This window comes from Ruegeria sp. O5 (assembly GCF_056535105.1).
Genome location: NZ_JBQERN010000013.1, coordinates 1 through 112,771, shown reverse-complemented (window position 1 = coordinate 112,771; position 112,771 = coordinate 1). Strand labels below are relative to the sequence as shown.

The following is a 112,771-nucleotide window of genomic DNA, read 5'->3' as shown; positions in this document are numbered from 1 at the left end:
GAACCGGCATCTCCCACCCGGCAAAATCAACCATCTTGCCGCCCAACTCAACGTGAAGCCCATACAACGGCGTGCGTCTAATCTCGGTCATTGATCCAACCTTTCACTCAACGGGATTGGTCGCGAACAACCATGACGGTGCAATGCGCGTTGCGCACGACACGGGCCAGGTTCGGACCGATTTCATAATTCGGAAAATCACCCTTGGTCGAGGCCATGACGATCAGGTCAAAGCCGTCCTTGTAGGCGCGCTTGAGGATTTCACGGTAAACGCTGCCTTCTTCAACATGGACAGGCACGTCCGATGCGTTGCCATGATCCAGAATGGCCTGAACCGCATTTCGCACGTGGTCTTTGGCACCGGCACCATAGTTTGCGGGAAGGTTCGGCAGCTGGATGATCTCGGGGATAACGGCAACCGCGTGCAGTTCAGCCCCGTAGAACCTGGCCTGTTCCAAGGCGACTGGCAGGGCATTTTTCCACGAACGGTCGTCGGTGTGATCAATGGGCAGCAGGATTTTCGTGACCATCACGTCTCTCCTCGAGATATGGAATTCTGTTTTTAAAGGCGGGGGGCCGGAATGGCCCCCCGGTTTCAAGTCAGACCAAGCTTATTCGGCAGGCGCGCCGCCCGGCTCTTCGGACTTGCCGCCCGAGGCGAAGAACTCTTTCGTCAGCTTGAAGACGATCGGGCTCAGCAGGGCCAGGGCGATCAGGTTCGGAATGGCCATCATGGCGTTCAGCGTGTCGGCCAGCAGCCAGACAAAGCCCAGATCCGCGGTTGCACCGAAGTAGATCGCGATGATCCACAGGATGCGGTAGGGAAGCAGGGATTTCACGCCCAGCAGGAACTCGACGCATTTCTCGCCATAGAAGGACCAGCCGAGGATGGTGGTAAAGGCAAAGATCGACAGAGCGATGGCGATGATCGACCCGCCGATACCCGGCAGAGTGGTCTCGAACGCCAGCGAGGTCAGCGCCGCACCGGATTCCCCCGATGTCCACGCACCTGACGAGATGATCGCCAAACCGGTGATCGAACAGACGATAATAGTGTCGATGAACGTTCCCAGCATCGCGATCAGGCCCTGATTGACCGGGCCTTTGGTCTCGGCTGCAGCGTGCGCGATCGGAGCGGAACCCAGACCCGCTTCGTTCGAGAAGACACCGCGCGCCACACCAAAGCGGATGGCGGCCCAGACGGCTGCACCTGCGAAACCACCTTCGGCGGCTGATGGGGTGAAGGCGTAGGTGAAGACCAGCGACAGCGCATGACCGATGTTGCCGATGTTGATGATCAGGACCAGCAGTCCGGCAACGATATAGGCAATCGCCATGAACGGAACCAGTTTACCGGCGACCGCACCGATACGGGTGATACCACCCAGAATAACAGCGGCGGTCAGAACCATCAGAGCGACACCGGTGACCGAGGTGTTTACTCCGAAATTCGATTCCAGAACCTGTGCAACACCATTGGCCTGCACGCCGTTACCAATGCCAAAGGCCGCAACTGCGCCAAACAGGGCAAAGGCAACACCCAGCCACGCCCATTTCGCGCCCAGACCGTTCTTGATGTAGTACATCGGGCCGCCGACGAAGTTGCCCAGCTCGTCCTTTTCGCGGTATTTCACCGCGCAGACAGCCTCGGCATATTTGGTGGCCATGCCCACCAGGGCGGTCATCCACATCCAGAACAATGCGCCCGGACCGCCCAGGAAGACAGCAGTGGCAACACCGGCGATGTTCCCCGTACCGATGGTGGCCGACAGCGAAGTCATCAACGCGTTGAACGGGCTGATCTGCCCTTCGCCCTGACCTTCACGGCCTTTGAACAGCAGGCTGAAGCCCGTGCCAATGCGCAGGATCGGCATGAACTTCAGTCCGACCTGCAGGAAGAAGCCGACGCCAAGGATGAGAACCAGCATCAGCGGCCCCCACACGACGCCATTGATGGCCCCTACGATTGAATTTAACGCTTCCATGGATTCCCTCCCATTTGCGTTTGGTTTATGCCCCTTTGGCGATAGCCCGCTGGCGAGCCTGCCTGAGAGCAGCGAAATCTTCGTCCGCATGGAACGACGACCGGGTCAGCGGGGTTGCTGACACGTGCAAAAAGCCCTTGGACCGGGCAATCTGTTCCAGCTGGGCGAACTCTTCCGGTGTCCAGAACCGGTCGATTGGATGGTGTTTCGGGGTTGGTTGCAGATATTGGCCAACGGTCAGGAAATCGACCTGCGCTGCACGCAGGTCATCCATGACCTGACGCACATCCGCGAGTGTTTCTCCCAGGCCCACCATCAGGCCGGATTTGGTGAATAGTTCCGGATTGGCGCGCTTGGCATCATCCAGCAGCCGCAGCGACGTGTAATACCGCGCGCCAGGACGGACGGTCGGATATAGGTGCGGCACGGTTTCCAGATTGTGGTTGAACACGTCCGGTGCGGCGTCAAAGACTGCCTTGGCGGCGTCGCCCTTGCCCAGAAAATCGGGGGTCAGAACTTCGACCGTGGTGCCGGGGTTTTGGTGGCGTACCGCCCGGATGGTCTGGGCAATATGCTCGGCCCCGCCATCGGCCAGATCGTCGCGATCGACCGAGGTGATGACGACATGGCGCAGGCCCAGCTTCCTGACCGCCGCTGCAACGCGACCGGGTTCGAAAGCGTCCAGCGCGTCGGGGCGGCCAGTCGATACGTTGCAGAACGAACATCCGCGTGTGCAGACCTCGCCCATAATCATCATGGTTGCGTGGCGCTTGGACCAACACTCGCCGATATTGGGGCAGGCCGCCTCTTCGCAGACCGTCGCCAGATTGTGATCCCGCATCAGGCGCCGGGTTTCGTAATAGGCGGAGCTGTCGCCTTTTTTCTTGCGTATCCACTTGGGTTTGCGCGGAATGACGCTGTCGGCCTTTTTGGCTTTTTCCGGGTGACGTGGTCTTAGCTGGATGGTCATCTGGCTGGTCCCCGCTACGCGTGAATTGCCCGGCCCATGGCGTCAAGGCAGGCTTCTTTCACAGCCTCGCCCATCGCCGGGTGGGCATGGCAGGTGGCTGCGACCTCGGCGACCGTGATGCCCTTGGCCATGGCCAGAACCAGCTCGGCAATCAGATCTCCCCCATGCGCACCGCAAATATGCGCGCCCAGGATCTTGCCTTCGGAACTGGCCAGCACCTTGACGGCCCCGTCGGTCTCGCCGGTCGAACGCGCCCGCGAATTGGCCATGAAGGCAAACTTCCCGACCACGTATTCAATGCCCGATTCTTGCAAGGCTTCTTCGGTCAGCCCGACCGAGGCGACCTCGGGGTCGGTGTAAACCACGCCGGGCACGGTATTGTAGTCAACATGTCCCACTTCGCCTGCCAGCATCTCGACACAGGCAACGCCATCCTCTTCGGCCTTGTGTGCCAGCATCGGCCCTGGAACGCAGTCGCCAATGGCATAGATGCCGGGAACAGAGGTACAGAATGTGTCATCCACCTGAATAAAGCCGCGCGGGTCGCAGGCTACCCCCAGTTCTTCCAGCCCCAACCCGCGCGTTACCGGTCGGCGTCCGACGGCGATCAGAACCTTGTCGGCCTCGATCACCTCTTCCTTGTCTTTGCCAACCCGATCCAGAGCAAGCGTCAATCCGGCCGCGGTCTTGTTGACGGATTTCAATGCCCGACCAAGCTGGAACTTCAGGCCGCGCTTGGCCAGCGCCCGCTGCGCCAGTTTTGCAATCTCGCCATCTATGCCGGGCAGCACACGGTCCAGATATTCGACGACGGTGACTTTCGCGCCCAGACGCGCCCAGACCTGACCAAGTTCCAGACCGATCACACCTGCGCCCACCACCACCAGATGATCCGGCACGCTTTCCATCGCAATCGCGCCGGTCGAACTCAGGACGTCCTGCTCATCAATCTCGATCCCCGGTAGCGAGATAGGTTCCGACCCGGTCGCGATCAGAATGTTCTTTGCCTTATAGATGTCAGCGCCAACCTTGATCTGCCCGACTGAAGGGATGCTGGCCCAACCTTCGATCAGGTCAACGCCGTTCTTCTTGAACAGGAATGCGATGCCTTTGGTCAGGTCGCCCACGATCTTGTCCTTGCGCTCCATCATCGCGCCGACATTGATGCTGGCCCCCTCGACCGCAACACCGTGGGAGGAGAGATGTGCAAGCTCGGCATATTTGGCCGAGGAGGTCAGCAACGCTTTGGAGGGGATGCACCCCACGTTCAGACAGGTGCCGCCAAGAGCGCCGCGCCCTTCGACGCAGGCAACTTTCAGTCCCAGCTGAGCCGCGCGGATCGCGGCAACATAGCCGCCCGGTCCGCCTCCGATGACAATCAGATCGTAGGTGTTCATTTCGCGCACTTTCAGTAGATCGGGTGGCTTGCGCAAAGGGCGCGAACCTTTTCGCGGGTTTCTTTTTCGATGGCCGCGTCGCCTTCGGGCGACTGCGCCAACGCGTCCAGAACATCGCCGATCAGATGGCCGATCTGTTTGAACTCTTCAGGGCCAAAACCCCGGCTGCACCCGGCGGCAGTGCCCAGACGGATACCGCTGGTGATGGTGGGTTTCTGGGGATCGCCCGGAACGCTGTTCTTGTTACAGGTGAACCCGGCACGTTCCAGCGCGGCCTCGGCATCCTTGCCGGTCACACCGATCGGGCGCAGATCGACCAGCATCAGGTGGTTTTCGGTGCCACCCGAAACGATGTCACATCCGCGCGCCATCATGACATTGGCCAAAGCCGATGCACTGTCGACAACGCGCTGCATGTATTCTTTGAACTCCGGCTTCAGCGCCTCTCCGAATGCAACCGCCTTGCCGGCGATCACATGCATCAGCGGGCCACCTTGCAAGCCCGGGAATACGGCAGAGTTGATCTTTTTCGCCAGCGCTTCGTCATTGGTCAGAATGATCCCGCCCCGCGGGCCGCGCAGTGTCTTGTGGGTGGTTGAGGTGACGATATGCGCGTGCCCAATGGGCGAAGGGTGCAGGCCAGTTGCGACCAGACCCGCGATATGCGCCATGTCCGCCAGCAACCACGCACCAACTTCATCTGCGATCTCGCGGAAACGGACAAAGTCGATCTTCTGGGAATAGGCCGATGCGCCTGCGATGATCAGCTTGGGCTTTTCCGCCCGGGCCAGCTCGGCCACCTGGTCGTAATCGATCAGGCCGGCTTGGGTCAGACCGTATTGTACCGGCCGGAACCACTTGCCGGATTGGGCAGGTTTTGCACCGTGTGTCAGGTGCCCGCCCGCATCCAGCGACATGCCCAGGATGGTGTCACCGGGGCTCAGCAACGCCAGTTTGACCGCCCCGTTCGCCTGAGCGCCGGAATGGGGTTGAACGTTGGCGTATTCACAACCGAACAGCTGTTTCAGCCTTTCGATGGCCTCGACTTCGACCTCGTCGACATATTCGCACCCGCCATAATAGCGGCGCGCAGGATAACCTTCGGCGTATTTATTGGTCAGGACTGAGCCCTGAGCCTCGATCACAGCTTTCGAGACGATGTTCTCGGACGCGATCAATTCAATCTGTTCCGCCTGCCGTATTCCTTCGCGCGCGATCGACGCGGCGATTACCGGGTCAGCCTCATTCAGCGACGTTTTGAACATTATCCCCTCCTTCGGTTCCGAATCCTCAGTACGAAACTTTGTTTCCAATAGTGGAAAAAGATCCAATAAGGCAACATGAATCTCTTATTCAAGAAGTTGCGTATGTATGGGAAAACCTGTAGCCTTTGAAAAACAGGGGGAAATCCATGGTCGATGAAAGCCAAAACGATGTTTCCGGGCTGGAAGAACCGGACGAAGGCGAGGCTTTGGGCCGCTCCATTCGCGATGCGCGACGATCAAAAGGTTGGACTTTGGAAGAGGCTGGCCGTGCTGCGGGTATTGGTCGGTCCACTCTGTCCAAGATCGAAAACAACCAGACACGGCCCAGTTTTGAAATCGTGCGGCGCCTGACACAGGCGCTCGACATGAGCACGCCACAGCTGTTCCTGCAATCGGGTCAGTCGGGCATCTCGGGTCGCCGCGATTTCACTCCAAAAGGCGAGGGAGAATTCAAGACCACGCCCACCTATCATCACGAACTGCTGTGTTCCGAACTGACCAGCAAACGGATGCTACCCTATATCGCAACGATCAAGGCGCGGGATGTATCCGAGTTCGACACTTGGATTCGGCACTCTGGCGAAGAATTCATGTATGTACTCAGCGGCGAGCTGATTTTCCTTTCCGAACATTACCGACCCTTGCCCATGAAGGCCGGGGATTCACTGTATTACGACAGTGGAATGGGCCATGGCTGTATCTCGACCAGCGACGAAGACGCCAGGATTCTGTGGGTTTCGCTGGAGTGATATCAGAAAACCGCATGCTTTATTGCAGGTTGTGAAAAGCAACAAACGGCTTCCCGCCAGTCCGGGCTCATCGCCCCGACAGGTTTCCATTCCGAAATGCGGTCGGCGTTTGACCGAATTCGGCCTTGAACGCGCGGGTCATGGCGCTGGCGTTTTCATATCCACAGCGCCCCGCGATTTCGGCGATGGATTGTTCCGTATCCTCGGCCAGATTGCGCGCGCGGTTCAGGCGCAGACGCCGGTACAGCGCTTGCGGAGTTGTATTCAATTCCGCCTGAACACGCGTTTCAAGCCGTTTTTGCGAACACCCGATTTTCCGGGCCACACTCCGGACTGACAGCGGTGCTTCAAGATGCGCCTGCATGACGGTCAGCGCACGATTGACCAGCGTGTCCTCGGATTTCAGAGGCAGGTCATAATGGCCACGCCCGTTCCGGCTCATGAACAGGTGCTCGACCTCCATCGCCAGCAGCGGGCCGTGATCCCGGCGGATAAGGGTCAGGGCCAGATCGAAGGCTGCCATGGCCCCGGAACAGGTCAGACGGTTGCCATCGATGACAAACCGTTCCCGCACGGCCTCTACCGCCGGAAACCTTTCTTCGAACCGCGAAAATTCGTCCCAATGAATGGTTGCCCTGTGGTCATCCAGCAATCCGGCGCTGGCAAGCAGCCAGCTTCCCGTATCCAGCCCGGCCAGGTGCTTGTGTTTCTTGGCCGCAGCCAGCACGGCACGCATGGTCGACCGCGTATCCAGCTTCAGGTATCCATATGACGGCATGACAACAAGAAAATCCCCCTGTTGATCGCCGATGGCCCCGTTCGGGGTGACGACAAGGCCGCTGGAGCTTTGAACAGGGTTGCCGTCAAGCGAACAGAAGCGCCATGCATATAACGCCTGCCGCGACAGGGTGTTTGCCGCCCGCAACGGTTCGACCATGTTCGCAAGGCAATGGTTCGAGAACCCGTCGAACAGAAGGACATTGTATTGCTGCGATAATATTTTCGAATTTGGCATGAAAATGATCTATCTCTGCATGCCGCGACCATGAGCGATGGCGTTTGGTTGGTCAACCACCGATCCAGGGAACACGCGCCATGCAGTTTGGTCTGACAGAAGAACAGGACATGATCGTCTCGACGGTCCGCAGCTTTGTAGAAAAAGAAATCTACCCGCATGAAGACGCGGTGGAACGCAGCGGAACGGTCCCGCCGGAGCTTGGCAACGAGATCAAGCAGAAATGTATCGATCTGGGGTTCTATGCCTGCAACTTCCCCGAAGAAGTGGGCGGCGCGGGCCTGTCGCATCTGGATTTTACACTGGTCGAGCGTGAACTGGGCCGTGGGTCGATGGCGCTGACGCATTTCTTTGGCCGCCCGCAAAACATCCTCATGGCCTGCAACGACGAACAGCGCGAACGCTATCTGCTGCCCGCAGTGCGCGGGGAAAAGATGGACGCGCTGGCGATGACCGAACCGGATGCCGGATCGGACGTGCGCGGCATGAAATGTCAGGCGGTGCGCGACGGTGGCGACTGGGTCGTCAACGGATCAAAACACTTCATCTCGGGCGCGGAACACGCGGATTTCTTCATTGTCTTCGTTGCCACCGGCGTGGATGAGACCCCTAAAGGCCCCAAAAAACGCATCACCACCTTCCTGGTGGATCGCGGCACACCGGGCTTTGAAGTACGCGACGGCTACAGATCCGTCAGCCACAGGGGCTATAAAAACTGTATCCTGTATTTCGACAATTGCCGCCTGTCCGATGCGCAGGTTCTGGGCGAGGTCGATGGCGGTTTTGCGGTGATGAACGAATGGCTTTACGCGACCCGTCTGACGGTTGCGGCCTTCTCGGTCGGGCGCGCGCGGCGCTGCTTTGACTATGCGCTGAATTACGCCGCCGAGCGCAAGCAATTCGGCCAGCCCATCGGCAAGTTTCAGGGCGTTGGCTTCCAGATTGCCGACATGATCACCGAGATTGACGCCGCCGATTGGCTGACCCTTGCCGCCGCTTGGCGTCTGGATCAGAACCTGCCCGCAAACCGCGAGATCGCCTCGGCCAAGCTCTATGCCTCCGAGGCATTGGCGCGGGTCACCGACACGACGCTGCAAATCTTCGGCGGCATGGGCCTGATGGATGATTTCCCGATCGAACGGTTTTGGCGCGACGCCCGGGTCGAACGGATCTGGGACGGCACCAGCGAGATTCAGCGCCACATCATCAGCCGCGATCTTCTGCGTCCGCTGGGCGCCTGACCATGACCAAAGACCTGACCCGGCTGCTGCGCCCGAAATCCATCGCAGTCATTGGCGGCGGTGCATGGTGCCAACAGGTTATTCTGCAATCCGAACGCATGGGATATGCCGGTCAGATCTGGCCGGTCCACCCCAAGGCTTCGGACATTGCGGGCCACAAGGTTTATGGCCATATCGAAGACCTGCCCAACGCACCTGACGCGGTTTTTATCGGTATCAACCGCCACGCCACGATTGAAGCGGTTCAAGTCCTGTCCAGTATGGGTGCGGGTGGCGCTGTCTGCTTCGCCTCGGGCTTTTCCGAGGCCGTGGCCGAGGACGACACCGGCGGGGATTTGCAGGATCAACTGATCGCAGCGGCCGGTGACATGCCCATTCTGGGCCCGAACTGCTATGGGTTCATCAACGCGCTGGACGGGGCATTGCTGTGGCCGGATCAGCACGGGGTTGTGCCCGTCGACAAGGGCGTGGCGATCCTGACGCAAAGCTCGAACATCTCGATCAACCTGACCATGCAGAAACGCGGGCTGCCGATTGCCTATATGGTCACCTGCGGAAATATGGCTCAGACCAGTCAGGCGCAAATCGCCTCGGCCCTGATCGATGACCCGCGCGTGACCGCAGTGGGCCTGCATATCGAAGGCTTCAAGAACATCCGCGAGTGGGAGGCGCTGGCCGCCAAGGCCCACGCAAAAGGCATCCCTCTGGTAGCCCTCAAGGTCGGCGCATCGGAACAGGCGCAAGCGGCAACCGTTTCCCATACCGCATCTCTGGCGGGCAGCGATGCCGGGGCGCAGGCGCTGCTTGACCGGCTTGGCATTCCGCGCGTTTCGGCACTGCCTGACTTCCTTGAAACGCTCAAACTGTTGCATTGCTACGGGCCGCTGCCGGGGGGCAACATTTCCTCGATCAGCTGTTCGGGGGGCGAGGCGAGCCTGATTGCCGATATGGCCGTCGGCACGGGGTTGCAATTTCCACGGCTGAGCGGTGAAAAGCTGACCCGCCTGCGCGGCGCGCTCGGGCCAATGGTCGCGCTGAACAACCCGCTGGATTATCACACCTATATCTGGCGTGACGAGCAGGCGATGACGCGGGCCTGGTCGGGCATGACGGGTGACGATATCGACATGACATTCTCGATCGTCGACTACCCGACCACCGACTCCACCGATTGGGCCTGCGCAACGCAGGCAGCGCTGAACGTACGGGCAGAAACCGGCGCCCGGTTTGCGATTGTCGCCACCTTGCCGGAACTTTTGCCGGAAGACATCGCACAACAGCTGATGGCCGGGGGTGTTGTCCCCTTCATGGGCCTGCGCGAGGCGCTATCTGCGACCCGCGCCGCAGGGCAGGTCAAGGCCCCATCCGCTGCGCCCGTTTTGCAACCGGGTATGATGGAACCAACCCAAACCCTTACCGAAGGCGCCTCGAAGGCGGCGCTGGCGGAATGCGGCCTGCGTATCCCGCAGAACCGGACGGTGCGGGGCGCGGAAGCTGCCCGTGCCGCAGCGGAGCAGATGGAAGGCCCCTTTGCCGTCAAAGGTGTCGGGCTTGCGCATAAATCCGAACACAGCGCCGTTCGGCTGGGCATCCGGGCCCAGGACGTCGCGGCTGTCGCGGCAGATATCGGCACCGAAGACATCCTGATCGAAGAGATGGTCACCGGACCCGTTGCCGAGCTTCTGATTGGCGTGGTGCGTGATCCCGCTCATGGGTTTGTTCTGACCCTTGGGGCAGGGGGCGTGCTGACCGAACTGCTGCGCGACACGGCATCCTTGCTGGTGCCCAGCCCGCCCGAAGACATCCGCTCCGCCCTCGGTCAATTGAAGATAGCCCCTCTGCTGGCGGGCTATCGCGGCCAACCGGCGGCTGATATGGATGCGATTGTTGCCGCGGTCGAGGCCGTTCAGACCTATGTCATGCAAAATGCCGACACGCTTGGCGAGGTCGAGATTAACCCGCTCCTGTGCACGCCGGACAAGGCCGTTGCCGTGGACGCCCTGATAAGAAAGGCCTGAGATATGGACCCGATCAAAACCCGCCGCGATGGTTCGATCCTCGAGGTCACGCTGGACCGCCCTAAGGCAAACGCGATCGATCTGATCACCAGCCGCAGAATGGGCGAGGTCTTTGCTGAATTCCGCGACGACCCGGACCTGCGCGTGGCCATCCTGACCGGCGCGGGCGAAAAATTCTTTTGCCCCGGCTGGGATCTGAAAGCTGCCGCCGACGGCGACGCGGTGGACGGAGATTACGGCGTCGGCGGGTTCGGAGGCCTGCAAGAGCTGCGCGATCTGAACAAGCCCGTGATTGCCGCCGTCAACGGTATCGCCTGCGGCGGCGGGCTAGAGCTGGCCTTGTCCGCAGACATGATCCTTGCAGCTGACCACGCCACGTTTGCCTTGCCGGAAATCCGCTCGGGCACCGTTGCGGATGCTGCCAGCGTCAAACTGCCCAAGCGCATCCCCTATCACATCGCGATGGAGCTGCTGCTGACAGGCCGCTGGTTTGATGCCGAAGAAGCCAACCGCTGGGGTCTGGTGAACGAGATTGTCGCCGCTGATCAGCTGATGGACCGCGCGTGGGACCTTGCCCGCCTGCTGGCGTCAGGGCCGCCGCTGGTCTACGCGGCCATCAAGGAAATCGTGCGCGATGCCGAAGACGCCAAGTTTCAGGACGCCATGAACCGCATAACCAAACGGCAACTGCGCAGCGTGGATGTCCTCTATTCCAGTGAGGACCAGCTTGAAGGCGCGCGTGCATTTGCCGAAAAACGTGATCCGGTTTGGAAAGGCAAATAATAACGCGGTGTGTTTGTCGCGCGGATCCGGTAAATTTCCCATTTACTGATCCGCGCCACAGGTGCACAGTTGGGCATGCCTTATTTCGAACGAAAACCATACGTTAGCACGCCACTTCCGGTCAGCCCGATCGCGCCGCAGCCGGATGCGCAACCGATCTCGGACATTGCCCGCCGCGTGCTTGGGGCTGAACGGGGCGCGCAACAGCCGCTTGAAGGGCCATTTGCGTGCCGCAAAACCTGCCACCCCGGCGGCACCGCAACCATATTGCTGTCCTTTGATGCGCCAAGTGGTGGCGGGCCTGTCGCACTACAGTTCGAACCGGGCGACCTGATCAACCGGAACGGCGACACTCTTCCGGCAAACCGGGTCAATGTTGTCCCCCCGCAAATCCAGCTAAACCCCGGCGAGTCAACAGATGTTGCCGTCATTGTAACCGTGCCGGACCTCGCCGATCCCGGCGAATATCACGGTCGGATTGCCTGCACAGGCACAGTGCAAACCTCGATCGTCGTGATGTATGAGGTGGCGGGCGCTCAAACCTGACGGGTTACGAGATAGTCCATGAAATGACCCAGAAACGCGCGCGGCACCTCTTCGGTGGCTGCAAAAACCTGCGCAAACTCCTGACGGGCCGAGGCCAGCAAGTCATTGGCCGCGTCCTGTGCATATCTGATGCAGCCATAGTGATCCATGCGATCCAGAACCCAGCTGACATCCTGCGTCGAACGGTTGTCACGCGGGTTTGACAGCATCTCCGACAGGCGCGCTTTTTCGGGCTCATCCGCCTGCAAGCTAAGCCGCCCCAGCATCAGCGTGCGTTTGCCTTCGTAAATGTCCCCGCCGATCTCTTTGCCATATTTGTCCTGCGAGCCCACGAGGTTCAGAACATCATCCTGTATCTGAAACGCGGCCCCCAGAAAAAACCCAAACGCGTTGAAATCGTCCAGATTAAGCGCGCCTGACGCCACATCATGTGGCCGGGCAATCAGCGCCCCGATGCGCATGGGGTGAATGAAACTGTACCAGCAGGTCTTTTTCAGACACATCGTTAGATAATCCGATGCATCCACGTTCAGCCGGTTGTCCCGTATCCAGCCAAGCTCCAGCGCCTGACCTTCAATGGACTGCTGCAACAGATGATCGAACTCGTCCACCACGCGTATACCCGTGTCAGGGCCCAGCGGCCCAAGGTTCTGGCGCAACAGGCGCAGGGCCAGCGATTGCATCCCGTCGCCGGTATTGATCGCCAAAGGGACCCCAAGACGCTTGTGCATACACTCGCGACCGCGCCTGAAATCGCTTTGATCCTCGATATCGTCATGGATCAGAAACGCGTTGTGCAGCAGTTCAAGAACGGCGGCTGACACTCGCGCGGTCTCGCTGTCACCGCCGAAAGCCTCGCAGGTGGCCAGCAACAGCGCGGGCCGCAACCCCTTGCCCGAGGTTTCGATGTAATCCCGCATCGGCCCGTACAGGTAGGCCTGCGGCTCGCCCGTCGGCAGCATCTGCAAAAGCGTCTCACGGGCCCGATCCCCGTATGAGGTCAGCGTTTTCAGAAAATCCTGCTGTGCCGCAGGATCCAGATGTGCTGTGCCAGTGGCCACAGGGTCATCCCTTCTGGGTGATGATCACACGGGTTTTGGTCTCGTTCCTGCCCGTCTCGGCAAGGTTGGGTCCGGCCGCCGAAAAAGGTGCATCCGTCAGCGGCAAGGCTTTGGACAACACCCCCGACTGGCCGCTGTCCCGGCCCAGATCAAAGGCAACATCCTCTGCAATCTCCTCTCCGGGGATTGGAAGATCAGCGGTCGGCTCGTAGGCTACCATCAGGTCAAGCAGCTCTTTCGGAGGGCAGATCATACGCAACGCGTCCGCAATCGCAGGGTCTTCGGTAATCCCGCCGGGTTTTGAGTATTCCGTAGCCGGTTTCGCAATGACGGCAAGCGGCCCTTCGCCGCCACGCTCAACACCCACTGCATCCTGTCCCATCCTCAGCGCCGCCTCGACCGCAACCGCAAACCGGTTGTCCCAGGGCAGGCCGGCCTGATAGCGGGCAAAATCATAGGCGCGCAGCGGTTTCAGGATATCCGGTTCGTGCAGGTCCCAGATTTGGCAGGGCTCTGCTTTTGATCCGCCGCGTTGCAGGATGGCATTGACCGCCCGACGTGCCGCTTCGTTTGCTCCTTCCATGGTGGCAAGGTCGGTGTAGGTGCGCACATAATCCGACGCCAGCATGAAGTTCGGGATCAACGTGGCCGCCTCAGGGCGCAACCGCCAGCTGTTGATGCGGTTGACCAACAGCGGCTCCACATTGGTTTGGCGCTTGGGGTCGTTGGGATCCTGCACAATATCAGGATCAAGGAACCAGTAATGCATGTCCTCGTCGCGCAGGACGGTCTGGCCATCCACGTTGACGCTGCGCTTGAGCTGTTCCCAAACCTCGTGCGCAATCTCTTCGCGGCTACAATCACGCGCGGTTTTTCCGTTCAACCCCGGCTTGTCCCATTCCGAGATATCTATTGAAAGCAGGCCCTTGGTCTTGCCTTCTGCCCAGTTTTCAAAGTTGATGGCCGACCAGAACTGCTTTTGTGAAACCGCGGTCAGGGCCCAGGGGCTGTCAATGAAAATGACGTGGCCGTGGGTCAGTTCAACATCCTTGGTCAGGTAGAACTGAATTCCGTTCATCCATTGCACGTCTTCGGCCAGCAGGGGCAGCTTGGCCAGAGACGGGTCGATTGCCGTCATCGCAGGGGTGATCAGCGGCGCGATCCGTTCGATTGGCATCGCACTGATGAACCAATCCCCGGTGACCTGCTTTTCTTCGCCATCCTGTTCAACCGTCGCGCTGACGATGCGGCCATCCTGGCAGTCGATGCCCGTGACCTTTGAGTTGAACTTGTACACGACCCCCTTGCTTTTGAGGTAATCCAGCCACGGCTGTATCCAGACAAGGTTGGTGGGGCCGTTCAACAACCGGTTGCCATGTGGCTCGGGCGTCGCGATACCCAGCTGAAGTTGAACCGCAATGTCGCCCACGGTCTTTGTACTGGCAGTTGTCGCCTTCGCGGCCACCAGCGAACGGGTCAGGCCAATGGCCAGAAACTTCTGATACGCTTCCGAGCGCTGCTCGGCACCGATGAAATCCCACCACCCGATGCGTTCATATTCATCGAACCGGCGCTCCTTGCAGGATGTCGCGATGCGCCACATGCAGGCGATGAAATGTTCGACATCCTCATAGGCAATCTGGTCCCGTGGCGAGAGCGTGAATGCAACCGTCTTGAGCACGTCGGCCACGTCTTTCAGCGTGCGGGGAAACCGTTCGGGAACGATGATGCCTGGGTCGTCAAACTGGCTGACCAGAACCTGAGTGGTGGACACCAGATTATCGTAACAGGTGCCTTTGCCGTAATAGGGCGTGCGCGCCATCGTATCGGTGATATGGCGGTAGAAATTCGGAAAGAACCGGAACCCGTGCTCGCCGGGCAGCCAGGGGCGTTTCACACCGGGGGGATAACTGGCGCCGTCCATCTCGGCCCATTGTTCAAGCGCCTTGATGTGTTTCGCCTTGGACCCATGATCGCCTTCGCCCTTCATCACGGGGATGCTGCGTGCCTTACCGCCGGGGATCAGCTGGCGCTCGTGAATCTCGACCTCGTACCCGCGCTCGATCAGCTCATGCGCGGCGCTCATTCCGGCCACGCCACCGCCCAGTATGACAACCTTTTCAGCCATCGGATGTTCCTTTCGCGGAATAGACGTCAAAGCGCAGGGTGATATCGGACAGGCTGGCTTCGCCGATGCCGAACCCCTGCAACCTGTTCATCCAGGCATAATTCGGGTTTGACGTCAGGTATCGCGGTGCCAGCCGGACCGGGGCCGAGGCGGGCAGAGTGCCCTTCGCCAGCCCGGCAAACCCATCCGGGCCAAAGTCACACACGCCGGTATCTTCAAACAGGATCGGCGCACCCCCTTCAACGGGTTGAATAAGCGCTCGGGCGTGCAAAAGCCCAACTCCGTCGGATCGCACGCGCATCCAGTCGCCCCCCAGCGGATCGATCGTCCCCTTCAGATGAGGCCCTTCAACCGTTCCGCCCTCTTTGATCCCGAAATGCAGCCAGATGCCGTCCGGTGTTTCCCCCGACGGATAGAACTCGTCGGTGAACGGCACCACAAACCTGCCAACGTGTTCAAGCGCGGGCATTTGCGTGACAGGCTTTGCCGGGCTTGGCGGCGCAGGCTCGGGGGCCTTTCCGGGGCCGGGATCATATTCGCGACCACCGGTCGTCAGCACCGGTCGCCAGGTCAATGTCTTTTCCTGGGTCACAGATGGCAGCATGGCTGCAAACTGCTGAAACCCCGTCATGGGGTCGCATTGCAAGGGCCAGCCGCGAATGGCGCGTTCGGGGCCGCCATCTTCGGAACAGATCACACGCACCACGTCATGCGAAGACACGGCGGGTCCGGCTTCGATCAGCACCCGATTTAACCCATTTTCGTTGATCAATTCGGACCAACGCAATGTCACACCCCGGTCTGTGAATTCTCGCATGACCAGTTCTCCGGTCAGCACGTGATGGTGCAGATCGCCTGTGCTTCCTTGATCCTAAGGTGGAACTTCTGCTGCACGCGGAAGATGTGCTCACCGTCAGACGAGGTTTGCAGATACTTCACCGCGATATCCGAAGGCACGACAATCTCGACCGGCGCACCTTGCAGCGATACAAGTGCTGCCTTGTTTGCGGGCAGGGTGCCCGATCGCAGCAGCGGGCCGTCAAGGAACGGAAGAATACTGTCACGCGGCAGCACCATCGAGTTTTCGATCGGCGTGGTCACGGCCTGAAACAGCCCATTGCCCATCACACAGGCAAAAGGCCCAAGGTATCCATGCGCTTCCAGCTTGTTGATGCCCGCGACCACGGCCTCGAAAACCTCGGGGCCGGAACAGGGCTTTTTCTTCCCGTTGATCGATATGGATTGACCTTCGCCAGCCTCCAGCAGCCCCGGATATTTGCCGCCACCGCTGACGGTATAGATAGGCGGTAGATCCGCAGGTGCGCCACCGGCATGTTTGGGCGCTTCGCTGCTGCCTGGCTGGCCGTTGAAAACGATGTCATCCTCGACCTTGGCCACGACGGCGGCGGCCCGGCGGAACATGATCATGGCCGCGGCCAGTTCCGGATCAGCCACCTGCGCGCCTTTCAGGTAGACGTTGACGGAAACAGTCGTCAGCCGCAGGGTGTCATAATCATTCACTTCCAGACGCTTGGCCGCGCCTGATGCGTTGTCGACCAGACCCAGCTTGTTCAGGGGAACAGATTGCGTGTCCGCCGGCAGCGGCCCATAAAGCGGCAGAAAACTCGCAGCCACCCGCGCACGCAGCGCTTCATCATGGACGGCCTTGTTAACGGCATTCCACTGTTCGGTGTTCCAATCCAATGCGTCGGTCATTGTAAATCCCTCTTGGTGATGCTGCCCTGTTTGGCCGGGCAGTCCGTCTCGTTCATTCGGCTTTCGTCAAACTGTCCAGAAGTGCCTCGGCGCGTTGTTCCTGAACAACGGCACCACATTCGCGGGCAAGCGCCAATGCCAGTTCACCCTCGGCAATCGCGCTGTCCCGATCACCCTTGGCAGCAAAGGCTTTGGCCCGCACGCGGTGATATTCCGGTTTGTTCAGCGTTTCTCCTCGTTCCCAACCGGGGGTACACACGGTTTCAAGCCGGTCCAGGGCCTGATCAATATCCCCGTGATCGATCATCAACTCAGACAGAACAATCTGATTCTGCGGAAAAGTAAAGTTTCCACCAGACTTTGAGATCAGGTTCATGCAGGCCTCGATATGGGCCGGGACGCCCTCGATGTCACCTTTTCCCGCCTGCGCAAGACCCATGTAGATATCCTGCATGGCGTGAAGATACAGGAACCCTTCCTCATCGGCGATCTTGCGCGCTTCTTTCATAGTGACGTCCAGCCGGTCCCATTCGCCCGCGTAGGGCAGGAACATGCTGCACGCGCCCATGACATAGACAAGATTGGGTGCGTGGTTCAGTGCCCGGCTGACGTCGATGGCTTTCAGACGTGCGGCCTCCGCCTCATCAAACTTGCCCTGCTGCCACAGAAGGCACCCCTGAATGGCCAGCAACGACGCCGTGGTCGAGGACTGGGTCATCGGCATCATGGCCATGTCCAGCTCAGGCGTGATCAGCGCAAAGGCACGGTCAAGCTGCTGCTCGCAATCCGCGAACTCCCCGCGGAAGTAATGCGTGAAACTCAGCGCGCGGGCTGCCAGCACGTTGGCGACAGGATCGCCACTCATACCGGCCATCGCGTCCAGAGCCTGTCCCATCTCCATTGCCCGGTTCATCTGGCCTGCCACAAAGAAATTGGTCCAGCGGCAGAAGGTGGCCGCGAAAAGGGTTTCGCCATCGCCCAATGCATGGGCAAGCTCCATCGCGCGGGCGGCTGTCTCTCCGACCTGATCGGAGGACCATCCATAGATCGCCATGTAAGCCGGAAGGATATTCATCTGCACCCGAAGCTCGAACCCGTCACGCTCTGCATTGGCGGGCATCGTTCCGATATTGCGCAGTGCCGCGCGAAATGCCGAGATTGCAGGCAGGTTCGCCAACCGCGTCAGGGCTTGTTCGCCTGCCGTAAACCAGTTGGACACCGCCTCATCCTTCAACCCGCCATGGTCGCAGTGATGCGCCACGGTATCGGGGGCGGGGTTTCCGAATGCGTTATGTCCGGCCAGCAAGGCCCGTGCGATTTTAAGATGAACCTTCTGCCGGTCTTCGCGCAGCAGCGAGTTATAGGCCGTATCCTGAACCAGCGCGTGGTTGAACGTGTAGGTGGCCGTTCCGGCTTCGCCCGTGATCAGCACAACGCCAGCCGCCATCAGCTGCATCAGCGCGCTTTCCACATCCATGTCTTCCTGCGCCACCGCCTGGATCATCGCCGAGGTGAAACTGCGCCCGATAACAGACCCAAGCTGCGCAATGGGCTTGGCGTTTTCCATCCGGTCAAGACGCGACATCAACGAATCCTGAAGGGTTGCGGGGATACTCAGGGCATCCAGAACCTCGGCGTTGATCGGCGCATCTTGCGGCAGCTGGTCCAGAACCGCCTTGGTCATCTCTTCGATGTAAAGCGGCACGCCATCGGCCTTCTCGACAATCTGCCTGATCAGGATGACCGGCAAACTGTATGGCTCGGCCACGCGCCGGACCAGTTCCGAGGCTTCACTGCTGGCCAAAGGCGTCAGATCGATGCGCGCCGCGCGGCCCTCGTAATGCTCAGGCGGCTCGTATTCAGGGCGATGCGACAGGACCACCAGTATCGGGAACCCGTCCAGACCTGATGCCAGCGCCTCCAGCACGTCCAGCGTGGTTGCGTCAGCCCAGTGCACGTCTTCCACCACCAGCAGCAAGGTGCCGCGCCTGTCACACAGGCTGCCAAGGCTGCGCAACAACACGTCCAGCGATTTGCGGGCCTTCTTCAGGGGGTCTGGATCCGGCTCTGCGCCCGTTTCGACCCCGGCCATATCGAGAAGAACAGGCAAATCCGCGTCGCTCAGACGAGAGGCGGCCTGAACAAAATCGGAAATCGCGCCCCGGATGCTGTCATCGGACTTGTCGCCTGAAACACGCCTCAACTCTCCCACGATCGGGTGAAGCGGAAGGCTGGCCAGATGCGGAATGCACTGCAAGGTAAAGGGTTTGACGCCAATTGTTTCAGACAGGGACTTGATCAGCCGCGATTTGCCAATGCCTGCGGCGCCACCGACAAACGCAAACCTGCCGGAGCCCGCCTGTGCATCTTTCCAAAGCTGGGTCAGGACCGAAAGATCGTCGCCCCGGGCGACAAGATCAACGGCTGACTGTCCGACACGCGCATCGAACCGGCTGGTCGCGACGCTTTCGGAAATGGCGCGATAGACGGTGCGCTGATTGTCAAACCCTTTCAGGTTCTGGCTGCCACGGGGCTCGAATTCGAATGCGCCTTGTGTCAATCGCCACGTCTCTGCGGAAACGATCACCTCACCCGGCTCGGCCAGACCTTGCAGGCGGGATGCAAGGTTCGCGGTTTCACCGACCAGAAAGTCCTGCGACCCAAGACTTGTCGACGAAACCACCCCTACAACAACCATACCGGTGGCAATTCCCGCGCGCAGATCCAGTTTTTCGCCAAACCTGTTTTCAAGGTTTTGTACGGCTTCGATGGTCTCCAGCACGGCGCGAACGGCGCGCTCGGCATCGTCCTCCATGGCTTTGGGATATCCGAAATAGACCATGATCCCGTCGCCCTGCCTGTAGGCCAGATGACAGCCATGCTGTTTCAGGGTGCCGATCGCCGTATCCAGATACAGATTCATGATCTGCATCAGGTCTTCCGGGTCATACCGCTGGGCCAGCTGCGTGGACCCTACGAGATCGCAGAAAACCAGCGTAAGCTGCCGCCGTTCGGCTTCCGACCTAAGCTCCTGCCGGGTCGAAGCTTCCTCAGATTTCAGACGCGCCTGCGCCTTGCGAAACCGCTTTCTTTCACCAACCGTCAGCCCCAGATCGCGCAGTTCGGGATCTGTCAGCTCGTCCAGAATATCATCATCCACGCCTTCCTGCCGAAACAGCGTGGCATGGTTTTCCAGATCAGCCAGTCGAAGAACTTTTGAGATACGCGGCGATGCCTCAAGGACCCCCGTCATCGTTCTGCGCCCCCGCCCATTTTCCTTCCCCCCTTACTCCCCTCAAAACATATTGTATTTGTATAAGCAAAAATAGAGAGGAATTTACGTTCTATCCACATGACGCAGGGACACCATTATTAACTTGTTATCTGCTGTGACAGATGTCGTTTCGAATTTCCACTCCACTTTGAATTTTTCTTGTCAAATCATTGGCTTTCGGTTTCATATTGATTTTTCACGCGCAAATCTGGGCCGGGCCTGCTGCCTTGCCGCACGGAATGGGAATGCGTGTTTTCCCCTAGGCCCTAGGGCCTCATGCGATTTCATTGAAGTTGTGGAAATGCGAAAATCACACCCTGCCGATTTTTGGCGCCACCGCGCGCCTTAAACGCTTCCCTAGCGTCAATAGACGCGTCGCGCGCGGCACAAGCATCTGCTTTGGCGCGGGAAACGTGACCCGGCAGGATACCGGCTCCACCAAACGGGCAGAACCGGTTTCTTCTTCAGACGGTTGCGCCTTTCAGGCGGATGGCAGTGCCAAGGCTGCCCGCGCAAAGCCCGACCAGAACCGAGATACCAAGTTCCAGCGCTTCCACATGGGCAAACTGAAAGCCCGCGAAAACCAGCGTTTCCAGAATGCCGACACCGGCCCCCAGGACCGCGCCCAACCACAGCTTGCGGGTCATCATTCCAAGCGCCAGTCCCAGTATGCCGGGCAGGCCCAGGACATTGGCACCGATTGTTCCAAGTAAGTCTAACATGTCTGCCCCCACCCTAATTCGAGCTGTTGTTCAGAAACGCGCGGATGTCGCTGCCCGAGGCGGAAGCATGTTCCTGAAGAACCTCGCCCTCCACGGCCTCGCTTATCTTCTGGTATTGTTCCAGATAATTCGCGGGCAGATTATGCGCGATGCCCTGATGGCAGTCGATGCATGTCATGCCGGTGTCGATGGCGCGCTGGTGTTCCGACGCGGCGCGGGTTTCCTGAATGGTAAAGTCCATGTAGTCAAAGTTATGACAGTTGCGGCATTCACGGCTGTCCGATTCCTTCATCTTCTTCCAGACGGCCGATGCCATGCTCAGGCGATGCGCCTCGTACTGCTCGGGTGTGCTGATGGTTCCAGCCAGCTCATGATAGACGTCTTTGACGGCCATGATCTTGGCTTTGATCTTGTGGCTCCATTCATCCGGCACGTGGCAGTCGGAACAGATCGCGCGAACGCCGGAATGGTTGTTGTAATGAACCGTTTCGCGATACTCGCCCAGGTTGGTTTCCATCGTGTGGCACGAGGTACAGAATTCTTCGGTATTCGTCAGCTCAAGGGTCCAGTGAAATCCACCCCAGAACAGGATACCGGCCAGAAATCCGGCCAGGATCAGAAAGCCTGAACTGAACAGCACCGTCGGCGTCCAGATCGCGTTCCAGAGGCGACCAAGCAAGCCGCGGTTTTCAGGAGAGTCGGCCATATCGGTGCTCCTTTCAGTCTTGCGTTGGATCAATTGCCGGTGGAGGGCTGGAACACGTTGTCGACCAGCGGCGGGGCGTCGGCCTGCGGTACGTGGCACTGGTTGCAGAAATACCGGGTTCCGGCGATCCGATCCAGTTCGCGGCCTTCGCGGTCCAGATAATGGGTCATCGACAGCGTCGGCGCGTTACGGTCACCGGCTTTGGTCCAGTCGTGGCAGGACAGGCACTGGTTGGTACGGATGTCGATCTGGTACTGTTCGACCGAATGCGGGATCACCGGCGGCTGCTGCCGGTAATTGCGCTGCTGGCGCCCTTCGACATTGCGGTGGATCTGGTCCAGCGGCACCGGCTCATCCACATCCGCACCGCGCAGGGATTCAACCTGAGCAGATTGCGCGAGGGCCCATCCGCTCAGCAATAATACGGGTAGAAGGGCAATTCCGCCTGTAACGATTGATTTTTTCATCTTGGCACTCCCCTAGATAGGTCTGGCGGCGCGCGGCTCGGGCGCGGCAACTGGATCGGAAGGTTGGACGACATGGTCGTCGAACCGGTGAGTAAAGGTAAAGACGTCGACCGCGCAGACATCGATGCAGCGGCCACAATTCGTGCAGTCGGGTGACAGGATCAGCGGGGTACTTCCCGGTTTGCCCTTCAGCGCGGGCGAGATCACCTGATTTTCCGGGCAGACCGCGTAACAATCCATGCAGTCATCGCAGGCGGCGCGGTTTGTGGCGCTGATCCGCAGCAGGCTTTTTGCTCCGATCAGGCCATAGAACGCACCCACCGGGCACAGGTGTCCGCACCATCCGTGGCGCGAGACGAAGACGTCAAAGACAAAGATGGCGGCGATCAGCGCCCAGACAAAGCCCATTCCAAAGACCAGCCCGCGATGCAGCATGGTGATCGGGTTGATCAGTTCCCACGCGATCATGCCGCTCAGACCCGAAACAAGCAGGACCGTTGCCAGAATCCACAGGCGCGTGCCGCGCTTGGGCTGCCAGCCTTTCGGCAGGTCCAGCTTGCGGTGCACCCAGTTGGCCGCGTCCGTCACCGGGTTTATGGGGCAGACCCAGGAACAATAGACACGGCCACCAATCAGGGCATAGACCACCAGAACGATCAGCCCACCGATCAGCGCGGTCAATTCGGGCCAGTGGCCCGCAACCATGCTCTGCAACAGGATGAACGGATCGGTCAAAGGCAGCACGCCCAGCGTCAGCGACCCGGCCAGCGTGCCCTGAACGATCCAAATGCCGAACCATGGGCCCAGCAGAAACAGAACCAGAAAGAACAGCTGGCTTGCCCGGCGCAGCAGCAGATAGCGATGCGCGCCGATCCAGCCCTTGCTGGCGATGGCCTCGTGACCTGTGGGCATATCTGTGCGGGCGCTCATTGTCCCACCCCCGGCAGATCATATCCCGGTGCAAATCCGCCGGGCGTGGCCAGATTGTCCGTGCCCGGTCCGGGCAAACGGTCCGGCAGATCGATGATCCCCTCGACCACCGGCGCGCCTTTCGCGGCCTTTTCTTCCCAACCCTTGCGGTAATGCTCTGCCGAACTGCCCCGCGCCAGCCGGGCAGGCAGCACCTTGATGGCGGCCTCGGGCAGAACACAGCTTTTCTCGCACATGCCGCAGCCGGTGCAGCGGTCGGCGTGGACGGTCGGGATGAACATCGCGTGATGGCCCGACCGCGTGTTGTGTGTGGTGTCCAGCGTGATCGCCTCGTCAATGACGGGGCAGACGCGGTAACAGACATCGCAGCGCAACCCGAGGAAGTTCAGGCAGTTCTCCTGATCGACCAGAACCGCGACCCCCATCTTCGCATCGTCGATATTGTCCAGCGAGGGGTCCAGTGCCCCGGTCGGACATGCAGCGACGCAAGGGATGTCGTCGCACATCTCACAGGGAATATCCCGGGCGGTGAAAAAGGGCGTTCCCGTCGCCACCGCGTCCGAGCCTAACTCGGCCAGTTTCAACGTATCGTATGGGCAATCCCGCACGCATAATCCGCAGCGGATGCAGGCCGACAGAAACTCCTTTTCCGGCAGCGCGCCGGGTGGGCGCAAAGCCTCGGCCGGCAGGGCGCGGGCGTCGCGGGCCAGATAGGCCAGCACCGTCCCGGCGACCACGCAGCCGCCCGCCGCCCGCGCCGAATCCTGCAGGAACCGGCGCCGCTGCGGCGAAAGGGGTTTGTCGGCAAAAGACATGAGGATTTACCCGTGCGATCCTTGTTGCCTATGCGCGCTCGACCTTGCAGGCGCATTTCTTGAAGTCGGTCTCTTTCGACAGCGGGCAGGTCGCGTCCAGCGTCAGCTTGTTGGTCAACTGGCCTTCATCAAACCACGGCATGAACACCAGACCGCGCGGCACCTTGTTGCGCCCACGGGTCTCGACCCGGCTGGTGACCTCGCCCCGACGGGTGGACAGAACTATCTCCTGGCCCCGGCGCAGATCCCGATCCTTGGCGTCCTGCGGATGCATGTAAACCACAGCCGCCGGGTAGGCGCGGTGCAGCTCTGGCACACGGCGCGTCATCGACCCCGAATGCCAGTGTTCCAGCACACGACCGGTGCACAGCCACAGATCATATTCCGCATCCGGTTCCTCGGCCGCAGGCTCGTAAGGCGCAAAGATGATGCTCGCCTTGCCATCCTTCTTGCCATAGAACTTCACGCCCGCGCCTTCGGGCACATAAGGGTCATAGCCTTCGCGGAAACGATACAGCGTCTCCTTACCGTCCACGACCGGCCAGCGCATTCCGCGCGCCTGATGGTACATTTCAAACGGTGCCAGATCGTGCGCGTGGCCGCGTCCGAAATTGGCATATTCCTCGAACAGACCCTTCTGAACGTAGAACCCGAAATGCTCGGATTCGTCGTTGTCAAAGCCCTCGGCCGTTTCCGACAGCGGGAACTTGTCGACACTGCCATTGGCAAACAGAACCTCGTACATGGTCTTGCCGCGATGTTCCGGCATGGTGGCCAGCAACTCTTCGCCCCAGACCTCCTCAACGGTGAAGCGTTTCGAGAATTCCATCACCTGCCACACGTCCGACTTGGCCTCGCCCGGTGCCTTGACCTGCTGCCGCCAGAACTGGGTGCGGCGCTCGGCGTTACCATAGGCGCCTTCCTTCTCGACCCACATGGCGGTGGGCAGGATCAGATCGGCGGACACGGCTGTGACGGTCGGGTAGGGGTCTGATACGGTGATGAAGTTCTCGGGGTTGCGATATCCGGGATAACCTTCTTCGTTGATATTCGGTGCGGCCTGCATGTTGTTGTTGCACTGCACCCAATAGGCGTTCAGATCACCATCCTTCAGCTTGCGGTGTTGCAGCACGGCATGAAAGCCGGGCTTGGCCGGAATGGTACCCGCAGGCACATTCCAGGCGGTTTCGCAAATCTTGCGGTGCTCGTCATTCATGACAACCATGTCGGCAGGCAGACGGTGGGCAAAAGTGCCGACCTCACGCGCGGTTCCGCAGGCCGACGGCTGACCGGTCAGCGAGAAGGGCGAGTTTCCGGGCTCGGAAATCTTGCCCACCAGCAAGTGCACGTTATACATCAGCGAATTCACCCACGACCCGCGGGTATGCTGGTTGAACCCCATGGTCCACAGGCTCATGACCTTGCGGTTCGGGTCGGCATATTGCTGCGCCAGACGTTCCAGCTTGTCCGCCGGAACGCCGGACAGCTCCGAAGTGTATTCCAGCGTGTATGCCGATACCGCCTCGGCATATTCCTCAAAGCTGATCGGCTCCATCTTGCCGACATTGGGGTTCGCGGCCTCTTGTTGCAGCGGATGATTGTCGCGCAGGCCATAACCGATATCGGTGGCGGTCTTGGTGATGTTGACGTGGTTCTTGACGAACTCTTCGTTCACCGCGCCATTCTGAATGATGTAATTGGCAATGTAGTTCAGGATCGCCAGATCGGTCTGCGGGTTGAACACCATGCCATTGTCGGCCAGCTCGAACGAACGGTGCTCGAAGGTCGACAGAACATGCACTTCGCATCCCGGCTTGGTCAGGCGCGTATCGGTCAGACGCGACCACAGGATCGGGTGCATCTCGGCCATGTTCGACCCCCACAGAACAAACGTATCTGCGTGCTCAAGGTCGTCATAGCAGCCCATCGGCTCGTCGATGCCGAAGGTACGGATAAAGCCGACCACGGCCGATGCCATGCAGTGACGCGCGTTGGGGTCGATGTTGTTCGACCGGAACCCGGCCTTCATCATCTTGGCCGCCGCATAACCTTCCCAGACGGTCCACTGACCGGAACCGAACATACCCACGCTGGTCGGGCCTTTCTTGGCCAGCGCCTCTTTCCACTTGGCAGCCATGACGTCAAAGGCTTCGTCCCAGCTGACCGGCTCAAACTCGCCGTTCTTGTCATATTCGCCGTTGGTTTTGCGCAAAAGCGGCGTGGTCAGGCGGTCCTTGCCATACATGATCTTGGACAGGAAATAGCCCTTGATACAGTTCAGACCCCGGTTGACCGGCGCATCAGGGTCGCCCTGCGTGGCGACTACGCGGCCATCCTTGGTGCCCACCAGAACCGAACAGCCCGTGCCGCAGAACCGGCAGGCGGCCTTGTCCCAGCGGATATCGGGCGCGGCGGCCTGGGCGCTGGCCGAACCAGCGGCCATTGGAATGCCGGCAGCCGAGGCCGTGGCAGCCGCTGCGGACGCTTTCAGAAATGTACGACGGGATTCAGAGATGGTCATTGCATGGGCCTCCTGCTGGACGGTTGGCTTGGAGCATCAGGACGCGGAGCAGCCTCCGCGGGATCTTCGAAATGGTGATAGGTCAGCGATAGCGAGATCACGCCGGGGATCTGGTGCAGATCCATGATGGTTTCCGAGGCCAGCCGGTCGGCTGTATCCTCGACAACCACGACGAACCGGCCATCCTCGGCCTCCGCATGAAGCTCGACGCCATCGGTGCCGGTTATCGCCGCGCGCGCGGCGTCGGTGTGATCGGGGGCGATGTGGACAAGACAGCCACAGATATTCATTGGGTCACCTCCGGGTGCAAAGGGGCGGGGCGGTGCATCGTGATGGCCCCGGCAGGGCACGCGGCAGAACATGTGCCGCATCCGATACAGGTTTCGGTTTCAAGCGCCGGTTCAGCCCGCCCGCCCAGTTGCAGGCGAAAGCGGATGGCTTCCTGTTCGCAAGTGTCCTGGCACAGGCGGCAGCTCACCCCGTTCATCGACAGACAGCTTGCGGCCTCGATCCGTGCGCGCCACGGCCACTCGGCCACACGCTCGGGCAACAGCGCCGGGGTCGGGCAAACCTCGGCACATGCACCGCATAAGGTGCAGCCGCCTGCGGAAAGATCCAGAACCGGAAAGCCGCTGTCGTCGAATGTGATGATGTCTTCCGGGCAGGCCCCGGCGCAGTCTTCACAGCCTGTGCACAGATCGGCAAAGCCTGTCACGCCCGCGCCCGGCGGTCGAATCGCATCAGGATCCTCCCGTAGGATACGTGCGCTCAGAAAAGCGCGTCTGCTGGTCAACTGGCTCATGGCTGGCGACTCGAGTGTGGATAGATTGGTTCGCGTCCTTACTTCCTAACTGCGCGAAGCAGCGCACGAATTGACCTATATCATGTTTTTCGCGAATATCATGTTCTTGGTGAATTTTCCTGACCCACCTGAGATTTGCGACCATGCGTCATACATTCAGCTCGACACGGGCCCTGGGAAAATGACTTAAGATTTCAGCGACTTGGCTTTCGGGCGCCGCGCATATCGCAGTAGACAGCCCATCTGCGATCACCGCGTCAGGGGCAGAAACCGAAACCGTTCTGTCCCGGTTTGCAGGCCCGTCCGGGGTGATGATGTGGCCCAAACCCTGTCCCAGCTGCGTCCCCAGCGACGATGATGTCGCGACCGCGCGGTCACGCAGCGCGACCCGTTTCAAAACCCGCTGGTCCGGCGCGACCAACCCGACTTTCCAGGGGGCGCCGTCGCCTCGCGCACCCAAGGCGGCAACCTCTCCCATATCGACCAGAACATCACGCAAACCAAAGCCACGCAGCAGCGCGGCGATCCGATCCGTGATCGCTCCTTGGGCGATTCCGTTCAGCGTCAGGGCCGACTGGCCCGGCACCGGCAGCCGCACCGACGCAGCATCGAAAGACACCCGTTCCCAACCCACAGCAGCGCGGGCGGCAGCCAGATCTCCGGGGCCTGCCCCTCTTGCCAAAGCATACCACAGGGGCTGAATGCTGGGATCGAAAGCGCCGCCGGAGGCCTGATGCAGCGCACTGCTCAGGCTCAGCACATTCAACAGCTCAGGCGCGGGTGCGGTCAAAACACCGTCGCGGTTCAGGCGGCTCAGCTGTGACTGCGGACGGTACAGGCTGAAGATATCCTCCAGCCGGGTCACCTCACCCTCGACGGCGGCAATGATCGGTGCGGCCTCGACATCCGCCAGCCCAACCAGCCGCAGGCTGGCCGCAGCCCCAAGGGCTGTGCCGCGCCAATGCGCGTCCGAAGCCATGGCCGGGGTGGCCGCACAGGCAGCTGAAATGATCAGAAAACGGCGACGGGACAGGGCGGTCATACGGGGGTCTCCAATGTCAGATCAAGATCGACAGGGCCAAGCACTTCGGCGTCGGGAATGTCGGGCAGGCGCATCGCGGTCCCGCCATAGGTCTCCGCGAAAACCCGCGCATCGGCAGGATCAGCAAAGGGCACCACTTCGCGCGCCCCCATGCCACCTGCCACATCGGCACCAACGACAAAAGTCGCACCATCCGCAGCGATCCAGTTCGAAATCCCTGGCTGCCGCCAGCTTGGCGCGACACCCATATCGCTGACATATATGGCAGTGATATCCGCATCGCGCTCGGGGCTTTTCAGATAGGCCACCATGTCCCGCACCTGCGCGAAAAACAGCGGGGCCGGATAGCCTTCCAGATGAACCTGCCCCTTGGGGCCGCCATGCTCGGTGACATTCATCTGACAGAAATAGCTCAGCGCATCGGGTGTCAGGTCGACCGGGTCAGGGGCCTCGGCCAGCTCTTCCTTGCAGGCCGCCAGTGCGAGCAATGCGATCAGGGCAAGACGTCTCATGGCTCAACCCTCCGGAAAGCCAGCCGGGCAAGGGCAAAGCCCAGCACCGGCCAGATCAGCAGCGACGCGGGCGCGGCCCAAACCGGCAGGGCCTGTGCGGCCCCGGTCATGCCCGAGGCCATGGCAACGCCTTCCGTCGCGGCGATGTTCCACAAACGGAACGCGTCGGCCGGGTTGGCCACCATCACCCATGGAAAGACGGATTGGGTGAATGCGCCGCCCTTGTCCATGACGACGGCCCCCAACAGGCCCAGATCATAAAGGACGACAAAAACCAGCCAAAGCCCGGCCGACAGACCCGCTGCCGCCGTGGCGCCCCTCGCCAAAGCGGACAGCAGGTATCCAAGCGCCAGAAACACGGCGCCCAGCAGGATCGAGGTCAGGATAAGTCGCACCAGCGCCATCAGGCTTTCCGGCCCCGCACCACCAAAGAACGCGGCTACCGCGCCTGCGGTGCCAAAACCCACGGTCATGGCAAAGGCCAGCGCGGCCAGATGGGCGCAGAACTTGCCCAACAGGATTTCCCCGCGTCCAGCCGGATAAGACAGCAGCAGCGACAGGCTGCCCCGGTCCACATCGCCCGCGATGGCATCGAAGGAAATCATCAGCGCCAGCAAAGGCGCAAGGTAAACCGACAACGTAGTCATCGACGCGACCGAGACGGTCAGCATATCAACACCCAATGTGCCGGTGGGCGCGCTGCCCGCAAAGGTCAGCGCCAAAGCAAACAGCACCATGATCAGCGTGGCAACCAACAGCCAGCGGTTGCGGCGCAGGATCAGCATTTCAGTTCGGGTGATGGCAAGGAAGCGGGTCATGTCCTCTCCTCCTGTGCGTAGTGGCGATAAAGGTCCTCCAGCTTGGGTGGTGTCATTTCCACATCCGCCACCGCATCGCCCAATCCGGCGATCCGGCGCAGGGCCTCCATCTTGTCTTCGGGTGTGCACAGCAGCTCGACCGATGCGCCGTTGATCCGGTTGCCGCCCAGTTCAGCGGCCAGGGCATCCGCATTGGCGCTGGCGCGCACCTTCAGGCGGATCGGCAGACCGGCCAGCGCCGACAGGTTGTTCAGCGTGTCATCGGCCACCATCCGACCCTTGCGCATGATGGCGATCCGGTCGGTGCGCGCCTCAACCTCGGTCAAGGCATGGCTGGCAATCAGCACGGCGGTACCCTGCGCGGCCAATTCGTCAATAATGGCATAGAGGTCCTGCCGCGAGATCGGGTCCAGGCCCGATGTCGGCTCATCCAGCAGCGCCACTTTCGGCTGTCCCAGCAGCACCTGCGCCAGCCCCAGTCGTTGCCGCATCCCCTTGGAATAGGCACCGATCCGGCGGTCCAATGCGTCGCTCAGGCCAACGCGCTCCAGCAGGCCGGGAACATCGGCTTTTGACCCGGACAGTTTTGCAAACAGCGTCAGCTGCTCGCGCCCGGTCAACGCCGGGTGAAACGAGACCGCCTCGGGCAGATAGGCCGTATCCCGTCGCGCCTGCGCGCTGCCGGGGGTGGCACCCCCGATCCGAATGGCTCCGTCCCGAATGGGCGTCAGGCCAAGGATGGATTTGATCAGGGTCGACTTTCCCGCGCCGTTATGGCCCAGCAGCGCCACGCGCTGACCGGGGGCAAGGGACAGGGTGATATCGTCAAGAACGCGGGTTTTCCCCCGGTTCTTGCTGACATGGTCAATTGACAGGGCCTTATCCGTCATGAGGCACCTTTTTCATAGCTGGGGGTTCAGGGGCTTGCATCAATGGGTTGCTGTCCATCACACCCCCCGGCAACAGTGCCGGGAAGGCCGATTGCGACCAGCGCACCAGCTGCACGGCAGGCGAGCCGAGCAGCAATTTGGCTGCGGGTTGGGTCCACAGCACATGGTCCATACTGTCATTGGGTCGATAGGGGACATCGGCGATACCGTTGCCATCCACATCATAGGCGGCAAAATCGGACCAGTAATTGCCGCGCCCGTCTTCGGACCACTCGACCCACTTGGTCGAGACGTATTTCACCTGCGTCCGGTTTCCGATGAATGAATTGCCAACAATGCGGTTGCGTTCGCTGCCAGCAGTAAAGTGGATACCGATGCCACATCCCTCGAACCAGTTGTCGGTGAATTCGTTCTTGTTCGAGTTATACAGGAAGGTGCACTTTTCCTTGGCACCTTTCACGACATTGCCGGTGATGACGCTCTTGTTGGCATAGTTCAGCATCACGCCATGTTCGCGGTCCCCGATCGAGACATTGTTGGCGACCCGCACATTGGTCGTGAACATCACCGCATAGCCCAGATCGTTGCCGATCGAGACATTGTCGCTGACGACCGAGTCGTCGGCATACATGTAGTGAACGGCAAACCGCAGATCGCGGAACAGGTTGCCGGTAAAGGTGTTCTTCTTGGACGAATTCACAAAGATCCCGTCGCGGCCATAGCGGATGTCATTGCCTTCAACCACCGCACCCGGCGCGTTCCAGACATAGACACCATTGCCGCGCGCGTTCATGTGGCGATCCTGCCGCCCTTCAATCCGGTTGCCGCGCACGATGCTGTCCTTCGCACCGTGGATGTCGATGCCGTAAAGATTGCCCAGCAGCACATTGTCCTCGACCACCGGCGCGCGCGCCGTCTTGGTCAGCTGGATGCCGCTGTCGATGCCGTCATGATCCGAGCCTGATCCGATCACCGTCAGCCCGCGCAGGGTCACGCCCGGCCCGGTCACTGTGATCACGCTGCCTTGGCCTTGGCCGTCGATGGTGGCCTGTCCCAGCCCGTCGAGGGTCACGGGCCGGTCCAGAACCAACTGCTCGACGTAAACGCCGGGGCTCAGGCGAAGGGTGTCCCCATCCGCCGCCTGCGCCAGTATCTCGTTGATGGCCCCCGCCCGGTTGGGCACATCCCAATCCGCCGCCCAAAGGGGCGAGCCGAGCAGGAGCGGTATGAGCAGGGGCCAACGCATGTTTATGCGCTCCGCGGCTCAACAAACATCCGGCCGCGCATCTCCATGTGCAGCGCGTGGCAGAACCACTGGCAATAGAACCAGTGCACGCCCGGACGGTCAGCAATGAACGTGACCGAGGCCGTGGCCTGCGGTGCAACTTCCATCGCGATACCGAAGTTCGACAGGCAGAAGCCGTGGGTCACATCGTCCACATCATCCAGGTTGGTGACATAAACGGTCACTTCGTCACCCTGTTTGACGGTGAACTTCTCCATGCTGAACACGGGCGCGGTCGAGGTCATGTAGACCCGCACCTTGTTGCCGTCCCGGATCGGTTCCTCGGCACCTTCGTCCAGATCGACGCCGTCAGCGGCAGCCTGCGCGCGCGCCTCTTCCCACATTGGGTCGTTGCGGTCCCAGACATTCACCGGGTTCACCTTGGACCGGTGAACAATGATTGAGTCATGCGGCTCGGCAAAGGTCGGACCGTCATGGACCACCTTCATCTTGTCGCCGGAAATATCGATCAGCTGCTCATTTTCGGGCTTCAGCGGGCCTACGTTCAGGAAGCGGTCTTTCGAAAACTTGTTCATCGAAATCAGCCACTTGCCATCGGCTTCGGCAGTTTCACCCATCGAGGTCGAGTTGTGGCCCGGCTGGTAATGCACGTCGACCTTGTCGACGATCGGGTCAACATCAGCACCCGCATAGGCCTCGATCGCCTTGGCGATGTCCCACTTCACCACCTGGCTGTCCAGGAACAGGGTGGTATAAGCGTTGCCCTTGCCGTCGAACGCCGTGTGAAGCGGGCCAAGACCCAGCTGCGGCTCGGCGACAACAGCGGAACGCGGATCGGCATTTTCGCTGAACAGCGCATCGACCTTTTCCACATCGATCACGGACACGGTCGGCGACAGCTTGCCGTTGATCATGATGTGTTTCTTGTCAGGCGCTGTGTTCACACCGTGTGGCGAGTTCGGGATCGGGATGTACCGGGTCAGGTTTCCACCCGCCTCTTTACGCCCGTCCACGACCTTGACGCCGTTCAGTTCCTGATAGTTCCCGGCCGCTACGGCCTCTTCGATACCTTTGAGGTTGAACACGACCACATGGTCCAGCTCGTTCTCGGTCATCTCGGCCAGGTTCATACCCATTTCCGAGTTATACGAGGTCGAGAAGGCGTATTTGCCCTGATAGTCGCAGTCGGTGTTATCGAGGTTACCCGACACCATCACCTGCCATGCAACTTCCATGGTGTCGCCGTCGATGGCAGTAAAGATGTTCACATATTGTGACGGATCATCAAGGATCTGGCCGTCATTGACCAGCGGGGCCTCGTGCTCACCGTTGGCAAAGACATAGCCGGTGCGCGGGAATTTCTGCGGACGCAGGCCGTGGATGTCATGCGCGTTCGGGATCTCGATGATCTTGTCGCATTTCATCACGTCACAGCGCACACGGGCCACGCGGGTGTTGGCCTTGTCGTTCATGAACAGATAACGGCCATCATAGGTGCCGTCGGTGAACGACATATGCGGGTGGTGCAGGTCGCCGTTGTCATAGGTGACCTTGCCGTTTGCAGCCAGGAACTCCTTGGTTTCAGGCAGCAGGCCTTCGGTCAGAACCTTCAGCGACTCGTTGGTCTGGCCCCAGCCCGTGGCCGAGCAGCGGTTGAACACCGGCACCCGCATCAGCTCGCGCATGGACGGCACGCCCAGAATGCGCAGCTCGCCGGTCTGGCCCGACGACCAGAAGCCGTAATATTCGTCCAGCTCGCCCGGTTCCAGATGCTGCTTGGCGGCAGCGCTGGCCTCTTTCGCGGTCATCAGGGTCGATCCCAGACCGGTCCCGGCGATGACGGCACCGGTGGCAGTGGCCCCCAGCATACCGCGGCGCGTGATATTCAGTTTGTTTTCTTGGTCCGACATGGTCGTTCCTCCTTTTAGGAAACGGTTTTCGGTTTGGCGTTCGGATGGTTCGCCGGTGGTTGCCCGAGGGGGGTCTTAGGTGTGACCGACCCGGTCTTGGCCCGCCGTTTCAGTTGGCGGATAACGACGGGACATTTGTCCTCGGACTGATAGAGCACCTGACAATGCAGGCAGGTGACGCACTCGTTCGGATTGATCTCACCGGTGGGGTGGATCGCCTGAACGGGGCATTCATTGGCGCAGGTCTGACAGGGCGTGCCACAATCGTTGTAGCGGCGCAGCCAGTCGAACATGCGGATACGGGCAGGGATCGCCAGCGCTCCGCCCAGCGGGCAAAGATAGCGGCAATAGAACCGCTCAACGAACAGCCCGATCCCCAGCAGGACCAGCGCAAAGACCACAAATGGCCAGTCGCGCATGAATTTCAAAATGATCGCGGTTTTGAACGGTTCGATCTCGGCATATTGCTCGGCCAGCGGGATCGATACGAAACTCAGGCCAAAAAGACCCAGAAAGATCATGTATTTCGCAGGCCAGAGACGCTCGTTCAGACCCCATGGCAAAGTCCATTGCGGCACTTTCAGCGCCCGCGCGATCTTGTTGGTCAGCTCCTGAAGCGCGCCAAACGGGCACAGCCATCCGCAATAGGCCCCACGACCCCAGAACAGCAGAGCGGCGGCCACGGCAAACCACTGGATAAAGACCAGCGGGTCCAGCAGGAACGCATCCCACGAGAACCCGGTTCGCAAACTGCCCGCCAGCGCCATCAGGTTCACCACGCTCAGCTGTGCATTGGCATACCAGCCGATGAAGAACAGGGTTATCGTCAGGTACCCGATGCGGAACCAGTAGAAGACGCGCGCATTCATCGTGGCGTGGAACTGGAAGAAGAACGTCGCCGTCAGCACCAGCAGCATGACACCAAGCCCGGCGATCTCGACAGTGCGATCCTTCCAGATGCGCTGCCACAGGGCCGCCTTGGCGGCCGCTTCGCCTGTTGCATCATCTACGACCGATGGCGCGGTGACGGGCAACAGGTATTGTTCAGGCAGTTTGTATCCCAGATCGAAGGTCAGAAAGGTCTTTTCAACCGCCCCGACGGCACGCTGCACCAGCAATTGCAGGCGGAACGGCTCGGCCGGGTCAAACTCGGCATCAGCGGGGATCTTGAAGATATCCAGTTCTGTAAAGCTGGGGGCATCTGGCGCGGCAACCTCACCCAGACGGCGCTGCTGCTTGTCAAAGAACCGCACCGAGCTGTCGCCCTGGATCAGCTGAATCCGGTCAAAGATCCCACCCCGGACATAGCCCGAGCCCTTGAAACTATAGGCCCCGCGCCCCAGAACCAGAATGGCCTGTTCGCCCTCGTCCAGCCAGTTGGTCAGGTTCTGGTATTCAGCCTCACCCAGCAGCGACTTGCCGATAGACGGGACCGAAACAAGCGCCATGTGCATGTCGATGAAGGTGTCATCCGGCTCGCCCGGTTCGGGGCGCTTGATCGCGCGCTGATCCCCGGTGGCTTCAAAGGCGGCATTGACCTGCCCGACATCCAGCGTCATGCGCCGGACCGAGCCGTCTCCAGACAATGTGGTCCAGTCGTAAATGGCATCCTGCGCCATATCGACTTCGCGCTTCGGACCTCCAGCCTGCACCGGAGACAATCCGCCCAGCCCCAGCGCGCGGGCCACTTTGATCCCTCCGCGCACAAGGCTGTCATCGATCACCATGATCGTCACGGTCGCACCCGAGATAATGTCTAGGTCATGCCCCTCACCCCCGGTCTCGGCCTCTCGTTTCAGGTCAAGGCCCGCATAGCCTTCGGTCAGTTCAACCATCCGGGAATTGGGAATGCCGATCAGTACGATGGGTTCGGAATGCTTGACCAGCTGAACACCGGTCAGAACAGCGTCTGCGTCGATGGCAGCAACCACGTGAATGGGTTTGCCGGAATAGCCGGTCGTTCCGACAAAGTCCGAAGTCAGAAAAGCCCACGCGATGGTCTCGGCACCCCGAAGGACCGGGGCAACCTTCACGTCGCTGCGTACCGGGCCAAACGCGTCGGCACCCGGGGCCAGGTCAGCCGGATCAATGTCAGGAAGAAAGCTGGCAAGACTGTCGGCGCGTGCACTGATTGCAACACCGCAGGACAGAACGAGGGCCAGAAGGAAATGGATTGCGCGACTTATAACCACGGCGCACCTCCGATCAATTGGGTAGACGCCATGGACGCGCGCGGGGCGCGTTCAGATTCTTCTTGGGTCGTGAACGGGGGCCCCCGGGTTTCGGGCCACAGGTGTTTGGGGCTGTACAAAATGCACTGCCCCCCATGTTCAAAGCGTACATTTTGAACATTTACGACGCTTGCGGGCTGCAAAGCGCCCGGCATCGGTGCTGACACCGTCACCGCACAAAGCGCACAGTCCGCGCATTTCGGGCAGGGCGCGGTTGGATCGTTGTCGCCTTCTTCTTCAAGGTCAACTTGAACCCAGACCGCGCCCGCCTCCGAGCAGATCTCCACCCACATGTTCTCACCGGGACTCGCCAGAACCGGGCCAAGCATTTGCAACAACAGAAGGAAAATACCTGCCAGTCCACACGCCGCGCGTAATGCGCGAACAGGGAGGGTGTGGAAAGAGTTAAAGGCAGGCATGGAGAATCCAACTCGGTATTCTTTCCCGAGTCGTAGGCGGTTTTCCCTGTCCGATACTTGACTTTCGTCAGGCCTTTGGAATTTCCCTTCAGCCGTCCGCTTCGTCCATCAACCCACGCACCCATCGCCCCGCCAACCAGGACGCGGGTATGCCTAAAGGTATTGACCAAAGGATTGCCGGAACCGGTCCAATCACCCCGAAACCGGCGCTATGCAGGATCAGCCCGGCCAGAAACAGGTTGATGGCCACGGTCAACATGGTGGCTGGATAAAGCAGAATGGCCAGTTTCCAGACCGGCCATTTGCCCTCAGTGGCTGGTGCCTTCCGAGAAGGTGATTTTGTTCCAGACATTGTACTTCCCAGATGGTTTACGCATCGGCAGGCGGCGCACTTCTTCCAGCGTCTGCGCGTCATAAACGATCACCGCGCCGTCATCTTCCCAGATCGACACAAGCGCGTGGCGGCCATCCTTTGTGAACTCTACATGTGCCACGGTCTTGCCCGGGGCAGGGCGCAAAGTCTTTACGATTTCAAGGCTTTGCTTGTCGATCACATGCATGGCATCCTTGTTGGGACCAAAGAAGACATCGGCCCAGACGAAAGGCGAATTCTCGTGGCTCCGCATGAAGAATCCCGGCCCTTCGGTCTTGATCCGCTTGACGGTTTCCCAAGTCCCCATGTCGATCACCGACACCGTGCCGTCAGTCAGATGCGGCGTGGCCATAACGGTCGTATCGCCATGTTTCCACGTAATCCCCGAGCCTAGATGCGGCATCCCCGGCAAGTCCAGATCAGCCACCTTGTGCCCAATAACAAGGTCGATCACCTGTCCGCCCTTGCCATCGCGCGCGGCACCCATGACGTATTCATAGCTCTGATCGAAAAAGAAATCGTCCAGATAGTCGGGCGTTGTGATCTTGCGCACCGGGAAAGGATCGGGGTTCTTGAACTGCCCTTCGATGCGAAAGTCGTGACCCAGCCCGGATTGCGGCGGGTTGGCTCCGTAGAAGACCTCCCAGATCTCGGGAACATCCTTGAGCGCCAGAACAAAGCTCTCACGCGGGGGGGCCTGATACACCGCGGATACGCGGCTGGATTTTCCCGCTTTTCCTTTGATCGCAATGACTTTTGCCACCGACAAGTCTTCGGTCGACAGCAAGGTCAGACTGTTGGGCAAATAATTCGCGACGGCCAGCCACTTGCCGTCGCCGGACATTGCGATGTTACGGCTGTTAAGCCCCGCCCGTACGCGCCCCACCTGTTGCAGGGCCCAGATGTCGTATTTCTGAACCCAGCCATCCCGGGACATGATGAAAACGAAACGCCCATCCGGGCTGAACTTCGGCCCGCCGTGAACCGCAAAAGGTGTCTCGAACCTGTCGAGAACCTCAAACGTGTCACCATCCAGCACACTGACGTGATGGTCCCCGGTTTCGACCACCAGAGTGATGTTCATCGGGTCACTTGACCACACTGGCGCCTCAACGGGGATGTAACCGTCATCCAGCGTGCGGCTGTCCATGATATGGGCCTCGCCCCATTCGGGGTCGGTTTCCAGCGGTGATTTTAGCCAGCCAGCCAGCTCTTCAATCTGCAAAGCGTCAAGTTCGTGCGAGAAAGCAGGCATTTGCGTCGCCGCGCGCCCATCGGCTATCACCGCTGCGATGCGGGGCCCGCGCATGCGCTGGAGCGTCTCGGGGATCAAGGCCGGGCCGACGCCGCCCAAGCGGTTTTCACCGTGGCAGGACGCACAATGTTCAGCATAATCCGTTGGTGCGTCTGCCCAGGCTGCACCTGCGGTCAGCACGGAACACATCACCACGAGCTTCATCTTTTCAAAAATACTCCCGCCGGAGGCTCCCTTGGGTGTCTCTGGCACCCATGTCGAAGGCTCAGAGCAGACGGGATTAAAAGAATTGATGCGCCGGATCATGGCTTTTCCCCCGGAACGGCGTAACCCGCAGACGCTCGCCTGCGTCGTCAACACCGATTTCTTCGTTTGTCAGGTAACAGGCCGGATCTTCGGCCCAGGGATCACCGGTCAGTTGCAGGGCTCGGATGCGGGTGTTGCCACCGCAGACATCCTTTAGCTCGCAAGCCCCACAGCGCCCTTTAAGGGGGCGCGGACGCGTGCGCAGCATAGCCAGCATCGGATCGTCGCTGGTCCAAAGCTCGGAAAACGATGTCGTCTTAACGTTGCCTACTGTGTAATCGGACCAGTAGGTGTCAGGATGGACCCGGCCCAGATTGTCGATATTGGCCACACCCAAACCGCTGGAATTTCCTCCCCAAGCGGCCAGATGCTCGCGGACATGCGCAGCCTTGTCAGCGTCGAAATGCGCACGAATCCAGTTCAGAAAATACCCCGCGTCTGCATCATTGTTGCCGGTCACGATATCCAGCGGGCGACCGCCCGAGGCAGCCTCCCACGCGCGCTCCAACAGCAGATCCATTCCCTTGCGGGTGCGCTGATGCTCAGCATCCTCGCCGCGGTTCTTGTCGCCGCGCCCGGCATAAACCAGGTGCGACAGGTAAAACTTGTCGACGCCCTCGTCATCGCATAGCTGAAGCAGGTCCGGCAGGTGATGCTGCGTGCCTTCGGTCAGGCAGAACCGCAAGCCAACCTTGATGCCGCGCCTCTTGCATTCGCGCACACCGCGCAGGGCGTCGGCAAAAGCCCCTTCAACACCGCGGAACCAGTCATTTGTGGCCCCGATCCCATCCAACGAGATGCCAACGTAGTTGAAACCAACGTCGGCAATCATGTCGGCTGTTTCATCATGAACTCGTGTTCCGTTGGTCGACAGCGCCAGCATCGGCACAAGCTCGCGGGCACGTTTGGCAATGTCGAAGAAATCGAACCTGTCCAGTGGTTCCCCACCCGAGAGGATCAGGGCCGGGACGCGAAACTGGCCCAGATCCTCAAGGGTTACCATGGCTTGCTCGTGGCTGAGCTCGCCCGGGAACGCAACATCCGCCGAGACGGTGTAGCAATGACGGCACTTCAGATTGCAGCGCCGCGTCAGGTTCCAGATCACCACCGGTTTCACAGGGCCGGGGCGGTGTTTACGCACCGGGGTCGGCTTGACCAGCTGGTGCATGTATTCTGTCAGGCGGAACATCGTCTCAGCCTTTCTTTTTCAGGCGCAGCCCGGTCTTTTTCAGGATGCGCGTGGAATAGAGGATATCCTTGGCCCGGCAGGCGTCACCCAGAATTGCGGCGATCTCGGCTCGCTTTTCTTCGACCTCATCCCGATCCGATCCGTGAACCATGGCAAACAGGTTATAGGGCCAGTCCGGCAACGCGCGGGGACGTTCATAGCAATGGGTGACAAAGGGTAGGGCACCGATCTGAGCGCCCAATTTGGCGATGCGGTCATCTTCGACATCCCAGACAGTCATGCCGTTCGAAGTCATGCCCAGCTTGTAGTGGTTAGGGGCGGCCGCGATACGGCGGATTACGCCGCGCGCCTTGAGAGCTGACAGCCTCTCAAGCAGATCGGCTTCCTGCATCCCTAGATCATCAGCAACCTGAGCATATGGGGCGGAAACCAGAGGCAATCCGCCCTGTAGCGCTTGGATAATCTGTCTGTCTGTTGCGTCGATCATGCCGCTACCCGAAAGCCGATGTAGAATTCCTGAAGTTTGGGGAAACAAAGAACCTCGATCCCTGTTTCCCGTTCAATTGCATCGGCCGCGGCCTCGATCCCTTCGGGCGTTTCCGTTGCCAGTACGAACCACATGTTCAGCCGGTGCGTGCGTTCATAATTATGGGCGACCTCGGGGTGTGCATTGACTTTGGTCAGGACGACTTCAAATTCCCCAGCTGGAACGGCCATCGCACAGAGGCAAAAGGCACCGCCCATTGCAGCGGCATCGAAGAACGGCCCAAAACGTGTGATGACACGGGACTCTTTCATGCGCGTCAGGCTCGCCAGCAATTCGGCCTCGGACAGGCCAAGTTCTTTGGCGACTGTTGCGTAAGGATGTGAAACCAGTGGCAGATCGTCTTGCATCCGGTTCAGGATCGCACGGTCAGTTTGGTCCAGCGTCATGCGGCGACCTCTTTGGTTTGAATCAGCGCGCCGGTCTGCTTGAAGCAGCGGGTTGAGAACAGAACCTTGTTCCGTGCGTCCGTCAGTTCTGGCAGGGCCGTCGCACGGGTCAGCACGTCCAAAGCCTCGCTGCGGGATCGCGCGTGGATCATGGAATACAGGCGATATGGCCACACATCGGGCACCGGGTTGCGCTCGTAACACAAGGTCACCCCTGGGAAAGCGGCCAAAGCGGGGCCAGCGATGTCGATCTGCTCTGCCGGCAGGTCCCAGACCACCATCGCATTGGCCGACCAGCCAAGCGCCCGGTGACGTACGATGACGCCCAGCCGCGAGATGATACCGGCCGAATGCAACGCGATGACTCGCGCCATCACATCATCAACGTCCCGGTTCAGTGAATGTGCCAAATCTGCATAGGGTTCAGCGACCAGAGACAGTCCCGAGCTGAGCGTTTGCAGCAGGCAACGATCGCCGTCGCGCATGGCGGATGCATCCACCTGACGCGCTGTGGGCACATTTTTGACCCCTCCGATCATGCGGAACCCAAGATCAACGTTGAAAGGGCGCACCAGCCGCAAATCCAGTACCCGCAGCCCGGTGACCCGGCTGATCCGCGCAAGGGTAGCATCCACATGCGCCCGATCCGGGCCGGTAGCGACGAACCAGAGGTTCCAGGCGTCCTCGCGCTGATAATTGTGGTTTACACCCGGCTCGGCGTCGATCAGGGCGGCAACCTCTTCCAGCCGCTCCTCCGGGACGGACACTGCTGCCAGCGTACTGGCCGTCACCACGCCGGGTGTGATGGTTGCGCCAACCCGCGTGATGCGGCCTGTGGTGCGCATTCTGGTCAGGCGGTGGATGACTTCGCTTTCGTCCAGTTCAAGAGCGGTTCCAAGAACCTGAAACGGGCGTTCGGTCACCGGGAAATCACGCTGAAATTCATCCAGCAAGCGGCGGTCGATCGGGTCTGTAATGTGTTGCATGACTTACAGACCCGTTTTGTGCGCACGCGCGGTAAAGAAGATACCCGACGGGCTTTCGGCCTCGATCTCACGTAGTTTTTCGAAGTTACGCGTGTCATAAACCATGACCTTGTTCGCATCGCGCACACTGATCCAGACCTCGTGCCCGCGCGGAGTGAATTCCATGTGCAAAACGGCAGGGCCGGGCTTGAATTCGTGGATGATCTGTTTGCTGACGGTATCGATGACCTGAATGGTATCGTTCAGCGGGTGGGCAAAGTTAACCCAGACCTGCCGCCCGTCCGGGCGGGCCATGGCAAAAACCGGCTGTCCGTAGGTTTGCGTGCGTCCGGTCTCGGTCAGGGTGGTGGCGTCGATCCACAAAACCTCGTGGTGGCCAACGGCGGGCAAGACAAATTCGGACCCTGTCAGCGCCCAACCTTCCAGATGGGGCATCTTGTAGACCGGCATTTCCTCCTGACCACGGCCATAGCCGGGTAGAACGCGGATCGGTTCCGGGTTGTCGGACCACAGATCAAGCGCGGTCAGACCATCCTCGCCAAACAGGCCGGTGATATAGGTGCGGCCATTGGCAGTGATCAGCGCGTCATAAGGGTTCTTGCCGATATCGGGGATCTTGGTGATCTCGGGCGTGCCTTGTGCGAAATCCGCGATCCATGTCTCGCCGGTGTCCCACATTGTGAAAACGAAACGGCGGCCCGGCGCGTCGACCAGACCAATCGTTTTGCTGCCGGTGGGAATGTCAGCCACCATCTCCAGCGTTTGCGCATCAAACACGCGCACACCGCCGGGTTCGTAATTCGATACAGCTACAAAGGCGCCATCGTCCGAGATTGCGCCACCAATGGCGTTTCCGGACTGCACAACACGGTTCACGATCTGGCGGGTGACAATGTCAACCTTGGTCAGGCCTCCGTCACGGCCAAAGACATAGGCAAAACGTTCATCCGGTGAATAGACCAACGAGGCGTGGGACAGATCGCCCAGTCCTTCTATCCGGGCCAGAGCAGCACGGTCGGACTGGTCCACCAGCAGGACCGATCCGCTGGCACGTTCGATCACCAGCCCAAGGTCTCCTGTCGCCATCGGTTCAGCCTGAGCCGTGGTCATCATCAATGTCGCCGCAAGGCTGAGGATAAGGTGTTTCATTGTGCCTCCTGTTCCAGCAGGTATCGGGCAATCCATTCGGCCTCTTCTTCGCTGATCAGGGGCCGCCACGGGGGCATCGCCGTATCGGGGATGCCGTCAAGGATGACGCCGGTCAAAACCTCGGCGTCATAATGCTCCAGTGTTTTCGAGCGCAGATCAGGCCCCAGGCCGCCTTTCAGTGATAACCCGTGGCACGAGCCGCAATCCTGATGCACAAGTCTTTTCAGTGCGTTGGGATCAATGACATCGGCAGCAAAGGCGGACGTTGCGGCCAGAACCGCAGTTGTCAGAAAGGTTCGGGCAACCCACCCCTTGTGGCCGGGCACATTTCTGTTCGGCGCGGGACACGGCACACGATTTCTGCACCCTAGCTTAGCCATGAGCCCGTTCCAGAATGTTCGCCACGGGCTGTTCGGCGTAGAGTGAGACAACTTTGCCGATGATGAAAAGCGTTGGTGCCTTCAACCCGGAGGTGCGCACGTCGTTGGCCAATTGGTCCAGCCGTGACACCAGCCGGCGTTCATCGGGTGTCGTCGCATTTCCGATGGCCAGAACCGGTGTTGATCCCGGTAGGTTTTCGGTCATCAGCCCCATGGCGATCTGGCCGATATTGGCCACACCCATATAGACCACCAGTGTCGTGTCCGGGTCGGCCAGGCGTTTCCAGTCCAGATCCAGCACTTTGTCTGCCTGCCGGTGTCCGGTAACATATTGAACCGAGGTGGCCAGACCGCGATGGGTCAGCGGCACGCCGGTCGAGCAGGACGCGCCCTGCGCCGCCGTTATCCCCGGTGCGTATTCGACCGCCACGCCATGGGCCATCAGATAAGCGGCTTCTTCCGAGCCGCGGCCAAAGATCATCGGATCGCCACCTTTCAGACGGGCGACCGTGTGACCTGCGCTGGCCTCTTCCAGAAGGATTTCGTTGATCCGGTCCTGTGGGACGGTGTGGCATTTGGGCGCTTTCCCAACAGGGATCAGCCGCGCGCCTTCGGCGTGCAGATTCAGGATATCAGCAGACACCAGCCTGTCATAGACCACCACATCTGCTTCCTGCAGCATTCGCAGGGCACGCAGCGTCATCAGCTCGGGGTCGCCGGGGCCTGCACCAATCAGAAAAACCTTACCGCTCATGTTCAAACTCGCTGGGTCTGAATGTCTTCGAAACCCGGAGTTTCCTGCGCGAATCCAATGCTTTTGCGGGACGTTGCTGGGTAGGCCGGGCGTGTCATGAGGGCAGATTGGCGCAATCGAAAACCAACCTCCTTGACATAAGTTAAGGAGCGCGGGATTTGCGCCCGCGCCCCTTAATTCAGCCTGTAAGTACACCCAAAATCAGGGCTCGACAGTGATCATCCCGATCATGTTCTGTGTCTCCCAATGGGGCCCGCAGAGATAATCCTGAGGGCCCGGTGTCAGGAAGGTCATTTCAACCGTTTCTTCCGGGAACAGCCGGTCGCTTTCGGGTTCGCTGCCATCTTTCAGCAACACACTGTGGCTGGTGCGCTTGTCGACATTCACCCATCGGACAGTTGTACCTGCCTTTACGGTCAGCTCGAACGGGCAGAATTTGTAGTTGTACATCAAAACCACCTTGGCGTCCTCGACCGAGGCCGAGGGGTGGCCGAACAGTTCGACATAACGCTCTTCGGCTTCGGCGCAGATCTCGGCGGTTTCATCTGACCAGGCTGGCGCGGCAAGAAGCAGCAGCGCGGGAAGAAGGCGGTGGGGTTTCATGGTCCATGTCTCCTTTCCAAAGTGATTGGGGCCGAGAGAACCGGCCCCAAACTGTTATTGCTTGACCACGTTGATAAATGCGCTGTCGTCGTCCAGCGCCAGGCTGGTATCCAGCGTTACGTGGTGGAAACGAGCGGCGGCAAAGTCATCATGGATTGCAAAACCGACGGTATAGGTCCGGCCTGCCTCCAGCGGAATGTCACCCGGTGCACCTGAGTTCAGCGGACGTGTGAAAACAACCGTCCACATGCCACCAGACAGGTTTGCCGAGGCTGCAATCTCACCATCATTGACCACCCGCTGTTCCAGCAGATAACCATTTGTGGCGCTGCCGTCCGCGTAGACACGCATCAGGTCAAGATAGGTGCCGTCAGCCAGATACTGCTCGATTTGTTCGGTGGCCTGCAACTTGTCCCAACCGCCCAAAGCCTTGCCGCCTCGACCTTTGATCTCGATCTCGGTGCGGCTTTCGCTGAGGTACTTGGTCACGGTGTCCTGAGCGGTCAGGCGACCGGAAACATCCCCGTTTGCGGCAATTGCATCGGCCTCAGGCGCAAAGGGCATATAGGTGTTGTCGGCGTGGCACGACGCCCAGCACCCGACCTGATCGCCCAGCTCGATACCGGTTCCGGTGATCATCATAGCGACTTTGATCTGGTTTTCAGGATCCATTTTGCCGCCATCGACAAACGGAGCAGGGTTGTGCCCCGCATCCGGCCATTGCAGACGGATGTACAGGTTTTCGTCATCATGTGCCGCCTGAACGGTTGCGTCGATCACACCGCGTTTGCCGGGGATCGGAGTGGGTTCCAGCTCGCCACCGGCAACGATCTTGTTACCAATCGCATCCAGTTCCTTGGCATGACAGGTCGAACATTGATCGCCACCTTTGGTCAGCGGACGGGCCCCGCCATGGGTTTTTCCGTTCTGCACCCATTCAAACGACGCCTGGCCTGGATAGAACAGCTTCAGGTCCGCACTAGCCACCGCATTCCAGTCGATGTTGGCACCGACATCGCCGCTTTCACTGCTGGCAGGTGTTGCCGAACCATCGGTTGCAGCCGTTGCCCGCTCTTCCGCGACGGCCGCATCAACTGCTGCCGCAATCTGGGCCTGAACGGCCTCCTGCTGGGCTTTCTTTGCAGCTTTTTCGGCCTCGGCGTCGGCAGCTTCCTTGGCTTCGATCCGCTCAAGGCTGGCAAGGTATTCTGGCGGAATTGGCCGGATGAAGGCCGGGTTTGGTGCTTCAAGTTCTTCCAGATACTCGTCGGTTGCGCGGTCTCGGATGTTCGAGTGGGCAATGCCCTTGTGGCAGTCGATACAAGTCTGACCGGTTTCCATTGCATTAAGGTGCTGCTGACGCGCACGGGGACGTTGGAATTCGGGCATCATCGATTCAAAGTCATGGCAGTTTCGACATTCGCGCGAGTCCGTTGCTTTCATCCGCTCCCACTCATTCATGGCAAGATGAATGCGCTTGGCTTCGAATTTCTCGCGGGTGTTGATGGTACCGACCACCTTTCCATAAAGCTCTTTCGAGGCTTTTATTTTGCGGATGATTTTGTGGGTCCAGTCCTTGGGCACGTGACAGTCCGAGCAGACCGCACCAACGCCCGACCGGTTCACGTCGTGGATCGTGCCCTGATATTCCGCATAAACAAAATCCCGCATCTCGTGGCACGAGACACAGAATTCCTTGGTATTCGTGGCTTCCATGGCGGTGTTGAACCCACCCCAGAAGATGATGCCGGCGGCGAAAGCCGCAGCAATGCCGGCCACGGGCATTCCCCACAGGAAATACCGGCGCCAGATCGGTTTTTTCTTATCCGGTTCGGAAGTCATATCCGGGCTCCGTTTTGGCTGTCTTGTCTGGCCTTGGGTGGCAGGCCGGTGAGTTTGGCGGATCTGTCAAACGAGGAAAGGGCGGGCGAGGGGCCCGCCCTTTCCGGTTTAGGTTACGAACCCGTCAGGTGACGTGGTTCGACCGGTTGTGGACATTGAATTTGCCGGTTGGCGCATAAAGCCCGTCAATCCGACCGATTTCTTCCAATGTCTTGGCGTCGAAGATCACAATCTGACCGTTGGGTTCCTTCGAGTCCGACAGGTTCCACTTGGAAACCCAGACCTCGGTACCATCGGCGTTGAATTCGAAGTGAACAGCGGCGCTGCCTTCGTCTTCGGTGATCTGGATGGTTTTCACGATCTCGCCGGTCTCTTTCGAGATGACCTGAACCGATTGTTGAATTTCCGGCTCGGGGTGTTTGGTCTGATCAGCCCAGATGTAATCCGAGTTCGGGTGGGTGCGGACAAACAGGCCGGGGCCGTCGGTTTCCACCTCGTAACAGGTTTTCCACGCCTGATCCGGGTGGCCTTCTGGGTCGTTGCCCCAGACTGTCACGGTACCGACACCCAGGTGGGTTGTGCCCGCCACAGGTCCGCAGTTCGGGTCAATCCAGTTCGCGCCCGGGCCGGGGTGCGGCAGGGCAGCGGTGTCGATCATAGCCTCAAGCTTGTGCGTTTCGGTATCGACAACGACCATCTTGTTCGATGCGTTTGCCGCGATCTGGAAGTACCGGCCTGTCGGGTCGAAGAACCCGTCATGCAGGAACTTGGCCGAGTTGATCTTGTCAATCCGCAAGTTGTCGAGGTCGGTGTAGTCAACCTGCCAAAGCTGACCCAGCTCTTTCACGGCAACGATCCAGGTGGGTTCGTTCGGCGTGGTGTAGATAGCGGCCACACGGGCTTCTTCCACATACTCACCATCTACGTTTGTGCCACGGGTCGAAACGACTTTGACCGGCTCCATGGTCTGCGCATCAACGATCGCAAAGTGAGGCGGCCAGTACCCACCACCGATGACGTATTTGCCGTCACCGGACACGGCGACATCGCGCGCGTCATAGGCGATCTTGACTTCCGAAACCAGCATCTTGTCCGGCGTTTGCCAGAGGTCGATCTTGGTCATCTTGCCGTCACGGCCCATTGTGTACCAGAAACGTCCAGGTGTTTCGGGTTCGGTGATGTTGTGATGTTCCGAAGCCTTCAGGACGTGCACGGCATAGCCGGTCGGAATATGCGTCAGCACTTCTTTCGTGTCACCGTCGATGACGGCAACCTTGCCCACATCGCGTTCGATGACGACAAAGAAGTTTTCCCAGTTGCGGCCGTGAAGCGGCTCGGTCGGGTAGTCTGCTTCTTCGACGTAAACCTTGCGGGTTGCCTTCATCTGTTCCAGCGACATTTCAGGCGGCTTTGGGGCCTCCATCATGATGTAGGTCGCCATGTCCTTGATTTCCTGCTCGGACATGATGTCCGAGAAGTTGTTCATCCCGCCTTCAGTTCCCCAGGCGATGATTTTCTCAAGGCGTTCCTGACCCAGTTTCAGGGTGCCGCCTTCGGTTACGGTGCCGTCGGCTGCGGTCTTCTTCCAATGCGGCTCCAGGTTTTTACCGGTAGCGCCTTTGCGCAAAACCCCGTGGCAGCCTGCACATTGTTCAAAGTACAGTTGTTTCGAAGCTTCAAAGGCTTCGTCGCTAAGTGTTGGCTCGTCGGCAAAAGCTGGAGCAGCGACGCTGCCCAACAACATTGCCAATCCGACCCCAAAAGCGCGGCCGGTCTTGTTGTAGCTGATTCCAAGTGACATGATCACTCTCCATTTGCGTGGTGAGGCAATGCGGAGACTGATCCATCACGGGATTGTCATCCTTGACCAAAGTCAACGGGCGCGGCGCTAACTTCGTTCTTTGGGCAAAAACCAGACGCAGATTTCAGCAATAAAACCTGTTTTTTTCGCACATGTTTTTGTCGTCTTGATTTCGGTTAAGTGCCCGAATCCCGTCGGACAGTACTGCTTGTTGAAGGACGAGATGGGCCATGGAGAGCAGGCATGTCATCTGCAATATCGCGCATTTTCAGCGAAGGCTTTCGGGTATTTTTCCTTTCTGCCGGTCTTTATGGTGTGTTTGCTGGTGTCGCCTGGGGTGTTTGGCTGGCCTCACTGGATGGGCTCTTACCCTATGCCGAGCAAAGTTATGGAATGCCCCCGGTCATGTGGCATGCCCATGAGATGATTTTTGGCTATGCAACGGCAGCACTGGGTGGGTTCTTTCTGACGGCAGTTCCGAACTGGACCGGCACGCCCGAAGTGCGCGCGCGCTTTGTCACGATTGTAGCGCTGATCTGGATGGCGGGGCGGCTGGCGGTGTGGTTTTCAGGATCGCTCTCTCTGATCACCGTCGCGATTGTCGACCTGAGCTTCGTCCCGATCCTTGTCCTGAAGATTGCCAGCCAGCTGATACGCAGGCCCAAGCCACAGAACATGATATTTCTGTATCTTCTGAGTTTGGTATGGGTGGCCAACCTGATGGTTCATCTGGAATGGATAGGTGTCGCCGCAGACACGTTGAATACCGGCGTGCGAGCAGGGCTGCTGACCTTGTGTTCAATGATAGCGATACTGGGGGGACGTATTACTCCGGCCTTTACGCGCAATGCAATGAAACGCGAGGGTGTTCCCGAAGCCCTGTGGCCGGTTTCAAATGCGGCGCTGGAAAAGGCCGTGATGGCGCTTGCCCTTGTGCTGCCGTTGTTGGTTCTGACCTTGGGCAGTGTTTCGTTGGCAGGTATCTTCGCGCTGCTGCTGGGCGGCGCCCAGGTGATGCGCATGGCACGGTGGAGAGCGGGTTGGGCGCTGCGGCAGCCGATCCTGATTGCTCTGCACCTGGGCCTGATGATGCTGGCCCTTGGGTTGTTGCTGTGGGGGTCTGCTGTCATCGGATATGGAAATGAGATCGGGGCGCTGCACATTTTGGGGATTGGGTGCGTTGGTGGCATGACCCTTGCCGTCATGAGCCGCGCTGCCCTTGGCCACAGTGGCCGGCCCCTTGTTGCTCCGTCGCCCATGGCGGTCGGATACGGGCTTATGGCGGCGGCGGCTTTGGTCCGCTGGCTGGGGTCCGGGCTAGCAGGTGGATATATGACCGCCATGCTGACGGCTGACGGGTTATGGATTGCCGCAATCGGGTTGTATCTGTTTTCCATGTGGCCAGCGCTGACGGGTCCGCGCGCAGCAAAGCACGGCTGACACGGAACCTTAAGCGCGGATTGCAGTTCAGAATATTAAGGGGCGTTCGTTCTTTACGTGGCGGGACACGAGCGCACGAGCGCGTCTTCCGTTTTCAGGTATGTGCCGCACAGACTGAGGAACGTGCCAAGGGGTCTCTAGTTCCGGAAACAGGTCGAAGATTTCTGCCCTTGCTTCTGGGGGAACGCTGGACAGAGCCTGTGCGCCGACAAAAAGGCTTTCCGACGGGGCACCTTCTGCGAAGATGATTTCATGGCGGTCGAACAAAAGATGGTAATACGTGACTGACACAGTGTCTTCTGCAACGCTGATACCGGGGCTGGCAGTAAGAATGCGCGCGGGGACTAGGATTTCCTCTGCGTCAAACATTCTGACGGCGATCCGGGATCGAACCAGCATCCGGTGCTGTGGCGAAACAAGCAGGTCGCGTTTTGGCAAGTCACACCCCAAGGCCCCGGCTTTGATGAGGATTGGAAGCAGCTTGGGTTTTTTCACCAGCTCCTCATGCGATAGATTTCGCTTTCCGATCCAACGTATATGTTGCGGTCCATTGTCGGCAGTCACGACCATGTCACCCACCTTCAGATCCTCGATGGGCATCGGACCTTCTGGCGTCATGATAAGTGTTCCGGCAGTAAAGCACGGCACGTCAATGATGGCAGCCGGGTCAGTTGTGTCGGGCGCATTGGTCGGCGTGACGTTCACGATGTTCATCGAGTAGGTCGTACCGGGCACAAGAGGTTCAGAGGTAATATAGCCGCCCAATACGCCGTCAACTTCGACGCGATATACAGTAATTGTGCCCCCGCCTGGTTTGGACAGAACGTAGGATTCTTCCAGGTATATTGGGCCGCTTAGAAAGGTGGTCGAACCATCGAGGGTGGTGATAGTACCGGTCTGCGTCAGGTCATCACCGTCTTCGTTGTCAAAGCGGTCACCGTTGAAAACATCCCCTGTATCGGGGATAGGTGGTCCGCCGCCGTTTTGAATAAAACCACCGGCTGCGTCAGTCACGCTGAACAAACGACGATCCGTGTCGGGATCAAAATTGACATCCAACGTAACCGTGTCCGGCCCAATCGTATTCACCGTGATGACACCGGGTGTATAACCGATATAGGAATAGTTCGCCATTTTTGCCCATCAATCTTTGAAGCGGAATTTTCACCTTTTCTCAGGTGGTTGATTACGTCCGGTATATCAAGAAGTCGACGCGAAAGTGTTCACAATTGCCTCAGATTTCAAGGCGACCCTAAGGTCATTTCGTTATTCTCGGTGTTTGCGGATCTCTGATCTCGTTCCTGAGGATACTTTAGAAGTCTTGACTTTCGTTAAGGCAGCCCTGTGACCCGCACGTCATGTTGCCTGCACTAGCTAATCTGCGCAAAGGAGAGCGCGATGCGAGAAGTCATGACAAAGAGCATGGCTCGCAACATATTCTATGGCGGGTCACTGTTCTTCATCCTCATCTTTCTGGCTCTATCAGCCCATTCACATCTGTATATCGTCAATTCCGAAAATGCCGCGAAGCTCGACGAAAGTGTGGTTCGGGGCAAACATGTTTGGGAAAAACACGCCTGTATCAACTGCCACACGATCCTTGGCGAAGGGGCGTACTTTGCCCCTGAGGTCGGCAATGTGATGACACGTTGGGGCGTGTTGGACGACCCGGAATCGGCCTTTGAATCCCTCAAGGGCTGGATGGAGGCACAACCCACCGGCATTCCCGGTCGTCGGCAGATGCCGCAATTCAACCTCAGCGACGAAGAGATCCGGGATCTGACCAACTTCCTGATCTGGACGGACAATATCGAAGCTCAGGACTGGCCGCCCAACGAGGCTGGCTGAGAAGGGGAATGGAGCAATGAAATATGAATCCCAAAAAATCGCCTATGCCTACTTTGCGGTAGCCATGGCGTTGTTCGCGATCCAGGTGATCGGCGGCCTGCTGGCCGGTCTGATCTATGTGTCGCCTAACTTCCTGAGCGAGCTTCTGCCGTTCAATATCGTGCGGATGCTGCACACCAACTCGCTGATCGTCTGGCTGATACTGGGCTTTTTCGGGGCGGCCTATTTTCTGATCCCGGAAGAGGCCGAGCGTGAAATCCATTCGCCCAAGCTGGCCTATTTGCAGCTGATCATTCTTGTGGTCGGTACGTTGGGCGTGGTTTTGACCTATGTCTTCAACCTGTTCGAAGGCAACTGGCTGCTGGGCAAAGAGGGGCGCGAGTTCCTTGAGCAACCCAAATGGGTCAAGGCCGGTATCGTCGTTGCCGCGCTGATCTTCCTTTACAATGTGTCCATGACCGTTCTGAAGGGCAAGAAGACTGCCATCACCAACATCCTGTTGTTGGGTCTGTGGGGTTTGGCGCTGCTGTTCCTGTTTGCCTTCTACAACCCGGGCAACCTGTCGCTGGACAAGCAATACTGGTGGTATGTTGTCCACCTGTGGGTCGAAGGTGTGTGGGAACTGATCATGGCCTCGATCCTGGCCTACCTGATGCTGAAGCTGACCGGTGTGGACCGTGAGGTGGTCGAAAAATGGCTTTATGTCATCGTGGCCGCTGCGCTGTTCTCGGGAATTCTTGGAACAGGTCACCACTACTATTGGATCGGCACCCCCGGTTACTGGCAGTGGATTGGGTCGATCTTCTCAAGCCTCGAGGTGATCCCGTTCTTCGCGATGATGGCCTTTGCCTTCGTCATGGTCTGGAAAGGCCGTCGTGACCATCCCAACAAGGCCGCTTTGCTGTGGTCGCTGGGCTGCGCAACGCTTGCCTTCTTCGGTGCTGGTGTCTGGGGCTTCCTGCATACGCTGCACGGGGTAAACTACTATACCCACGGCACACAGATCACGGCGGCACACGGTCACCTGGCCTTCTACGGTGCTTATGTTTGCCTCAACCTGGCGATCTTCAGCTATGCGATGCCGATCCTGAAGAACCGTGATCCTTACAATCAGGTGCTGAACATGGGCTCGTTCTGGCTGATGACCAGCGGTATGGTCTTTATGACCTTCGTGCTGACCTTCGGCGGAACCGTACAGACACACATGCAGCGCGTGGTCGGAGACTACTTCATGGACGTGCAGGACCAGATCGCAATCTTCTACTGGATGCGTCTGGGTTCCGGTGTCGTCGTAGTCCTTGGTGCGCTGCTGTTCATCTACTCGATCTGGGTTCCCCGGAAAGAAGTTATTGAACCCGGCGCCGCCGAAACCCCTGCGGAGTGATGATGGATATGGATGGCTCCATAAAACTGAATGAGGGGGCGGCAAACGCCCCCTTCTACCTGCCCCAAGGCGATGAATGCGATGTGTTCACCGCGGCTTATAACAACGACTTGCCAGTTCTGCTGAAAGGTCCGACGGGCTGCGGCAAGACCCGCTTTGTGGCCCACATGGCCGCAAAACTTGGCCGCCCGCTTTATACCGTAGCCTGCCATGATGATCTGGCGGCTGCTGACCTGATTGGCCGTTATCTGCTGAAAGGCGGGGAAACCGTCTGGGTCGATGGCCCCCTGACCCGCGCAGTGCGCGAAGGCGCGATCTGCTACCTCGACGAGGTGGTCGAGGCCCGTAAGGATGTGACTGTCGTTCTGCACCCGCTGACCGATGACCGGCGCATCCTGCCAATCGACCGCACTGGCGAAGAGCTTGAAGCCGCACCTGGCTTCATGCTGGTGGCGTCGTACAACCCCGGATACCAGAATATCCTGAAAACCCTGAAACCCTCGACCCGGCAGCGGTTCATCTCTTTGGAGTTTGATTTCCCATCCGCGCAGATGGAAGCCGAAGTGGTCGCACAGGAAAGCGGTCTGCCGCTGGAACGTTGCAAGCCGCTGGTTCGGCTGGCGGGTAAGCTGCGCGGGCTTAAGGGTCAGGATCTTGAGGAAGGCGTTTCCACCCGACTGGTTGTTTATGCCGCAACACTTATCGCACAGGGCATGTCCACCGACCGCGCCATCCTTGCCGCCATGATCGAACCTCTGACAGATGACGAGGATATCAAACGCGGGCTCCTCGATCTTGTTACGGCTGTCTTTGGGTGAGGCCAGCCAATGGTCAAGATCGATTTTGAGCCATGGGAACCCGAAGAAACGATCGGGAAACTGTGGCACTCCCTTGCCAGCCGCCTCGATGCACCACAGGTGCACGATGGAGCCGCGGTCGACCTTTCTGAGGTCGCGGGGCGGCTGGCCGTCCTCTTTCGAGGGCTGGGCGGTGGTCCGGGCGTAGAATTGCGCCCGGTCTCGCCCGAGGTTTCACACCACCGTCTGGGTTGGCGTCGTCGTCTGGCAACCGAGGCAGAACTGATGCCCCGCGCCTCGTTCGACGGTGAAGTTCTGCGCCTACCGGACCGTCTGGCGGTTTTTCCGGCCCGCGAAGCCAACGGCGCGTTGTATGTCTGGCTGGCCGCTGCGGCTGCCCATGCCGGAACGCGAATTGATGAAGACGATCCGCTGCGCGCCGACCTGCGCGCGCTGATCGCCGCGCAGAGAATGGTTGATACGACGCTGGACGACGCCCCCGGCCTGCGCCCGCTTTACACCGAACTTTGCAAGGGCGTGCTGCATCGGCGCGATATCCCCAACCTGCCACCGATTGAGGACGCAGTTGAAGAGCTGATCCGCCATAAGTTGGGTGACCCTCAACCGCTGTCGGCGAAAGCCGAGCAGCTTCTGACACTGGACGAGGACCTGATCGCCCCTCGCGGCTATCAGCCTATGCGCCCGGTTCCCCTGTGGCCCGAACTGCGCGCAGTTGGCTTTTCCGAACATAACGAGGTGGAAAACCCCGAAACTGAAGGTCCACCCGAGGAATCCGGTGAGAAAACCCACCGCGCCCGTCGTCGCAAATCGGATCAGGCCGAGCGCAGCGACAGTTTCATTCTGCATAAGTTCGAAGCCATCCTCAGCTGGGCCGAGTTCCTGAACATCAACCGCCGCATCGACGATGATGATCCCGACAATGCCAAGAAAGCGGCCGATGACCAGGAAGAGATTGGCCTGGGTCAGATATCAAAAGCCCCGCCAACGCGGCTGAAACTGCACCTTGATCTGGCACCCGAGGATGTGAACCGGGAGCGTCTGTCCGGTCGCATCCTTTATCCCGAATGGGACGTGCGTTCGGGCCGATATCTAGCAGATCACGTCAACGTCCTGCTGTCGGATGCGGATATCCGCGACGATGCTGCCGCGTTTGGCAAGGACCCTGCCACCGCCCGCCGTATCCGCGCGGTCAAACGCCAGTTCGAGGCGCTGCGCCCTGGACGCGTGATGACACGCGGCCATCTGGACGGTGACCAGTTGGATATCGAAGCCGCCGTGCGCGCCGAAACTGACCGCATGGCCAGTGGCGAAAGCAACGACCGCATTTGGCAACAATCCCGCCCCGAGGCGCGCGATCTGGCAGTCTCGATCCTGCTGGATGTCAGCCGGTCCACTGAAAGTGCCGTAACCGGTCGCGCCGTGATCGACATTGAACGTGAAGCCCTGGCTGCTTTGGCCTGGGGCCTGAACGCCTGCGGTGACGATTTCGCCATTCATGCCTTCAGTTCGCTGAAACGTCAGCGCGTCTATATCCAGCGATGCAAACGGTTTGATGAGCCGATGGGCGCCAAAGTTGAACAACGTATCGCGTCACTGCGACCCGGTCACTACACGCGGCTTGGGGCCGCGATCCGCCACTGTTCAAAGGATCTGGCAAGTCAGACCCGCAAACGCCGCCTGTTGCTGGTGATCACCGATGGCAAACCCAATGACCTTGACCATTACGAAGGGCGTCACGGTATTGAAGACACCTGCATGGCCGTGCGTGAGGCACGCCGCGCCGGGCAATCGGTTTTTGGTGTCACCATCGACAAAACCGGCAAAAGCTGGTTCCCCCGCATGTTCGGACAGGGCGGTTTCGCTGTTATCCCAGACCCGCACCGCCTGACCATGGCGTTGCCGCAAATATATCGCCAATTGGTCGGTGCATGAGCGAAACCTCCTTCATCGACGAGCTTCCGGGCGAATTGCTGATGTGGGTTCTGATTATCAGTGAGCTGCTGGTTTTTGGTGCCGGGCTGATCGCGTTCATGGGCGTTCGCCTGACCGACCCTGCAGGCTTTGCCGAGGCGCAATCGCATCTTTATCGAACAGGTGCAGCCTTTAACACTGCAATACTGGTCACATCTGGCTACCTGGCCGCGCAGGCCCTGAACTGGCGCCGCGCAGCATTCCGGTTCAAGGCCAGGCTTGCCCTGACAGGCGCGGCCGTACTTGGGATCGCATTCCTGGTTATCAAAAGCGTGGAATATGCTGGAAAGGCGGGGCAGGGCATTACCTATGAAACCCACCCGTTCTTCATGTTCTACTACCTGCTGACAGGATTTCACGCGGCGCATGTTCTGGCCGGGGTGGGTATTCTGTTGCTGGTCGCGTGGCGCGATGATCCTCGTAACATCGAGGCGGGCGCACAGTTCTGGCACATGGTCGATCTGGTCTGGATCCTGCTGTTTCCCGTGATTTATCTTCTGGGATAAACAATATGCCGGCAACTTCATCTTTTGCTAAATACTCCCGCCGGAGGCGTCCGAACTCACTCACCGGCGCGTGGCTGGCGCTTTTGGCGCTCAGTCTGGCTTCAACGCTTTTGACCCTGATGAAAACGCCTGACGCACTCATTGCAGGCGGTATCCTGCTCCTTGCCCTGATCAAAACCCGTGTGATTCTGGCCCGATATCTGGACCTGGCTGAAAGCCCGGGCTGGCTGCGAGGCTTCACCTTGGTTCTGACGGGGTTCTCTGCTATGATCTTCGCACTTTACCTGATCTGAAAAAAGCCGCCCCTAAAAGGGACGGCAGGTTACCAAGCAAAGGGACGCTTAGGTTATTGTGCGGCCATTGGCATCCGCGCGATCTGACAGCGCTGCCACAGCGCCGACAGGGCGCCCACCAGATGATCGATGTCCTCATCCGTATGAACGGGTGACGGCGTGATCCGCAGGCGCTCGGTTCCTTTTGGAACTGTGGGATAGTTGATCGGCTGAATGTAGATGCCAAACTCCTCAAGCAGGGTGTCCGAAATGAATTTACACTTCACAGGGTCGCCAACCATTACCGGGATGATATGGCTGGGGTTGGGCAAATGCGGAATGCCCTCGGCATCCAATCGGGCGCGTACCTGCGCCACGCGAGTCTTTTGCAAGTCACGCTCTGCACTTGAATGCTTCAAATGCCGGATCGATGCGGCAGCGCCGGCTGCAATCGATGGGGGTAGGGCAGTCGTGAAGATGAAGCCACTGGCAAAGCTGCGGACAAAATCACACAGCGCGGCTGAGGCCGCGATATACCCACCAACCACGCCGAACGCTTTGCCCAATGTACCTTCGATGACCGTCAGGCGATCCATCAATCCATCGCGTTCAGCAATCCCGCCACCGCGCGGGCCGTAAAGGCCGACGGCATGAACCTCGTCCAGATAGGTCATCGCGCCGTATTTGTCAGCCAGATCGCAGATTTCCTTGATGGGAGCGATATCGCCATCCATGGAGTAAACCGATTCAAATGCGATCATTTTGGGTGCGTCGGGATCCGCTGCGGCCAATTTGGCGTCCAAATCCGCCAGATCGTTATGTTTCCAAATCACCTTCTGGGCACGCGAATGCCGGATACCTTCGATCATCGAGGCGTGGTTGAGCGCGTCAGAAAACACGATCAGCCCGGGAATTCGCGCGGCCAATGTCCCCAAAGCAGCCCAGTTCGACACATATCCCGAGGTGAACAGCAACGCGGCTTCTTTCTCATGCAGATCAGCTAACTCAGCCTCAAGCAGAACGTGATCATGCGTGGTGCCCGAGATATTGCGCGTACCGCCAGCGCCTGCTCCGCAGCGATCCAGTGCGTCGTGCATGGCAGAGATCACCGAAGGGTGCTGACCCATGCCCAGATAGTCATTTGAGCACCAGATCCGCACATCCCGCTGAACCGGCCCGTCGGTTTGACGCGCGTTCGGAAACGCGCCACGACGGCGTTGCAGGTCGATGAAAATCCGGTAGTTGCCTTCGTCTTTCAAAGTGTCGAGGCTCTGGCTGAAAAATTGCTCGAAGTCCATCTGGCGTGCTCCCCGGATAACTGAAATTTCGTTGAACCTATGCCAGTGGCGCCCGCCCTTACATGACAATAGTCAAGTTGGAGACTGAGAAAAGGGTGGCACCCCCGCGCTGGCTTTGGCATAGCATATCTCGGGGTTGATCATCCGGGGGTGTTCCCGGAGCGGACGAATAAGGGGCTGCCTTCTTGTCACACGAGGCACAAAAGATAATTGCGCGGCAGTCACTGCTCTTGCGAAGCCTGCCAGAGCAACATGTCGATACTCTGCTGCGTCAGGCCGTCTGGCGGCAATACGACCGGGGCGAGACGATCTTTCTGCAAGAGGAAGAGGCCAAGGCCGTACATGTTGTACTGGCTGGTTGGGTCAAGCTGTTTCGCATTTCCCCGACCGGTGCCGAAGCCGTGGTGAGCGTTTTCACGCGTGGTGAAAGCTTTGGCGAAGCCGTTGCGCTGCGCAATGTGCGCTATCCCGTTTCGGCCGAGGCGGTATCTCCCTGCGAGATCATGCACATCCCAAGTCCGGTGCTGCTGTCGCTGATGAAGCAAGACCCGGAAATCTGCGTATCGATCCTGGCGGCCACATTCACGCATCTGCATTCCCTGGTGGCGCAGCTCGAACAGCTCAAAGCCCAGACCGGTGCGCAGCGTGTCGCGGAATTCCTGCTGAACCTGTGTGATTGCGATGCCGGCCAGTGCGAAGTTGAACTGCCGTATGACAAGATGCTGATCGCCGGGCGTCTGGGGATGAAACCCGAAAGCCTGAGCCGCGCTTTTTCGAGGTTGAAACCAGTCGGGGTTAAGATCAACCGAAACCACGCGGAAATTGCAGATATGGATGTATTACGGAATTACGCGGAAAGCGACCCGAGCGAGAAATAGAGCCGCGTGGCCGTTGCTCTGTGCAGTAAACTGGCCATTCCCGGTCTGCGATCTTTCCGGCAATCACTATCCTTCCTATTCTTGCTGGACATGCCCTATCGGGCGCGATCCTGAGTGGGTGAGTTGATGGAACACAGACATGACGATTGAACAGCTACTGGTCGGTTTTCCCCGCGCGAGACTGATGACAGCTGCTACGCCGGTCGAACGGCTCGATCGTCTGTCCGACCAGCTTGGTCTGGATCTGTGGATCAAGCGGGATGATCTGACAGGGTTGAGCTTTGGCGGCAACAAGACCCGGCAGCTTGAATTCTATATGGGCGAGGCACAAAAACAGGGGGCAGATACCATTCTGATCACCGGCGCTGTGCAATCCAATTTCGTGCGCACGGCTGCCATGGCTGCATCGAAGCTTGGGATGGAGGCCGTGCTTCAATTGGAAGAGCGTGTGCCGGATATGGGAGACCATTATTATTCCTCGGGAAATGTACTTCTGGCCCGGCTTCTGGGTGCCGAGCACATGCACTACGGTACCGGAGAAGACGAGGCCGGGGCCGACAATGCCCTTCACGCGCGGGCAGATCAGCTGATCTCTGAGGGCCGAAAGCCATATGTAATTCACTTAGGCATCGATCATCCGCCCTTGGGGGCGTTAGGTTATGTGGCCGGGGCTGCCGAACTACTGGATCAGATCGCCGATTTCGACGTGGCGGTGGTGCCATCCGGCAGCGGTTCGACCCACGGCGGGTTTTTGGCCGGGCTGCGGCTGGCTGGCAACACGGCACCTGTTTATGGCATCTGCGTTCGCCGCGACCGCCACCTGCAACATGCGCGGTTGCAAAAGGTATTGGAACGGTTGGCGGGTATGATGAAGTTTGACCCGGCTCTGGTCATGAAAGACATCATCACATGGGACGGCGCATTGCCCCCTGGATACGGGCGGATAGGTCCGTCCACACAGAGGGCGCTTGAACAGATGGCGCGTGCCGAAGGTATTTTTCTGGATCCTGTCTACTCGGCCAAAACCTTTGCAGGTTTGTTGGAATTACTTGAAAACGACACAATTCAACAGGGCCAGAAAGTTGTGCTGTTGCATACGGGTGGGCAACCGGCGCTGTTCGCATATCAGGAAGAGCTGTTCCCGGCCTGAGAGCCATCCGAGAAGCCACTATAGCGGAAGTCGCGCTTGGCCAGCCAACCCGTCGTTTCGAAGCGCGCGACGCGGTTTCACGTGACCTATGTCAATGACAGTACCGCGGATGTCGTGTCGGTTGAGCGAGCCTAGCCCACCTTAGAATGGATGGAAGGCATGTTCGCAGAGTTGGAGGCTGGATATGGCTGATGGATGCGGCTGTGATCGACACGCGCATGTGTATCTGAGCGTGGATGAGGCCCTGCTCCGTGGCCTGTCCGCTGCTGATCCGATCACAGAAACGGAAACGCTGCCTTTGGCCGCTGCAATTGGGCGAGTATTGGCCTGCGACTGTTTCAGCAAGGTCGATATGCCCGCTTTCGACAATTCGGCAATGGATGGCTATGCGGTTCGAACAGCCGATCTTGGCGATACCGACCTGTTCCAGATGCCGGTGGCGGGTCGCATCGCGGCGGGGGACAGCGGATCTCATGCTGCTCCTGCGGGTAGCGCGCTGAGGATTTTTACCGGAGCGCCCGTTCCCTCTGATTACGACGCCATCGTCATGCAGGAAGATTGTGATGTTGTAGAGGGGCAAATCCGCTTCAGCCGCCGTCCAAAGCCCGGGCAACATATCCGGCGTGCCGGTGAAGACCTTCATGCCGGAGCGCCGATCCTGCGGCTCGGCTGCGAGATTGGCCCGCGTGAGGTGGCAGCCCTTGCTTCCGCCGGGTATGGCGAGGTCGTGGTCCTCCGCAAGCTGAAGGTTTCGATCTTTTCAACCGGCAGTGAGTTGCGCCAACCGGGTGAGCCCCTTGGGCCGGGGCAGATCTATAACTCGAACCGTTACATGCTGCTTGCGCTGTTGCAGAAACCCTGGATTGACCTCACGGACCGGGGGCAGGTCGAAGATGACCCCGAGCTTTTGAAACAGGTCTTGCTGGACGCGACTGAAACCTCTGACCTGATTATTACAACCGGTGGTGTTTCTGTCGGCGATGAAGATCATATGCCGCGTCTGTTCACCGAGATCGGTGGCGTGACGGATGTGATGAAAGTCGCAATGAAACCGGGCAAGCCCATCATGTTCGGTCGGCGTGGCCGTGCGCTTTACATCGGTCTGCCGGGTAACCCGGTTTCTGCTTTTTTGACCTGGCAAATTATCGGATCGCAGATGATGGCGCGCCGCGCCGGTCTGCACCACACACCGCAGGCAGCCGTGCAGGCAGTTCTGTCGGAACCTTTGTACCGTACCGCAGGCCGACAGGAATATCGCCCGGTTCAGATTGACGGTTACACACCGGACGGACGGCCCCGATTGCGTCTGATGGAGCCGTCCTACAGTGGCCGCGTTGCTTTGCTTGCACAAGCGGATGGATTGGCGATCATCCCGGCAGAGGTGACGGAATATCCCGAAGGGCAACGCCTTGAGCTATTGCGGTTTTAAGCCCTAAGCGCTTTTCCTGCGGCATCAAAGGGCGGTTCATGCAGGATTGTGGCCCTGTGTGGGCGCCCCAGAACCATAACCTCGACCTCATCACCTGGCTGGGCATTTTTCACATATCCCAAGGCCAACGACATTCCGACGGTGTAGCCATAGGTGCCCGAGGTCACCCGGCCGATCCCTTCACCGTTCTTGAAGATCGGCTCGCCACCGGTCGCGTCGGCGTTAGATGCTGTCACATCCGCTTCGTTCAGGTGCAGGATCACCAGGTGTTCCCGAGCCGGGTTCTGCAATACTTTCTGCGCAGCCGCCTTGTTGAGGAAGTCCTTTTTGAATTTGCAGAGACGATCAAGACCAACTTCCTGCGGCCAGTACTCCGGGCTGTATTCGCGGCTCCAAGACCCATAGCCCTTTTCGACCCGCATAGACATCAGTGCCCGGCTGCCAACAGGGCCAGCCCCGAACTCTTTTCCTGCCTCAAGCAAGGCATTGTAAAGCCGGGCCTGATCTTGGGTGTCGCAATGCAGCTCCCACCCCAGATCGCCAGTAAAGGAGACGCGCAGGGCAAGGACCTGGACTCCCGCCAGCTCGATCTTGGCGGACCGCATGAACGGGAAATCTTCGGTTGCCAGCGATGTGTTGGTCAGACGTTGCAGGATGTTGCGGGACTTGGGGCCGGCCACGTTAAAGCCGCACATCGCTTCGGTTTTGCTTTCGAAAGCGGTGCCTTCAGGCAGCGGAACCTGTTTGAAAAAGCGTTTGTGATACCGCTCTGCCATGCCTGAGCTGATCACCCAGAACTCGTCATCAGCCACGCGGGTAACGGTAAAGTCGCCTGCAATACCGCCGCGCTTTGAAATCAGTGGGGTCAGACAGGACCGACCAACGGTTTTGGGCATGGTGTTGGCAAAGACGGCGTTCAGCCAGTCTGCCGCACCCGGACCCTTGCAGACATATTTGGCGAAATTCGAGATATCGATGATCCCGGCACGGTCGCGCAACATCCTGCATTCCTCGCCCACCGGTCCCCACCAGTTCTGACGGGTAAAGCCATTGGTGTCTTTGGTGCCGGGCGTTGCGGCAAACCACAGCGGATGTTCCCAACCGGCGTTCAGGCCAAAAACCGCGCCCATGGCTTTCTGCTCCTCATAGATCGGGCGAACCCGTGCCGGACGACCGGCGCTGCGTTCTTCATTGGGGAAATGGATCGCGAACCGATGACTGTACTGATCTGCCACGCGCGCTTTGGTGAATGCCTTGGTGGCCCAGCTGTCAAAACGCGCCAGATCCCAGGCGAACATGTCGTATTCCGTTTCACCCTCGATGATCCATTGCGCTGCCATCTGGCCCATGCCACCCGATTGCGAGAAGCCGGGGATGATACCATTGCAGCAGAAATAGCCGTCGACCTCGGGCACCGGCCCCATCAGAACGTTCGAATCCGGAGACCAGATCATTGGGCCGTTGATGACACGCTTGATCCCGGCTTCACCAACCGCGGGCAGGCGTTCGATGGCGTTCATCATGTTCTCTTCGATCCGTTCCAGATCATCAGGGAACAGGTCGTGGGCAAAATCCAGGGGTGTGCCTTCTTCGGCCCAGAACCTCATGTCTTTCTCATAAGCGCCGACCAGCAGGCCGTTGCCTTCCTGACGCAGATAATACTCGCCATCCCGGTCTGACACAGATGGCAGGCGGGTGCCGTGGCTTTTCACATCCGCCATGGATTCGGTTACGAAATACTGGTGCTCTGTAGGTTGCAGTGGCAACTCGATCCCAGCCAGTGCAGCAACCTCGCGCCCCCACAGGCCCGCTGCGTTTACCACCCAGCGTGTCCTGATGTCACCTTTTGGCGTTCTGACGATCCAGCTGCCATCCTCCTGCTGCTCGGTTGCGGTGACCGGAGTGAAACGGTGAATCTGCGCCCCGCGTTGACGTGCGCCGACCGCATAGGCGTTGGTCACGCCCGACGGGTCCACATTGCCGCCATCAGGTTCGAACATCACGCAACGGATGCCGTCGTAATTGACCAGCGGGTTCAGCTTCTGGGCTTCCTCAATGCTGATCTCATAGAAATTCATGCCATACAGCCTGGCCTTTGCGGCCTGTAGCTTCAGCTGATGTTCGCGCTCTTCCGTCTGTGCCAGGTATAGCGAGCCGGGCTGGAATACTCCGCAGCTTTGACCGGTTTCAGCTTCCAGCGCTTTATACAGGCTCATCGTGTAATGCTGGATGCGGCTGATATTGGTACTGTCGTGCAATCCGTGAATGTTTGCGGCTGCGTGCCAGGTTGACCCCGAGGTCAGCTCGTCCCGCTCCAACAGAACAACATCCGACCATCCCAGTTTGGTCAAATGATACAGGATCGAGCACCCGATCACTCCTCCGCCGATGACCACGGCTTGAGCTTCGTTTCGCATTTTGGCTATCTCGCGCGTTTTCGTTCGCGCTTGTTCTTTCATGAAGACGGGCCCATCGACAATGTCGACAAAATTCGAGATCGAATGAAGTCAGCTAAACTCAAACTATTGGGAATTGCCTGACGGCGCGATACGCTTATGCAAACGAATTCGTCAGAACGTCAATCGGTGTGCACGGCCGCGTTCTAACAGCTTTAGGTTCAACTCATCTGCTTCCGGCGCGCCGTATTCCAAAGCAAACACAAATGCGTGGGTCAGATAGAAACACGAGGCTTCATGATGCTGGCGCTCTTCGGCCAGAATCGCCGCTTGGTGATACAGCCGGATCAATGCGGGTACATCTTTTTCCGCATGGGCCCGCAAGAGTTGTTTGTCGAGTTCGTCCAGATCCACTGTGACCCTTTCGGTGAATTCACACCGGCTGTCCTCTAGGAGACAAAAGACTGCAACGCGGTCCCGTCTGCTGTTGTTACAACCGATCCGCGATCTGGTCAGAAGGGCCTGACCAGATCAACATTTTCAGGATTGCTTACACTTCAGCCCGGGCTTTTTCGATCTGAGTTGCCACCCAATGATGAAAACAATGGGTCGGGCCGTCCATCGCGGGCGAGAAACGGCCGCCATCGAATTTCACGCCGTGACGGCCTTTCTGCATGCCTTCAACCACAAAGACGTCTTCCTCGAACACCGTTTTCCACAGTTGCGCATTCTTGGCACGCAGCGCTTCGTGTTCGGGTGCGTCTTCGGGTTTTTTGGCGTAGTAGAGCTCAATCCGTTCGTTCGAACGCTCATGGGTGATCGGATCGATGAGGAAGGCAAAGCCGTGGTCGCGCTGAACACCCAGCAGGGTATTCGGGTAAACGACGATATATTCCGCGCCGTCATTCCACTGCTCACTCAGATTCTCGAAATCATCCAGCTTTTCGCCATCGTGACCTTCGAACTGGCGGTAGACATAGGTGCCCTGACCCGAATATTTGCCCAACTCGTTTATGTTGTAGTGATCTTCCAGACGCGAATAGCTGTTCAGGCCGGGATGAACCCAGGGCAGGTGATAGCTTTCGCAGTAGTTCTCAACAGCCAGTTTCCAGTTCGAGTTCAACTCAAGATAAACCGATGCGCCAGCGCCACCGTGATACATCGGTTGATCGAATTCTTTCCAGCGCTCCATCAACTCGCCATGGACATCTTCGAATTCCGGCGCGTCGCCGCTGACATTGACAAAGACAACATCCCGCCAGACATACGAGCGGATGCGGATAAGGCCCAACTCGGCGAAATCCAGATCTTCATGGGTGTTTTGCCCGGGGCCACCGACATGAGGGGCAGTCCGCAGTTCACCATTCAGGCCATAGCACCAGCTGTGATAGGGGCAGCGGATCGCGCCGCGGATCTTTTGCGGCTTGTCGACCAAAATCATGCCGCGATGGCGGCAGGTGTTCTGGAACACACCGATCTGACCGTCGCGATCACGAACCATCAACAGCGGCACACCCAGGAAATTGATCGGATACGCATCTCCCGCCTCGGGAATGTCTTTGCCAAAGCCGATGCCGGACCAGTTCGCAAACAAGACCGCATCCCGTTCTTCGGCAAAAACTGCGGGATCAATATAATGCTCGTTCGGCAGACCCTTTGCGGTGTTTACCGGTGTCAGAACAGACGAAAGCGGTGCGTGCTTGTTCATCGGCCACTCCTGAGTGATTTTGAATGAGTTTATCGCTGCATCCATTGGCGGCTGAGGCCGTCCACGTTCAATACTAAAAATCCTAATGGCAAATTGAGGCAGGCTAAACCGAGCCCTGAGACAGTTCGTTAAGCAACCAATTCTTGAGAGCCAGCGCCCCTTCCGAGAGCTGATCGTCCGGGCGACCGACAAGATAGAAATTGTCCGGGGCGGGCAGGCTGAACTCCTCTAATGCCACGAGTTTCCCCGATGCGAGCATGGGCTGGACCAGACGTTTCCACCCCAACGCAAGACCCGCGCCTTTACGCGCGACCTGAAGGGCAAGCGCATAGCTGTTCACCCGCGATCCCACAGGAACAACCCCGGAAAATCCGAGGTCATGGAACCAGGATGACCAGGTCGTCCAGGTGCTGTCCTGCGTTTCAAGATGGATCAAACGCCGCTGCACGAGGTCTTCAAGACTGGCCCCTTTAAGGTCCGCGGCCATCTGGGGGCTGCAAACGGGTGTAAGGATATCGCGGTACAGTTTCGTGTGCGTGAGTTGCGCGTTCGCGTCCCGGCCATAGCGGATGAACAAGTCGATATCCGGCCGGTCCGTGAACGCCTTGTCTTGTGCCATCTGGTTCACTTTTACGTGCGGATAATCCTGCCAGAACCGGATGACAGACGGCGACAGCCAAAGTGCGGCGACTGCAGTGGTTGATCCAACGGTTACGTGGTTCTCGGAATCATTGCTGCGAATCTTTTCAAGTACCTTTGAAATCTGCCGGAACGAAGTGCCGAGTGCCTCAAACAGGTCTTGCCCATCCTCGGTCAGTTCCACGCCGCGGTGTTTTCGGACAAAAAGGGCTGCGCCCAGCTCGCTTTCCAGCGCCTTAATCTGATGACTGACGGCACCAGGCGTCACGGAAAGCTCGCTTGCGGCTTCTTTGAAACTGAGATGCCGAGCGGCGGCTTCAAAGGCCGATAGTGTGGTAAGTGGAGGAAGGTTGTAGTGGCGTCGAGACATGGAGGTTTGTTGGCTTTTGAACTCTGGGTGAGCTCAATTCACCCGAATGTTAGAAATTTTGCAATTGAAATCTATCTTTTTTCCTGTTGTTTGCTGAACGACGCAGAATGTACGCCACGTGAGACCGAACAGGACAAGTGATGGATACTCAAGTTGCCCGCCTTGTGCGAAAAACACCACTCAGCCCCGACACCTCTGATTTCTGCTTCGAGATCGAAAGCGGGCGCTTCACCAGCCTTGAGCCCGGGGCGCATGTGGACATCCATCTTGAAGACGGTCTGATACGGCAATACTCGCTGTGGAGCTGGAGCCAGGATGGACGCCTGATCAACGTGGCCGTCAAACGCGAAGACGAAGGGCGAGGCGGGTCACTGGCGATGCATGACCTGCAAGAGGGCGTGACCATGGAAATCGGCGGTCCCCGCAACCATTTCAAACTCGAAAGCCATGATCGACACGTCACTTTGATCGCTGGCGGTATCGGGGCCACACCATTGGTTGCAATGGCACGTGAGTTGCTGAACCGAGGGCAGGATTTTCGTGTCTACTATCTTGTTCGATCGAAAGAATACGCGGCGATGGATGCGCAATTCCGGGCGCTTGGACTGGATGAATGGTATCATTTGCATTGTGATAACACAGACGGGCTATTCGATCTGAGATCGGTCATGCAATCGATGCCGATGGGCGCAGACGTTTATACCTGCGGCCCGGAACCGATGCTGAATGCGGTACTGGAAGCGGGTGCCTTGCTGCGTGGCGGCGCGATACACTTTGAACGGTTCGCCGCCGCGTCGGACATTGAACATGCCCCGAACGCCGATTTCCAGATCGAGATCCAGTCGACCGGCGCGGTCTATCCCGTTGGAAAGGACCAATCTATTCTGGAGGTTTTGCAGGCCAATGGTGTGCAGGTTGATTTCGGCTGCTCCGAAGGGCTTTGCGGAACCTGTATCGTTGATGTCGTTTCCGGCGAAGTTGATCATCGCGACGGTATACTTACTCCGCAAGAGCAGGAAACGCATGAGTTCCTGTGCACATGCGTTTCGCGGGCCAAGTCGGATAAATTGGTATTGAAACTGTAGAAGGAACCACAATCACGCCCTTTACTTGTTCTCGCTAACACATGTTTCGAGTAACCGAGTGCGTCGTTTCGAGTAGCATAAGGGTCGGATTCTTGGGTGAGCTGCCCTAACCTCTGTCATAGGTTTTCCCGAATTGAAGGGCGCAACCACTTCTTGCGAAGCTGCTACCAGGTTCAACGGCAGACAGACTTGCCACAACGAACCAACAGCTTTTGCAAGCGAACACAATCTGGGAGGAAAAGAGCGGTGGGCGATCCCACATGGTGTGTGGTCTTCCCCGTAAGTCTCAGCTGAGTTGCAGTCAACTCGCTGATCGTTTGGTGCATTGGGCATGTTTGTTTACGCCGTCCCGCGCGGTGCACCCCAAGCAGAAATCAAAAGAACAAGAAACGGCGAACACACGGAGGAAAACGCAATATGTCGATACCCGATCCATTCACGGACGTTGAGATAAAGACGGCGGATGCCGGTTTTTATGAAAACTACAGCGTCCCAATTGCCCTGATCAGCAAGGCCATCATGGTTGCGCTGGTTTTGTGGGCACTAGTATTCCCTGCAAATGCAAACGGCACGCTTGGCAGCCTGAACGGGCGGCTGCTCGAGCTTTTCAACAGCTTCTACATTGTCATTGTCGGGTTGTTCCTCGTTTTTCTAGCCGTTGTCGCCGCTATTCCGTCCACGGGTCGCCGTGTGATGGGAACACCCGGTGAAAAGCCCGAGTTTTCGAACTTCTCATGGTTCTCCATGATGTTCGGCGCCGGCCTGGGTGTTGGTCTGATGGTTTTTGCAACCGCAGAACCGTTGGGGCTGTGGGGTTCGAACCCCGAAATCGTATCCGAGGCGGTCGTTGGAAATACACCCGAAGCACTGCAGTCGGCTTACCGCTATACCTTCTTGCACTACGGGTTTCACGCTTGGGCCATCTATGTGGTGACCGGTTTGTCGCTGGCATATTACGCTTATACCCGCGACATGCCTCTCACCATCCGTTCGGCGCTGACGCCTCTGTTTGGCCGCTTCGTCAATGGTTTCTTCGGCCATGTGGTTGACGTACTTGGCGTTGTTGCAACGATCCTCGGTGTTTCCGTCACCATCGGCTATGGTGTCAGCCAGTTCATCGACGGGCTTTATGCCATCACCGGTATGGAGTGGGTCATGGATCTGGGTGGTGAAGTTCCAACCCCCAGCAAAGTGGGTCTGATCACCGGTCTGGTCGTCATCATGTGCCTGTCGATTATTTCGGCCGTATCAGGCGTTGGTCGTGGTGTTAAATACCTGTCGAACCTGAACCTCGTATTGTCGATCATCCTGTTGGGCACGTTTGTTGTTTTCGGCTCGTTCGTCTTTGCTATGACCACTTATGGCACTGCAATGGTCGACTATATCCTGCATATCCTGTCGCTCAGCTTTAACGCCTATGGTCCACTGTCAGTTGAAGCCTTCGCTGCGGCTTTGCCTGCCGAAGCACAAGCCCATGCCAATGATCTGATGGGCGGAGCTACCAATGCGTGGGGCAGCTTTGACGGTTTCAAGAGTGGCCTGGAAGGGGCAGCAGCAGAGTTGGATGAAGCAACCCTGGCAGCCGTTTATGCGGCGGGTGAGCAGGGGCGTCAGTTCGGCTGGCAGTCGGGTTGGACCACGTTCTACTGGGCCTGGTGGATCGCGTTCTCGCCCTTCGTGGGCCTGTTCCTCGCGCGCATATCGAAAGGACGCTCTGTCCGCGAGTTCATCGTAGGCTGTGTGTTCGCCCCGGCTTTGGTGTGCTTTGCATGGATGACTGTTCTGGGAGGAACTGCGATTGATCTGGAACTGGCAGGCGCCGCAGAAGGTGCAATCATCGGTGCATCGAACACCAACAAGCTGTTCGTGACACTATCTTACATGATTGACGGTGGTCTGCTGTCAATGCTGAACGTGATGTGCGTGATCCTGATCATGACATTCCTCGTCACGTCGGCAGACTCGGGCATTCTGGTGATGAACACCATCATGTCGGGTGGCAGCCAGGAGACGGGCATCAAGCACCGCATCATCTGGGGTGTCATCCTGACGGCTGTGATCGGCGCGCTGATCCTCGCAGCCGGTGAAAACAACCCGATGGATGCGCTGCGAAACGCGATGATCATCGGTGCATTGCCCTTTACTGCTGTGATGGGTCTGATGTGTATTGCTCTGGCCAAAGCTTTGTTCCGCGACAGCCAGCGTGACAAACACGCCGCTACAGGTGCACAAGCCGCCGAATAAAGCGAAAGCTTAGTTTATGACTTGATCAGGCCGCCCGGAAATGGGCGGCCTGATTTCATTTTGCGCAGACACTGGCCACGACCCTCAAACAACGGAAAAGTGCTGGCCAGCCCGACCTTGGTGAGACACCCAAACCATATCTCAACGAAAAAGCCCCGGTAAAAACCGGGACTTTTGAGCATCTTGTCGTGAAATGCCTACATGCAGGCTTCAACGGCGCGTTTGGTCATGACCGACACAAGATGCGCCCGGTATTCCTTGCTGCCATGTAAATCAGCGATCATGTTGGCGGGGTTAATCCGAAGGTCCATCAAGGCGTCCGGGCGAAACTCCTTGTTCAGCGCCTGCTCGGCTTCGCTCCAACGGAAGACGCCATCCTCACTTGCCCCGGTCACCGCCACGCGCACGCCGTCCGTGAAACGGGCCAAATATACCCCAACAAGTGCAAACCGCGATGCTGGTTGCAGGAATTTTTGATAGCTTGCCGCCTGCGGAACCGGAAAGCGGATCGAGGTGATGATCTCTCCTTCATCCAGGGCTGTGGTGAACATGCCTTGAAAAAAGTCATCTGCCGCAATTTGACGCGCGTTGGTCACCACGGTTGCGCCCGATCCCAGCACACCCGCCGGATAACAGGCAGCCGGGTCATTGTTCGCAACCGAACCACCGATGGTTCCACGATTGCGCACTGCCGGGTCGCCAATTTGTCCAGCCAATGCCGCCAGCGCGGGATAAGATCCTGCAGCGTCGCGAGCAACGACAGCGTGAGGTGTTGCACCCCCAACAGAGACTGAGCCGTCATCATCAACGCAGACGCCTTGCATCTCGGCAATGCCGCTCACCGACACCAGTTTGGACGGTGCCGCCAACCGTTGCTTCAATGTCGGGATCAGCGTTTGTCCGCCTCCCAACGCCTGCGCATCCTCTGCTGCCAATGCTGCAACCGCGTCAGCAATGGTCGAGGGCTTCTCAAACTCGAAATTGTACATTTCGTTCTTCCTTTCCGAAAGGCGCTGATCCGCCCTTCATCTGGCTATAAATATCCCGGGGAGCGGGAGGGGCTGGCCCCTCGCACCCCAACCTCTCAACCATGCATCGCCGTCCAAACGCGTGACGGGCTCATCGGCATGTCGATATGATCAACAGCCCTTCCACCCGAGTTCAACGCATCCAGCACCGCGTTGACCACCGCAGGCGGTGAGCCGATCGCTCCGGCCTCGCCGCAACCCTTCACGCCCAGCGGATTGTGCGTACAGGGCGTCTGGCTGGAATGATCCACGCCGTAGAACGGGACGTCATCAGCGCGTGGCATCGCGTAATCCATGAAGGACGCGCTCAGCAATTGGCCGTTCTCATCATAGGCACAGTTCTCCAGCAAGGCCTGACCGATGCCCTGGCCGATACCGCCATGCACTTGTCCGTCAACGATCATTGGATTGACGATATTGCCAAAGTCATCCGCAGCCGTGAACTTCTCGATACTGACCTGACCTGTGTCTGGATCAACCTCGACCTCACAGGCATAAGCCCCTGCCGGGAAAGTAAAGTTGGCCGGGTCATAGAACGCGGTTTCCTCCAGTCCAGGTTCAACTTCCAGCGGATAGTTGTGCGGGACATAAGCCGTGAGGGTCACATCTCCCCAAGCTACAGACTTGTCGGTCCCCGCAACGCTGAACTGACCGTCCTTAAGTTCGATATCCGCCTCGGACGCTTCCAGCAAATGGGCTGCGATCTTTTTGGCCTTGTCGATCACCTTTTCGGTGGCCTTGACCATAGCCGAGCCGCAAACCGCCAGCGAGCGTGAGCCATAGGTGCCCATGCCAAACGGGATCTTCGAGGTATCCCCGTGCACAATCTCGACCATCGACTCATCGATACCGATCATGTCGGCCACGACCTGCGGGAAGGCTGTTTCATGGCCTTGCCCGTGGCTGTGTGCGCCAACCATCACACTGATCGAACCGGTGGCGTTCACCCGGACAGTTGCCGCATCATAAAGACCCGCCCGGGCCCCCAACATGCCAACGATATTCGAGGGTGCGATGCCGCAGGCCTCGATATAGCAGTTGACGCCGAGACCGCGCAGCTTGCCTTTGGCCTCACTCTGCGCGCGTCGTGCGGCAAAGCCCGCAAGATCAGCAGCAGCCTCCAGCTTGTCCATGGTCCCGTTATAATCCCCGGTGTCGTAAGTCAGCGCCACCGGCGTGTCATAGGGGAACTGCGTGACAAAGTTCTGGCGACGCAGGGCGATCGGATCGACACCCAGCTCGCGCGCGGCCTTGTCTATAACGCGCTCCAGCTGGAAGGTTGCTTCGGGTCGACCAGCACCGCGATAGGCATCCACGGGCACCGTATTTGTGAACATCGCTTTCACATTCACCTGAATGACCGGGGTCTTATAGTTGCCAGCCATCAGCGTCCCGTGCAGCCATGTCGGAACCGAGCTGGAGAAAGTCGACAGGTAAGCGCCCAGATTGGCATAGGTGTTGGTCCGCAGGCCGATGAAGTTGTTATCCGCATCCAGAGCCAGCTCAATCGTGCTGACATGGTCACGACCCTGCGCATCCGACATGAACGCCTCGGACCGGCTGGCCGTCCACTTGACGGGGCGGTTGCAGGCCTTGGCGGCAAAGGTGCAGAACGCTTCTTCTGCGTAATGGAAAATCTTGGTGCCAAAACCACCCCCCACATCCGGGGCTACGACGCGGACTTTATGTTCCGGCAGACCCAGAACGAACGCGCACATCAACAAGCGGATGACATGCGGGTTCTGCGACGTGGTGTAGAGCGTATATTCATCCGTGCCCCGGCTGTACTCGGCCACAGCCACGCGCGGCTCCATCGGGTTGGCGACCAGCCGGTTGTTCACCAGATCCAAAGTGGTGACATGCGCCGCATTGGCAAAGACGTTATTCACCTTGGCGTCGTCGGCCTCACCCAGCTGCCAGTCATAGCAGATGTTGTTTTTCAGATCGTCATGAACCAGCGTCGCGCCCTCCTGCGCGGCGGATTTCATGTCGATCACGGCGGGCAGTTCCTCGATATCCAGATCAATAGCCTCGGCCGCGTCACGGGCCTGTTCCAGGCTGTCAGCCACCACGGCAGCGATCGGATCACCCACGTGGCGCACCTTGCCCTGTGCCAGAATTGGGTGTGGTGGTTCCTGCATCGGCGCGCCGTGCTTGTCGGTCACTTCCCACCCACAGGGCATTCCGCCCACGCCTTCAAAGTCTTTGCCGGTGAATACTCTGACCACACCGGGCATACCTTCGGCGGTTGATGTATCTACAGAATTGATCCGACCATGCGCGATGTCGGACCGCAGGAAATATACGTAAGCCTGACCACGTACGTTGATGTCGTCGGTATAGTTGCCTGCTCCGGTCAGAAAGCGGACGTCCTCGCGCCGCTTGGAACTGGCTCCGATGCCACTGTCTTTGGGCATTGCTTGTTCTCCTCCCATAAACGGATGCTACTGCACCCTTCACTTGTCCCACGGGCGCAACGTTTACGCCCGCAGCGGCATCATTCCGCGGCGATACTGCCGACGTCCTGGCCTGAGGCGGCCATGATCGCCTTGACGATATTGTGGTACCCGGTGCAGCGGCACAGGTTGCCTTCCAGGTACTTTCGGATTTCGGCCTCAGATGGGCGCGGGTTGTCTTTCAGCAGCGCTGCGGCGCTCATCACCATACCCGGTGTACAGAACCCGCATTGAAGGCCGTGATGATCCTGAAAGGCTTGCTGGATCACGTTCAGCGAACCGTCCGCATTTGCCTGACCTTCGATGGTGCCAACATCAGCACCGTCGGCTTCGACCGCCAGCATATTGCACGACTTCACGGCCTGACCATTCACATGTACAACGCAGGCGCCGCACTGGGCCGTATCACAGCCGACATGCGTGCCCGTCAATGAAAGTTGCTCGCGCAGAAAGCCGGACAGTAATGTCCGGCCCTCGACCTCGCCGCTTACGGCCTTGCCGTTCACGGTCATGGAAATTTTCATGACTTTCTCCTCCCTGAGTTCCAACTGTTCAACCGCCCAATACGCGCTTGAACCAACCTTTTTTTGCTTCGTCGCCTTCACCCTCGGCAGAAGGTTCAGCTTGAACCTGATCCGAGGTTTCCGGATCGGGTGTTTTTTCGGGTTCGACCGCGTTCTGAAAATTTTCAAAGAACCGGCCGGCCATTTTTCTGGCGACGCCATCGATGACCCGGCTTCCCAGCTGGGCCAACTTGCCACCGACACGTGCGTCGACGGTATAGGTCAGCAGAGTACCTTCGGGCACATCAGACAAACTGACATCGGCCGCACCCTTGGCAAAACCCGCAGCCCCACCCTTACCTTCACCCGAGAGCTTCACGCTTTCAAGCGTTACGATATCAGAAAGGGTAACGGCCCCTTTGAAGGTCGCTTTTACGGGGCCGACTTTCTGCACCACCGTTGCTTCGAACCCGTCATCGACCGAGCCGGTCATTTCCTGACATCCCGGAACGCATTCTTTCAGAACCTCAGCCGACAGAAGCGCGTCCCAGACCTTGGATCGCGGCGCGGCAATGACGCGGCTGTCACTAAGCTCCATTTCTCTTCTCCAGGTGTTTTTTCTTACGCTACGTGGTGTTTTTCGCCCTGCCTATTAGACCTTGGGTGTAGGTGACGCCGAGCCGGTCTTATGTACGACTTTGGGCCAGTAGGCGCAGATTACTTTCGTTGTTAGGATTGGGTAAGCTGGGGACAATCTGATTGAAAAAAGGCAATACCAAATGCTTGCTGACTCCGTTGTAAGGTCTGGCTTCGAGAAAGTGCTGATCGTCGATGACCACCCCCTGTTTTGCGACGCGCTGTCGATGACCTTGCAAAGCGTGGCGCAGATCGGCGAAATCCATACCGCGGACCGACTGGAAGGCGCGATGGAACTTCTGTCAGGGGGGCTGAAACCGGACGCGGTCATGCTGGACCTCAACCTGCCGGATGTGGAGGGGCTGGACGGCCTTGTCCGTCTGAAGGCTGCTGCGAATGCCCCGGTTATTGTGGTGTCCTCGATGACGGATAATCGCGTTGTCAGTCAGGTGATTCAGGCGGGCGCATCGGGTTATGTACCCAAGCATAGCCAACGCGATGTGTTTCGCCTGGCATTCGAGACAGTGCATTCCGGCAAAGTTTTCGTGCCCGAAGGATGCGTTCTGATCAATGTTGAAGAGGATGAACACGCCGACGCGGTCAATCGGCTTGCGACGCTGACAAATCAGCAGGCCCGCATTCTGCAACTGATCTGTGAGGGCAAGCTGAACAAACAGATTGCCTATGACCTGTCCATTGCGGAACCCACGGTCAAAGCGCATGTCACGGCAATCATGCGGAAACTGGGTGTGCAAAGCCGGACGCAAGCCGTTCTGATTGCAAAGAAAGCTTCGTTTGCCAGCGTCTTGCAAGACCAAGGCTAAGCGTCATACTCTCACCACATCGTCGCGCTTTAGGGAGGAGGCTCGATGGACCAAGCAGTCGGGTGGGCGACAGCCCGGACCGGTGCGACAGGCATCGTCAAAACGGCTTTCGCGCGTTACGACACCGGGCAGGCGCTTGGGGTGCTCGTACGTCAACTCGGGGCTGAACCGCTTGCGCTGGTGATACTTTTTGTCAGTCCAAACGCGGACGCGGCTGCGGTCATTACCAAAGCCGAGCAGGTGTTTGCGCCTACTCCGGTGGTTGGCTGTACCACCGCCGGAGAACTTGCGGATAGCGGTTATTGCGAGGATCAGATCGTCGCGATTGGCCTGCCACAGTCCCATTTCGACACGCGTACGGTCCTGGTTTCCGATCTGAACGATTTTGAGGCGGAAAGCATCATCAATGAGATGATCCACAACCGAAACGACATGATGGTCACGGCGCCCGACTGGAACCATGAGTTTACTTTCCTGATGATCGACGGATTGTCGACCAAAGAGGATGCGTTGACCTCCGAGTTGGCCGTCGGTTTGGGGCCGGTGCCATTGTTTGGCGGATCGGCCGGTGATGGAACCCGGTTCGGGCGTACCTATGTGCTGCATCAGGGCAAGGCGCTGAGCAATGCTGCCATACTGACTCAGGTTCGTACGCGGTGCCCGATCAAGGTGTTCAAAACCGATCATCTGGTACCAACGAACCGGCGCATGGTGGTGACCAAGGCGGACCCGGCAAAACGCATCGTTCAGGAAATCAACGCCGAGCCCGCCGCTCGTGAATACGCCCGTATCCTTGGCAAGGATCCGGAACAACTGACGACATTCACATTTGCGGCGCACCCCGTTGTTGTGCAGATTGGCGGGCAGCATCACGTCCGCGCCATTCAGCAGGTGGCGGGCAACGGGGACCTCGTCTTTTTCTCGGCCATTGATGAAGGGCTTGTGCTGACGCTGGCCGAACCAAGGGACATGGTCGAGCATCTTGAGGAAGAAATCGGCCTTCTGACCGAGAAACGGCAACCCGACACCATTCTGGGTTGCGACTGCATTCTCCGCCGACTGGAAGCGCAGGAAAAGCAAAAGACCCGCGAAATCTCGGACATTCTGGCCCGCAATCACGTTGTCGGATTTTCAACCTACGGAGAGCAGTACAATTCCATCCACGTGAACCAAACTCTGACGGGTGTTGCTATATATCCACCCGAGAAAGAGTAACGCATGATCGAGCATCTTACAGATCCCACGGACTCGGTTGATCGCCAGAACGAGAAACTTCGCAAGATTGCCGAAGCGCTGATGCGCCGGGTAGAAGAATCCACCGATGCGTCAGGCGCAGCTTATGCGCAGTTTCAGCGCGCGGCCGTGCTTGAACAAGAGGTCCGCGCCCGGACGAATGATCTGGAACGTGCCCTTGAATTGCTGAACGATTCCAATGCCAGACTGGCACAGGCGAACAAGGACACAGAAGCCGCACGCGCTGACCTGGCCAATGCAATCGAAACGGTGCAGGAGGGGTTCGCCCTTTTCAATCGCGACGAAAAACTGGTGCTGTGCAACAGCCGCTTTGGTCTGCATATGCCTGACATTCAGGAGCGGCTGAGCCCGGGGCTGAGCTTTGCCGAATATGTTGAACTGGTCAGCCGATCCGGGTTTCTGTCCCTGCCTGAAACGATGACACCGACAGACTGGGCCAAAAGCCGTTTGGACCGGCATACGGACGATCATGTGGTGTTCAACGTCCGGCTTGTTGGCAATCGGTGGTCGCAAGTATCCGAACACCGCACGCCGGATGGCGGCACTGTTATCCTGCAAACCGATGTGACCGATATCATGCGGATCGAACGGCAGGAGCGTGACCGGATACTGGATGACAAGGCCAGGCTGATCCGCGCGACGCTGGAACATATCGAACAGGGCGTTTGCATTTTTGACAACAAACACCGTCTGATCGGGTGGAACAACCGCGCCAGCGAGTTGCTGGCCATTCCGATCGCACAGTTTCAGATGGGGACCCGGTTTGAATCGCTGTCCAATCGCCTTGGCACGAACATCAAGTTCCAGAAGGGGGTAACGGAAGCCGATCTGCTGGATTGGGTGACGCGGCAAACTTATCGCCGTCCTCTGCAATTTCAGATGCACCGCGGAAGGTCAAAAATTCTTTCGGTGTTTGCGCAGGAGATGCCGGACCGGGGCTTTGTGATATCCTTCACCGATGTAACCGCAGAACGAAAGTCCGCTCAGGCCTTATACGAAGCCAAAGAGCTGTTGGAACAACGCGTAACATCTCGCACAATGGAACTGGCTGACGCGTTGAACGAGGCCGAGCGTGCAAATGCATCCAAGTCGCGATTCGTGGCAGCTGCCAGTCACGACCTGTTGCAACCTCTTTCCGCGGCAAAGCTTTATGTTGCATCGCTGGGCAGCGGCCTGGATAAAGACGACGCAAAGACCGTTGCAGGCAAGGCTGAAAGTGCGCTGAACAGCGTTGAACACATTCTGGAAGCGCTGCTGGATATCTCGAAGCTGGATTCAGGACGGGCCACCGCGCATTTGTCGACCATATCTGTGAGCACGCTGTTTTCGCAGATGGAAGACGCATTTCGCCCGGTGGCGCAGGCAAAAGGGCTTGAGCTCTCATTTGTTGACACGAACGCGCGTGTGACCAGCGACGCCAGCTATTTGCGTCGGATTTTGCAGAACCTGCTGTCGAACGCGATCAGATATACCGAGACCGGAAAGGTTCTGGTCGGTGTGCGGCGTCGCAAAGGCGCAATTGCCTTGCAAGTCTGGGATACAGGTATCGGTATCGCGTCAGACCAAAGAGACATCGTCTTTCAGGAATTTCAGCGCCTGCATTCTGATGCCAGCGCCGCAGAGGGTATGGGATTGGGCCTTGCAATCGTGGAGCGCGCCTGTGGGCTGTTGCAACATCCAATCCAGCTGTTTTCCGAAGTAGGCAAAGGCACTGGATTCTCGGTCGAAGTGCCGTTGGCGCAGGAAGAGCAGACCACATCCAGCAGCGCCCCTGCGGCCCACGATCCGGGCTCCAAGGTACTTGGTAACACGGTCGTATTGTTGATTGAGAATGATGAAAACCTTCGTAGCGCACTGACCATGACCATCGAATCCTGGGGGGTCGAGGTTTTGGAGAGCGAAAGCGAAGACGAAGCAATCAATCTTCTTCGTGAAATTGACATTCTGCCCGATGCAATAGTTGCCGATTTTCAGTTGAATCACGATAGAACCGGTGTCGACGCGATACATGCCCTGACGAACGAGTTTGGACCTCTGCCCGGCTGCGTTATTTCGGCCAACCGATCATCTGAACTGGCCAGGCGCTGCAAGCGCGCCAATCTGCCTTTGCTCTACAAACCGCTTGATGCGCAACTTTTGCGGTCAACGCTGGAGTCATCAATTGAACAACGCAACTGAGCAGCACTGGAAACGTGTATGTTTTCAGGCGATTTCTGTCTGTGGGTTGGCACCTGTTCGATGCAGCATCGACAAAACCTCAGCCTTCCAGCCGGCTTTGATCTGCAACGCTAGCTGGGACGGAGGCCGGTGGTTCGGTGACAGGATCGCATATTCATACCTCAACGGTTCACTGAAGGGCAAAAACACGACACGGTCGTTTGAAATGTTCAACTCCCGCTCGGTAACGACTGTCAACGGATCGACAATCGTGCAGCATTGGCCCGATCCGACAAAAGGGATAAGCGGCAGAAAATATTGGCAGGTCACGGTTGGCGTATAATTCGCCGAGACCATCTGAAACGCTTGTCGCACTTTTTCCTGAAACGGATGCGTGTCATGCAGCCCGCCCATTGGAACTCCGTCAAGATCGGATATCGTAACGGCGCTTTCTTTCGCCAGAGGGTTGTCTCTGTCCAGCGCGCAAAAACAGTCGCCGCTTATGATCTCGGCTGAGAACTGTGGTTGCTTACCTGTCGGATGCTCAAAATCCGCAAACCCGAAATCGATGTTCTGAGTACCCGCCAGTTCCATAATCTGCGGAGAGCTGCGGGTTGAAAGTGTAATTTGTATATCGGGGTTTCCACCAACTGAACGGCTGATGAAATTCGGAAAGGCAAAAGTGGAAGGGCCTGGCATCGCTGCAATATTCAAGCTACCGGAACTCCCTTTCAGAAGCCCGTGCATCGTATTGGAAATCGTAGATAATCTGTCCAGAATACCAGTGGTTTCTGACAATAGGTAGTGCGCTTCCGGTACTGGAATCAAACGGCGCCCTCTTCGTTCGAACAGGATCAGCCCCAAACTTTTTTCTAGGTTCTTGAGCGCAAGGCTGATGGCCGGCTGTGTCCGGTTCAGCTTTTTTGCGGTTTGAGAGATAGAGCCGCTTTCCATCACCTCACGAAAAACAGTCAATTGAGTAAGGTTCATTCCACATCCATAAGCCAAACTTCAGTTTAGTTAAATATAACAAATTTGTATTTATGGTAAATCTCCATAGGCTGATTGGATCAGAGTTCGGACAAACCGAATCCAATGATCCAAAACTGGGAGCTTACGATGAGACTGATGAAATGCCTGACAGGTCTGGCTTTGGCAGGCGCTATGGCCGCGCCTGCACTTGCACAGGACCCAACTTTTTTCCGTATTGGCACCGGTGGTGCAGGCGGCACTTATTTTCCGATTGGCGGAACTATCGCAAATGGGATCTCGGCCCCTCCGGGCTCGCGCCCCTGCGAAGAGGGTGGTCAGTGCGGCGTACCCGGCCTGATCGCGATTGCACAATCAACAACTGCGTCAGTCTTTAACAACGCGGCAGTGGAGAATGGCGAGCTTGAGGCCGGTCTGGCCGCCGCTGATGTCACCCGTTCGATGTATCTGGGCGAAGGCAAGTTCGAAGGCAAGCCGCATCCCAAGCTGCGCATTGTAGCAAACCTGTTCCCAGAGGATCTGCATCTGGTTCTGCCCGCAGGTCAGACCATTGGTGACCTGAGCGATCTCAAAGGCAAGCGCGTGGGTATCGCACAGGCGGGTTCAGGCACACAGGTGGCCGTGCTGCAGATGTTGGATGCATGGGGCGTAAACCGCGATAACATGGACGAAGCAGAGCTGAACAACAGTCAGAGCGCCGAGCGTCTGGCCGATGGGCAGCTGGACGCGTATTTCTACGCAGCTGGCTGGCCGGTCGCCGCTATGGTGCAGTTGTCATCGACAAAAGGCATGAACCTGCACTCGTTCAGTGACGAAGACCTTGCCAAGATTAACGAGATCATTCCGGCCTATATCCCTTCCGCCATACCGGGCGGTGTGTATGAAGGGATTGACTCCGAAACCAAGACCCCAGCGGTCAGCGCTATGCTGGTTGTGTCGTCGGATCTGTCCGAAGAACTGGTCTATCAGCTGACCAAAGCACTGTGGAACGACAACACCCGAAAACTGCTGGACAACGGTCACGCCAAAGGCAAGCAGATCACAGCTGACACAGCTTTGGACGGGGTCGAAGCACTGGGTGTCCCGCTGCATCCTGGTGCAGAGAAGTTCTATAAAGAAGCAGGCCTTCTGCAGTAATCGAACCTCATTGAAGCCTGTCGTCGGTGCCCCTGTGCGGGGCACCGCACTCTCCTTACACGCGCAATCAGAGGGCCATCATGTCCGAGACCGAAACACGCGATGACCACGACCTGACAGCCGAAGAACTGGCAGCCATCGAAGAACAGTTCGACGAAGGCGCCGCAGTACGTCAGGTTACACCGAACACGGCCAAGGTTCTGCGGGTTGTTGCCCTGTTATTCGCGTCCTATGAATTCTTCACCGCAGGTTTCGGCTTGCCGGCGGACCACTGGCACATGGGCATTTATCTGGCCCTGTTATTCATACTGGTTTACGCGACCATTCCGATTGTCGGGGCCAAAAACCTATATGCGCTCAAAATCAGCAGGTTTCGTATCGGGAACGTCCCGCTTTATGACCTGGTATTCATGGCATTTGGCATCGTTGCGGCGCTTTACGTTGGATTTGCCTGGCGCGGTATTCCCTTTCTCGGGATCGAGGAACAGACTTTTCGTATGGGTAATCCCAACAATTACGATGTCTTTCTTGGCGTGGTTATCATTCTGCTGGTACTTGACATCGCCCGTCGCACGCTGGGTTGGGTGCTGCCGCTGATTATCTGCGTATTCATCTCTTACGCTCTGCTTGGTCCTTATTTTCCCGGTTTGTTGCAGCATCCCGGTGTAAATTTCAAAACCTTCGTGTCGTCGATGTACTTTCCGCAGGAAGGCATCTATGGCGTCACGCTTTGGGTCGTTTCGACCATAGTCTTCCATTTCGTTTTGTTTGGTGTGATCGCGCAGCGCACCGGGTTGGGACAGTTGTTTATCGACAATGCCACCATTCTGGCGGGTCGCTATACAGGTGGCCCGGCCAAGGTATCGGTCGTTTCATCGGCATTCTTTGGAACGATCTCGGGGTCTTCAGTCGCCAACACGGTTTCAACCGGAGCGCTAACCATCCCGAACATGAAACGCCTGGGTTATCCGGGCCATTTCGCGGGCGGGGTCGAGGCCGCTTCCTCGGCGGGCGGCCAGATCACCCCGCCCATCATGGGAGCCGCGGCCTTTATCATGGCCGAGTTCCTGGAGGTGCCTTACACCACTATTGTCATTGCGGCGATCTTCCCGGCGCTTCTGCACTACGTGGGTGTCTTTGCAGTTGTGCATCTGATGGCGCGCAAGCTGAACCTGAAGGGTCTGACGAAAGAGCAATTACCGCAGCTTAAAGCTGTCTGGGCTGAAGGTTGGGCCAATATCGTGCCCCTGATTGGCCTGCTGGTGGTGCTGTTTACCGGTTACACGCCATTCATGTCGGCCTTCTGCGGCATATCGCTGGCGGTGATCGCGGGTATGTCGCGTATCAAGCAGCCACCAACGCTGATTTACGCGGCGGCGTTTCTGGCCTTTGTGTTGTGGAAATTCTCGGATGGCGGGTTCGACCTGACAATGACCGCGATACTCTGCGCGCTGTCTGTGACAGCCACACTGAACCCACAAAAACGTATCGAAGTGCCCGAGATGCTGGCTGCTGTCGAACTGGGCGTAAAATACTCGCTGGCCGTGGGTGCCGCTGCCGCCGCTGTGGGTATCGTTGTGGGTGTGATTAACACCACCGGTATCGGCTTTCGTATCGGATTTATGGTCACGCAAGGGGCAGGCAATCTGGCGGCGGATCTTTATAATATGATCTCGTTCGGCAGCTTCCAGCTGTTTGCAATCGAAGACCTGCAACTGTTCATCTCACTGATCTTCATCGCTGTCGTCTGCATTTTGATGGGGGCGGGTATTCCAACCACCGCGCTTTACATCATGCTGGTTTCGGTTGCGCAGCCCGCGCTGGCCCAGTTGGGTGTTCCGCCCATCGCAAGCCACCTGTTCGTGCTTTACTACGGTGTGGTATCCGAAATTACACCTCCGGTCTGTACCTCGGCTTATGCGGCAGCTGCGATCGCCAACTCAAATCCGTTCCGCACCGGGCTGTCCGCGTTTACGCTCGGGTTGGGCAAGGTGATAGCGCCGATGGCATTCGTCTATGCGCCGGTTTTGTTGTTCGTGTCCTCCACAGGGTTTGATTTTTGGGAATTCACATATACTGCGGCAAGTTGCATAGCGGGGGTCATCGCTCTGTCCGCGGCGGTCGTCGGCTATTGGCTGCAACCGCTCAACGTATTGTCTCGTATTCTGATGGCCTTTGCCGGGATCATCTTCGTGGCACCCACGTTAACGGCTGACCTGATCGCGCTGGCAGTGGCGTCACCCGTGATCGTTGCGCAGTTGATCGCCCGTACCCGAACTCAAGCAACGGCCTGACATGTCTGAACGTGTTACCATAATCGGCGCCGGGATCGTCGGCATCTGCTGCGCGCTGTCATTGCAGGAACGTGGCAAAACCGTGCAGTTGATTGACCGGGGAGAGCCCGGGCAGGAGACCTCATTCGGTAATGCCGGTGTCGTCTCGCCATGGTCAGTGATCCCCCAAGCGGTTCCCGGTATCTGGAAGGCAATTCCCCGGATGCTGCTGGACCCCAAAAGCGCCTTGTCCGTCAGGGCCTCGTTCTGGCCGAGGATGGTCCCTTGGGGCCTGAGGTTTTTGAAAGCATCTGATGAACGATCGGTCCGCCGAATCTCGGATGCGATGGAGCTTCTTTGCAGACCGTCGATAGAGTTGTATCGACGTCATTTGCAGAACACTGGTTATGAAGACCTGATTGTCGATTCCAACTACATCCATGCTTTCCGACACCCGAATCAAGCTGACCTGAAGGCGCTGGGATATCTGATCCGACAGGAGAAAGGTGGGCAACTCGAGAGGATCGACGGCCCAGAGTTGCGCCGAATTGAACCCGCTCTATCCAGGGATTTCGAAGCAGCGATCCTTATCAAAGGTCAGGCACGGATTACATCACCCGGTCAGGTTGGCGCGGTTCTGGCTGAAAAAGCGCGCCAACAAGGCGCTGAGTTTATTCGGGCCGAAGTTCGAAAACTGAACCGTACCGACGAGGGGCGGTGGCATCTGACAACCCAGACCGATACGCTTCAGGCTGATACAGTCATATTGGCTGCAGGTGTGTGGTCTGCCGAGCTTTTGAAACCCTTGGGTCTGTCTGTGCCGCTGGCTGCTGAACGTGGGTATCATGTTCAGTTCCCCGCACCTTTGGCGAGCCTTCAGAATTCGGTTATGGATGTGGATGCCAAAGTGGTTGCCAGTTCGATGCAGGGCGGGCTGCGTGTGGCAGGCACCGCCGAGTTTGCGCGTGTAGATGCCCCGCCCGATCCACGAAAACAGGCGTTACTGACGCGACAAGCCAAGGCAATGATACCGGATCTTAATACCGCCGACACGCAATTCTGGATGGGGCGCCGCCCATCGTTTCCAGACAGCTTGCCTGCCATCGGGCCGATTGACGGACATCAGGGATTGTTCAGCGCTTTCGGTCATTCCCACTATGGCCTGATGATGGCGCCTAAAACCGGAGAGCTTGTGGCCGATCTGGTAGCTGGACAGCGTCTGAACATCAGTCTGGACCCATTTGCCTTGTCGCGGTTTTGAAACACGCGAAGCGACTTCTCGAGAAGGATCACAACGTCATGCCGATCTACCCAGGTGGACAGAATATCTGCGGGGCATCCATCGGGGTTTTGTGCCTGGAAAGCTATTTCCCCAAACCTCCGGGCCATATCAAAAACCCATCGAGTCTTCCGTTCCCGGTGCTGTATGAGATGATTGAAGGCGTCACAGTACCAAAGCTGCTGAACAACCCGACACCAGAGTTGCTGGAGCCCTTCATCAAAGGCGCGCAGAGGCTTGAATCCGAAGGTGTGCGGGCCATCACTGGCAGTTGCGGGTTTCTTGCATTGTTCCAGAAAGAGCTGGCCGAAGCCGTGTCCGTGCCCGTTTTTGCCTCAAGCCTGATTCAGGTGCCGCTGGCTTATTACATGACCGGTGCCAGTGCACCGGTAGGAGTGATAACCGCCGATTCCTCGGCGCTGACGCAACGCCATTTCGATGGGGTTGGGGCAGGGGACATCCCCGTAGCTGTGCAGGGTCTTGAGAACACGACCGAGTTCGCCGAAGTCATCCTGCGCAATACGCGCACCCGAATGGATACCGATCTGATTGAGGCTGAAGTTCTGAATGCTGTACGCAAACTGAAACGCGATACACCGGAAATCCGTTCGCTGGTACTGGAATGCACCGATCTACCGCCTTACGCGGCCTCAATTCAGAAGGAATTGAGCCTGCCGGTTTATGATCTGGTGACCTTGGCACATATGGCCCATTCGGTAAGCACGCGTAGCCCGTATCGCGGACTTATGCCGTGGGTTTGATGTGGACACTGCCTGGCGTGCTGACTTGATGAACAGCCAAACTGAAACGGCCTGACTGCGGAGTGAACCAAGGGTCTTCCCCTTGCCGAAACGGCTGGTTAAGAAGTTCTTCCACCGTCGCTTCAGGAGGCACCATTGGACCGTATCGCCCGCACTATCGCCACCGAGATTAAGGCACGTTCCGAGCAGGTCGGTGCCGCGATCAAGCTACTGGACGAAGGAGCAACCGTGCCTTTTGTCGCCCGATACCGGAAAGAAGCAACCGGAGGATTGGACGACACCCAATTGCGCCTGCTGTCTGAGCGGCTGACTTATCTGCGCGAGTTTGAAGCGCGGCGTGAAACCATTCTGAACTCGATCAAGGATCAGGGCAAACTGACCGACGATCTGAGTAAATCCATTGCGCGCGCGGAAACCAAAGCGCAGTTGGAAGACATTTATCTGCCGTATAAGCCAAAACGGCGCACCAAGGCGATGATTGCACGCGAAAATGGGCTTGAACCTTTGGTTGACGCTATTCTGGCGGACCGCAACTGCGACCCTGAAATATTAGCCGCGGCGTACCTCACCGAGGCGGTAACAACGACCCGGGATGCTTTGAACGGTGCGCGGGATATTTTGACCGAGCGGTTGACAGAAAACGCCGCTCTGCTGGGCGAATTGCGCAGTTTCATGCAGCACGAGGCTCTGCTCAGCGCAAAGGTCATAGAAGGCAAGGAAAAGGACGGCGCCAAGTTCAGTGACTACTTTGACCATTCCGAATTGTGGGCGGACGTGCCGTCACATCGGGCATTGGCGATGCTGCGGGCATCCAAAGAGGGCATCGTCACGCTGGATATCGCGCCTGAACCGGAGTTTGGTGCCGCGCGGGCCGAGACGATTGTCGCCGCCCATCTACAGACACGTGGCACTGGGCTAGCAGACGTGTGGTTGCGCAAAGTCGCGGGCTGGACTTGGCGGGTGAAACTTTCGCTGTCCATGATGGTCGAACTGATGGCTGACCTGCGCAGCCGGGCGCAAGACGAAGCCATTCAGGTCTTCTCGCGAAACCTCAAGGATCTGCTGTTTGCCGCACCGGCAGGTGCCAAGGCGACCTTGGGTCTGGATCCGGGCATTCGTACGGGCGTAAAGGCTGCTGTTGTTGATGCGACCGGCAAGGTTGTCGCCACCGACACCTTGTACCCGTTTCAGCCGAAGAATGATCTGCGAGGTGCACAGGCCAGTATCCTCAATCTGATATCAGCTCATCGGATCGAACTGATCGCAATCGGGAACGGGACGGCCAGCCGTGAAACCGAAAGGTTGGTTGCAGACACTCTTGCACTTCTACCCAAGACGGTGAAAGCACCAACAAAAGTGGTGGTGTCAGAAGCTGGCGCTTCGGTTTATTCCGCATCTGAACTGGCTGCGCGCGAATTTCCTGATCTGGATGTCTCGCTACGTGGAGCGGTCTCGATTGCGCGCCGATTGCAGGACCCTTTGGCCGAGCTGGTTAAAATCGAACCGAAATCCATCGGTGTTGGCCAGTATCAGCATGATGTGGATCAGCATCGCCTGTCACAGTCGCTGGATTCCGCGATCGAGGATGTGGTGAATGCTGTCGGGGTTGATTTGAACACCGCATCTGCCCCTTTGCTGTCACGCGTGTCTGGTCTGGGTCCGGCGCAGGCCGAAGCGATTGTCACCCACCGTGATCTGAATGGGCCCTTCCTATCGCGGAAGGATTTGCTGTCAGTCGCCCGCCTTGGACCACGTGCGTTCGAACAATGCGCCGGTTTCCTGCGCATCAGGGACGGTTCCGAGCCTTTAGATGCGTCTTCAGTGCACCCTGAAGCCTATGACATTGCGCGCCGGGTCGTTGCCGCCTGCGGTCGCGACATCCGAAACATCATGGGCCATGATGGCGCGTTAAAGGGGTTGCGGGCGGAACAATTTGTAACTCAGGATTTCGGCCTGCCGACAGTTCGGGACATCTTTGCCGAACTGGAAAAGCCCGGTCGCGACCCCCGCCCCAGTTTCGTCACCGCATCTTTCACCGATGGCATCGAAGAAATCACCGATCTGAAGCCCGGAATGGTTTTGGAAGGCACAGTCACCAACGTCGCCGCCTTCGGCGCTTTTGTGGATATCGGCGTGCATCAGGATGGGCTGGTTCATGTCAGCCAGCTGGCGGACCGGTTTGTCAAAGATCCGCATGACGTGGTTAAAACCGGGCAGGTGGTTAAAGTACGTGTCGTCGATGTTGATGTCGCGAGAAAGCGCATTGGGTTGACCATGCGAAAACAAGGGGGTGGAGGAAACCGTCGCGGAGGATGAAGTGAACTGTGCTTCGGAACCCGTGTTTGACAGCGTCAGCTTAGTGCCTTGCACGTGTTCCAATCCATGATTACGACTAGGTTGGCAGGAATGAAGGTGTTGTTGGCACCCCGGAAAAATTGGGCTGAACGATCTTTTCTTCCATGGAGATTTGCAAAAACCGGGGTTCGTAGCGGTTGGCTGGCTCGTAGTCTTGGGTAATGTCTTAAACTCAACCTTGTACCAGAGCGGATCAGTAAACCTTAGGAACTTCACCTTTTCGCAAACCAGAGGATATGCATGACACATGTCGTGACACTGAATGCCGGATCGTCTTCGATGAAGTTCGGCCTGTTCGAACTGACAGAAGACGATCCAGTCATGGTGTGCACCGGTGTGGTCGAACGGATCGGTGAGCCTGAGCCAATCGTCAAGGCGCGGTCATCTGGCGGTGGAGTTCTGGCGAATGGCACGGCAGGAGATATTCACGATCACGCCGCCGCCCTGGACTGGGTACTGAACCTGTTGTCACGGGCCTTCCCCAGTTGCGAGGTCACCGCGGTTGGGCATCGTATTGTTCACGGCGGACCTGAGATCGATACGCCTTTGCCGTTGACCGCCGCTGCTTTGGAGGAGTTGGACAAGCTCTCTCCGTATGCACCTCTGCACCAGCCGCACAACCTGGCTGGCGTCAAGGCAGCTATGGAACGTTTTCCGAATGCCGCCCAGATTGCCTGTTTCGACACGGCCTTTCATCGCAACCACCCCTGGGAGAACGACGTATTCGCCCTGCCGCGCGAGTATTACGACAAAGGCGTCCGACGCTATGGTTTTCACGGGCTTAGTTATGAATACATCTCAGACCATTTGGCCAAAACCGCGCCGCTTTTGCACGCGGGGCGGGTTGTGGTTGCGCATCTGGGCAACGGTGCGTCGATGTGTGCCATGATCGGGGGGCGATCCGTCGGTTCGACCATGGGGTTTTCGTCGTTGGACGGTCTGCCGATGGGATCCCGTTGCGGTCAGCTTGATCCCGGTGTTTTGTTGTATCTGATGGATCAGGAAGGGTTGAGCGCCTCAGAGATTTCCGACCTTCTGTTTCGCAAATCAGGGTTGCTGGGTCTTTCGGGACTTTCAAGCGACATGCGCACTCTTGAAAAAGCAGATACCCGCGAAAGCCGACAGGCCATTAGCTATTTCACTTTCCGCATCCGCCGCGAACTTGGGGCAATGGCCGCAATATTGGGCGGTATTGATGCCTTGATCTTCACAGGTGGTATCGGAGAAAACTCGCGCCTTGTACGCGACAGGGTATGTTCCGGAATGGGCTGGCTGGGGATTGAACTGGATCCCGATGCCAACGCGGACAATGATCGGATCATCTCGACAGACCTGTCCCGAGTGGTCGCCATGGTTATCCCGACAAATGAAGAGCTGGTTATTGCCCGTGCGGCCGCCGATCTGTTGGCAAATCGATCCCATCGGAAAAGCGCTTAACCCGGCTGGTACGTCCAGCGATATGAGGGTGGGGTCGGCCCTTTGTTGCGACCACCTTGCTGCATCTGCTCCCAGGCATGTGCCAGAATACCCACTGATCGGGACAGGCAGAAAAGGCCGCGCGCCAATGGTGGCGCAAACCCAAGCTCGGCATAAATAACTGCGGTTGCGCCATCGATGTTCATCGGGACGGGTTTACCCTTACGCCGCGCAATTTCTGCCTCGATCTGCTGCGCAATGCGCATGAATTGCCCATCGCAAGCACCGGTTTTCACCGCTTCGGCGACCAAGTCCATCAGGCGCGGCGCGCGGGGGTCTGTGGGCGTGTGAAACCTGTGTCCAAAACCCGGAAGTATCTTTCCGTGGCTTTCGATCCACGCATCGATTGCCTGCGCCAAAGTGCCAGGGTAATGGCCCACAAAGTGGTAGAGTTCCACGGCCTGCTCGCCAGCCCCTCCATGAATGTCGCCCAACATGTTCACAGCGCTCGCCATCGCGTTGTTGAGAGGCAGGCCACAGGTAACCGCCATGCGCGCGGTTGCAATCGACGGTGCCTGAGGACCGTGGTCGACTGCCGCGACCAGCGCGGCTTCGAACAATTGGGCCTGCGCTTTTGATGGGCGGTCGCCGCGTACCATAAACCAGATCATCTCCGCAAAACCAAAGCGTCCGATCAGGTTTTGAATCGGCTCCCCGCGCAGGTCTATCCGGCCAGGTTCCATATCGATGATGGATGTTGCCCACCAATCTGACACATCGCTCATATGATCCCCTCTCTGCTCAGCGCGTCGACTTCCGCGTCGGTCAATCCGATTTCGGACCACACCGCCTTGTTGTCGGCCCCAAGTTTTGGTGGCGCGATTTGCGGCATTCGCCGGGCGCCATCCATTACGACGGGACTGCCTGCAAGTTGCATTTGTTCGCCGTGAACCAACAAAGAGCCAATCAGACCGCGATCGGAAAGTTGCGGGTCTGCAAGGGCCTCGGGCACGGTCAGAACTTGTCCTGTCGGTACCCCCAATGCGTTTAGTTCACTCGCCCACTCGGACGCGGCCTTCGTCTTTAGGGTGCGTTCCAGTTCTGTACGTAAGGCGTGGCGGTTTGTTTTGCGATCTTCACGCGTTGCGTAGTCGGGGTTGTCCAGCAGGTCATCCCGCCCGAGACAGCGGGCAAGTGCCTGCCATTGCTCGTCCCGATTGGCCGCGATGTTGATAGGGCTGTCCCGCGTGGCAAATGTACCTGAGGGGGCCGAGGTTGTGTTCTCATTCCCATGCGCTCCGGGCGTTACGCCACCCACCAGATAATTTGAAACAACCCAACCCATTGTCGAAATAACGGCTTCGGACATCGCAACATCCAGATAGGTGCCGCGTGGGTTGGCGTTCAATGCCGCCGCGACTGCAAAGGCGGCCGTCATCCCCCCGACCGTGTCCGCCAACGGATAGCCGACGCGATACGGTGCCGTGTCGGGGGCGCCGGTGATTGACATCACGCCGCTGATACCCTGCACAATCTGGTCATAAGCTGGATCGCCGCGCCGGGGGCCATCCTGCCCGAACCCGCTGATGGCGCAATAGATCAGGTTGGGATTAACGTTGCGCAGAACTTCATAACCAAGACCAAGACGATCCATTACTCCGGGCCGGAAGTTTTCCACCAGAACTTCAGCTGACTGGACAAGGCGTTTCAGCAGCGCCTTGCCCTTTTCCGATTTCATGTCCAGCGTAACAGACTTTTTTCCGGCGTTCTGCGCCAGAAAACTGATCCCCATCCCCGCCTTGTTTCTGGCGGGATCTGCACCCAGAACGCGAGCAAGGTCGCCACCATCGGGGCGTTCGACCTTGATCACGTCGGCACCCATCAATGCCAGTTGGTAGCAGCAATACGGACCCGCGAGGACATTGGTCAGATCGAGAACCCGTATTCCCGCCAGCGGGTCAGTCACCTTCGGCAACCCCTTCCGCCCGGGCCTGTGCACGGCGCGCGCGGTAGCTGGGTAGGAGCACCAGAAGCGCCGCAATAACCAGCAGACCCAGCGTCATCGGGCGTTCCCAGATAAAGGCGATACCATCGTACAACTGCATGGACCGTGAGAAGTTGTCTTCCATCATACCGCCGAGGATGAAACCGATCAGCAGTGGTGCCAGTGGGTAATCAGCAAATTTCAACGCCGTTGCACATACCCCAAAACCCACCAGTATCAGCAGTTCGGTTGCATTGTTCTGTCCGATATAGGCCCCCATCAGAGTAAAGAACAAAATAAAGGGGATCAGATAGTTACGCGGCACCGAGAGAACTTTGGCAATATAGGGGATCAGCGGCAGATTCAGGATCAGAAGTACCAGATTGCCAATGAACATGGACATAATGACCGCCCAAAAGATCTGCGGTTCGTCCAGCATAAGGCGTGGGCCCGGCGTCACGTTCAGGGCAATCAATGCGCCAAGCAGGATCGCCGTCGTTCCCGATCCGGGAATGCCAAGCGTCAGAAGCGGCACGAACGAGCCTGTACAGGCGGCGTTGTTTGCTGTTTCAGGCGCGGCCAGCCCTTTGATTGACCCTTTGCCGAATTCGTCCTGCTCGGCCTTTGGAGCGATGTTACGTTCGACTGCGTAGCCCAGAAAACTGGCAATCGTTGCGCCTGCACCGGGCAGAACGCCGATGAAGAACCCTTGGATAGACTGGCGGCCAATCACCGGAGCAATGGCTTTGGCTTCCTCCCTGCTTATGCGCAGGTCCTTGATTTCACCTTCTTCGCCCTTAAGGTCCTTGGGTTTGAGAACAAGAAACAGCGCCTCGGGTAACGCGAACATGGCCATTGCAAGTGTGATAAAGCCAAAGCCCGACTGCAAATCCATGATGCCCATGGTGAAACGAGGCATGTTGAACAGTACGCCTTCGCCAACAGTGGCCATGATCAATCCAAGGATTGTCATTATGATAGCCTTGGCAACCTGACCTGTTCCCGCAAAGGCGGCAATGGCCGACAAGCCGACAACCATCAGCGCGAAATACTCGGCTGAATGGAAAAGCAACGCAACAGAAGACAGGGCAGGGGCGAAGATCATCAAAAGCAATGCGCCGAACGTGCCACCTGCAAAGCTCGCGATTGCGGCAATGGTCAGGGCTTTGCCCGCTTTGCCCTGACGTGCCATTGGGTAGCCGTCAAAGCTGGAGGCGACGGTACCCGCGACCCCCGGCGCATTCAGCAGAATAGAAGAGGTCGAACCACCAAAAATGGCGCCATAATACACACCGGCCAGCAAGATCAGCGCGGCGGACGGATCGCCCATGGAAATTGCCACCGGGATCATGATGGCGATGATCGACATCGGGCCCAGACCCGGCAGCATTCCGATGAATGTGCCAATCAGACAGCCCGCGACGACCATCAGCAGATTTTGCAGTGAGAATGCCGTTTGCAGGCCTATCAGAAGTCCTTCAAGCATGTCAGCCTCCGAAAATGCCGGGCAAAGGGCGCATGTAAATGCCAAGGACTTCCTGAACCAGATACCAGACCGTACCAGTGGCGACCAGGGCGACGGGCAGCATGATATGCCATTTTCGTTCACCCAGGATAAAAGATCCAAAGATCAGGAAGGCCGAAGTTGAGATCAGGAACCCGACGGGGCGCAGGCATAGCGCATAGACGACCATCAGAACCAACAGCATGATCGCCTGACCAAGATGGTAATCGCCCAACCGCCGGTAATCGATTTCAGGTTCGCTGGGTTCAGCCTTTTCAAAGCCCAGCAGAATGATCGTGGCCGTGATGATCCCCAGAATTGACAAGACTTTTGGGAAAGTGCTTGGCCATATGGGGTTTCTTTGCATGAAAGGGGGTAGACTACTGTCCATCGTGAACCAAGCGGCGTAGCCATATGTTAAACAAACACCCAGAAGAATGAGCGCGATCCAGCGATCCAGCGCCATGAGACCCCCTCCTTTTTTTCGTCGTCAGGGATGGCAGAGCGGGTTACCGCTCTGCCCAAATTGTATTCAGAGGAAGCCCAGCTTCTTCATCAGATCACCGATCTGTTGTTCCTGCTGCTCAAGAAATGACCGGAAATCATCGCCCGAGTTGTGGATGTTCACCCAACCGTTGCGTGCACGAACCTCTTCCCATTCCGGGGTGTCGTACATCTTGGCAATCGCGGCCTGGTAGGCTGCAAGCTTGTCCTCGGGCAGACCCGGGGCCGCAAAGAAGCCACGCCAGTTCACAAAGGTGGTGTCGATGCCCTGTTCTTTCATGGTCATCGCGTCTGGGGCGGCATCTACGCGATCTGCCGATGTGACGCCGATGATTTTGACTTCACCTGCGTTGGCCAGATCGACGGCTTCAGAGAAACCTGTAGACAGCGCTGCGATCTCACCGGACAGAAGGGCAGCCATGGCTTTGCCACCCGCATCATATGGAATGTACTTCACGCCAAGCGCATCTTTTCCGGCCGCTTCCATCACCATGGCTGCGACCAGGTGGTCCATACCACCAGGAACCGAGCCACCGCCGATGGCCGTGTTGCCCGGGTCGGCGTCGAAGGCTGCCAGCAGATCACTCATAGAGTTGATGGGGCTGTCTTTGCCGACAACAATGGCTGCGTAATCACCGATCGTACCCGACACCAGCGTCAGGTCACGGAAGTTGTGAGGGAACACGCCAGTCAACGAACGGATCACGATTGGCGTGGAGTTTACCATCAATGTCCCATGGTTGCTGTCGGCGTTTTCAATCAGATAGCCGATGGCTTTGCCACCACCACCGCCTGACATGTTTTCATAAGACGCGGTGCCCACAAGACCGGCGTTCGTCAGCGCTTCGCCGGTGCCGCGGGCGGTACCGTCCCAACCACCACCGGCGCCGCCGGGGATCAGAAAGTGGATGCTGTCCACTACCTGGTCTTCAGCCAGAACAGGTCCTGCAAGACCTACTGCAGCAACAGCTGCGATAAGGGCGCGACGGCCCAGTGCGAATGTTGTCATGATGTCCTCCCATTTGACAACGGGCCGCATGGCGGCTCAGATTGGGAAGAACAAAAACACACCAACCTGACATCAACCTGTCACGCGCGAGAATAGTATTATAGTCCGATGAAATTTCTGCTTGTCGAAGACAATCTAGACCTCGCAAACGCGATCAGTTCCCGCATGAGGTTAGACGGGCATGTGGTTGATAACGCGTCTACATTAGGTGATGCTACTGCCTTCGTTGAAACTCAGGAATACGATCTGATCCTGCTGGATATCATGCTGCCGGATGGGGACGGTCGCGATTTCCTCAAGCGGCATCGCGCGAGCCATTTGGACACGCCGGTGATCGTTTTGACGGCCCGCAGTCAGGTTTCGGATCGAATCGGCTCGCTTGATCTTGGTGCTGACGATTATGTCACCAAACCGTTTGATCATGCCGAGCTTGAAGCGCGCTGCCGCGCAGTTCTGCGTCGTAAATCCGGGAATACGAAGACAACGATAGAAGTCGGCGGCATCGTATTCGATCCCCTGGCTGGCCATCTGACCGTGGGTGACGAGACCGTGTCGCTGCGCAATCGTGAACTGCGCCTGCTGGAATTGTTCATCAGCGCACCTGGTCAGGTTTTTTCGAAACAAAAACTAACGGACCGGCTGTTTTCTTATGATGATGATGTCTCTGATAACGCGATCGAAGTTTATGTGGGCCGTTTGCGCAAGCATCTGGAACCCTCGGACCTGAAGATCACCACGCTTCGTGGGCTGGGATACAGACTTGACCATGCCTCCTGATCCCAATGTGTCAGGATCGCTGCGGAACAGGCTGGTTCTGACACTGATCGGCGGCGCGGCCATACTTGCGTTCCTGCTGTTTGTCGCAGTCCGAAACTATGCTGCGCAGGTCGCGCAACAGGGGCAAGACAACATACTTGGTGCATCAGTGGCCTCAATCCTCGATGCGGCCGCTTTGCGGGAAGGGGAGCTGGAGGTCGATATCCCATATGCCGCCTTCGCGATGCTAAGCACCCCTGCGGACGACCGGATCTTCTATTCTATTTTTCAGGACGGCACGTTTCTTTCCGGATACGAGGATTTTCCACCGACCATTGGACCGCGTGACGGAAAGTCGCTTTTCAGTTCCAGTCAGATTCGCGGTGAAACCATTCGTCAGGTCAGCGCCAGCCGGACTTTGGTGGGATTGGATAAGCAAACCGAACTGGTGGTCGCGCTGGGGCAGACACAAGACGCGTTGGCCGAAACTCTGGACCAGATTTCGCGCAATGCAGCGATTCTGGGCGTAGGGTTCTTTGCCCTTGCTGCCGCTCTTTCCTTCTGGGCGACGTCCTCGACCATCGGGCAGTTGAATAGATTGACAACCTCTGTCACCCGCCGTGGGCCGCAGGATCTGAGCCCGTTCAAAAAGCCGGTACCCCGCGAAATGGCCCCGTTGGTTGCTTCACTGAACTCATTGATGGGTCGGCTTGATCAGTCACTCAGCCAGTCAGAAGACTTTATTGCCGAGGCGGCCCACCGTGTTCGCACCCCTCTTGCTACGGTCAGGTCCTATGCTGACGCCACTTTGCAAAGGGTTGAAAAAGAAGAAAACCGCGAGGCGCTGCGCTCGATGGTGCGCGCCATTGACGAAAGCTCTCGTGCAGCCGGACAGCTGTTGGATCATGCGATGATCACGTTCCGGGCTGACCACCTTGAGCGGGAAGACATTGACCTGAACGCTTTGGTCAGTGACCTTGTGCAGCGCCTGACACCAATTGCCGAGATGAAGGACTTGTCGTTGTCGCTTTGTGGCGACCCACAGGTCATGTATTCAGGTGACCCCATCCTCATTCAAAACGCCGTGCGCAACATGATTGACAACGCACTTAAATATGCTCCGGCCGACAGTTCTGTTCGCATCGAAGTCACGTCGGAGCCATGGGCTCAAATCCGGGTAAAAGACCGTGGCCCGGGGTTTCCCTTAAACGAAATTGACACTCTCACGCGTCGGTTTGAACGGGGTAAGAACGCAAGTGGTACCATTGGGTCCGGTTTGGGCCTGACCATCGCGCAGGACGTTGCAACAGCGCATGGTGGAGCGCTTGCCTTGTCCAACAGACAGGGAGGCGGCGCATGCGTTACATTATCGCTTTAGTCTTCCTTTGGTTTCCCGCTGTCACACAGGCGCAAGTCTGGGAGGATCGGCAAGTATTCAACGCCGAAGCAGACGAGGCACATATTCGGGTCATCTCAAGCACCGATACGTTTTTGTTTGAGCCTATGATTTCCAGCTTTATCAAGGAAAACCCTGACATTTCTGTCGAGTATTTGGTGACGGGTACTGCCGACATCGATCGGATCGTGCGCACCGCACCGGAAGATTTCGATATTGTCATTTCCAGCGCCATGGACCTGCAACTGAAACTGGCCAATGACGGATATGGACGCGTGATCGATGACATATCGCTGCCATCCTGGGCGCAGTGGCATCGCAGTCTTTTCGCCTTCACGTTCGAGCCCGCGACCATCGTGATTAACCGTGCTGCCTTTTCCGGTGCGCCTGTCCCAGAGACCCGACAGCAATTGATTGAAGCCCTTCGAATGCGACCGGACAGTTTTCGGGGCCGGGTGGGAACTTATGACATCCGTCAGTCCGGTCTAGGGTATCTGTTTGCGACGCAGGATGCCCGTGCGTCAGAAACGTTCTGGCGTCTGATGGAAGTCATGGGCGGGTTGGATGTGCGTCTGTACTGCTGTTCCGGCGACATGATTGATGATCTTGTTAAAGGTGAGATCGCCGTAGCCTATAATGTACTTGGCAGCTATGCGGATGCGCGCGCCGGGCACAAGGATACGCTTGAGGTTATCCTGCCGTCGGATTTTCAGACGACCATGATGCGCACGGTGATGGTTCTTGAAGGTACACCCGTACCCGAATTTGCCGCGTCTTTTGTTCGTCACCTTGTATCAAAGCAATCCACGCAGTCAGGTGGGGGCCACACCCTCCCGCCTTTGGCACCTTTTGACACGGACGAAGAACGTGAAACGATTGGGCTTGATCCAGCGCTGATGACGTTTTTGGACAGATTAAAACGCCGCCGTTTTCTGGCCGAATGGGAAAGCGCAGTTATCCAGAGATAGCCCTGCCGTCATTCCCTAAATGCACGATTGAAGTAATCGGCCATCGGCTTGACCAGATAGGACAACGGGGTGCGTTCATCGGTTTTGATCAGTGTCTCAACAGGCATACCCGGCAAAAGCTCCTGACCGTTGAGACGGTCCAGCTCGCCATCATTCATAACCACTTCGGCGCGATAGAATGTAAAGCCGGACTTTTCATCCGTGAATGTATCGGCTGACACGTTTTTGACCTGCCCGTCCAATTCAGGCGTTTCACGCTGATTGAAGGCCGGAAACCGCAGGGCGACAGGTTGACCCACATGCAGCTGATCCACATGGATCGCGTCAACGCGCGCGGCGACAAGCAATGGCGTATCCTGTGGAACAACATACATCATGGGTTCACCCGGCTGAACGACAGACTGAAGGGCAAAGACCTGACTTCCATATACTGTTCCGCTGACCGGTGCGCGGATGTCCAATCGTGTCAGCCGCTCGGACAGGGACAGTCGGCGTTCCGATAGTTCAGCAACTTGCGCCTGTACGTCCCGCAACGTGGTAATTGCCTCTTCCCGGCGGGTTGCAGACAGTTCAACGATCTGGATCTCGGTTGATGCGATCTGCCCTTTGAGGCGGGCGACAGCAGCTTCCAGTCGGCCTATTTCACCTGTCAGGCTGGCTTCTTCCCGTTGCAGGGCCAGTACACGACTGGTTTGCGTCAATCCTCGTTTCAACAGGCTTTGCTGGTCTTCCAGCTCATCCTCGATCAATTCAACCTGACGGCGCAGCGAAACGAGTTGGGCCTGCGTGCCTTCAATCTCGCTCTCGATCTGAACCAGCTGCTTGTTCAGCTGTTCTTGCTGTTTGGATAGGGTTTCCACCCGGGCGTCGAACAGGTTTTGCTGACCTTCGATCAGGTCCAGATCAATGCTGTATTCCGTCTGAACCTCGTGCAACTGCGCCGCCAACTCTTGCGACGAAAGCCCGTCGCGTTCGGCCTGAAGCCGGACACGCCGTGTCAGAAGCTCAAAAAGCTGCGCTTCCACAATCGTCTGTTCGGACGATAGGAAAGTATCATCCAGCCGCAACAGCATCTCGCCCGAGGCGACCACATCACCATCGCGTACAAATATTTCGCCAACAACGCCGCCATCGGGGTGTTCTACCACCTGACGGTTGCTTTGTACCTCGATCACGCCTGAGGATACGATCGCACCTGCGAGGCGCGTCTTCACTGCCCAAAGACCCAATCCGCCAACCAAAATGGCAAGTGCGGCGAATCCCACCAGGGCGGGAATTCTCATACTCCAGGCCTGCGCCTGCTTCTTGGTCGTCTTTTTTGCCATTATTCACCTACGGGGCTAAGCTTGCGCTTAATCGCGCCCGCGTTCTGCACCATTGCGCTGAGAACCTCGTCACGACTGCCGAACCTGACCACTTGTCCTTTTTCGACAACGGCCAGATCGTCACATTCCGAAATGGCCTGCGGGCGGTGTGTCATGATGATGGCGGCTTTGCCTGCCGCCTTGAGCCCCCTCACGGCCGCGTTCAAGGCTTCGGTGCCATCCGCGTCCAGTGCCGAGTTTGGTTCGTCGAGAATAAGCAGAACAGGGTCGCCATAGAGGGCGCGGGCCAGAGCGATGCGCTGTTTCTGCCCGCCTGACAACTGACTGTCATTGCCTTCAAGGAAGGTACCATAACCTTTCTCCAAAGACAGGATCAGGTCGTGCGCATTGGCTTTCTTGGCTGCGGCCACCACCGCTTCGGAATCCGGGTTTTCTGACATCCGGGCGATGTTCTCGGCCACGGTCCCGTTAAACAGGGTAACCTGCTGCGGCAAATATCCGATATGGCTGCCCAGATCGTTGGAGTCATATTGATCCAGAGTGGCACCACCCAGTCGAATTTCACCGGCTGCCGGATTCCAAAGCCCCAGCAACGCCTTGGCCAGTGTCGTCTTTCCCGATCCGCTTTTGCCGATGACACCCAGCGCCTTGCCCGGTTGCAGCTTCAGATTCACGTTCCGCAACGTTGGCGTTGTTGCCCCGGGGGGAATGACAGTCAGCGATTTGGCTTCCAGCTGCGCTTTCGGGATGGGCAAGCGAATCCGCTGCTCTTCGGGCGGGGTCTGATCCAAAAACCGGCTTAGGGAAGTCCAAGCCGTTCGTGCACGTTCGATCATACCCCATTGGCCGACCGCTTGTTCGACCGGAGCGAGGGCCCGACCCAAAAGGATTGAACCCGCGATCATCGCGCCCGGTGTCATTTCGTTTTGCAAAACCAGCCACGCGCCCAAGGCAAGCATTGCAGATTGAAGAAACAGTCGTAACGACTTGGTCAAAGACGTAAAACTGCCTGTCCAGTCGCTGGCCGAAATGGTTTGGCGCAAGGCATTCGAACGCTGGTCCAACCACCGCTTTGTCACGTCCGCCTGCATACCCTGTGAGCGCACAACCTCTGCCGCTTGTCTCGCATGTTCCGCAAAGGCGTTTGCCCGCGCTGCTGCAGTTTGTGCTTCAGCGACTTTTCTGCTGGTCAGAGCCTGATTGAGCAGTGCAATCACGACAAGCAGAACACCGCTTGCCACGGCCAGCCAGCCCAGCAAGGGATGAAACAGGAAAATCGCACCCAGAAAAACAGGCGTCCATGGAATATCCATCACCGCCAGCAGAACGGGGGATGAGCACAGGTTTCGAATGGATTCCAAATCACGCAAGGCCGTTGCCGGGGCAGATCGTATTTGCGGCAAAAGTGAACGCCGCAGCGTTGCTTCGAAGACGCGCTCATCCAACTGTGACTGGAACCGTGCGCCGAACCGGGCCACGATGCGTCCGCGGGCAAAATCCAGCATCGCCATCAGCGCATAAAGCAACGCCACCAACAAAAACAGCGCTGTCAGGGTTTCCACCGCACGCGAGCCCAATACCCGGTCATACACCTGCAACATGAACAATGGGCCCGTCAGCATAAGCAGGTTCACAAAAATGCTGAACAAGAACGCCAAAGCAAGGAACGCGATCCCCTGATTGCGCACATTGCGCAGTTCATGCCGGGGGGCCGCAGATACGCGGTGTTCAGGTTTCAATGTTTTAAATCCATATTATCCGGAGATGCGCCCCCGCATTTAAAAAGTTAGATCAGCCTTGCCAAGTTTGCACATCTTTTTTTGGGCAAGAAACCGCGGGTCCCTAGCGTAAAGAAGCACTATTCAGCCGTAGCTGACAAATACCTAACGGCAATTACAAGCGCCGCTGGGCGGGCGTTTCAGGATTACGGCAAATCGGGCGGAATACAGCAAATAGACGGACGCGCGAAGACCGCAGCCCGCCAACAAGCCGCAGGCGATTATGGTTGCATTGATCCCGCCGCGAAATGACCGAGACCGGATTTTTCGACTTCAACTGTAAGGATGACAAGCGTTTTTTAATGTCGGACATTATTGTTTATTTTGTCCTACATTAAATGTAAAAGTGAATGAAATACGAATCGGAGAAGCCGCGCGTGGTCAAAAGAACGCCCCCAAAAGAAAAAGCTGAGAGTGTCGGCAACACCTTGAAGGTGCTACCGGCTGGCAGCAGCGGCCGGGACGTTCTGGAGGCTCTCTCTGGGATGATCGAACTGGAAGGATTGAAGGTAGGCGATCGCCTGCCGCCAGAGATCGAAATTGCAAATCAGCTTGGGATCGGACGGGCGAAGGTTCGCGAGGCCCTGACAAGTTGGCAGAACATGGGCATCGTTGTACGGAACAAGAAAGCCGGGACGCGATTGGCGGCCGAGGTATCTGCCAATACGATCCATCTCCCACTCACGCTGAAGCTCGAAGCCGAAAGCCTTTTGCGAACACACGCCGTGCGCCGACCACTGGAAATCGAGGCAGCAAGGTTGGCAGCACTGAATTGCTCAGACGCGCAGCGGCTTTTGATTTCGGTCCGCGTTGCAGAACTCATAGCTGTGCATTCTGCAGGTGAGGATTGGCGGCCGGCCGATTACCGGTTTCACGCGGCACTGCATGAAGCGTGCGGAAATCCACTTTTCGGGCAGTTGATCCGGCAAATTCAAAAAGCTTTTCACGAAGTATATGACACGCCCTTCGGTCAACCACACTTGGGTCAGGCCTCAATTCCAATACATGCGCCGCTGGCCGAAGCAGTTGTCTCCGGCCGTGCGGACGAAGCCGCAAGTATTATCGGCGCGATCATGGACATGGTCGAAGCAGAAGTCCTAGAAATCATGGAAAGCCAGAATGTCTGACTACGAAGACCTTTCGACGCGTCTTGCAGCAACCTTCCCGGATGCGGCTGGTTCGGTCACGCCGCCGATCGTTCAAACTTCACTGTTTACTTTCGACAATTACCAAAGCTTTGAAGACCGGATGGCCGGAAGATCAGAAGCGGCCATCTACACGCGTGTGGAAAACCCGACCGTCGCCGCGTTTGAAACGCTTATGTCTGAAGCCGAACAAGGTCAGGCTGCCGTTGCATTTGCTTCCGGGATGGCGGCCATTTCCTCAACGCTGCTGGCATTTGTCAAACCCGGTGACCGGATTGCCTGCGTCGAACATGTCTATCCGGATTCATTCCGGTTCATGGAGCGCATCCTGCGCCCGTTTGGGGTGCATATCGACTACCATGCGCCGGAGCGTTTCGAGAACGACCCCGATCTGCTTGCCGATGTAACGGTGGCCTATCTGGAGAGCCCCGGATCGATCGTTTTTGAGGCGATGGATCTGCGTCGCGTCGCAGAGCATGCCAGACGCCACAATGTGTTGACGATGATCGATAATTCATGGGCAAGCCCGGTGTTCCAACGCCCCCTCGCATTGGGCATCGACATCGTCATCCACTCGGCCTCGAAATACATTTCGGGGCACTCGGACACGGTTGCGGGCGTGGTGGTTGCCTCCCGGGACCATATCGCCCGCATCCGTGATCTGACACTTCCTTTGCTTGGCGCCAAACTGGCACCTTTTGAGGCCTTCCTGCTGACGCGCGGCCTGCGCACGCTGAACGCACGCATGATGCAGCATCAAGCAACGGCCAACACGTTTGTTGATCGCCTGGCCACTGTTCCGCAGGTCAGGCGGGTCAACTCACCCGGTGTCAACGACGTGCCCGGGTTGACCGGGCGGTCCGGTCTTATGTCGGTTGAGTTTGATGACAGTGTCGACATCGCAAAACTTTCTGATGCCTTGAACCTATTCCGCCTCGGTGTGAGCTGGGGTGGCTTCGAAAGTCTGATCCTGCCTGCGCGCGTCGGGCTTGCTCAGGCTGGCGAACAGAACTCAATGCAGAAATTTGGGGTCTCACCCAATCTTGTGCGCCTGAGTTTGGGGCTCGAGTCGGCGGAAGATCTATGGGCCGATTTTGCTTCGGCTCTCGCCGAAAGCACGGCTTAGAACCGTTCGCTCAATAAAACCAACAGGAGGAAAACATGAAAAAACTACTAACTGGAATGACGGCTGCGGCCGTGCTCATGGGTTCGGCGTCTTATGCCGAGACCACACTGAAACTGGTCGAGGTTATTACAAGCCCCGAGCGTACAGAGGTGCTTCAGGGACTGGTTGATGAGTTTGAAGCCAATAACCCAGACGTCACTGTCGAGATTGTATCGCTACCCTGGGGCAACGCGTTCGAAAAGCTGGCAACAATGGTGGCAGGAGGCGACATCCCGGATGTGGTTGAAATGCCCGACACCTGGCAGGCCCTCTATGCGGGGTCCGATCAGCTGGTCAGTCTCAAGGATCATGTCGCCGGATGGGAACACGGGGCTTCGCTGACTGACAAGACAGTCGCCATGGGCAGCCAGGCGGGTGACCTTTATATGATCCCGTACGGCTTCTACCTGCGGGCGATGTTCTACAACAAGAAACTGCTGGCCGAAGCGGGTATCGACGCTCCCCCGACTACGATGGAGGAGTTCAAGGCAGCCTCGGCCGCGGTGTCCGAGCTTGAGGGCAAGTACGGATACTGTTTGCGCGGTGGTCCCGGTGGAACAAATGGCTGGATCATGTTCGCGGCAGCCATGAACGGCACCAACGAGTTCTTCACAGAAGACGGTGTCAGCCGCATCAACGAGCCCGGCTCGGTCGAAGGTATCCAGTTCATGATCGATATGTATCAGAACGGGTATGCGCCCAAGGATGCCGTCAGTTGGGGCTTTAACGAGATCGTGGCCGGCTTCTATTCCGGCACCTGTGCATTCCTTGATCAGGACCCGGACGCACTGATCGCTATTGCCGAACGGATGCCTGCCGAAGATTTCGCGGTCATTCCGATGCCTGTCGGACCATCGGGCAAAGCTTTCCCAACAATTGGGTTCGCAGGCTGGTCGATCTTCAATGCGACTGAACATGAAGACGAAGCCTTTGATCTGGTTGCGGCCTTGTCGACGCCCGAAGCCAACGCCACGTGGGCAAAACGCGTAGGCGTCATTCCGATCCATAAAGGCGCCGATCAGGATCCTCATTTCCAGACCGAGCAATTCAAAGGCTGGTTTGAGGAACTGAACGGCGAGCAATATGTGCCGACAACAATGCCAACCAACCTGGAACAGTGGGGCTATTTTGGCAGCACGCTTCTGCTGGAAACCAGTCAGGAAGCCCTGTTAGGGCAGCGCAGCGCGCAGGACGTCGCAGATGAGTGGGCCGAGTTCCTCACTGATGAGCACGCCAAGTGGAAGGCAAAACAGTGATTTCACGCACTCAGAAAACTGTCAGGCCCGGGGAAACCCGGGCACGACGCTCGCTCTACCTGCAATACATGGTCGAGCCGTTTTTCTATTTGTCACCCGCAATTCTTCTGATCGGTGCGGTGATCATGGTTCCGCTAATCATCGGAATCTCATATTCGTTCCAATCCATTGAGCTGTTGAAGCCTTTTGCTTCTGGCTGGATCGGGTTTGAAAACTACGTTGATCTGTGGAAAGACCGCAAGTTCTGGATCGCAATGGAGAACACGCTGTTCTGGACCTTTTGGTCGATAACGTTCCAGTTTCTGCTTGGCCTTGGTCTTGCCATGCTTTTGAATACGCAGTTCTATGGAAAGAAACTTTTTCAGGCGCTTGTTTTCCTACCCTGGGCTGTCCCGACCTTCCTTTCTGCGCTGACATGGGCGTGGCTTTTTAACCCTGTCATCGGCCCGCTACCGCATTGGCTGGCCGCCCTTGGTATTCTGTCAGAGCCCTACAATATCCTTGGCGATCCCAAGCTTGCCATATGGGGCCCGATCACTGCAAATATCTGGTTCGGCGTTCCTTTCTTTGCGATCACACTGCTGGCGGCTTTGCAATCGATACCCGGTGAGCTTTATGAGGCCGCAGAAGTCGATGGCGCGACCCCCTGGCAGACCTTCACCAAGATCACGTTGCCGTTTCTTGCTCCGATGATCGCGATCACCGTGATGCTGAGGACGATCTGGATCGCCAATTTCGCCGACCTGATCTATGTGATGACCGGCGGCGGGCCTGCCAATTCGACGCAAATCCTGTCGACCTACATATTCACCACCGCTTTTCGCAAATTGGACTTCGGCTACGCGTCAACCATTGCTGTGGCGCTGTTGCTGATCCTTCTGATTTACGCCGTTATCCTGCTCTGGCTTCGCAAGAAGCTGGTCAAGATTTGAGGAGTTGACCATGTCAGCTGTCAGGAAACCCAACCCCCTGCTGGTTGTGGGTAAATACGCGGCACTTGCGTTCTATCTGATCTTTGCGTTGTTCCCGCTTTATTGGTTGCTCAAGATCGGGTTGACGCCGGACGCACTGATCTTTTCAGAGGGCACCCGCCTGTTTCCAAGCGAGGTGACCTTTTCAAACTTCAAAACGGTTATCTTTCAGACCGATTTTGTGGCCTATTTCCGGAACTCTCTTGTGGTGTCGCTGGGCGCGGCGTTCTTTACGACCTTGTTCGCGGCTGGGGCGGGTTATGCCTTTTCCCGCTTCGTTTTTGCGGGCAAACGCATCATCATCGCCTTGATGCTAGTCACCCAGATGTTCCCCCTGCTGATGATCATCGCACCCATCTACAAGATCATCGCGGACCTGGGGCTGCTGAATTCGCTGACAAGCCTTATCGTGGTCTACACTGCGTTCAACATCCCCTTTGCAACATTCCTGATGCAGTCATTTTTTGATGGCATACCCAAAGATCTGGAAGATGCGGCGATGATGGATGGCTGTACACGGTTTCAGGCGCTGCGCAAAGTGGTGTTCCCGCTGACATTGCCCGGGTTAGGGGCGACGCTTGGGTTTGTCTTTACTGCCGCGTGGTCCGAGCTGTTGTTTGCGTTGATGCTGATCTCGAAGAACGACGCGATGACATTCCCGGTTGGCTTGTTGACGTTTGTTTCCAAATTCTCGGTCGATTGGGGGCAAATGATGGCAGCCGGCGTGCTGGCGCTGATCCCAAGTTGCCTCTTCTTCATCTTCATTCAACGCTATCTCGTGCAGGGCCTCACGTCCGGCGCGGTCAAAGGATAGGAGGCCAGATCATGGCACGTATCGAACTTCGTGACGTTGCAAAACGCTATGGATCCGTCGAGGTCCTGCGCAACATCAACCTTGAAATTCAGGATGGTGAGTTCATCGTTCTGGTCGGCCCGTCGGGCTGCGGCAAATCCACTTTGCTGCGCATGGTTGCTGGTCTTGAACCGATATCAAGCGGCGACTTTCTGATCGATGGCGAGCGTATGAACGATGTGAGACCAAGGGACCGGGACATCGCGATGGTGTTCCAATCCTACGCTCTCTATCCGCATATGGATGTCGCGCGAAACATGGGTTTCTCAATGGAAATCCGCAAAGCTCCGGTGGCTGAACGCATATCAAAGGTCGCCCAGGCGGCAGAGACGCTGGGATTGACCAAATTGACGGATCGCTTGCCCAAAGCCCTTTCAGGTGGTCAACGTCAGCGGGTTGCTATGGGACGGGCCATCATCCGAGACCCGCGCGCATTTCTGTTTGACGAGCCATTGTCAAACCTTGACGCCGCTTTGCGTGTCGAGATGCGGCTGGAGATTGCGCGGCTGCATCAAAAGCTCAGCGCGACCATGATCTATGTGACCCATGATCAGGTCGAAGCGTTGACGCTGGCAGATCGGATCGTTGTTCTGAACGCAGGCGACATCCAGCAAGTCGGCAGCCCGCTTGAGCTTTATGAAAGACCGGCCAACAAGTTTGTTGCGCAGTTTATCGGCTCACCCACCATGAATGTTGTGCCTGTATTGGGAACTGAAACTGGTGTGAATGTCGGGAATGGGGTTGAAATAAAAATCCTCGATCAACCCCTTACCGCTCAGGCCAAAGAACTGGGTGTAAGGCCGGAACACATCGATGTCGTGGACAACGGTGCCGGTGATCTGTCGGCCGTTGCGGATGTTGTTGAACATCTGGGGTCGGACACGAACATCTACGTCAATGCCGAGGGGATCGGCCCCATGATGGTGCGCAAGCATGGCAATATCCCCGTGAAATCCGGGGATCGCCTCGGTTTGCGCATTCAAGCACAGAATGCACATCTGTTTGCCTCGGATGGTACAGCGTTGCGACGGGCTTGCTGAGATGATGGGCAATTTGGAAGATCGGGCCAAGTCGCGCACGACAGGACTCCATCCGCGGGATATTTAGATGAACGACAATCAGTTATTGCTTCCGGGGTCACAGTCCGAGACCGGGTTTTGGATTGAAACGCCAAGACACCGCGATTGGTTGATGAACCAGGCCAAGCGGCAACTTACGTTCTTCAGCGCGAGTTGCCGGGATGAGCCCGGGTTCTATACACTTGGTCACGATGGTCGCCCGCTGCCCGGCAAGCTGCAGGAGCTGCACACGACAACCCGGTTGATTCATTCTTATGCATTAGGACATCTGTCTGGTTTTCAAGGTGCTGAACGGATCATTGATCACGGTATGGCATTTCTTGAAAGCCATCACCGAGATCGCGACCACGGCGGATATCTTTGGGCGCTGGAAGGGGATCAGATCAAGGATGACCGCAAGCTTGCTTATGGGCACGTCTTTGTCCTTCTTGCCTCGGCAAGTGCGAAAATGGCGGGTCACCCGGATGCAGACAAACTAATGACAGATGTCCGAAATGTTCTGGAAAAACACTTCTGGGACGAAGAAGCGGGCCTGTTTCGCGATGAATGGAACAGGGATTGGACGCCGTTTTCCGCATATCGTGGAATGAATGCCAATATGCACGGCGTTGAGGCGATGCTGGCTGCCTTTGAGGCAACAGGGGACGAAACCTACCTGTCCCGCGCCGGTCGCATTTTGGACTTTTTCATTGGCAAAATTGCACCCGGTGAAAACTGGCGGCTTCCCGAACACTATTCGTCTGATTGGCAAATTAACCGGGATTATGCGGGCGATCCGATGTTCAGGCCTTCCGGAACAACGCCGGGGCATTCGTTCGAATTGGGTCGGCTTCAGCTTCAGCATTGGGATTTGTCAGGCCGAACGAGCCCTAATGCTCCGAACACGGCGCGCCACCTGATTGCGCAGGCTTTGAAAGATGCGTGGCTGCCTGATGGCGGGTTGGCCTACACACTTGATTTTGATGGCCGCGTTGCCAACGCTTCGCGGTTCTGGTGGCCTATCACCGAAGCCATCGGGGCGGTTGCCGCTCTGATCGTGCTAGACAGAAGGCCAGAAGACGAGGAGTGGTACAGAAAGCTCTGGACCTATGCGAATGAAACATTTGTCGATCATCAGCATAGCGGCTGGTATCCAGCAGTAGATGGGGCAGGGGCTGTTGTGACATCCATCTTTGACGGCAAGCCGGACATCTATCACTCGTTGCAAGCCTGTCTGTTTCCACTGTCACAACGTCTGTCGAGGATGATGCCGCTTTAGAAACGTATATGTTTCGAAAAGCCTCAGATTCAGCTTGTTTTATCTGGGTACGGACCCGGTGCAGGGTCTTGTCGAATACCCGCAAACTACAAATCGTAGCCTGCGGCGGTGTCCGAAAGTCCCGGGCGCGCTCGGTTGCCCTTGCATTCCAGCGTTATGCATTCCAAACAACCTCGAACTCCTCGCGAAACGCAAAGCGTTTCAGGTGGTCCTCTATAACACCCATCCAAAAGTTCAAATCCTCACGAGGGCCGACTGAAGCAACTATTTCAAGCCCTTCGTCCGTCGCTTTCATCGCAACCGCGCGCCGGTTTTCAAACGAAACGTTTCCTTCAGTTGCGTCAAATTCGACTTGCCCTTTGTGGGACCAGTGCTTGCATAACTGCTGAAGATACTTGCTGGCCATTTCTGTTCGCGCATTTCCAGACGCGCACTGGTCTGGCAACATTTCCAACGCAGTTTCGGCCGCCCCGCGCATAGACTTGGCAAAAAGTGTTACGTCGATATTCGTGGCCAGGAACGTAACCCCAAGATCCAGACACTTGCGCTGCATCACGGGGTCCAACGTTAGGATGCCCGCTGCCTTGCCCGCGGCCACGATCCTTGTCAACGCGTCCAAAACCGCTTCGACCACGTCGGGGTGGCCAGCATTGCCGATGTGCCCCATATCCGCAGCCAAATCTGACGGACCGATAAATACGCCGTCGACATCTGTCGTCAGAATGTCATCCAGTGCATCCAGGCCAAGGCGGTTTTCCACCTGAACCAACAGGCAAATCTGGTCGCCTGCCGTTGTCAGGTAATCCGGGATCGCCGCGAAACGCGAAGCACGCGCCAGAGCAGACCCAACGCCTCGAACTCCATGTGGTGGATATTGCACCGCGCGCACCAATTCCCGCGCTTGATCGCCGCTTTCAACCATTGGCACCAATATGCTTTGGACGCCAGCATCGAGATATTGCTTGATCATCCAGGTCTCGCCAATTGGCAGGCGCGCTACCGGTTGGCTACCTGTGCCTTCGATGACCCTCACTTGCTCAAGGATAGACCGCAGATCGTTCGGGGCATGTTCCCCGTCAACAAGCAGCCAGTCAAATCTGGATGTGGCGGCGATTTCGGCGGCATATGCATTGGCCATCCCAATCCAACATCCGATCTGGGGTTTTCCGGCTTTCAGTGCGGCCTTGAAGGGGTTTGTTGGCGCGGGCATTAAGGTGCTCCTTCAATCAAATTTGATATCGACCGAGCCGAAGGGTCCGAAATCGGCGTGAATTTCTGTGCTTGGCGGGCATTCGACGGGGCGAATGAAGCTGCCCGACAGGATCACTTGTCCGGGTTCAATACTTTGTCCGTATTGCGCCATGCGCCGGGCCAGCCAGACAACACTTTCAACAGGATCATTCAATACGCCGGCCCCAAGGCCGGTTTCCTCAATCTCACCGTTGCGGAAGGTCAAGGCACCAACCCAGCGCAGGTCGAATTCGTCAATCGCGTGGCGCTCTGTACCCAGCACAATCCCTGCATTGGCGGCATTGTCGCTGATCGTGTCAAAGACGGTTCTGGCCTTGCCGGTCTCGGGGTCCTGACGCTGAATACGTGTGTCCAGAATTTCAATCGCCGGTGAGACGTAGTCCGTGGCGGATACGATGTCGTCGCGGCTGACATTCTCGCCACCGACGGCGGATTTCATGATAAAGGCGATTTCAGCCTCGATCCGGGGCTGGATGAACCGGCCCGCAGGGACCATACCACCGTTTTCAAACGCCATATCATCAAACAGGATGCCGCTGTCGGGAATATCGATGTTCAGCGCATATTGCATCGCTTTCGATGTCAGACCGATTTTCCACCCGATGACCTTGCGCCCCTCGGCCAGCTTCTGGCGATAGATGGCGTTCTGCACCTCATAAGCGTCGTCCATACCCATCTGGGGGTGGCGCAGGCTCAGCAGACCGATCTGGTCGCCGGTGCGTTCGGCCTGAAGCAGGTCGGCTGCTGCGCGGGCGTGCTCTGCCGGTGTCATGCCTTCTCATCCTCGACTGTGTTGCGCAGGGTGCCGATACCTCCGACAGAAACCTCGACCACGTCACCCGGTGCAAGATATTTTGGCGGGTCAAAGCGCGCGCCCGCACCGGTGGGGGTGCCGGTTACGATAAGGTCACCCGGCTTCAGGGTCATGAAGGTCGAGATATACTCGATCTCGCGCCGGATCGGGAACATCATGCGGTCGAGGGTGTCGTCCTGACGCAACTCACCATTGACGCGGGTTTGAATGCGGGCGTCATCCAATTGCGCCGGGTCGGTGAAGGGCACCAGCCAAGGGCCGATCGACCCTGAATTATCCCAGTTCTTGCCCTGAGTTACGTTGAACTTGGCATGGCGCACCCAATCGCGGATCGTGCCTTCGTTGCACAGCGTCAACGCGGCGATGTGCTCATAGGCTTCGTCCTGCGATATCCGGCGACCCGCCTTGCCGATTACAATGGCCACTTCGCCCTCGTAATCCAGCGTGTGGTTTTCCGGCGGACGGATCAGCGGGCGGTTGTGGCCGGTAAAGCCGCTGGCAAAGCGGGGGAACAGCGACATATATTCCGGTTGCGCGCTGCCATCCTTGTATTCCGCATTTCTGTCCGGAAAGTTCACGCCGACGCACAGAATGCGACGTGCATCCGGCATCACCATTTCATAGGTGAAATCGGAATGGGTCACAGGCTTACCCTCGGCCGCCGCAGCCAACCGGCTAAACTCACCCGCAGCGATGACCTCATACAGGCTGGAAAACTCGGGGAAATCACCGTTCAGGGCAATCGCACCATCATCGGTAATCGCGCCAAAGAAGGTATCCCCTTCGGCGGTATAAGTAGCAAAGCGCATTAAGCCTCCTCGGCGGTGTCGATGCCGCCCATGCACAGGTATTTGAGTTCCATGAAGTCATCCAGCCCATGGCGCGAGCCTTCACGGCCCAGACCAGACATCTTAACCCCGCCAAACGGAGCTTCCGCAGTCGAGATCAGGCCGGTGTTGATTCCGACCATGCCATATTCCAGCTTCTCGGAAACTCGCCAAACGCGAGCCAGGTCGCGGGAATAGAAATATGAGGCAAGGCCGAACTCGGTGTTATTTGCCGCAGCGACGACTTCGCTTTCGGTGTTGAACTTAAAAAGGGGTGCAACCGGGCCAAACGTCTCTTCGGTCGCGACCGCCATCTCCGAAGTAACACCGGTCAAAATGGTTGGTTCAAAGAATGTGCCACCCATGTCGTGTGACTTGCCGCCCAGAATGACTTCGGCACCTTTCGAGGTCGCATCAGCGATGTGTTCGGCAACCTTGTCGACAGCCGCCTGATCGATCAGCGGACCAAATATGATACCTTCGTCAAAGCCATTACCAGTGGGCAAAGTCGCTACTTTGTCGCGCAGCTTGGCGGCAAAGGAATCGTAGACACCGGCCTGCACGTAAATGCGGTTGGCACAAACGCAGGTCTGACCATTATTACGAAACTTGGCGATCACCGCTCCTTCCACAGCGGCGTCCAGATCAGCATCATCGAATACAATGAAGGGCGCATTGCCACCCAGCTCCAACCCCAGTTTTTTGATCGTTGGCGCGCATTGCGCATATAGAAGCGTTCCGATCTCGGTCGAACCGGTAAAGGTCAGTTTCTGCACTGTCGGGTTCCCGGTCATCTCGCCGCCAATGCCACGGGCTGAGCCGGTGACGACCGAGAACAGCCCCGCAGGCAGGCCCGCTCTTTCGGCCAGAACCGCCAACGCGATAGCTGAGAATGGAGTCTGGCTGGCCGGTTTCAGAACCATGGAGCAGCCCGCCGCCAGAGCAGGGCCAGCCTTGCGCGTGATCATAGCGTTTGGGAAATTCCACGGCGTAATCGCGGCTACAACCCCGATGGGTTGTTTGATCGTCAGGATGCGTTTGTCTGGCGCGTGGCCTGGGGTGACATCACCATAGGCGCGGCGGGCCTCTTCTGCGAACCACTCAATGAAGCTGGCACCATAGGCGATCTCACCTTTGGCTTCGGCCAGTGGCTTGCCCTGCTCAGCTGTCAGGATGGCACCCAGATCGTCCTGGTTCTCCATCATCAGTTCGTACCAGCGACGCAGAATTTGACTACGCGTTTTGGCGGTGCGTTTAGCCCACCCGTGGCGCGCGGTCTCGGCGGCAGCAATAGCTTCGGCGGTTTCGGCGGCGCCCAGATTGGGAACATGACCAATAACTTCACCGGTGGCAGGGTTGGTGACGGCAAGGCCGTTGGCCGGGTCAGCTTCAATCCAGCGTGTACCTACAAGGGCAGCCTCTCGCAGCAAACCGGGGTCTTTCAAAGGAAACATTTGGGGACCTGCATCAGTTCGAATTAGATAGATCAACGGCTTGCCCCGCCAAAAGGCACCAGGGGCAAGCAATCGGTATGGGAACCGCGACCCTCAGACCGGGAATATGACGTTAGTCTGACCGGTGCCCGAGGACGGGAAATACTCGGTCACAACCTCGCATTTCTTGTCGTAAGCGTCCCAGCCGAGTGCGCCGTATAGCATCGCGGTATCATGCATCGAACCTTCACCGCAGCAGAAGTTGGCATAGTCACCCAGCATCTTGAGGAACGTAGCGTGATCGCCGTTTTTCCACATTTCCAGCACGTGCAGATCCATCTGGCGATTGAATTCTGAGCTGATTGTGAAAGTGCCGTTATTGGCGGCATAGTCCTTGTTGGCCCAGATCTTGTGCGACAGCGAACCCGACGCAACCAGCAGCACCTTTTCGTCGCTGGCCTCGACTGCTTCGCGGATTGCCTCGCCGACGATACGGCTTTCGTCATGAGCGTGCACAGTGCACCACGCACCGATCGACACCACTTTCATTTCGTGTTCACGGCTCATGAACCGCATCGGCACCAGCGTGCCGTATTCCACCTCAAGGCTGTCCAGGTGATGGGCCAACGTATAAGCACCCTTTTCGGTCGCAATCCGCGCAATCGCATCACCCAATTCGGGATTGCCCTCATATTTATAGGGCAGGTCCTGAATGAACTGGGGGAATTCATTCGATGTAAATAGACCCTCAAAATGGTCGTTGGCGTTTATGTGAAAGCCCGCGTTCAACACCCAATGCGTATCACAGATGACAACAGTTGTTGCGCCCAGTTCCTTGGCGCTACGAGCAATCTCCCGGTGGCCATCAATAGCCGGTTGACGCTTGCCTTTGATCGGTCCTTCCTGCTCGGACATGAGCAGGGTAGGCACGTGAGTCATTTTGGCGGCAAGTACGATTTCTCCCATGGTCTCCTCCTGGAGTTAGAGTTTCTTAGCGCGTATTTCGAGTGCAGTCGTTTTCACTTCCCCAGCTGCATGATGTTGTGATTTCCGGTTGCGAAGCCGACGTGTTTTTGTTCCATGTAGAACTCGAAGCTCCAGTTGCCGCCGTCGCGGCCGATACCGGAAGCCTTGACGCCGCCGAACGGGGTGGGCAGGTGGCGGACGTTTTCCGAGTTCACCCAGATCATCCCGGCTTCAAGCTTGTCGGTGAACCGCAAGGCGCGGGTCAGGTCATTGG

General features: G+C 57.8%; 98 protein-coding genes. 36 read left to right on the top strand and 62 right to left on the bottom strand.

The features are described 5' to 3' along the window. Window positions 1-107 precede the first annotated feature (107 nt). The 5 genes from ACR0M3_RS15560 to glyA form a co-directional block, all read right to left on the bottom strand. Window positions 108-530, bottom strand: a complete 423-nt coding sequence (locus ACR0M3_RS15560; RefSeq protein WP_480484278.1) for a universal stress protein — start codon at window positions 528-530, stop codon at window positions 108-110. An 81-nt stretch (window positions 531-611) separates the two neighbouring features. Beyond that, window positions 612-1,985 (bottom strand): alanine/glycine:cation symporter family protein, encoded by a 1,374-nt coding sequence (locus ACR0M3_RS15555; protein WP_480488771.1) that lies wholly within the window; start codon window positions 1,983-1,985, stop codon window positions 612-614. 25 nt (window positions 1,986-2,010) lie between these two features. Continuing rightward, window positions 2,011-2,955: a lipoyl synthase gene (lipA, locus tag ACR0M3_RS15550; protein WP_480488769.1), complete on the bottom strand. Its 945-nt coding sequence runs from the start codon at window positions 2,953-2,955 to the stop codon at window positions 2,011-2,013. 14 nt (window positions 2,956-2,969) lie between these two features. After that, on the bottom strand, window positions 2,970-4,352 hold the full coding sequence (gene lpdA / locus ACR0M3_RS15545) for a dihydrolipoyl dehydrogenase (RefSeq protein WP_480911576.1): 1,383 nt from the start codon (window positions 4,350-4,352) through the stop codon (window positions 2,970-2,972). An 11-nt stretch (window positions 4,353-4,363) separates the two neighbouring features. Further along, entirely contained in the window at window positions 4,364-5,617 is a 1,254-nt protein-coding gene (gene glyA, locus ACR0M3_RS15540) for a serine hydroxymethyltransferase (protein ID WP_480484282.1), read from the bottom strand. A gap of 146 nt (window positions 5,618-5,763) precedes the next feature. Here glyA and ACR0M3_RS15535 point away from each other — a divergent pair, with 146 nt between their 5' ends. Further along, window positions 5,764-6,366, top strand: a complete 603-nt coding sequence (locus ACR0M3_RS15535; RefSeq protein ID WP_480484283.1) for a helix-turn-helix domain-containing protein — start codon at window positions 5,764-5,766, stop codon at window positions 6,364-6,366. Between the two features lie 67 nt (window positions 6,367-6,433). Here the strand turns inward: ACR0M3_RS15535 and ACR0M3_RS15530 are convergent, their stop codons facing one another. Next, on the bottom strand, window positions 6,434-7,381 hold the full coding sequence (locus ACR0M3_RS15530; RefSeq protein ID WP_480911575.1) for a GlxA family transcriptional regulator: 948 nt from the start codon (window positions 7,379-7,381) through the stop codon (window positions 6,434-6,436). Between the two features lie 80 nt (window positions 7,382-7,461). Between ACR0M3_RS15530 and ACR0M3_RS15525 the strand changes: the two genes are divergently transcribed. From ACR0M3_RS15525 to ACR0M3_RS15510, 4 genes are all read left to right on the top strand, one after another. Next, window positions 7,462-8,622 (top strand): acyl-CoA dehydrogenase family protein, encoded by a 1,161-nt coding sequence (locus ACR0M3_RS15525; RefSeq protein WP_209507018.1) that lies wholly within the window; start codon window positions 7,462-7,464, stop codon window positions 8,620-8,622. 2 nt (window positions 8,623-8,624) lie between these two features. Beyond that, window positions 8,625-10,640: an acetate--CoA ligase family protein gene (locus ACR0M3_RS15520; RefSeq protein ID WP_480911573.1), complete on the top strand. Its 2,016-nt coding sequence runs from the start codon at window positions 8,625-8,627 to the stop codon at window positions 10,638-10,640. Window positions 10,641-10,643: 3 nt separating this feature from the next. Next, window positions 10,644-11,423 (top strand): carnitinyl-CoA dehydratase, encoded by a 780-nt coding sequence (locus ACR0M3_RS15515; protein ID WP_209597100.1) that lies wholly within the window; start codon window positions 10,644-10,646, stop codon window positions 11,421-11,423. 75 nt (window positions 11,424-11,498) lie between these two features. Then, complete coding sequence (locus ACR0M3_RS15510) at window positions 11,499-11,969, top strand: hypothetical protein (protein ID WP_480911571.1); 471 nt, start codon at window positions 11,499-11,501, stop codon at window positions 11,967-11,969. Here the strand turns inward: ACR0M3_RS15510 and ACR0M3_RS15505 are convergent. The 32 genes from ACR0M3_RS15505 to ACR0M3_RS15350 form a co-directional block, all read right to left on the bottom strand. After that, entirely contained in the window at window positions 11,960-13,030 is a 1,071-nt protein-coding gene (locus ACR0M3_RS15505; protein ID WP_480911569.1) for a polyprenyl synthetase family protein, read from the bottom strand. The two genes, ACR0M3_RS15510 and ACR0M3_RS15505, sit on opposite strands and share 10 nt — an antisense overlap. Before the next feature lie 4 nt (window positions 13,031-13,034). After that, window positions 13,035-15,158, bottom strand: coding sequence for a hydroxysqualene dehydroxylase (locus ACR0M3_RS15500; RefSeq protein ID WP_480520447.1), 2,124 nt, complete (start codon window positions 15,156-15,158; stop codon window positions 13,035-13,037). Then, window positions 15,151-15,975 (bottom strand): DUF3237 domain-containing protein, encoded by an 825-nt coding sequence (locus tag ACR0M3_RS15495; RefSeq protein ID WP_480911567.1) that lies wholly within the window; start codon window positions 15,973-15,975, stop codon window positions 15,151-15,153. Before ACR0M3_RS15495 ends, ACR0M3_RS15500 begins: the two co-directional genes overlap by 8 nt. 14 nt (window positions 15,976-15,989) lie before the next feature. Continuing rightward, the gene (locus tag ACR0M3_RS15490; protein WP_209507025.1) at window positions 15,990-16,874 is read right to left on the bottom strand and encodes an encapsulin; all 885 of its coding nucleotides are present in this window, start codon (window positions 16,872-16,874) and stop codon (window positions 15,990-15,992) included. A gap of 52 nt (window positions 16,875-16,926) precedes the next feature. Next, on the bottom strand, window positions 16,927-20,127 hold the full coding sequence (locus tag ACR0M3_RS15485; RefSeq protein WP_480911565.1) for an adenylate/guanylate cyclase domain-containing protein: 3,201 nt from the start codon (window positions 20,125-20,127) through the stop codon (window positions 16,927-16,929). Between the two features lie 485 nt (window positions 20,128-20,612). Beyond that, a complete protein-coding gene (locus ACR0M3_RS15480) occupies window positions 20,613-20,870 on the bottom strand; it encodes a hypothetical protein (protein WP_480484292.1) in 258 nt (85 codons plus the stop codon). Between the two features lie 13 nt (window positions 20,871-20,883). Then, a complete protein-coding gene (locus tag ACR0M3_RS15475) occupies window positions 20,884-21,576 on the bottom strand; it encodes a NapC/NirT family cytochrome c (RefSeq protein ID WP_480911564.1) in 693 nt (230 codons plus the stop codon). Window positions 21,577-21,605: 29 nt separating this feature from the next. Further along, window positions 21,606-22,043: a nitrate reductase cytochrome c-type subunit gene (locus ACR0M3_RS15470; protein WP_480911562.1), complete on the bottom strand. Its 438-nt coding sequence runs from the start codon at window positions 22,041-22,043 to the stop codon at window positions 21,606-21,608. 12 nt (window positions 22,044-22,055) lie between these two features. Continuing rightward, a complete protein-coding gene (napH, locus tag ACR0M3_RS15465; RefSeq protein ID WP_480911560.1) occupies window positions 22,056-22,973 on the bottom strand; it encodes a quinol dehydrogenase ferredoxin subunit NapH in 918 nt (305 codons plus the stop codon). Continuing rightward, window positions 22,970-23,788, bottom strand: coding sequence for a ferredoxin-type protein NapG (gene napG / locus ACR0M3_RS15460; protein WP_480900529.1), 819 nt, complete (start codon window positions 23,786-23,788; stop codon window positions 22,970-22,972). The genes napH and napG overlap by 4 nt, the downstream gene beginning before the upstream one ends. A 28-nt stretch (window positions 23,789-23,816) precedes the next feature. Beyond that, window positions 23,817-26,309 carry a nitrate reductase catalytic subunit NapA gene (napA, locus tag ACR0M3_RS15455; protein ID WP_267363553.1) on the bottom strand — a complete coding sequence of 831 codons (2,493 nt, stop codon included), beginning with the start codon at window positions 26,307-26,309 and terminating at the stop codon, window positions 23,817-23,819. Continuing rightward, window positions 26,306-26,599 (bottom strand): chaperone NapD, encoded by a 294-nt coding sequence (locus ACR0M3_RS15450; protein ID WP_480477405.1) that lies wholly within the window; start codon window positions 26,597-26,599, stop codon window positions 26,306-26,308. The genes napA and ACR0M3_RS15450 overlap by 4 nt, the downstream gene beginning before the upstream one ends. Next, complete coding sequence (gene napF, locus ACR0M3_RS15445) at window positions 26,596-27,111, bottom strand: ferredoxin-type protein NapF (RefSeq protein WP_480494067.1); 516 nt, start codon at window positions 27,109-27,111, stop codon at window positions 26,596-26,598. The genes ACR0M3_RS15450 and napF overlap by 4 nt, the downstream gene beginning before the upstream one ends. 148 nt (window positions 27,112-27,259) lie before the next feature. Continuing rightward, window positions 27,260-28,153 (bottom strand): FAD:protein FMN transferase, encoded by an 894-nt coding sequence (locus ACR0M3_RS15440; RefSeq protein ID WP_480911557.1) that lies wholly within the window; start codon window positions 28,151-28,153, stop codon window positions 27,260-27,262. After that, complete coding sequence (locus ACR0M3_RS15435) at window positions 28,150-28,665, bottom strand: nitrous oxide reductase accessory protein NosL (RefSeq protein ID WP_480539709.1); 516 nt, start codon at window positions 28,663-28,665, stop codon at window positions 28,150-28,152. The genes ACR0M3_RS15440 and ACR0M3_RS15435 overlap by 4 nt, the downstream gene beginning before the upstream one ends. Further along, entirely contained in the window at window positions 28,662-29,483 is an 822-nt protein-coding gene (locus ACR0M3_RS15430) for an ABC transporter permease (protein WP_209507037.1), read from the bottom strand. The genes ACR0M3_RS15435 and ACR0M3_RS15430 overlap by 4 nt, the downstream gene beginning before the upstream one ends. Next, entirely contained in the window at window positions 29,480-30,373 is an 894-nt protein-coding gene (locus tag ACR0M3_RS15425) for an ABC transporter ATP-binding protein (protein ID WP_480539707.1), read from the bottom strand. The genes ACR0M3_RS15430 and ACR0M3_RS15425 overlap by 4 nt, the downstream gene beginning before the upstream one ends. Then, on the bottom strand, window positions 30,363-31,619 hold the full coding sequence (locus ACR0M3_RS15420) for a nitrous oxide reductase family maturation protein NosD (protein ID WP_480539705.1): 1,257 nt from the start codon (window positions 31,617-31,619) through the stop codon (window positions 30,363-30,365). Before ACR0M3_RS15420 ends, ACR0M3_RS15425 begins: the two co-directional genes overlap by 11 nt. Before the next feature lie 2 nt (window positions 31,620-31,621). Then, complete coding sequence (gene nosZ / locus ACR0M3_RS15415) at window positions 31,622-33,529, bottom strand: TAT-dependent nitrous-oxide reductase (protein ID WP_480911555.1); 1,908 nt, start codon at window positions 33,527-33,529, stop codon at window positions 31,622-31,624. A 14-nt stretch (window positions 33,530-33,543) separates the two neighbouring features. Next, complete coding sequence (locus ACR0M3_RS15410) at window positions 33,544-35,721, bottom strand: 4Fe-4S binding protein (protein ID WP_480911553.1); 2,178 nt, start codon at window positions 35,719-35,721, stop codon at window positions 33,544-33,546. 546 nt (window positions 35,722-36,267) lie between these two features. After that, entirely contained in the window at window positions 36,268-36,531 is a 264-nt protein-coding gene (locus tag ACR0M3_RS15405; RefSeq protein ID WP_209507042.1) for a hypothetical protein, read from the bottom strand. Continuing rightward, window positions 36,488-38,011: a cytochrome D1 domain-containing protein gene (locus ACR0M3_RS15400; protein ID WP_480911551.1), complete on the bottom strand. Its 1,524-nt coding sequence runs from the start codon at window positions 38,009-38,011 to the stop codon at window positions 36,488-36,490. The genes ACR0M3_RS15405 and ACR0M3_RS15400 overlap by 44 nt, the downstream gene beginning before the upstream one ends. Window positions 38,012-38,087: 76 nt before the next feature. Further along, window positions 38,088-39,302 (bottom strand): heme d1 biosynthesis radical SAM protein NirJ, encoded by a 1,215-nt coding sequence (gene nirJ, locus ACR0M3_RS15395; RefSeq protein ID WP_480911550.1) that lies wholly within the window; start codon window positions 39,300-39,302, stop codon window positions 38,088-38,090. A 4-nt stretch (window positions 39,303-39,306) separates the two neighbouring features. Further along, window positions 39,307-39,789 carry a siroheme decarboxylase subunit beta gene (gene ahbB, locus ACR0M3_RS15390; protein WP_480911548.1) on the bottom strand — a complete coding sequence of 161 codons (483 nt, stop codon included), beginning with the start codon at window positions 39,787-39,789 and terminating at the stop codon, window positions 39,307-39,309. Then, window positions 39,786-40,235 carry an Lrp/AsnC family transcriptional regulator gene (locus tag ACR0M3_RS15385; RefSeq protein WP_480911546.1) on the bottom strand — a complete coding sequence of 150 codons (450 nt, stop codon included), beginning with the start codon at window positions 40,233-40,235 and terminating at the stop codon, window positions 39,786-39,788. Before ACR0M3_RS15385 ends, ahbB (ACR0M3_RS15390) begins: the two co-directional genes overlap by 4 nt. Continuing rightward, a complete protein-coding gene (ahbB, locus tag ACR0M3_RS15380) occupies window positions 40,232-41,221 on the bottom strand; it encodes a siroheme decarboxylase subunit beta (protein ID WP_480911544.1) in 990 nt (329 codons plus the stop codon). The genes ACR0M3_RS15385 and ahbB (ACR0M3_RS15380) overlap by 4 nt, the downstream gene beginning before the upstream one ends. Window positions 41,222-41,224: 3 nt before the next feature. Continuing rightward, window positions 41,225-42,370, bottom strand: a complete 1,146-nt coding sequence (locus ACR0M3_RS15375; RefSeq protein WP_480911542.1) for a cytochrome D1 domain-containing protein — start codon at window positions 42,368-42,370, stop codon at window positions 41,225-41,227. Beyond that, window positions 42,367-42,696: a c-type cytochrome gene (locus ACR0M3_RS15370; RefSeq protein WP_480488726.1), complete on the bottom strand. Its 330-nt coding sequence runs from the start codon at window positions 42,694-42,696 to the stop codon at window positions 42,367-42,369. Before ACR0M3_RS15370 ends, ACR0M3_RS15375 begins: the two co-directional genes overlap by 4 nt. Before the next feature lie 46 nt (window positions 42,697-42,742). Continuing rightward, on the bottom strand, window positions 42,743-43,504 hold the full coding sequence (gene cobA, locus ACR0M3_RS15365) for a uroporphyrinogen-III C-methyltransferase (RefSeq protein ID WP_480484311.1): 762 nt from the start codon (window positions 43,502-43,504) through the stop codon (window positions 42,743-42,745). Window positions 43,505-43,705: 201 nt separating this feature from the next. Further along, on the bottom strand, window positions 43,706-44,107 hold the full coding sequence (locus ACR0M3_RS15360; protein ID WP_209507051.1) for a cupredoxin domain-containing protein: 402 nt from the start codon (window positions 44,105-44,107) through the stop codon (window positions 43,706-43,708). A 54-nt stretch (window positions 44,108-44,161) separates the two neighbouring features. Then, the gene (locus tag ACR0M3_RS15355; protein WP_480911540.1) at window positions 44,162-45,949 is read right to left on the bottom strand and encodes a NapC/NirT family cytochrome c; all 1,788 of its coding nucleotides are present in this window, start codon (window positions 45,947-45,949) and stop codon (window positions 44,162-44,164) included. Between the two features lie 124 nt (window positions 45,950-46,073). After that, complete coding sequence (locus tag ACR0M3_RS15350) at window positions 46,074-47,750, bottom strand: cytochrome D1 domain-containing protein (protein WP_480484314.1); 1,677 nt, start codon at window positions 47,748-47,750, stop codon at window positions 46,074-46,076. A gap of 243 nt (window positions 47,751-47,993) precedes the next feature. On the opposite strand from ACR0M3_RS15350, the gene ACR0M3_RS15345 reads away from it, so the two are divergent. Next, a complete protein-coding gene (locus ACR0M3_RS15345) occupies window positions 47,994-49,190 on the top strand; it encodes an NnrS family protein (protein ID WP_480911538.1) in 1,197 nt (398 codons plus the stop codon). Between the two features lie 27 nt (window positions 49,191-49,217). Here ACR0M3_RS15345 and ACR0M3_RS15340 read toward each other — a convergent pair whose 3' ends face one another. Next, entirely contained in the window at window positions 49,218-50,324 is a 1,107-nt protein-coding gene (locus ACR0M3_RS15340; RefSeq protein WP_480488719.1) for a Hint domain-containing protein, read from the bottom strand. A 264-nt stretch (window positions 50,325-50,588) separates the two neighbouring features. On the opposite strand from ACR0M3_RS15340, the gene ACR0M3_RS15335 reads away from it, so the two are divergent. Genes ACR0M3_RS15335 through ACR0M3_RS15310 form a run of 6 tightly spaced genes read left to right on the top strand, consistent with a single transcriptional unit; the run spans window position 50,589 to window position 56,010 of the window. Then, complete coding sequence (locus ACR0M3_RS15335; RefSeq protein ID WP_480911536.1) at window positions 50,589-51,038, top strand: c-type cytochrome; 450 nt, start codon at window positions 50,589-50,591, stop codon at window positions 51,036-51,038. Window positions 51,039-51,054: 16 nt separating this feature from the next. Continuing rightward, window positions 51,055-52,422 carry a cbb3-type cytochrome c oxidase subunit I gene (locus tag ACR0M3_RS15330; protein ID WP_480911534.1) on the top strand — a complete coding sequence of 456 codons (1,368 nt, stop codon included), beginning with the start codon at window positions 51,055-51,057 and terminating at the stop codon, window positions 52,420-52,422. 8 nt (window positions 52,423-52,430) lie between these two features. Further along, the gene (locus tag ACR0M3_RS15325) at window positions 52,431-53,240 is read left to right on the top strand and encodes a CbbQ/NirQ/NorQ/GpvN family protein (RefSeq protein WP_267365163.1); all 810 of its coding nucleotides are present in this window, start codon (window positions 52,431-52,433) and stop codon (window positions 53,238-53,240) included. A gap of 9 nt (window positions 53,241-53,249) precedes the next feature. Beyond that, window positions 53,250-55,172, top strand: a complete 1,923-nt coding sequence (locus ACR0M3_RS15320) for a nitric oxide reductase activation protein NorD (protein WP_480911532.1) — start codon at window positions 53,250-53,252, stop codon at window positions 55,170-55,172. Next, complete coding sequence (locus ACR0M3_RS15315; protein ID WP_209597161.1) at window positions 55,169-55,717, top strand: cytochrome c oxidase subunit 3; 549 nt, start codon at window positions 55,169-55,171, stop codon at window positions 55,715-55,717. The genes ACR0M3_RS15320 and ACR0M3_RS15315 overlap by 4 nt, the downstream gene beginning before the upstream one ends. Before the next feature lie 5 nt (window positions 55,718-55,722). After that, on the top strand, window positions 55,723-56,010 hold the full coding sequence (locus tag ACR0M3_RS15310) for a cytochrome C oxidase subunit IV family protein (RefSeq protein WP_480484319.1): 288 nt from the start codon (window positions 55,723-55,725) through the stop codon (window positions 56,008-56,010). 53 nt (window positions 56,011-56,063) lie between these two features. Here ACR0M3_RS15310 and hemA read toward each other — a convergent pair whose 3' ends face one another. After that, complete coding sequence (hemA, locus tag ACR0M3_RS15305; RefSeq protein ID WP_480484320.1) at window positions 56,064-57,287, bottom strand: 5-aminolevulinate synthase; 1,224 nt, start codon at window positions 57,285-57,287, stop codon at window positions 56,064-56,066. A gap of 185 nt (window positions 57,288-57,472) precedes the next feature. On the opposite strand from hemA, the gene ACR0M3_RS15300 reads away from it, so the two are divergent. The 3 genes from ACR0M3_RS15300 to ACR0M3_RS15290 all read left to right on the top strand — a co-directional run bounded on the left by ACR0M3_RS15300 (window position 57,473) and on the right by ACR0M3_RS15290 (window position 60,744). After that, complete coding sequence (locus tag ACR0M3_RS15300; RefSeq protein WP_267365173.1) at window positions 57,473-58,165, top strand: Crp/Fnr family transcriptional regulator; 693 nt, start codon at window positions 57,473-57,475, stop codon at window positions 58,163-58,165. Between the two features lie 139 nt (window positions 58,166-58,304). Then, entirely contained in the window at window positions 58,305-59,315 is a 1,011-nt protein-coding gene (locus ACR0M3_RS15295) for a D-cysteine desulfhydrase family protein (protein WP_480507923.1), read from the top strand. 184 nt (window positions 59,316-59,499) lie between these two features. Then, the gene (locus ACR0M3_RS15290) at window positions 59,500-60,744 is read left to right on the top strand and encodes a molybdopterin molybdotransferase MoeA (RefSeq protein ID WP_480507925.1); all 1,245 of its coding nucleotides are present in this window, start codon (window positions 59,500-59,502) and stop codon (window positions 60,742-60,744) included. Here the strand turns inward: ACR0M3_RS15290 and ACR0M3_RS15285 are convergent. The 4 genes from ACR0M3_RS15285 to ACR0M3_RS15270 form a co-directional block, all read right to left on the bottom strand. Next, window positions 60,741-63,161 carry a GcvT family protein gene (locus ACR0M3_RS15285; RefSeq protein ID WP_480911530.1) on the bottom strand — a complete coding sequence of 807 codons (2,421 nt, stop codon included), beginning with the start codon at window positions 63,159-63,161 and terminating at the stop codon, window positions 60,741-60,743. The genes ACR0M3_RS15290 and ACR0M3_RS15285 overlap by 4 nt on opposite strands. 153 nt (window positions 63,162-63,314) lie before the next feature. Further along, window positions 63,315-63,554 (bottom strand): hypothetical protein, encoded by a 240-nt coding sequence (locus ACR0M3_RS15280; protein WP_480911528.1) that lies wholly within the window; start codon window positions 63,552-63,554, stop codon window positions 63,315-63,317. Window positions 63,555-63,690: 136 nt separating this feature from the next. Then, complete coding sequence (locus ACR0M3_RS15275) at window positions 63,691-64,848, bottom strand: aromatic ring-hydroxylating oxygenase subunit alpha (protein WP_267367492.1); 1,158 nt, start codon at window positions 64,846-64,848, stop codon at window positions 63,691-63,693. 103 nt (window positions 64,849-64,951) lie between these two features. Next, the gene (locus ACR0M3_RS15270) at window positions 64,952-65,857 is read right to left on the bottom strand and encodes a LysR substrate-binding domain-containing protein (RefSeq protein WP_480616794.1); all 906 of its coding nucleotides are present in this window, start codon (window positions 65,855-65,857) and stop codon (window positions 64,952-64,954) included. A gap of 140 nt (window positions 65,858-65,997) precedes the next feature. Here ACR0M3_RS15270 and ACR0M3_RS15265 point away from each other — a divergent pair, with 140 nt between their 5' ends. Continuing rightward, window positions 65,998-66,942, top strand: a complete 945-nt coding sequence (locus ACR0M3_RS15265; protein ID WP_480911526.1) for a PDR/VanB family oxidoreductase — start codon at window positions 65,998-66,000, stop codon at window positions 66,940-66,942. A 417-nt stretch (window positions 66,943-67,359) separates the two neighbouring features. Further along, window positions 67,360-69,186, top strand: a complete 1,827-nt coding sequence (locus ACR0M3_RS15260; protein WP_480484328.1) for a BCCT family transporter — start codon at window positions 67,360-67,362, stop codon at window positions 69,184-69,186. 197 nt (window positions 69,187-69,383) lie between these two features. On the opposite strand, the gene ACR0M3_RS15255 is transcribed toward ACR0M3_RS15260, so the two are convergent. The 4 genes from ACR0M3_RS15255 to ACR0M3_RS15240 form a co-directional block, all read right to left on the bottom strand. Further along, window positions 69,384-70,175: an FAD binding domain-containing protein gene (locus ACR0M3_RS15255; protein WP_480484329.1), complete on the bottom strand. Its 792-nt coding sequence runs from the start codon at window positions 70,173-70,175 to the stop codon at window positions 69,384-69,386. Window positions 70,176-70,270: 95 nt separating this feature from the next. Beyond that, window positions 70,271-72,631 (bottom strand): xanthine dehydrogenase family protein molybdopterin-binding subunit, encoded by a 2,361-nt coding sequence (locus ACR0M3_RS15250; protein WP_480774221.1) that lies wholly within the window; start codon window positions 72,629-72,631, stop codon window positions 70,271-70,273. An 80-nt stretch (window positions 72,632-72,711) separates the two neighbouring features. Then, window positions 72,712-73,194 (bottom strand): (2Fe-2S)-binding protein, encoded by a 483-nt coding sequence (locus ACR0M3_RS15245; RefSeq protein ID WP_209507073.1) that lies wholly within the window; start codon window positions 73,192-73,194, stop codon window positions 72,712-72,714. A gap of 28 nt (window positions 73,195-73,222) precedes the next feature. After that, window positions 73,223-73,771 (bottom strand): SRPBCC family protein, encoded by a 549-nt coding sequence (locus ACR0M3_RS15240; RefSeq protein WP_480484331.1) that lies wholly within the window; start codon window positions 73,769-73,771, stop codon window positions 73,223-73,225. Between the two features lie 181 nt (window positions 73,772-73,952). On the opposite strand from ACR0M3_RS15240, the gene ACR0M3_RS15235 reads away from it, so the two are divergent. Genes ACR0M3_RS15235 through ACR0M3_RS15225 form a run of 3 tightly spaced genes read left to right on the top strand, consistent with a single transcriptional unit; the run spans window position 73,953 to window position 78,065 of the window. Then, entirely contained in the window at window positions 73,953-74,633 is a 681-nt protein-coding gene (locus ACR0M3_RS15235) for a response regulator (RefSeq protein ID WP_480484332.1), read from the top strand. A gap of 45 nt (window positions 74,634-74,678) precedes the next feature. Next, entirely contained in the window at window positions 74,679-75,848 is a 1,170-nt protein-coding gene (locus ACR0M3_RS15230) for an FIST N-terminal domain-containing protein (protein ID WP_480539689.1), read from the top strand. A gap of 3 nt (window positions 75,849-75,851) precedes the next feature. After that, entirely contained in the window at window positions 75,852-78,065 is a 2,214-nt protein-coding gene (locus tag ACR0M3_RS15225; RefSeq protein ID WP_480774225.1) for a hybrid sensor histidine kinase/response regulator, read from the top strand. Between the two features lie 24 nt (window positions 78,066-78,089). Here the strand turns inward: ACR0M3_RS15225 and ACR0M3_RS15220 are convergent, their stop codons facing one another. After that, complete coding sequence (locus ACR0M3_RS15220; RefSeq protein WP_480774226.1) at window positions 78,090-79,034, bottom strand: LysR family transcriptional regulator; 945 nt, start codon at window positions 79,032-79,034, stop codon at window positions 78,090-78,092. A 129-nt stretch (window positions 79,035-79,163) separates the two neighbouring features. Between ACR0M3_RS15220 and ACR0M3_RS15215 the strand changes: the two genes are divergently transcribed. The 6 genes from ACR0M3_RS15215 to ACR0M3_RS15190 all read left to right on the top strand — a co-directional run bounded on the left by ACR0M3_RS15215 (window position 79,164) and on the right by ACR0M3_RS15190 (window position 88,276). Next, entirely contained in the window at window positions 79,164-80,171 is a 1,008-nt protein-coding gene (locus ACR0M3_RS15215) for a TAXI family TRAP transporter solute-binding subunit (protein ID WP_480774227.1), read from the top strand. An 80-nt stretch (window positions 80,172-80,251) separates the two neighbouring features. Then, the gene (locus ACR0M3_RS15210; RefSeq protein WP_480833147.1) at window positions 80,252-82,465 is read left to right on the top strand and encodes a TRAP transporter permease; all 2,214 of its coding nucleotides are present in this window, start codon (window positions 80,252-80,254) and stop codon (window positions 82,463-82,465) included. Between the two features lies 1 nt (window position 82,466). Next, on the top strand, window positions 82,467-83,705 hold the full coding sequence (locus ACR0M3_RS15205; protein ID WP_480911524.1) for an NAD(P)/FAD-dependent oxidoreductase: 1,239 nt from the start codon (window positions 82,467-82,469) through the stop codon (window positions 83,703-83,705). 38 nt (window positions 83,706-83,743) lie between these two features. Next, a complete protein-coding gene (locus ACR0M3_RS15200) occupies window positions 83,744-84,484 on the top strand; it encodes an aspartate/glutamate racemase family protein (protein WP_480484339.1) in 741 nt (246 codons plus the stop codon). Window positions 84,485-84,619: 135 nt separating this feature from the next. Beyond that, a complete protein-coding gene (locus tag ACR0M3_RS15195) occupies window positions 84,620-86,800 on the top strand; it encodes a Tex family protein (protein ID WP_480911522.1) in 2,181 nt (726 codons plus the stop codon). Window positions 86,801-87,079: 279 nt separating this feature from the next. Further along, window positions 87,080-88,276, top strand: a complete 1,197-nt coding sequence (locus ACR0M3_RS15190; RefSeq protein ID WP_480484341.1) for an acetate/propionate family kinase — start codon at window positions 87,080-87,082, stop codon at window positions 88,274-88,276. Here ACR0M3_RS15190 and ACR0M3_RS15185 read toward each other — a convergent pair. The 5 genes from ACR0M3_RS15185 to ACR0M3_RS15165 form a co-directional block, all read right to left on the bottom strand. After that, entirely contained in the window at window positions 88,273-89,040 is a 768-nt protein-coding gene (locus ACR0M3_RS15185; protein ID WP_480911520.1) for a citryl-CoA lyase, read from the bottom strand. The genes ACR0M3_RS15190 and ACR0M3_RS15185 overlap by 4 nt on opposite strands. Continuing rightward, window positions 89,037-90,221, bottom strand: coding sequence for a CaiB/BaiF CoA transferase family protein (locus ACR0M3_RS15180; protein WP_480774232.1), 1,185 nt, complete (start codon window positions 90,219-90,221; stop codon window positions 89,037-89,039). The genes ACR0M3_RS15185 and ACR0M3_RS15180 overlap by 4 nt, the downstream gene beginning before the upstream one ends. Beyond that, on the bottom strand, window positions 90,214-91,725 hold the full coding sequence (locus ACR0M3_RS15175; RefSeq protein ID WP_480494103.1) for a tripartite tricarboxylate transporter permease: 1,512 nt from the start codon (window positions 91,723-91,725) through the stop codon (window positions 90,214-90,216). The genes ACR0M3_RS15180 and ACR0M3_RS15175 overlap by 8 nt, the downstream gene beginning before the upstream one ends. Before the next feature lies 1 nt (window position 91,726). Continuing rightward, the gene (locus tag ACR0M3_RS15170; protein WP_480616811.1) at window positions 91,727-92,209 is read right to left on the bottom strand and encodes a tripartite tricarboxylate transporter TctB family protein; all 483 of its coding nucleotides are present in this window, start codon (window positions 92,207-92,209) and stop codon (window positions 91,727-91,729) included. Window positions 92,210-92,275: 66 nt separating this feature from the next. Then, complete coding sequence (locus ACR0M3_RS15165) at window positions 92,276-93,256, bottom strand: tripartite tricarboxylate transporter substrate binding protein (RefSeq protein ID WP_267366074.1); 981 nt, start codon at window positions 93,254-93,256, stop codon at window positions 92,276-92,278. Between the two features lie 108 nt (window positions 93,257-93,364). Between ACR0M3_RS15165 and ACR0M3_RS15160 the strand changes: the two genes are divergently transcribed. From ACR0M3_RS15160 to ACR0M3_RS15150, 3 genes are read left to right on the top strand one after another with little or no spacing between them, the layout of a single operon-like run. Next, complete coding sequence (locus tag ACR0M3_RS15160; RefSeq protein WP_267366073.1) at window positions 93,365-94,033, top strand: response regulator transcription factor; 669 nt, start codon at window positions 93,365-93,367, stop codon at window positions 94,031-94,033. Then, a complete protein-coding gene (locus ACR0M3_RS15155) occupies window positions 94,023-95,390 on the top strand; it encodes a sensor histidine kinase (RefSeq protein WP_480774246.1) in 1,368 nt (455 codons plus the stop codon). Before ACR0M3_RS15160 ends, ACR0M3_RS15155 begins: the two co-directional genes overlap by 11 nt. Continuing rightward, a complete protein-coding gene (locus ACR0M3_RS15150; protein ID WP_480484346.1) occupies window positions 95,369-96,376 on the top strand; it encodes an ABC transporter substrate-binding protein in 1,008 nt (335 codons plus the stop codon). The genes ACR0M3_RS15155 and ACR0M3_RS15150 overlap by 22 nt, the downstream gene beginning before the upstream one ends. An 8-nt stretch (window positions 96,377-96,384) precedes the next feature. On the opposite strand, the gene ACR0M3_RS15145 is transcribed toward ACR0M3_RS15150, so the two are convergent. After that, window positions 96,385-97,659 (bottom strand): HlyD family type I secretion periplasmic adaptor subunit, encoded by a 1,275-nt coding sequence (locus ACR0M3_RS15145; RefSeq protein WP_480484347.1) that lies wholly within the window; start codon window positions 97,657-97,659, stop codon window positions 96,385-96,387. Window positions 97,660-97,700: 41 nt separating this feature from the next. Continuing rightward, a complete protein-coding gene (locus ACR0M3_RS15140; protein WP_480484348.1) occupies window positions 97,701-99,440 on the bottom strand; it encodes a type I secretion system permease/ATPase in 1,740 nt (579 codons plus the stop codon). Between the two features lie 389 nt (window positions 99,441-99,829). On the opposite strand from ACR0M3_RS15140, the gene ACR0M3_RS15135 reads away from it, so the two are divergent. From ACR0M3_RS15135 to ACR0M3_RS15105, 7 genes are all read left to right on the top strand, one after another. Then, window positions 99,830-100,606, top strand: coding sequence for a FadR/GntR family transcriptional regulator (locus ACR0M3_RS15135; RefSeq protein WP_480911518.1), 777 nt, complete (start codon window positions 99,830-99,832; stop codon window positions 100,604-100,606). Beyond that, a complete protein-coding gene (locus ACR0M3_RS15130; RefSeq protein ID WP_480911516.1) occupies window positions 100,599-101,750 on the top strand; it encodes an aminotransferase class I/II-fold pyridoxal phosphate-dependent enzyme in 1,152 nt (383 codons plus the stop codon). Before ACR0M3_RS15135 ends, ACR0M3_RS15130 begins: the two co-directional genes overlap by 8 nt. A gap of 35 nt (window positions 101,751-101,785) precedes the next feature. Continuing rightward, complete coding sequence (locus ACR0M3_RS15125; protein ID WP_480911515.1) at window positions 101,786-103,045, top strand: ABC transporter substrate-binding protein; 1,260 nt, start codon at window positions 101,786-101,788, stop codon at window positions 103,043-103,045. Next, a complete protein-coding gene (locus ACR0M3_RS15120; protein WP_480833157.1) occupies window positions 103,027-103,977 on the top strand; it encodes a carbohydrate ABC transporter permease in 951 nt (316 codons plus the stop codon). The genes ACR0M3_RS15125 and ACR0M3_RS15120 overlap by 19 nt, the downstream gene beginning before the upstream one ends. 10 nt (window positions 103,978-103,987) lie before the next feature. After that, a complete protein-coding gene (locus tag ACR0M3_RS15115) occupies window positions 103,988-104,830 on the top strand; it encodes a carbohydrate ABC transporter permease (RefSeq protein ID WP_480477286.1) in 843 nt (280 codons plus the stop codon). A gap of 11 nt (window positions 104,831-104,841) precedes the next feature. Then, complete coding sequence (locus tag ACR0M3_RS15110) at window positions 104,842-105,909, top strand: ABC transporter ATP-binding protein (RefSeq protein ID WP_480774240.1); 1,068 nt, start codon at window positions 104,842-104,844, stop codon at window positions 105,907-105,909. Window positions 105,910-105,976: 67 nt separating this feature from the next. Further along, window positions 105,977-107,206 carry an AGE family epimerase/isomerase gene (locus tag ACR0M3_RS15105; RefSeq protein WP_480911513.1) on the top strand — a complete coding sequence of 410 codons (1,230 nt, stop codon included), beginning with the start codon at window positions 105,977-105,979 and terminating at the stop codon, window positions 107,204-107,206. A 154-nt stretch (window positions 107,207-107,360) separates the two neighbouring features. Here the strand turns inward: ACR0M3_RS15105 and ACR0M3_RS15100 are convergent, their stop codons facing one another. The 6 genes from ACR0M3_RS15100 to ACR0M3_RS15075 form a co-directional block, all read right to left on the bottom strand. Further along, complete coding sequence (locus ACR0M3_RS15100; RefSeq protein WP_480911511.1) at window positions 107,361-108,416, bottom strand: aldolase/citrate lyase family protein; 1,056 nt, start codon at window positions 108,414-108,416, stop codon at window positions 107,361-107,363. A 12-nt stretch (window positions 108,417-108,428) separates the two neighbouring features. Beyond that, window positions 108,429-109,229 (bottom strand): 2-oxo-hept-4-ene-1,7-dioate hydratase, encoded by an 801-nt coding sequence (gene hpaH, locus ACR0M3_RS15095; RefSeq protein WP_480911509.1) that lies wholly within the window; start codon window positions 109,227-109,229, stop codon window positions 108,429-108,431. Beyond that, complete coding sequence (locus ACR0M3_RS15090) at window positions 109,226-110,080, bottom strand: fumarylacetoacetate hydrolase family protein (protein ID WP_480911508.1); 855 nt, start codon at window positions 110,078-110,080, stop codon at window positions 109,226-109,228. The genes hpaH and ACR0M3_RS15090 overlap by 4 nt, the downstream gene beginning before the upstream one ends. Beyond that, window positions 110,080-111,552, bottom strand: coding sequence for an NAD-dependent succinate-semialdehyde dehydrogenase (locus tag ACR0M3_RS15085; protein WP_480911507.1), 1,473 nt, complete (start codon window positions 111,550-111,552; stop codon window positions 110,080-110,082). The genes ACR0M3_RS15090 and ACR0M3_RS15085 overlap by 1 nt, the downstream gene beginning before the upstream one ends. Before the next feature lie 93 nt (window positions 111,553-111,645). Continuing rightward, window positions 111,646-112,497, bottom strand: coding sequence for a 3,4-dihydroxyphenylacetate 2,3-dioxygenase (gene hpaD / locus ACR0M3_RS15080; protein ID WP_480774245.1), 852 nt, complete (start codon window positions 112,495-112,497; stop codon window positions 111,646-111,648). A 53-nt stretch (window positions 112,498-112,550) separates the two neighbouring features. After that, window positions 112,551-112,771 (bottom strand): aldehyde dehydrogenase family protein (locus ACR0M3_RS15075; RefSeq protein WP_480911505.1); only part of this gene is annotated, 221 nt, incomplete at its 5' end.

Bases quoted from the DNA above. Each gene is read 5' to 3' on its own strand.
- ACR0M3_RS15560 (WP_480484278.1), bottom strand. From the start codon at position 530: ATGGTCACGAAAATCCTGCTGCCCATTGATCACACCGACGACCGTTCG.
- ACR0M3_RS15555 (WP_480488771.1), bottom strand. From the start codon at position 1,985: ATGGAAGCGTTAAATTCAATCGTAGGGGCCATCAATGGCGTCGTGTGG.
- lipA (WP_480488769.1), bottom strand. From the start codon at position 2,955: ATGACCATCCAGCTAAGACCACGTCACCCGGAAAAAGCCAAAAAGGCC.
- lpdA (WP_480911576.1), bottom strand. From the start codon at position 4,352: ATGAACACCTACGATCTGATTGTCATCGGAGGCGGACCGGGCGGCTAT.
- glyA (WP_480484282.1), bottom strand. From the start codon at position 5,617: ATGTTCAAAACGTCGCTGAATGAGGCTGACCCGGTAATCGCCGCGTCG.
- ACR0M3_RS15535 (WP_480484283.1), top strand. From the start codon at position 5,764: ATGGTCGATGAAAGCCAAAACGATGTTTCCGGGCTGGAAGAACCGGAC.
- ACR0M3_RS15530 (WP_480911575.1), bottom strand. From the start codon at position 7,381: ATGCCAAATTCGAAAATATTATCGCAGCAATACAATGTCCTTCTGTTC.
- ACR0M3_RS15525 (WP_209507018.1), top strand. From the start codon at position 7,462: ATGCAGTTTGGTCTGACAGAAGAACAGGACATGATCGTCTCGACGGTC.
- ACR0M3_RS15520 (WP_480911573.1), top strand. From the start codon at position 8,625: ATGACCAAAGACCTGACCCGGCTGCTGCGCCCGAAATCCATCGCAGTC.
- ACR0M3_RS15515 (WP_209597100.1), top strand. From the start codon at position 10,644: ATGGACCCGATCAAAACCCGCCGCGATGGTTCGATCCTCGAGGTCACG.
- ACR0M3_RS15510 (WP_480911571.1), top strand. From the start codon at position 11,499: ATGCCTTATTTCGAACGAAAACCATACGTTAGCACGCCACTTCCGGTC.
- ACR0M3_RS15500 (WP_480520447.1), bottom strand. From the start codon at position 15,158: ATGGCTGAAAAGGTTGTCATACTGGGCGGTGGCGTGGCCGGAATGAGC.
- ACR0M3_RS15495 (WP_480911567.1), bottom strand. From the start codon at position 15,975: ATGCGAGAATTCACAGACCGGGGTGTGACATTGCGTTGGTCCGAATTG.
- ACR0M3_RS15490 (WP_209507025.1), bottom strand. From the start codon at position 16,874: ATGACCGACGCATTGGATTGGAACACCGAACAGTGGAATGCCGTTAAC.
- ACR0M3_RS15485 (WP_480911565.1), bottom strand. From the start codon at position 20,127: ATGACGGGGGTCCTTGAGGCATCGCCGCGTATCTCAAAAGTTCTTCGA.
- ACR0M3_RS15480 (WP_480484292.1), bottom strand. From the start codon at position 20,870: ATGTTAGACTTACTTGGAACAATCGGTGCCAATGTCCTGGGCCTGCCC.
- ACR0M3_RS15475 (WP_480911564.1), bottom strand. From the start codon at position 21,576: ATGGCCGACTCTCCTGAAAACCGCGGCTTGCTTGGTCGCCTCTGGAAC.
- ACR0M3_RS15470 (WP_480911562.1), bottom strand. From the start codon at position 22,043: ATGAAAAAATCAATCGTTACAGGCGGAATTGCCCTTCTACCCGTATTA.
- napH (WP_480911560.1), bottom strand. From the start codon at position 22,973: ATGAGCGCCCGCACAGATATGCCCACAGGTCACGAGGCCATCGCCAGC.
- napG (WP_480900529.1), bottom strand. From the start codon at position 23,788: ATGTCTTTTGCCGACAAACCCCTTTCGCCGCAGCGGCGCCGGTTCCTG.
- napA (WP_267363553.1), bottom strand. From the start codon at position 26,309: ATGACCATCTCTGAATCCCGTCGTACATTTCTGAAAGCGTCCGCAGCG.
- ACR0M3_RS15450 (WP_480477405.1), bottom strand. From the start codon at position 26,599: ATGAATATCTGTGGCTGTCTTGTCCACATCGCCCCCGATCACACCGAC.
- napF (WP_480494067.1), bottom strand. From the start codon at position 27,111: ATGAGCCAGTTGACCAGCAGACGCGCTTTTCTGAGCGCACGTATCCTA.
- ACR0M3_RS15440 (WP_480911557.1), bottom strand. From the start codon at position 28,153: ATGACCGCCCTGTCCCGTCGCCGTTTTCTGATCATTTCAGCTGCCTGT.
- ACR0M3_RS15435 (WP_480539709.1), bottom strand. From the start codon at position 28,665: ATGAGACGTCTTGCCCTGATCGCATTGCTCGCACTGGCGGCCTGCAAG.
- ACR0M3_RS15430 (WP_209507037.1), bottom strand. From the start codon at position 29,483: ATGACCCGCTTCCTTGCCATCACCCGAACTGAAATGCTGATCCTGCGC.
- ACR0M3_RS15425 (WP_480539707.1), bottom strand. From the start codon at position 30,373: ATGACGGATAAGGCCCTGTCAATTGACCATGTCAGCAAGAACCGGGGG.
- ACR0M3_RS15420 (WP_480539705.1), bottom strand. From the start codon at position 31,619: ATGCGTTGGCCCCTGCTCATACCGCTCCTGCTCGGCTCGCCCCTTTGG.
- nosZ (WP_480911555.1), bottom strand. From the start codon at position 33,529: ATGTCGGACCAAGAAAACAAACTGAATATCACGCGCCGCGGTATGCTG.
- ACR0M3_RS15405 (WP_209507042.1), bottom strand. From the start codon at position 36,531: ATGTCTGGAACAAAATCACCTTCTCGGAAGGCACCAGCCACTGAGGGC.
- ACR0M3_RS15400 (WP_480911551.1), bottom strand. From the start codon at position 38,011: ATGAAGCTCGTGGTGATGTGTTCCGTGCTGACCGCAGGTGCAGCCTGG.
- nirJ (WP_480911550.1), bottom strand. From the start codon at position 39,302: ATGTTCCGCCTGACAGAATACATGCACCAGCTGGTCAAGCCGACCCCG.
- ahbB (WP_480911548.1), bottom strand. From the start codon at position 39,789: ATGATCGACGCAACAGACAGACAGATTATCCAAGCGCTACAGGGCGGA.
- ACR0M3_RS15385 (WP_480911546.1), bottom strand. From the start codon at position 40,235: ATGACGCTGGACCAAACTGACCGTGCGATCCTGAACCGGATGCAAGAC.
- ahbB (WP_480911544.1), bottom strand. From the start codon at position 41,221: ATGCAACACATTACAGACCCGATCGACCGCCGCTTGCTGGATGAATTT.
- ACR0M3_RS15375 (WP_480911542.1), bottom strand. From the start codon at position 42,370: ATGAAACACCTTATCCTCAGCCTTGCGGCGACATTGATGATGACCACG.
- cobA (WP_480484311.1), bottom strand. From the start codon at position 43,504: ATGAGCGGTAAGGTTTTTCTGATTGGTGCAGGCCCCGGCGACCCCGAG.
- ACR0M3_RS15360 (WP_209507051.1), bottom strand. From the start codon at position 44,107: ATGAAACCCCACCGCCTTCTTCCCGCGCTGCTGCTTCTTGCCGCGCCA.
- ACR0M3_RS15355 (WP_480911540.1), bottom strand. From the start codon at position 45,949: ATGACTTCCGAACCGGATAAGAAAAAACCGATCTGGCGCCGGTATTTC.
- ACR0M3_RS15350 (WP_480484314.1), bottom strand. From the start codon at position 47,750: ATGTCACTTGGAATCAGCTACAACAAGACCGGCCGCGCTTTTGGGGTC.
- ACR0M3_RS15345 (WP_480911538.1), top strand. From the start codon at position 47,994: ATGTCATCTGCAATATCGCGCATTTTCAGCGAAGGCTTTCGGGTATTT.
- ACR0M3_RS15340 (WP_480488719.1), bottom strand. From the start codon at position 50,324: ATGGCGAACTATTCCTATATCGGTTATACACCCGGTGTCATCACGGTG.
- ACR0M3_RS15335 (WP_480911536.1), top strand. From the start codon at position 50,589: ATGCGAGAAGTCATGACAAAGAGCATGGCTCGCAACATATTCTATGGC.
- ACR0M3_RS15330 (WP_480911534.1), top strand. From the start codon at position 51,055: ATGAAATATGAATCCCAAAAAATCGCCTATGCCTACTTTGCGGTAGCC.
- ACR0M3_RS15325 (WP_267365163.1), top strand. From the start codon at position 52,431: ATGGATGGCTCCATAAAACTGAATGAGGGGGCGGCAAACGCCCCCTTC.
- ACR0M3_RS15320 (WP_480911532.1), top strand. From the start codon at position 53,250: ATGGTCAAGATCGATTTTGAGCCATGGGAACCCGAAGAAACGATCGGG.
- ACR0M3_RS15315 (WP_209597161.1), top strand. From the start codon at position 55,169: ATGAGCGAAACCTCCTTCATCGACGAGCTTCCGGGCGAATTGCTGATG.
- ACR0M3_RS15310 (WP_480484319.1), top strand. From the start codon at position 55,723: ATGCCGGCAACTTCATCTTTTGCTAAATACTCCCGCCGGAGGCGTCCG.
- hemA (WP_480484320.1), bottom strand. From the start codon at position 57,287: ATGGACTTCGAGCAATTTTTCAGCCAGAGCCTCGACACTTTGAAAGAC.
- ACR0M3_RS15295 (WP_480507923.1), top strand. From the start codon at position 58,305: ATGACGATTGAACAGCTACTGGTCGGTTTTCCCCGCGCGAGACTGATG.
- ACR0M3_RS15290 (WP_480507925.1), top strand. From the start codon at position 59,500: ATGGCTGATGGATGCGGCTGTGATCGACACGCGCATGTGTATCTGAGC.
- ACR0M3_RS15285 (WP_480911530.1), bottom strand. From the start codon at position 63,161: ATGCGAAACGAAGCTCAAGCCGTGGTCATCGGCGGAGGAGTGATCGGG.
- ACR0M3_RS15275 (WP_267367492.1), bottom strand. From the start codon at position 64,848: ATGAACAAGCACGCACCGCTTTCGTCTGTTCTGACACCGGTAAACACC.
- ACR0M3_RS15270 (WP_480616794.1), bottom strand. From the start codon at position 65,857: ATGTCTCGACGCCACTACAACCTTCCTCCACTTACCACACTATCGGCC.
- ACR0M3_RS15265 (WP_480911526.1), top strand. From the start codon at position 65,998: ATGGATACTCAAGTTGCCCGCCTTGTGCGAAAAACACCACTCAGCCCC.
- ACR0M3_RS15260 (WP_480484328.1), top strand. From the start codon at position 67,360: ATGTCGATACCCGATCCATTCACGGACGTTGAGATAAAGACGGCGGAT.
- ACR0M3_RS15255 (WP_480484329.1), bottom strand. From the start codon at position 70,175: ATGTACAATTTCGAGTTTGAGAAGCCCTCGACCATTGCTGACGCGGTT.
- ACR0M3_RS15250 (WP_480774221.1), bottom strand. From the start codon at position 72,631: ATGCCCAAAGACAGTGGCATCGGAGCCAGTTCCAAGCGGCGCGAGGAC.
- ACR0M3_RS15245 (WP_209507073.1), bottom strand. From the start codon at position 73,194: ATGAAAATTTCCATGACCGTGAACGGCAAGGCCGTAAGCGGCGAGGTC.
- ACR0M3_RS15240 (WP_480484331.1), bottom strand. From the start codon at position 73,771: ATGGAGCTTAGTGACAGCCGCGTCATTGCCGCGCCGCGATCCAAGGTC.
- ACR0M3_RS15235 (WP_480484332.1), top strand. From the start codon at position 73,953: ATGCTTGCTGACTCCGTTGTAAGGTCTGGCTTCGAGAAAGTGCTGATC.
- ACR0M3_RS15230 (WP_480539689.1), top strand. From the start codon at position 74,679: ATGGACCAAGCAGTCGGGTGGGCGACAGCCCGGACCGGTGCGACAGGC.
- ACR0M3_RS15225 (WP_480774225.1), top strand. From the start codon at position 75,852: ATGATCGAGCATCTTACAGATCCCACGGACTCGGTTGATCGCCAGAAC.
- ACR0M3_RS15220 (WP_480774226.1), bottom strand. From the start codon at position 79,034: ATGAACCTTACTCAATTGACTGTTTTTCGTGAGGTGATGGAAAGCGGC.
- ACR0M3_RS15215 (WP_480774227.1), top strand. From the start codon at position 79,164: ATGAGACTGATGAAATGCCTGACAGGTCTGGCTTTGGCAGGCGCTATG.
- ACR0M3_RS15210 (WP_480833147.1), top strand. From the start codon at position 80,252: ATGTCCGAGACCGAAACACGCGATGACCACGACCTGACAGCCGAAGAA.
- ACR0M3_RS15205 (WP_480911524.1), top strand. From the start codon at position 82,467: ATGTCTGAACGTGTTACCATAATCGGCGCCGGGATCGTCGGCATCTGC.
- ACR0M3_RS15200 (WP_480484339.1), top strand. From the start codon at position 83,744: ATGCCGATCTACCCAGGTGGACAGAATATCTGCGGGGCATCCATCGGG.
- ACR0M3_RS15190 (WP_480484341.1), top strand. From the start codon at position 87,080: ATGACACATGTCGTGACACTGAATGCCGGATCGTCTTCGATGAAGTTC.
- ACR0M3_RS15185 (WP_480911520.1), bottom strand. From the start codon at position 89,040: ATGAGCGATGTGTCAGATTGGTGGGCAACATCCATCATCGATATGGAA.
- ACR0M3_RS15175 (WP_480494103.1), bottom strand. From the start codon at position 91,725: ATGCTTGAAGGACTTCTGATAGGCCTGCAAACGGCATTCTCACTGCAA.
- ACR0M3_RS15170 (WP_480616811.1), bottom strand. From the start codon at position 92,209: ATGGCGCTGGATCGCTGGATCGCGCTCATTCTTCTGGGTGTTTGTTTA.
- ACR0M3_RS15165 (WP_267366074.1), bottom strand. From the start codon at position 93,256: ATGACAACATTCGCACTGGGCCGTCGCGCCCTTATCGCAGCTGTTGCT.
- ACR0M3_RS15160 (WP_267366073.1), top strand. From the start codon at position 93,365: ATGAAATTTCTGCTTGTCGAAGACAATCTAGACCTCGCAAACGCGATC.
- ACR0M3_RS15155 (WP_480774246.1), top strand. From the start codon at position 94,023: ATGCCTCCTGATCCCAATGTGTCAGGATCGCTGCGGAACAGGCTGGTT.
- ACR0M3_RS15150 (WP_480484346.1), top strand. From the start codon at position 95,369: ATGCGTTACATTATCGCTTTAGTCTTCCTTTGGTTTCCCGCTGTCACA.
- ACR0M3_RS15145 (WP_480484347.1), bottom strand. From the start codon at position 97,659: ATGAGAATTCCCGCCCTGGTGGGATTCGCCGCACTTGCCATTTTGGTT.
- ACR0M3_RS15135 (WP_480911518.1), top strand. From the start codon at position 99,830: ATGAAATACGAATCGGAGAAGCCGCGCGTGGTCAAAAGAACGCCCCCA.
- ACR0M3_RS15130 (WP_480911516.1), top strand. From the start codon at position 100,599: ATGTCTGACTACGAAGACCTTTCGACGCGTCTTGCAGCAACCTTCCCG.
- ACR0M3_RS15125 (WP_480911515.1), top strand. From the start codon at position 101,786: ATGAAAAAACTACTAACTGGAATGACGGCTGCGGCCGTGCTCATGGGT.
- ACR0M3_RS15115 (WP_480477286.1), top strand. From the start codon at position 103,988: ATGTCAGCTGTCAGGAAACCCAACCCCCTGCTGGTTGTGGGTAAATAC.
- ACR0M3_RS15110 (WP_480774240.1), top strand. From the start codon at position 104,842: ATGGCACGTATCGAACTTCGTGACGTTGCAAAACGCTATGGATCCGTC.
- ACR0M3_RS15105 (WP_480911513.1), top strand. From the start codon at position 105,977: ATGAACGACAATCAGTTATTGCTTCCGGGGTCACAGTCCGAGACCGGG.
- ACR0M3_RS15100 (WP_480911511.1), bottom strand. From the start codon at position 108,416: ATGCCCGCGCCAACAAACCCCTTCAAGGCCGCACTGAAAGCCGGAAAA.
- hpaH (WP_480911509.1), bottom strand. From the start codon at position 109,229: ATGACACCGGCAGAGCACGCCCGCGCAGCAGCCGACCTGCTTCAGGCC.
- ACR0M3_RS15090 (WP_480911508.1), bottom strand. From the start codon at position 110,080: ATGCGCTTTGCTACTTATACCGCCGAAGGGGATACCTTCTTTGGCGCG.
- ACR0M3_RS15085 (WP_480911507.1), bottom strand. From the start codon at position 111,552: ATGTTTCCTTTGAAAGACCCCGGTTTGCTGCGAGAGGCTGCCCTTGTA.
- hpaD (WP_480774245.1), bottom strand. From the start codon at position 112,497: ATGGGAGAAATCGTACTTGCCGCCAAAATGACTCACGTGCCTACCCTG.